This window comes from Cytobacillus sp. (assembly GCF_964223445.1).
GTDB lineage: Bacteria > Bacillota > Bacilli > Bacillales > Cytobacillaceae > Cytobacillus.
Genome location: NZ_CAXQGS010000133.1, coordinates 1 through 83,282 on the forward strand (window position 1 = coordinate 1; position 83,282 = coordinate 83,282).

Genomic DNA, 83,282 nt, shown 5'->3' on the forward strand with positions numbered 1-83,282 from the left:
CTGGGATTTTCAAAAGGAAGAATGTCCGCATTTGCTAAAGTGTCCATCATGCGGTCAGGATTCAGTAAAGTTTATCAAAGAGTAGAATGGAAATAGAAAATAGGAAGAGCCTTGCCCGCCCCCGAAATTTCAAGGGGGGAAACGCTGGAGCTGGACAGTACTAAAAAACCCCGTCATCGACGGGGCATCAATATTATTCTTTTTCAGAACGGATTCTTCTTTCATTGTCTGCATCAAAGAAATGGGCTTTGTTCATATCGAAAGCCAGCTCAAGGTTTTGGCCAGGCTTAATATCTGTGCGGGAATCCACTCGTGCAACAAAATCCTGGCTCTCGATGCTTGAGTAAATCATTGTTTCAGCACCAGTCAGTTCGGAAACGTCAATGCGGGCATTAATTTTTGAACCCGCAGAAGCATCAATAAATACTGGCTCATCGTGAATGTCTTCTGGGCGAATGCCAAGGACGATGTCTTTGCCTGTATACCCTTGCTCACGAAGAACTTTCATTTTACCCTCTGGGACAGCAATCTGAGTTTTGCCAATTACAAATTTGCCGTCTTCAAGCTTTCCGTTGAAGAAGTTCATGGCAGGTGAACCAATAAATCCGCCTACAAATACGTTTTCAGGCTTCTCATAAACTTCTTTCGGTGCGCCTACCTGCTGAATCACTCCATCTTTCATAACAACCAGGCGGGTAGCCATAGTCATGGCCTCTGTCTGGTCATGGGTTACATAGATGGTTGTAGTTTGAAGACGCTGATGAAGTTTGGCAATTTCTGCACGCATTTGAACACGAAGCTTTGCATCAAGATTTGATAAAGGTTCGTCCATCAGGAATACTTTTGCATCACGGACAATCGCACGGCCCAAGGCTACACGCTGTCGCTGACCGCCTGACAATGCTTTCGGTTTACGGTCAAGATAAGGCTCCAGACCAAGAATTTTAGCTGCTTCCTTTACACGGCGGTCGATTTCGTCTTTTGGAAATTTGCGAAGCTTAAGGCCGAAAGCCATGTTATCGTACACAGACATATGCGGATAAAGTGCATAGTTCTGGAAAACCATTGCAATATCACGATCTTTTGGAGGGACATCGTTGACACGCTTTTCATCGATATAGAAGTCGCCTTTTGAAATTTCCTCAAGACCTGCAATCATACGGAGAGTTGTGGATTTTCCGCAGCCGGAAGGACCAACAAATACGATAAATTCTTTATCCTTTATATGAAGGTTAAAGTCTTCTACTGCTGTTACTTTATTGTCATAAATTTTATAAATATTATCGAGTTTTAATTCTGCCATCAGGGTAACCTCCCAGTATTCTTTATTTAATAACAGTTTAATGGATATGCTGGTTTTCCCATATGGCCAAACTGCACAAAAAAGCTGAAAGCGTTTTTATGCAATGTGCTCAAATCATTTTTGTTCAACCAGCAAACAAGCTAAATAAACAGTCAGCGCACTGTTGAAATCTTTTAATTGAATGCCGGTTTTCTCTGTGAACCTATCCAGCCTGTATTGCAAAGTATTGCGGTGGACATACAATTTTTTTGCTGTAAATGAAACATTGGAGCTGTTCTGTAAAAAAATCTTTATGGTGTGCAGGAGTTCTGGGTCTTCTTCCAGTAGAGCAAGGCGTGAAAGCAGGCTCATTTTTAAATTCTCATCCAGACTCCCGGTGACAAGGGAGGGAAATAGCGTTTCAAATTTTAGCACCCTTTCGGCGGGAAGAAGAGAAGAGGCTTGCTCAAAAAAACGCTGTTCTTCTTTAAAATAATTGCGCAAATGTGCCTTTAGCCTATTCGGGATGCCGATGTAAAAGGATGTTTTTACAAAAAAATCACTTTCAAAAGCGTTGGAGATCGCAAGGAATTCTTCATCGGCAAGTGGGTCGTTAGCTTCCTCAATGATGACCCCGCTAGCTGGCCCGTTCCATAAGATCATTATTTCCCTTTCAAAAAAACCTTTAAAAGCAGCCTCCATATCCTCGCGGATCCATTCGCCCTCAGACATTTTAAATTGGACAAGCCTATACGGAACATCTTTTGCTAATGGTGGAAATTCCCCATTTGAAAATAGGTATTGAAACCAGGCTTGGGCAGCGGGGGGATGGTGAATGGAACAGTCATGGAATTCAAATAAAGTTTTTAAGACCATCAGACTGTCCGCAGATACCTCTTGAGATGGGATGCCAAGCCATTGGCCAGAATCCTCATGATGAAGCCAGTACATATCAGCATTAAAGCTAAAATCAGGTGTTTTATTTTCAAGCAGAGAACCCTTATATTGGTCATGTAATTTTTTTAACATATCATTACCCTTTAGTTTGATAAATTTTTGTGTTTCTTATATTATAGCAGTTATAATTTAATTGAAAAAATGAACTTAATCTGTGAATGTTTCTATAAAGTGAATTGAAAGTGTAAGGGGGGAGACTCATGGAATATACACCGGAGATGAAAAACCGCTTGAAGAGGCTGGAAGGGCAGGTACGGGGTGTTATCCGAATGATGGAAGAAGAAAAACACTGCAAGGATGTTGTAACGCAATTATCTGCTGTCCGTTCTGCTGTTGACCGTGCAATGGGATATATTGTTGCTAAAAATCTGGAGACTTGCATTCGGGAAGCTAATGACGAAGGCAAAAATACGGAGAGTGCAATCCAGGAAGCAGTGAATATGATTGTGAAAAGCAGATAAATAGAAAAGCGGAAGGCGCCTGGATTCAGATGCCTTCCGCTTTTCTTATTACTCTGCTTCATATGGAGGTTCTTCCTTATGCAGTTCCCTGGCCTGTTCGATATTAACATCATCACCGCGTCCATGAACGGAGCCTCCAGAAAGACCTTCGTTTATAATTCTGTCTATATCCATATAAGCTTTGTCCCTGCCTTCATAGGTCATGTCCTCTGAAACCTGGCGTTTCTTATCCATGTTTGAATCGCTCCTTTATATGAAATATCCTGGCGGGATTATTTTTCCAAAAGAGCTGTAGGGTCATGCATGAATCCTCCAACTTTTTCTCATTCATACACATGAAATAACATTAACTCATGTATCTGGGATTTTAAGTCTTCCTCCTGGGCAGCAGGGTCTCCGGATGTCCATTCAATTTTTCCGTCAGGATGATAGATGCCAGTCATTTTTTGCTTTTTAAAATAAAAAGAAAATGTCCATCCCGGCAATTGTTTATTTTCATATAAAGGTTTGAACTGAAAGTGTGTCAGCATTAGGATTCCTCCAGAAGTTGTAATATCCCGTTTAATGTTCATGATAAGGGGAATGGAATAGATGTAGAAACATTTTAACATTAAAAGGAGGCAAAGATGATGAAAAGAAACAATAAATTTATGATGTCAGCCATGGCACTTGGAGCAGCTTATTTAATGAGAAACCCTGAGGCACGCCAAAAGATTAAAGACCAGTTTAAATCATTCTCCGGAAGTGCCTCAAAAAAAGAGAAAGTGAAGACAGCGAAAAGCCCTGTAACGACTTATTAATCCTTTTGCGGTTTTGGAGTGGCACTTGTGAAAAATCGCATAAAAATAGCCGCACGCTATGGGTGTACGGCTATTTTTATTTGTCTGTTAGAAACCCGCCAGCGAGAAAAATAAGCGGGTCAGCTCATCAATTCTTTTTTCTTCTATCCATACTTCATCAAAACTCATTGGTTTGGAATTTATTTCATAAATCACATAAGTGCCCTGGTCAGTTAACCCTGCATCAATAGAGTATTCTCCATAAAAACCTTTCGTCTTTTCAAGGAGCTTTCCTGCCTCCGCTGCTGCAGTATGAATAAACTCATCATGTTCTTTCGTACGGACATTTTCATAAGGAATAATTACCCCGCCATTTGGAATGTGCGTTGTAATATCCTGTTCCTTAGACTGCCTGATGCCAATTCCTGTTACAGAATAATTGCCTTCGCTGAAGTGAGCCAGAATTCTAAAATCAAATCGCTTGCCATCAATTCTGGCTGGGCTGATCGCTTTCTGTGCCAAATAAGGTTTATTTGCCAGGAGAATATCCCATTGGTTCCAAAAAATATCATAATCTGCGTAGCTGAATGAATCTTGCAGACCTTTCATTCGTATTCCTTTTCCCAGCTGGCTTAAATGATATATCCCTTTGCCTTTGGAACCGTTTGCTGGCTTTAAGTATACATTATTATATTTGCGGATAAAGTCCTTAAGTTCTTTTGGACAAGACACAAGAATGGTTTCAGGAATATGCTCCTGCAAGGGAGGATAGTCCATTAATAGCTGGAAAACTTCGAATTTGTCCAGAAATCCCGGGTTGAAAAATGGAATATTATGCTCCTTAAAAAAACGGCTCGCATTATGAAAGGCTTCTGTTTTTTCAATTTTCCGGAAAGGTACCCTGTTATAGACAAGATGCGGAAGAGGGCATCTTGCCTCAATCCACTTATCCTGCTGGACAGAATAAATATAGCCGTTCACAGAATTCTCCTTCAGGTCTTCTGCCGTAAATACAAAGGAAACGCCATTTTGCTGAAGTATGTTTTTCTGCAGTGCCTTAAATAAGGGGCCATTGCCGGCGATAGACTGGTCCTTTCCTTTTCCGCTCAGAATGCCTATCACCGGTCCTGCATTATCGTTTTGCATTGTCAATGAAAAGGGAATCGAATTTAGTTCCGCCTGCGGGCTTATGGTGCTTAAAGGTTGCGGATCTCTTCCCAGGGTACAGCTGGTGCTGCTGAACCACTTCCTGCTGGCCCAGTCATAATAAATCTTCATCTGTACATTTCCTGAGGTTTCATAATGGATGCTTCGGCAAGGAAGACTGCAAATGAAAGCGAAAGCTTACGGGTAAGAAAATCGAACTCACGGAGCTGAGGGTGTTTAAATATAGATCTGCCAGGCTTGGAGTTTGCTTCGAAAAGCCACACGTGGCCATTTCGGTCCAATCCAAAGTCAAAGCCGATTTCACCGATAATTCCTTCCATGCTTCGTTCCAGGGCCTTGCTGATTTTTAGTGCCGCCTCACTCAGCTTTTCCACTGCTGCTGCTTTTTCAGCATCCGATTCAAACACTTCATCCAGGGTTTTTATTTCGCCGCCGCTCTTAACATGGGTTGTAACACTGCCAGGTCCCGCCATTTTTGCAGCTGCAGCTGTTACTTTCCATTCCCCATTCTCATCTTTATTCGTATGAATCCTGAAATCAATAGTCCTCTGCTCATAACGGAGCAAATGGATTCCCTGCTGAACAAGCATTCGGCTTAAACTCCGCCCTGCAAAAATATTCCCCATCAAATTTTCCAGGCTGTTAAACTTTCTCAGCCGGTTGTCATCCCGCACTCTATATCGGCAATAATAATGACCATCCTTTTTATCATAAATAATTTGATGAATACCAAGCCCCAGGCTTCCATTAATCGGTTTTAGGAAAACATGGCCATAATCAGCCAGCATTCTTTCAATGACAGAAAATGAAGAAAAAGGGTGGGTTTCCGGCAAATAGTGATTAATATCATCATCGTTCTGCAGTCTTTCATAAACATCCAATTTATTAAAGAAACCAGGATTATACCAGGGAATTAAATAGTCTCTCTGCAGACGGTCACGAACTTCTTTAAGTTCAATCCTTCTTTCGCTTTTTCGATTGGGAAGCCGATCGTATACCACATTCGGAAAAGGCACTTCAAAGGTTTCCCATCCTTCCTCATGATAAAAAAGCCCCCTGATTGTTCTTTGTTCCCAGTTGATATGCTGGTCACCGAACAAATACGGAATTGCTCCAACCGTTTTTTTGACTGAAAGCAGTTTGGCAAAAAATAGGGTCCGATCCCCGACTGGCCTCAAAGGAAAGGAGGTGAATCCTGATGTGAAGATTCCTACGAGCGGGCCGAGGTACAGTGTCCCCTTATTGGCAAATGCATGCAGAGGAATCTTAAGGTCAGGAAAATGCAGTGCATCTGCCAAATCTTTACTTATGATGATGGAGTTTTTCTTTGTTTTCTGGAGTAAGAAAGCGGCATCTGCAGAATGTGTGCCAAAGGCCAGTTTCGTCAAATGAGTATGAAGGTTAAGCTCATTCGGAATATAAACTGTTTTGGAGGCTGAATCGGAAATTTCAATTTGATATTGTTTTCTCATGATTCGTTCTCCTTTCCAATTCCTTATTGGCTGCCAGGAATTTGGCATAGTGAAGGGGAGCAGTATATAGTTCTTCCTTCTTTTCAGGCTGGCTGTTTAGGATGGTTTTTCTGCCTGGTTTTGAGTTGATATCCAAAATCCAAATAGAGCCGTTGTTTTCCACTCCTATATCGATTCCCATTTCAAATAGCGGAGGAAGCTTTCGTTCAAGCGCAGCGGGAAGTGTATTGATAATGTCATTAAGCTCATCGCAAAGAAAACTCCTCAATGAAGATGGGTATTCAGTAATCCAGTCCTCAAAAGAAATGTTGATTCCGCCCGTGCTTAAATTGGAGACGATGCCGCCATTTCTGCCCGTCCGAATGCCCCGGCCAAGTTCCTTCCAGGTGCCATTCCTGTCCTTTTGAAGCAAAATTCTTATATCAAAGGGCTGTTCTTCCTTGTTCGATAGATTCACATATGGCTGGAAGAGGTACTGCCGTTTTGCGGTCAGGCTATTAAGCCAGCCCGCTGCCTTTTCAGCGCTTTCAAAGCTGCGGGTAACCTGAGCATTCTTTTTATCTGTTTTAACAAGAATGTTTTTGCCGGTTTTCTCAATATAATAGATTCCGTGCCCCTGTGAGCCGCTTGCGGGTTTTAAGATGAGGGGATGATCAGGCAGGAGGCTGCCTATGAACCTGTCGGCGCCAGTAAAGGGTGTTGTGTTTAGCAAATAGGGTGAAATGTTTGTGCAGGACAGGATTTCATATAATTCAAGCTTATTAGGCAAGCCGTAGCCAAGGAATTGGATGTCATTTCTTGCCTTGAGCCAATTCACGATGGACATGCATTGTTTTGAGTGGGAATCATTTCCATAAAAACAGCGGTCATAAAGGATTTCGGGCACTGTAAATTCTGCTGGCTCCCATCCGCCTGAAGCAGGGTTAAAGAAATCACCTGTAATTCTTTCTGTAATAGGATTGATATCTGAAGGCACAAACCGGCAGCAGTTAATATTACATTCATTAGCTCTTTTGGCCAATTCCATAAAATATGACTGTTCACTCCGTTTATTCAATGTCATGATTCCGAATGAAAGCATGTTGTAATCCTCCTCTTTGGATGAATGATAAAGCCGTTGCATATTCCATCAGTGCCTTGGCTGAGGGCCTTACTCTTTTTTCTTTGTCTTCGAAATTTTTGGAGGGCTTAGAATTCACTTCGATGATCCATAGTTTTCCATTTACATCTAAACCAATATCAATTCCGAGTTCTCCGACAAGCCCTTCGCATTTCTGGCTGATAATCATTGCTGTTTCAAGTGCAAGCTCCTTCAATAATGCCAGCTGCTGAACCGCTGTTTTCTGATCAGACAGCATCGAGAAAATTCTTAGAGGTTTCATGATTTCCCCGCCTCTTGCAATATTTGAAACAAATTGCTGCTCAGCTGAAACCCTTGCAACCGCAGAAGTGGCTTTCCAGATATCCTGAAAATTTTTGTGGCAGAGCACACGGAAATCAAGCTGCCTGTTATTATAGGTTTGCAGAGGGATGGCCTGCTGGGTCAGGAAAATTGTATTATTTTGGTATTGCTGGAACCAATGTGCAAAGCGGGTATAATTTTTGAAAGTGAGTGTATTCTCTCTGCCTTTTCCGGTCGATAGTTCTGTCATGATTTCTTTGCCATATAAACTCAGTCTGATAATATTCCGGCCCTGGCTGCCGTGTATGGGCTTAAGGAATATTAATCTGTGTCTGGCCAGCATATCCTTGATGGTTTGTTCATCTGCTATGGCTGAATCAGGGAGATAAGGCTGCATATGATCCTCAGAAAAGAGCAGGTTATGAACTTCCTTTTTTGATAAAAAACGGTCATTAAACACAGGGATGTTATATTTTATTAGGCTGTTTTTAAATGATTGATATGCGGAACTTGCTTCAAGCATTCTGGAGTGAATCCGGTTATAGATTACACTCGGCAAAGGAACCGGACGTTTTATCCACTTTCCATTTTGCAGGCAGTACCCTTGCAGACTGCCTTGATTGAAGTCCTGAAAGTGAAACACATAAAAAAATCCACCCATATTCGAAACAACCTCATGCAATTCATCGCAAAAAGAATGAATAGAGCGGAAGTCAGGCTCTTCGCCGCTATCATTGAAATCTGTCATCAGCCCTATAATCGGTCCGGCAGTAATAGTAAAGTCCTTTTTGGAGTAACTGGCAACGAAATGGAGTTCTTCCATTGGCAAGCAGCATTCCTGAAAAAGCAGATCACTGACAATAACTTCATCTTTCGTAATGTTTGCTCCTTCAATGGTTATCTGAATGGTGTGCTTGCCGATCCGCAGCAAATGCGGCATATGCAGATCAATATTCCAGTAATGGACGAGAGAATGGCTAATTTGAATGCGAAATTGATTTTCCTGAAACTTCTTTACCGGAACAATCGTAATAGGCAATAAAGAAACTGACATGATCATTCCTCATTTGCTTATCTTTATTTGAGCCTATTCTGGGAAGCCGAGTGCAGGGTGCAAAATGAATGCTGAATTTTACCTGCGGCAGAAAGTGCAAAACTCCCATTGATGAAGTTTTCACTGTATAATGAAAAAATAGGCAAAAGCTGATACCATATCGTATGTTCTGGGCAATAAAATGGTGCGTCTGGAGAGGCGCTTGTAACTTAAGGAAGGTAGAGATGAGAATGGAAATTGCAATAACAATAATATTGATGATGTTAATAGGAGCTCTCATTGGCGGGTTTACTAATTACCTGGCTATTAAAATGCTCTTTAAACCTTATAATGCTGTTTACATAGGTAAATGGAAGGTTCCATTTACCCCGGGGCTGATTCCTAAACGAAGGGATGAAATGGCTGATCAGATGGGTAAGCTTGTTGTTAACCATCTTTTGACACCAGAAAGCATCAAGAAAAAGTTCATCAATGCTCAATTCCAGCGTGATATGACTGGGCTGGTTCAAAAAGAGCTTGAAACTATCCTGCTGTCGGAAAAATCAGCAGAGGACATTCTTGAAGCGTTTGGAATCGCGGATGGGCAAGCGAAAACAGAAAACCGCATTAACTTATTGATTGAGCAGAAATATGAAAAAATCATTAGTGAATATCGCAGCCGCCCCCTTAAAGAAGTTATCCCTCAGGCTCTTTTGGATAAAGTGGATGAAAAAATCCCGGCAATCAGTTCAACGATCCTTCAAAAGGGTATTGATTATTTTTCCAGCATTGAAGGAAAAATGAGAATACAAAGAATGGCAGATGATTTTGTCCGTGAACGCAGCGGCATGCTGAGCAACATGCTGCAGATGTTCATGGGGAACATCAATATTGCAGATAAAATTCAGCCGGAAATCATAAAGTTTTTAAATAATGAGGGAACGTCGGATTTGATTACAACCCTTTTAAAAAATGAGTGGAGTAAAGTTCTTGAAATGGAAGCTGCAGTTATTGAAGAGCAGCTTGAAAAAGAACAGATTCTTTCAGTAATAAAGAATATGGCCCATAAGGTCATTAATCTGGAAAATTTATTTAAAAAGCCTATTTCATCTTTTATGGCCCCTTATAGGACTGTATTAATAGATGTACTGGCTCCTAAAAGTGTACAGATGCTTTCTGATTGGCTTTCAGGAAAAACTGAAATGTTCATGGAAAGACTTCGTCTCGCTGAAATTGTCCGTGAACAGGTCAGCAATTTTTCTGTGGAACGACTGGAAGAAATGGTCTTTTCCATAATAAAAAGCGAGTTAAAAATGATTACTAATTTAGGGGTCCTCCTTGGGGGGATTATCGGGCTCATTCAGGGATTTATAGCCATATTGATTAATTAAGGGTATCGCCTCGCGTTTACTTTCATAGTTTGTTATAGTGTAGTGGATGTTCAAAATGGGGAAGATGGATTTTCCTTTTGAACGAGAATCGGAAGGAGTGTTTTTTTATGGCGATAAATTTATATGATTCAGCCTATGAATTAGAAAAAGCGGTGCGGGAAAGCGATGAATATAAGGCTCTAAAACAAGCATACGATGATGTAAATGCAGATCCGTCTGCAAAAGCAATGTTTGATAACTTCCGTAAAATCCAGATGGAACTTCAGCAAAAACAAATGATGGGCCAGGATATTACACAGGAAGAAGTAGAACAGGCTCAAAAGACAGTCGCACTTGTACAGCAGCACGCCCAAATCTCAAAGCTTATGGAAGCAGAGCAGCGCATGAGCATGATGATTGCAGAAATGAACAAAATTATCATGAAGCCTCTTGAAGAGCTTTATGGTGCAGTTGAATAATTAGCATTGGAAGACTCCCGGAATTGATTTCGGGGGTTTTTTTATAAGAACAAGCATTATCCATATTAAACTTGACGAGGTTTGGGTACCTTTATGATAGATGTTGATTTTTCAGTAAGGGGGCTGCAATTTGAAAAAAGCCATTTTTCTTGACCGCGACGGCGTTTTGAACGAGGTTTTATCTGACAGGGTAAAATTCGTTAACAAGCCTGAGCAGTTATATTTACTTGAAGGGGCGGCAGAAGCTGTGGCAGAGCTGACCAAAGCAGGATATGAAATCTTTGTTGTGACCAATCAGGGAGGCGTGGGGCTTGGTTTTTTAAAAGAAAGAGAGCTAAGGAGAATCCATGAAAGGCTGCAGGAGCTTGTTGCAGAAAAAGGCGGTAATATTAAAGAGGTGGCCTATTGCCCTCATAAACCGAAAGCAGGGTGCCAATGCCGCAAGCCAAATGCTGGGATGCTGGTGGATTTGGCGGAAAGGCACAATCTTGATCTGTCTGAGAGCATTATGGTAGGCGATCACGAGCGGGATATTGAGGCTGGCAAGAAGGCTGGCTGTAAAACTGTTTTTATCGGCTCTGATCCAACTAGTGCAGATATCCAGGCTTCATCACTTTTTGAGGCAGTGGAAGATATTTTGGAAATGCTTAAATAGGAGAATAAAAAACCGCTTCCGGGATTGGCTGGAAGCGGCATTTTATTTAACTATGATTGCCTGGAAGGACTAGCGTGCTCCGCCAAGCTGCTGCTCAGCCATTTGCACCAGGCGCTTTGTGATTTCTCCGCCTACTGATCCATTTGCTCTTGAAGATGTTTCCGGGCCAAGGTTCACACCGAATTCTGTTGCGATTTCATACTTCATTTGATCAATTGCCTGGCTGACTCCTGATACTAAAAGCTGATTAGAATTGCTGTTTCTTGCCATGTAAATCATCTCCTTTGGTGTAGTTTTCTTGATTGTTACACTCATAGCTTTAGGAGAGAAAATAAGATTTATTCATAGGTGTGTATGGTAAATTAAGGTATTTTTTGCGTTGTGAATAGGCTTGAAAAAGTTTTACGCACATAAATTGGCTCTATGTGCACAGAAAAAAAATATGCGCACATAGACAACACTCAACTATTAAAGTTCGCCATTATAAAGCTGAAGAAACCCGAATAGCCACGAAATATAGGCACTTGCCAGCACTGCTATTATAAAAAAGGCGAAATATGCCCAATCCTTCCAGGAAACAGTGATTTTATGATAGAAATCCCGGTTTCTATCTCCGGTAAACCCTTTTGATTCCATCGCCATTGCCGTTCTTTCAGCTTTACGGATTGATCCGGCAAGAAGAGGAACTGAATACCTCTTAAGTTCTGCCATTTTTTCCGAAAGTGTCCGGGCTTTGGGTACTCCCCTGATCCGGTGGGCGCTTCTGATAATTTCAAACTCTTCTTTCATTAATGGCAGAAACCGATAGCCTGCCATGATTCCATATGCAAGCTTCGGAGGGAGGCGGCATTGCTGCATGAGACTGAGCAGGAATTCTGTCGGCTTAGTGGTTAAGATGAACAGAAGGGACAGCGAGGTAAAACTTAAAACCCTCATTCCAAGTGAAAGGGCACGCTGAAAGCCCTCCTCAGTCAATGTGAAGATTCCCCATGTCCATAGGATAGTTTCTCCTTCAATAGATTTTGAAAAAATCAGAGCTGACCAAATATATATTATAGCCATGAAGATAAATGGCGAGAAAAGCAAAATCCATCTTTTGAAAGAAACCTTACCGAAAATGAAGGTGGCTCCTGCAGTCACCACTAAGGTCAGAAAAGGAGTTACCGGGTCAAAGAAAATTGATAAAATCAATACGCAGACCACCACCGTCAGGGCCTTTATGCTTGGGTTAAATTCATGTAAGAGCAAACTTTTTCCTCCCTTTCACAGCCCTCATTTCGTTCCTGAGTTTTTCTGAGTAAGGAGCCTTTAGAGAAGCAACCTTCATAATCTCATGTTCCTTCCACAATGAATCAGGCACCCCCTCGTAAATTTTCTCTCCATCTGAAAGGATAATCACTTTATCAGCATAGGAATGCAGGATTTCCATGTCATGAGTGATCATCAACACGGAGCCTCCGCTCTGAATCTTTGTTTCCAAAAGCCCCATAAGCTCCGCAGAAGTCCTGGCATCCTGTCCAAATGTCGGTTCATCAAGGAGCAGCAAATCCTGTTCATTCACAAGCATTGATGCAACACTAAGCCGCCGCTTTTGTCCCTGGCTTAAGGAAAAAGGATGTATGTCAGCATGCTGAAGCAGGTTCACTTGGTCCAGAACAGCTAGAACCATTTTTTGTATATCGGCATCTGGTATGCGCTGAATTTTTAAACTGAAGGCAATTTCATTATAGACAGAATCTGCAATAAATTGGTGCTCGGGATTCTGAAAAACGTAACCTAATTTTAGCCTTAACTCTTGTTCCTTCCAATGGGAAAGGGAGCGGTCATTAAAAAGAATATTGCCTTTGGATGGAGCATATAATCCTGCCAGCAGTCTGGAAAGCGTTGTTTTTCCTGATCCATTTGAACCGGCTATTGCCACAAATTCACCTTTTTTAACCGAAAAACTAATATTTTTAAGCAGATCCTTCCCATCTTTATAAAAAGAAAGATTCTCTGCGGTTAGGATGATCTGTTCTTCAAAGCCTTGATGAATAGTCTTCCTTTTATCTAAAATATGAAGTGAAGCATAGGGATTTACAAATCCAGCAATTAATTCCCGATCAGTTAACGGAAGTTTTTCCCCTTTGTAAATCCCTGCTTTTTTTCCTAATAGGCCGGCTCTTACCGGGCTTGGCAGCCAGATACCCTCAAGCAGAAGTTCTTCTGCATACTTATCAAAGCAGTCGGCAGTGCTTCCATTAAATAAAATTTCGCCATCCCGGTTTAGCACCAAGCAGCGGTCGGTCAAATCAATCCAATCATCCAGCTTGTGCTCAATTATTAGAAGGGATAAGGATTGCTCCTCTTTAAGCTCTTTGATGATGCGGGTAAGTTCATAGCTTGAAGCCGGGTCAAGGTTTGCTGTCGGTTCATCCAAAATCAGGATATCCGGTTTTAATGACAATACACATGCGAGTGCAAGTTTTTGCTTTTGTCCCCCCGAAAGGGTGTGGATTAAGGCATGCTTAAATGGCAGAAGATGAACAAGTTCCAGTGCTTCATCAATCTTGTTCTCAATTTCTTCAGGAGGTGTTTTCATATTCTCAAGTCCGAATGCCAGCTCTTCTTCAACTGTTGTCATGCAAAACTGGCTTTCTGGATCCTGAAACACAATGCCGATGTGCCGATTAATTTCACCAGGCCGGAATTCCTCCAGCATTTTTCCCTTGAAAGAAATGGTGCCTTCCAGTTCTCCATCAATGGCTTCCGGATACAATTTATTTAAGCAGAAAGCAAGCGTACTTTTTCCGCAGCCGCTGGGGCCCAATAATAGAACAGCTTCCCCTGGATAAAGACTAAAATTCAAATTCTTAAAAACAGGATTCTTCTCATCTTCATGACGGAAGGACAGCTGTTCTGTTATTAATAGAGGCTGGCTATACTGTAATGCCATTTTCTGATTTTCCCCTTTTCAGCTCTTTTCCTATAGGAAAGCTGTTTAATGCACCAGTTTTTGCAAGACTCTCACTGAGCCATTTCCCCAGCAATCCGGCAAGCAAAGCGCCGCTAATCAGTCTCACGAAAAACATGGCAGTTACATAACCGGGTGAGAGGGCTGCATAGCCTGAAATGAAATAGCCCCAAATAAAGCTTGTAACAGAAGAGCCCATGCCGGCAGCAATTAAAACCCATGTCCGGTAGTTGTTCCATTTTGTTGCCGCAAACACAGCCTCTGCTCCAATCCCCTGTATCATGCCTGAAAGAATCAGGCGAGGGCCTACTGCATTGCCAATCATGACCTCAATGGCTGCAGCGACGGTTTCCGATAAAAAGGCGGCTCCGGGTTTTCTGATTATGTACGCTGCGATGATTGAAACAATAAACCAAATGCCAAAAATCAGATCATAGCCGATTAAGCCAAACATCCCATATAACACGTTCCCAAATTGCATGAACACCAGGTATACAACTGCAAACACAACAGCGAGTACAGACAGGACAATGACCTCACGAAGTTTCCATTTTTCGAGCATATTACACAGCCCCCTTCTTGGAAGGACTGTTCGCAGACATATTCACTGTCATGACAATATGAGTAGAATCGCTTTTCTTACAGCTTTGGAATGCATCTTCCAGCGTTTTAAAAACAGCATGTGCATCTCCATCTAATCTTGAAGCATAATGGACACCTTCAGTAAATGTTCCCTGATCCTTTGCGAGCTCGACCTGCTCCATAATGACGTTCATGTATGAAGGAATCCCCATCGGATACAGTGCGAACTGTACAGCGACTTCCTGGCTGATTCCAGCAGATTTTTTTTCATTCGCCTTCTCTTCATTTTCAGCAAGATAAGCATCTCCGGCAGTATCCCCAGGGCAGCCATTTGAAAATGTGCCGTTAAATACCACATGATCACCATGCTTAGCAGCTTCAAGATAAATAGCTTTGACCACATCAAAAACATGAATGGATCTGCCGCGAACACAAGTGCTCACATCATCTGTATCCATCCATACCTTGCTTGTATCCACTTCTTTTAGAGCAGATAAAATTACATCCACAAACCTGTCAGTCATTGGATAAATTGAAAACCTGCACCCTGTAATCTCGCTTGTTCCGCATAGAAAATTTTCCTGCATCTTTCCATCCTCCTAGTTTAGTTTTCATGAAAGGCTATTTTCGCAAGGTTTGTTGCTTTTTGTATATGATTTACTGAGTTGATTGTAGCGGAATGTGCGAGACTCCTGCGGGAGTATCGGGACAGGTGAGACCCCGCAGACGCGCAGCGTCGAGGAGGCTCACCGCCCGCCCCGCGGAAAGCCAGCAGCCTGGAGCGGAAATCAACGGACAACATTAATAAGCGAAAAACAACAATTTACACGAAAAGAGCCTAATGAAAATAAAAAACTGCATTCCCATAAGGAAATGCAGTTGAATGATATCAATACACTAGAAATGATAGCCGTTCACCTGCACTTCCCCACGCTGGTATTATCCAGATCGGGTGATAAGAGTCAGAACGGATTGTTCTTCTCAGCCAAAAAGCTCCCCTAGTGCAAAATAAGATATGCAGTTTTTATTGACTCCATCTTAATACGGAGCATCCAAATTGTAAATGACTAATTTATAATTCTTTAAATCATTTGATCTATGAAAACAGACAAACGCCTTCACTAACACAGAAAAGCTATAAAAAATTTCTGCATTGTCCATGTCATGTTCTATTCCAATCCTTCCCTTCATAAAAGTGTAATAGGACAATTTTACACCGAGAAGAGGGGGGCAAATTGGATGATATACAGAATGCTTGCTTTAAATATTGACGGAACACTACTCCAATCAAATGGAAGACTTCATAAATCAACAAAAGAAGCCATTGAATATGTGCAGCAAAAAGGAATTTATGTAACACTTGTCACATCCAGAAGTTTTCCATCCGCGAAAAAAGCGGCCAAAGCATTGAAAATCAATTCTTTACTGGTCACACACAGGGGGGCTTATATTGCAGCTTCTCAGGAAAAGCCGATATATGTAAAAAGGATACAGGAAGATGAAACGTATGAAATCGTGCGCCTGCTTGAAGGCTTTACCTGTCAAATCAGGCTGGTGCACGAAAAATATTCCCTTGCCAACAAAACCAAGCTAAATACCAATATGCTTGCTAAAACGGTTTTTACAACCGGGGATCCCATTTTTTACTCGCAGCAATTTGTGGATTCATTAAGTGACACCATTCTAGATGAGCCGGTCACGCCGCCAAAAATTGAAGTGTATTTTGAAGATAAAGGAGACCTTGAGGATGCCAAGGCAGCCATTAGGGGCATGTTTGAAAATGTAGAAGTCATTAAGCTGGGTGATCTGCGGATGGATATCGTTCCTGCCGGAGTTTCAAAGCTGAATGGTTTGCTTTATTTATGTGAACATCTCGGAATATCCCGAAACCAAATGGTCGTTATAGGCGATTCGGCAGATGACCTGGAAATGATTGAAGCCGCCGGTCTCGGTGTGGCTATGGGAAATGCCCCTGCGGAAGTAAAAAAAGCAGCCGACTGGCTGACCCGATCCAATAACCAGAACGGGGTAAGCTACATGGTTAAAGAACATTTCCGGAAGCAGCATCCAATTGATTTTCTGAAGAAAATGAATCTATTAAAATAAAATCAATGAAAGAGAGTTCGATTAGGTAATCGGCTCTTTTTTTGCTTTGTGAAATTGCCAAAGGAGAAAGGAAGAAGAACCATAAATAATATAAGCAATCCATTAGGAATCATTCCGCCTATATTGACCTTGTTTCCCCATTTCTGTACACTAAAAGAAGTTTGTCAACATGAAAAATAGACACTTTACAGCTGCCGTCAAAAAAAGACATCGGCACATTTAATATATTTACTAAAAAAGGTGATCGATTTGAACATTTCAATTTTAGGTATACAGGATGAACGGTTCCATCGGCCGCTCCGGCTGATCGGGAACCTCTTTTTTGAAGAATGTGCAGTGTTGATGGGTGAGAATGCTGCAGCTGATTTGACAATTAATTTTCAGCTTGAACATGGAAAGCACATTAAGGCCATTGCAGAGCTTTCTGATAAAGATGGAAAGAATCTTTCAGCGAATTTTGAGAAGGAATTCGTTCCGGCTGAGTCAGAAAAAGAGAATTTCAAACAAATAAAAAATGCAGTATCCCATGTATATCTGACTGTTTTGCAGGACTGGACAGGCATTACCCAGAAGTGGGGAATTCTGACTGGGGTACGTCCCACAAAATTGCTTCACCGTGCTATACAGCATCAGACACCTCTCCATGAAGCCCATCAGCAGCTGAAGGAAGAGTATTTGATTACAGATGAAAAAATCCAGCTTATGCAGAATATTGTAAACAGGCAGCTTGCTGTCGTACCGGATCTTTATGACTTAAAAAATGAAGTCAGTATATATATTGGCATTCCATTCTGCCCGACAAAATGTGCGTACTGCACTTTTCCTGCATATGCGATTAATGGCAGGCAGGGTTCTGTTAACTCGTTCCTTGGCGGCCTGCATTTTGAAATGCGCAAAATTGGCGAGTGGCTGAAAGAAAATGATGTGAAAATTACTACTGTCTACTATGGAGGAGGGACTCCGACAAGCATTACGGCGGAAGAGATGGATATGCTTTATGAGGAAATGTATGACTCTTTTCCAGATGTAGAAAACATACGGGAGGTCACTGTGGAAGCTGGCCGTCCGGATACAATCACACCTGAAAAGCTTGAGGTGCTGAAAAAATGGAATATTGACCGAATCAGCATCAATCCTCAGTCCTATATTCAGGAGACCCTGAAAGCCATTGGCCGCCACCATACAGTGGAAGAAACCGTGGATAAGTTCCATTTGGCTCGCAATATGGGAATGAATAACATCAATATGGATCTGATTATCGGACTTCCTGGAGAAGGTGTGCCGGAATTTTCGCATACTTTGGATGAAACTGAGAAATTAATGCCGGAATCCCTGACTGTTCATACTTTATCCTTTAAACGAGCTTCGGAAATGACGAAGAACAAGCAAAAATATAAAGTTGCCGGGCGGGAAGAAATTGAAAAAATGATGGACATGGCTGAGGATTGGACAAGAGGGCATAATTACCATCCTTATTATCTTTACCGTCAGAAAAATATTCTCGGCAATCTTGAAAATGTCGGCTATGCCCTTCCGAATCAGGAAAGCATCTATAACATCATGATTATGGAAGAACAGCAGACAATCATCGGGCTTGGATGCGGGGCCTCCAGTAAATTCATTGATCCTCAGACTGGGAAAATCACTCATTTTGCAAACCCGAAAGATCCTAAATCGTATAATGACAGTTTTGAGCATTATGCAAACGAGAAATTGAAAATATTAAAAGAACTTTTTAATAAACACGAATCCCTGGCCGAATAGGCGGGGATTTTTTCAAAGTAAATATTTTAGAAAATTTAGAAAAATATTAAAGGAATTCCTGAAAATAAAGAGAATGAAATAGGTAATAAAGATCATAGAATTATTTGAATCCAAATGTAAGCGTTTTCTAAAGAGGGGGAATTGTAATGATGATGCAAACACCTTTGACTATGACGCAAATGATAAAGCGTGCTGAAAAGTATTTTCCAAGGAAGACAGTTGTTTCAAGAACAGCCGGAGGAATTCAGAGATTTACATATAAGCAGATTGCAGAACGTACAAGGAAGCTGGCAGAAAGCCTGCAAAACATAGGAGTGGAAAGAGGGGACAAGGTCGGGACACTTGCGTGGAACCATCATCGCCACCTGGAGGCTTATTTTGCCATTCCATGCAGCGGAGCCGTCCTCCATACGATTAATATACGTCTGTCACCTCAGCATATTACTTATATAATTAACCATGCTGAGGATAAGGTACTTCTGATTGATTCTGATATTGTACCCCTAATTGAGAAGGTTAAGGATGAACTGAAGACGGTCAAGGCGTTCATTATTATGACTGATAAAGATGAATTGCCGGAGACTTCTCTTTCGCCGGTTTATCATTATGAGACGCTTATCAATGAAGCAAGCGGTGCATATGAATATCCAGATGATCTGGATGAAAATTCGGCAGCTGGAATGTGCTATACCTCTGCAACCACAGGCAACCCAAAAGGTGTCGTCTATTCCCACAGGGGCATTGTCCTTCACAGTATGGCACTTGGAATGGCAGATAGTGCAGCGGTAAGCGAGAAAGATATCGCCCTTCCAGTAGTGCCGATGTTCCATGTAAATGCATGGGGGCTGCCTTTTGCTGCTGTCTGGTTTGGAACGACTCTTGTGTTGCCGGGACCATATTTTACACCTAAGCTCCTGGCTGAACTTATCCAATCAGAAAAAGTCACCATAACGGCCGGAGTGCCGACAATCTGGCTCGGACTATTAAAAGAACTTGATGAAAATAAATATGACATGAGTTCACTCCGATCGGTTCTTTGCGGAGGATCGGCGGCACCAAAAGGCATGATTAAAGCTTTCGAGCAAAAGCACAAAATTCCATTCATGCATGCTTACGGAATGACCGAAACAAGCCCTCTTGTTGTTATTTCGACTTTAAAAAGCTATCAGGAAGAGTTGTCAGCAGAAGAGAAGCTGGACATAAAAGCCAGGCAGGGCATACTTGTACCCGGATTGGAAATGAAGATTGCCGGCAAGGATGGGGAAGCAGCATGGGACGGAAAGGAAATGGGGGAACTGGCTATAAGAGGTCCGTGGATTGCTTCTGAATATTACAAGGATGAGCGGACAGATGAGGCGTTCCGTGATGGCTGGCTCTACACGGGTGATGTCGTAACCATTGATGAAGAAGGATTTATGAAGATTGTTGACCGGACAAAAGATTTAATTAAGAGCGGAGGGGAATGGATTTCTTCTGTTGATATCGAAAATGCCTTGATGGCTCATGAATCGGTATTTGAGGCAGCGGTTGTTGCTGTACCGCATGAGCAATGGCAGGAACGACCGGTGGCATGCGTTGTGCTGAAAGAGCCATTTAAAGGGCAGACAACAAAAGAAGAACTTTATGAATTCCTGAAGCCGCAATTTGCAAAATGGTGGCTTCCGGATGAAATTCTTTTCTTTGAAGAAATACCAAAAACATCTGTAGGGAAATTCCTGAAAATGGCATTAAGAGATCAGGTCCAAAAAGAATATACAGGTAATGCAAAGTAATAAGGGCCAAGTACAGCATCCTTCTGCGGATGCTGTTTTTTAGTGCAGGTTTTGGAACGTTAAAACTTACTTAATTTCTGCTATAGTTTGGATTTACAGCAAAAACTTGAATAAGTGACAAAATTAAAAATTTTTAGATAAAACACTTTTTAAATATAATAATACTCTTTATAATAAAAGAAGCACAAAAAGGAGGGAAAGGATTTTGACAACAGACTTTGTAACTGATACTGTCAGCGTACAGCTTGATGGCCGAGTAGCCACAGTTGAGATGAACAGGCCGGAATCATTGAATGCATTGAATGTGGAAATGATTAAGGGGCTCTTGACTGCTATGAAGGATATAAGCCAAATGGATGATGTGGATATCGTTGTATTAAAAGGAAAGGGCCGCGCATTTTCCTCAGGCGGGGATATTAAAACAATGCTTTTGGAAACAAATGAAAGCGATTTCCCGGTGGTGATGGATTGTATCAACGAGCTGGTTGTAACTCTTTATAGCATGCCGAAGCTGACAATAAGTGCTGTAACAGGGGCAGCTGCTGGTCTGGGCTTAAGCCTGGCATTGGCCACTGATTATGTTTTGGCAGATAAGGGCAGCAAGCTTGCCATGAATTTTATTGGAATTGGATTAATTCCTGATGGAGGGTCGCACTTCTTCCTGCAGCAGCGCATTGGCGAGGATAAAGCTAAGCATTTAATCTGGGAAGGAAAAGTGCTGACTGCAAATGAGGCTTTACAAATGGGGCTGATTCACGAAATAGCCGAAGCTGAATTAAATACCGCTGTTGATGAAAAATTGAGCAAATGGCTTAACAGCCCAACTGAAGCAATGATTAAGACAAAAAAAATTCTTGCAGATAAAAACCGGCCGCTCCTGCTGAAAGTGCTTGAACTTGAAAAGCTCGGCCAGCATAAAATGAGGCAAACAGAGGATCACAAAGAAGGAATCCGGGCCTTCATTGAAAAAAGAAAGCCTGTGTTTAAGGGGAAATAATGACGGCAAGAAGAAAAAGCAAAGAGCTGAGCCCTTTGCTTTTTTACTATCTATGAAACAAAATCAGCTTGCCGGCCGGAGAGGTGCAGCGGTGCGTTTTTTCATCCAATCCTTTTTCCTTAAGAAGGTTTTCTCCCATACTCTTTGCAGCGTCATCTGTAGCTGCCTGGAAGGATTCATCCAAAATCTTTTCTCCGTCCTGTTCAAATGCAGTTAGCTTGTACGTTTTCATAATAAGATACCCCTTTATTATAAAATTCAGATAGTTACTATTATTCTTGCATAGTTTTTATAAATGTGCAAAATATTTTTAAAAGAAATGCCGTAAATTAAAATGCTAAATTTTAAAAAATAGTGAACCTTTTTTATGTTATGTCCGTATTACCAATTAGGCAAAGGAGGAGTTCGATATGGCATTAGAGCTTGAACATGTAACAAAGCGTTTTGGTAAGTTTACTGCAGTTGATGATTTATCTCTATCTATTCCCGAGAGCGAGATGTTTGGGTTTCTGGGGGCGAATGGCGCCGGTAAAACGACTACCTTCCGGATGATACTGGGGCTATTGGATCCCAGCGGGGGAAAGATTACGTGGAATGGAAATCCAATCGATTATTCAACCAGTCCGCTGATAGGCTATCTTCCCGAAGAAAGAGGCCTATATCCAAAGCTGAAGGTCAAGGATCAGGTAGTATATTTAGCTAAGCTGAGGGGGATGGCAAAGCAGGACTGTTTAAAGGAATTAACATATTGGCTTGAGCGCTTTAAGGTTCCCGAATATGCCAATAAAAAAATTGAAGAACTATCAAAAGGCAACCAGCAAAAAATACAGTTTATTACTGCAGTTATACATAAGCCTAAGCTTTTGATATTGGATGAACCATTCAGCGGGCTGGATCCGGTGAATGTAGAACAGCTGAAGGATGCTGTACAGGATTTGAAGGATAGCGGCACAACGATTGTTTTTTCCTCCCATAGGATGGAGCATGTAGAAGAACTTTGTGAGCATTTATGCATCATGCAAAAAGGCCGGCCAGTTGTGCACGGGTCTCTAAAAGAAATTAAACGCTCCTTTGGCAGGAAGAATCTTGTTATCCATGCAGACTATAATTTAAGCTTTTTGGCAGATAGCAGGGGAGTAGTGAAAGCCAGACAGACAGCTGAGGGGATTCAGCTGCAGATTTCCGGAGAAGAAGCAGCTGAAGGCATTTTCAGGGAGGTTGCTGAGAAGGGTTTTGTCCGTAAGTTTGTACTGGAAGAGCCATCCCTGAATGATATTTTTATAGAAAAGGCTGGTGCTTCCTATGAGTAATTTTATGACTATCCTTCTTCATACTTATTTAAGCAAGCTGAAGACCAAGTCATTTATTGCAACAACTCTCATAACTGTGTTGATTGTTGCAGGGCTTGCCAACTTATCAAGCATTATTGATTATTTTAATAAAGATGATGAAGAAAGAGTTGCAGTGATCGATGAGACTGGTGTGCTGTTAACTCCTCTTCAGGAGCAAATGGATGCTCTAAATAACAAGATAACTTTAATTGCATACAAAGGGTCTGAGGCAGAAGGGGAAACTGCTGTTAAAGATGGAGATTATAAGGGGCTTTTACTGTTATCCTTTAGCACCGATGAGCTCCCTGAAGCGGCCTATAAAGCCAGAAGCATAGCCGATTCAGCCATCCCATCCGAATTGCAGGGCGGGCTGCAGCAGCTGAAAACACAAATGGCTGCCACCCAAATTAATCTTAGTCCAGAGCAATTAAGCAAGCTATATGAGCCGGTGCCTTTTGATAAGACTGCTCTTGAAGAAAACGCCAAAACAGAAGAAGAACTGAATCAGGCAAGAGGGCTTGTGTATGTTCTATTATTCATCATTTATTTTGCAGTAATCTTATATGCCAATATGATTGCCATGGAAGTAGCAACTGAAAAATCTTCCCGTGTCATGGAAATCTTAATATCCAGTGTTTCTCCAATCAAGCAGATGTTCGCAAAAATATTGGGAATCGGGCTGCTTAGCCTGACACAGATGGCACTTATTCTATTAGTAGGCTATTTTTCAGTCAAACAAAACCTTGATACGATGGAAGGCGGCTTTTTTGAATTCTTTGGCTTTGGAAACATTCCGGCTTCGACCATCGCTTATGCACTCATCTTTTTCATTCTTGGATATTTCCTTTATGCCACACTGGCTGCTTTTCTTGGTTCGCTGGTAAGCAGGATTGAAGATATTCAGCAGATGATTACTCCAATGACCATGATGGTTGTGGCAGGCTTTATGATTGCTATGTTTGGCTTAAGCCAGCCGGAAGCATCTTTTGTTACAATCACCTCTTATATTCCATTCTTCACTCCAATGCTCATGTTCATGAGAGTGGGGATGCTGTCACTGCCTGTATGGGAGCCAATTCTTGGAATCGTAATCCTTCTGGCTGCCATTATATTACTGGCCGTCTTTGGAGCGAGAGTTTACAGGGGCGGAGTATTGATGTATGGAAAGTCGAATTCATTTAAGGATATTAAAAAAGCCTTACAGCTTACTAAAAATGAATAATACGAAAAAAGCTCCGTCTTTTTGTGACGGAGCTTTTTTCAATGGGGTTTCATTAAATAAACAATGCCTTTAACCCTTCGAATGCAAAATAAAGCCCAAATCCAATCAGTGATATTCCTGAAAGAATCGAGATGATGATAATCCCTTTTGAAGTAAGGAATCGGCGAAACCCTGTGGTCAGTCCAGCCACAAACAAATCCCAGAGCATGAGACCCAGAAAAATCATTGTACTGTATAAAAAGAGCTCTGTTTTTCCATAGGCTGCTGCTGTTTTTGCAAGAACTGATCCGTAGATGCCCAGCCAGAACAGAATGGAAAGAGGACTGGATATGGACATAATAAATCCGGAAAAAAAACATTTAAACAATGAATCGCGGCTTCGCACATAGCTTAAGGATATTTTATTGGCATTTGCAATGCTCTCAATCCCTGTATATAAGAGTATAAATCCTCCAAAAAGCCACAGGAATATCTGTACGACAGGGGTGTCCAAAAAATGGACAAGACCAAGGTATACAACCAGCATATAAAAGGCATCAGCAAACATGGAGCCCACTCCAACAATCCACGCATGCCAAAATCCATTTTTAATCCCCTTTTCAAGCCTTACAGCATTTACCGGCCCGATTGGAGCTGCCAGGGATAGTCCGAGAAACACATAACTTAAATAAATTCCAATTCCCAATATACCACTCCGCCCTTAAATTTCCCCTGAAGCCGCAAACTTGCCCTTGAGGAAAGAGTACTTGTACATTTTTATGCACAAGCTTTCCAGTCTAAAACAAACTTCAGGAAAATTTTCAGACGGGCACATATAGTTAATTAATTTATGATAGGAACGTGCATTCGCTTTTTGGATGAGGTAAAATGAGAGAAAAGGAATGAAAGGAAGTTTACATGAAAAGGGTTACGTTTATTCATGCAGCTGATTTGCACCTGGATAGTCCAATGTCCGGTTTGAAGCATTTGCCTCCATCCATTTTCAAAAAGCTCCAGGAAAGTACATTTGAAGCATTTACGAAAATAGTTGATTTAGCCATTTTCCACACTGTGGACTTTATCATTTTAGCCGGAGATTTGTTTGATGGTGAAGACAGAAGTATAAGGGCACAAACACGTTTTCGGAAAGAGATGGAGCGGATGGCTGAATCAGGGATTGCTGTTTATGCAGTCCATGGAAATCATGATCATATGGATGGGAGATGGGCTCACCTGCCTATGCCGGAAAATGTCCATATCTTTTCCCATGAAGTTGAAGTGGCGAAGCATATTGCTAAAAATGGTACATCCGTTCACCTTTATGGTTTCAGCTATCCTAAAAGACATGTGGCGGAACGGATGATCGATCAATATAGCAGGGAAAATGGAGCTGACCTGCACATTGGAATCCTTCACGGTTCTTTTGAAGGCAGCAGTGATCACGCTCAATATGCCCCATTCCGAATAAATGATTTGCTTGAAAAGGACTTTGATTACTGGGCTCTCGGCCATATACATAAACGAGAAATCTTAATCTCCCTGCCACCCGTCATTTACCCAGGTAATATACAGGGAAGGAACCGGAAAGAAACTGGTCCCAAAGGATGCTATTTAGTTGAGCTGGATAGTTCTGGTGCAAAGACGGAGTTTCTGGAGGCTGCTCCTGTTATATGGGAGAATGCAGAAATAGATGCTTCAAAATCGGAAAGCTATCAGGAGACTTATGAACTTTGCTTAAGTTTGATTGAAGAAAAGCGCCAAAACAGGATGGGGACAATCATAAATCTGACACTCAAAAATGTAGGCTTGTCTGATCATGAATTAAGAAGCATAACGAGCGGTGAGCTGCTCGAATCTTTGCAGGAGGAAGAGGCAGAAGAGGAATCCTTTGTATGGATTTCCGGTATAGAAGTGAACGAAAAAAGATTGTGGAATAAAGAAAAGCTGGCACATGAATCGGATTTTTTCAGTGAGCTTTTTAAAACTGCAGGTCATTTTGCAGAGGGCAGCGAAAGTCCTCTGATCTTGTATGCACATCCACTGGCAAGAAGATTTATAGGAGAGCTTACTAAGGATGAAAAACAGAGAATCGCGGAGGAAGCCGAAGCACTGCTTGTGGATCTTCTATACAAAACTGAAGGATATTGAATGGAGGTGTACCTTTGAGAATTACAGATATACATATTTACGGATATGGAAAGCTTACTGATTTTATACTAAATGATATTCAATCGTTGCAGGTGATCTACGGAGAAAATGAGGCAGGCAAATCTACCATCATGTCTTTTATCCATAGTATCCTTTTTGGCTTTCCAGCAAAGATCCAATCGGAATTAAGGTATGAGCCCAAGGAAGGAGCAAAATACGGCGGCAGGCTTACCGCCATTTTTCCTGATAGAGGGAAGGCGGTCATAGAGCGTGTTAAAGGAAAAGCATCCGGAGATGTCAGTGTCTTGCTTCAGGATGGAACAAGGGGAGGGGATGAGCTTTTACACGATCTCCTTCACCATATTGATAAAGGGCTGTATCAATCTATCTTCTCCTTTAATATCCATGGGCTGCAAAATATAAATCAAATGAAGGGTGAAGATTTGGGGAGGTATTTGTTTTCAGCAGGTTCACTGGGAACGGACCATCTGGTTTCTGCGGAAAACATACTGCAAAAGGAATTGGAAAGCCGCTTTAAGCCGAACGGAAAAAAGCCATCCCTGAATGTAAAGCTAAAAGAAATGAAGCAGCTGCATCAGGAGTTGAAAAAAGCGGAGCAAAATAATGAGCAGTATTGGGCATTGCTTCGTGAAAAAGAAAATCTTGAAAACGATTTAAACAGATTGCATCAGAGACTGGACCAAGCTCAGCAGGAGCTGCTCCGTTTAAAAGAATGGCAGGACCTATATCCATTAATAGCAGAGGAGCAAGAGCTGTTTAAAGAACGGGAAAAATTTACAGACCTTTCCTTCCCCGCAAATGGGCTTGCTCTTTTGGAGAAACTCGAAAGTATGATCCAGCCCCTCGAAGGGCGCAGAGCTAGTCTGGAATCCAGAATAATTATCCTGGAACAGGAGCTGGAGAATAATCAGCCGGATTATTTGCTCCTTAAGCATGAGCATCACATCAATGCAGCTGTTGAAGGGCTGCCGTTTTTAGAGAAGTTAAACCAGGAAGAAAAAGAATTATCAATTAAGCTGGATAATATCACAGAAGAAATTTTAAATATTCAGGAAAGACTTCATCTCCGAATTGATGAACAGCAGCTTGAACAGGCTGACACGAGTGTTTTTATGAAGGAAAAGGTTAATAATGCGCACATTCGCCGAAACCGTCTTCAAGCAATGAAACAGGAATTGGATGATCGATTTATCGATGAAAAGTCAGTGCTGGAAAACACGGAACGAAAAATTGGCGAATTGAAAGAACAGCTTCTTAAGGAAGAGGAACGTTCAGCCATTAAGGAAACATTAAACCACACTGCAGATAGGCATAATATCGAAAAAGAACTGAAGGATACACAGGAGAGACTTCAGTTCCTTCAGATAGCAGAAAAAAAGGAGCAGGAAAAAAGACGGCAGAAAAAATACCAGGAGAAAAGGCAGCTTTTGTTTTTGGGAGTACTTTTTGCCGCTTTGTCCGGCTGGGGAATTTTTAGCCAATCATGGGTGATTGCAGGTGCAGGATTTATAGGTGCAGCCTTTTGTTTTGCCATTGCAAATAAAAAAGAGCCTGAGGGGCAAGACAGCTTCATTAAAAATGAGATAAAAGCTCTGAGTGAAAAGGAACGCTCACTGCTTGATAAATTAAAGCAGCCTGACATTCAGCATGCAGCCAGCCTGGAGGCACAGCTGAAGAAAGACAGCGACCGGCAAAATCAGCTTATCCAATTTCAGTTTCAGCTTGAACAGGCAAATGAAAAATACGAAAAGGTCATTGCTTCTTTTGAAAAATGGGAGAATGAATGTGCCGAACTTGAAAATGAACTGCTGCAGCTGGGTAAACAGCTATTTCTCCCTCATGAAATCTCCAAAACCTTTTTGAGTGAAGCTTTTAATCTGATTGAACAGCTAAAAGCCCTCTACAGGGAAAAGAAATACATTGCTGAAAGAAAGGCATCAGCAGAAAAGGGAATCAATGAGAAGCTCCATGCTTTTCATAAGCTAGAAGTCTTATTGGATAGCGAGCCGGGAAGTGTACAGGAAATCGGCTATCAATTGAAAAAAAGACTAAAGGAAGAAACGGAAAAACATATTAAGCAGGGTGAAAGGGAAGCCGCTCTTCATGAGTTAAAGCTAGAACACAGCACAGTGCTGGCAGAACTTAGCCACTTTCAAAAAGACTACGAACATCAGATTTCCCTTGCCGGAACCGATGCAGCCGAAGAGTACAGGGAAAAAGCTGCTGAAGCACAGAAATTAGCAGAACTGGAAGAACAGATTAAACAGGTCCGCAAGCAAATTAATCTTAACTCTTTTTCACAGAAAGAAATTAATAAATATTCCAATGTGATAAATCCAGAAGCAGAGATCCAGGCTGTCAGCGAAGAAGCTGTTCTGCTTCAGGAAAGGATTCCTGGCTTACAGAGCAAACTTGCAGAGGTCAAATATGAAATTCAAATCCTTGAAGAGGGCGGAACCTATGCAGAACTCCTTCATAGGTTCGCCTTGCTGAAATCTGAGTTTGAAGAAGAAGCAAGGGAGTGGGCAAAATATGCTGCTGCCAAGGATATATTAGATAGAACGATAAACAGTTTTAAAAATGAACGTTTGCCCAAAATTCTGGGAAAAGCAGAGCAATTTCTTTCTTTTTTAACCAATGGCGGCTATGTACGGATTTTTCCTAAAGAAGAAGGAAGCGGGTTTCTTATAGAAAGCAAGACAGGAGCGGTTTTTGAAGCAAAAGAACTGAGTCAGGCGACTGCTGAGCAGATATATGTATCCTTTAGGCTGGCACTCGCCATGACGATTTATGGCAAGTATCCCTTCCCCATTATTATAGATGACAGCTTCGTGAATTTTGATCAAGTCCGAACTGAAAGAATGATTAACCTTTTAAAGAAACTTAAAGGGAGGCAAATTTTATTTTTCACCTGTCATAAGCATCTTCTGCCGCATTTTCAGGAAGAACAAATATATTCGGTTGCAAAGGAAAAGCTGTCTGTCTAATATTACTGGCAGCTTTTTTATATGTATGGTAAGCAAATCTTACAAAAAGTCACAAGTATTATAAAAAGTGTGTAAAGAAACCTTACAAATATCAAGTTTTTTCTTTTTTAATCCAGTAAGATGATAAAAAGCGGTTAGGAAGGAGAAAATCATTTGCCCTGGCTGATTCAAATATTGTTACTCGCTATTTTTCTGATTGCAGGGAATTTTGCGGCTGCGTTTTTTCATATTCCGCTTCCTGGAAGTGTCATGGGGATGCTTATGTTATTACTCTTATTGGTAACTAATTTAATTAAATTAGAATGGATAGAGAAAGCAGCATCTTTTCAAATTAAACACATGACCCTGCTGTTTATCCCCTTTGTCATTGGATTATTTTTATCTCCCAATTTTATTCCTCTATTAAATTTTCATTTCCTTTTGGTGCTGATTCTAAGCAGCTTTTGCTGTTTATTGGGCACAGCGTATTCTGTTCAATTGTATGAGAACATAAGAAGGAGGCGCCAAAAATGAGTTCTGTTTTATTCAATAGTATAGGGTGCATCTTGATGACTCTTGCCAGTTATATCGCAAGCCTGCAAGTTTTCAGGAAGTTTAAGAAGAGCTGGCTAAATCCTTTATACACCGGAACTGCACTCTTGATTATCCTTCTTCTATTGGGCAACATCCCTCTATCAGTATATCAGAAAGGAAGCAGTCTGTTTGAACTGCTCCTCCAGCTTTCGGTTGTCTCGTTTGCGGTTCCTTTATATAAGGAGTGGCCCTTAATGAAAAGACATCTTAAGAAAATATTCTCAGGAGTCTTTGCCGGGACCTCCTTAGGCATATTTTCGGTTTACATTATGTCACAGGTTTTTCACTTTAATCAGGAGGTCATGGCATCTCTTATTCCGCGTTCGGTAACACTCCCGGTAGCCTTAACGGTCTCGGATGGCCTGGGAGGAACCACGGCCTTTACTGTTTTCTTTGTGCTATTTTCTGGTCTTTTTTCCGTTACAATGGGACCAAACCTATTGAAGTGGCTTGGAATAAATAGTAAAGCTGCCAAAGGATTGGCAATGGGTACTTCAGCACAGATGCTGGGAGCCAGCCGTTCACTCATGTGGGGAGAGGAAGAAGGTGCCATGGGGTGTATAGCCATGACAACTTCTGCAATTATCATTTCGTTATTCATTCCAATATTGCTGCTTTTGCTGTAACCCGCAATTATCAAAAAACCCATTCATGAAAAAGTGAATGGGTTTTTATGGCGGACAAAAGACATGATTAATTTAGGAGAGAGCAGGACCTGTGTGGTATACTAGGTTAATAGAATTGCATGTTTAATGAGGCTGCCAAGGATCTGTCTGTTTCTTAGTGCCCTTTTTAAACAACCTCGTGAAGGGAGCGTCGGTGCGCGTATGTCAAAAGGAATTGTTTATTACGAAGTAGGAGAACAAATCGAGCTTTTTCTGCTAATCAAAAGTGCAGCTAAAGGGATTGCAAGTAATGGAAAACCGTTCTTGACCCTAATTTTCCAGGACCAAAGCGGAGAAATTGAAGCAAAGCTTTGGGATGTGTCTGATGATGATGCGAAAAACTACAGCCCTGAAACCATTGTAAAAGTGGCTGGGGATATTTTAAATTACCGTGGACGCAATCAGCTAAGAATCCGCCAAATTCGGCCGGCGTCCCCAACAGACCCGGTCAAACTGGCAGACTTTCTCGAAACAGCGCCCTTAAGTACAGATGAAATGATGAGTAAAATTACTCAATATATATTTGAAATGAAAAATCCGAATATCCAAAGGATTACTCGCCATTTATTGAAGAAGCACCAAAAGGACTTCCTTGAATATCCGGCAGCTACGAAGAATCATCATGAGTTCGTATCAGGTCTTGCCTATCATGTAGTTTCCATGCTGGATTTGGCAAAGGCAATTTCCGGTTTGTATCCAAGCCTGGATAAGGACTTATTGTACGCTGGAGTCATTTTGCACGATTTAGGAAAGATTACAGAACTGTCTGGACCGATTTCAACATCTTACACAATAGAAGGAAACTTGCTTGGACATATTACCATCATGATCAATGAAATTGGAAAAGCTGCTGAGGAACTGGGAATCAGCAGTGAAGAGATCATGATTCTTCAGCATATGGTTTTATCCCATCACGGCAAAGCGGAATGGGGCAGTCCAAAACCTCCGCTTATTAAGGAAGCAGAAATTCTCCATTACATTGATAATATTGATGCGAAAATGAATATGCTCGATAGAGCCCTTGAGAGGGTGAAACCGGGAGAATTTTCCGAGCGGGTATTTGCTCTGGATAACCGTTCATTCTATAAGCCCAGTTTTCATAAATAATTATTGCCATCCTTCCTAATGGGAACGGATGGCTTTTTTATAGATATTCATATAAATTTTGAAGCGGGGTAACTGTCTAGCTCCAGCGCTTTTCTTATTCTTGTCTATCATATTTTTCCTGGTTTAGCATACATTTTTAATAAATGGACAACCATTATGAAAAGAAAGAGGGGAAAATGATGATTCCAATTTGGGTATATTTTGTTGCAGCCGGAATCGTTGTAAGTGCATATATGGCGGTAACGACGGGCAGGGAAGAGAAAAAGGTGGAGCAGGACAGCATTGAACGCGAGGGTGAAATTTATATGAAGCGTCTTGAAAGGGAAAAAGAAGACCGGAAATCCGCTCAGCAATCTGCAGGCTGATTTGAATCAGTATAAAAAACACATAAATAACGGGACTCCAGCATGGAGCCCCGTTATTCACTATTTTTCTTCAGTTCCAGCTTCACCTTCTGCGCCTGCTTTCGGTTCATCAAGAACTCCTTTTAGTTCCTTATCTTTAATATCAACATCAGCAGCCTTTAATTCACGATCCATTGCCTGCTGAATTTTATCGCCGTCAAGCTTGGACACTTTCACTTGATATTCCATTTCCTTCTTCATTTCATCAAATGATTTCTTCTCTTTTTTCTCTGTTACTTGGATGATGTGGAAACCATGCTCAGATTTAACAGGAGCGCTGATTTCGTTCACATCAAGGGCATAAGCAGCCTCCTCGAATTCAGGCACCATTTTACCTGGGCCGAACCAGCCTAAATCTCCGCCATTTGCAGCAGACCCTGGGTCTTTTGAATATTCTTTGGCCAGGTCTTCAAATTTTCCGCCTTCGTCCAGTTTTTTCTTTACTTCGTTTGCAGTTTTTTCATCCTCTACAAGGATATGGCGTGCTTTAATTTCCGGCTTGTAGTTATCATAGTATTCTTTAACTTCTTTTTCTGTTGCTTCAATATCTTTAATAGCTGCTTTTTCCTGAAGCAATCCTGTTTTGAAAGTTTTCTTTAGATCTTCTTCATCCTTATAGCCATATTGCATAAGCGCCATCTCAAAGTTTGCGCCAAGCTGCTGTTTTAGTTCGTCGATTTTCTCATTAAGTTCTTCGTCTGTTACTTCGTATTTATCAGAAAGAACTTTTTCATAAATGAGCTCCTGGAGCGCCTGTTCGCCGTATTTTTCCTTCATTGCTTCATAAAGCTCGTCCTTCGTAATGTTTCCGCTCTTTGTTTCAACGACTACATCTCCTGATTCGCCGCCGTTGCTGGTGCATGCGCTTAATCCAATTACTCCGGCTGCAATGGAGAGGGATAGCATCCATTTTTTCATGTTGAACACTCCTAAATTAATTTTCAATTCGGCTCTGGAGAGCTGGGGCTGGAATTTTTATACATATAAATAACAGCAATTGTCTTCACTGAGCCTGCATTTATCACAATCCCTACTATACCATAAATGTAAAAAATAACAAAAGAAGAAAGTAATGCTTGGTCTATAACACAGTGTTTTTTAAAAAATTTGGGTATTCGCCCATCCCATTCAGGACAATTGTACATATGATACATGGAACCCTCTGATGGGAGGTTTCAAAGCAGCCTAAAAAAGTTAGGATAGCCGGGATAGAAGCCTATCCGATCACAGAGGCAAATGAATAGGATATGGTAGCAACCTGAAGGGGAGGTGTTATCCATGGGTGCTGGATACGGCGGAGGTTTCGCGTTAATCGTTGTATTGTTTATTTTATTAATTATTGTAGGCTGTGCGTGGCTGTAAATCTATGGTGGGCATAGGGTCTATTGAAAGGGCCCTGTGCCGGAATTTGAGAGGAGGCAACCATATGTCTGGAGGACATGGATGCGGCGGAGGTTTTGCGTTAGTTGTCGTGCTGTTCATTTTGTTAATCATCATTGGAGCTTCTTGTTTTTGCTAAGCTTTTGATGTATATATAAAAGCGGCGGAATATTTCCGCCGCTTTTGCTCATTTTTAAGAGCTCTCAGGATATCCTAAGCATACAAGATTTCTACAAAAGAAGAGATTAGCAATATGGTAATAAGAATGTTAATGGTTCTGAATACTTTGGGCTGCCGTTCCTCAGGAATCTCTTTTTGGAGACAAAGCGAATTTGTCATCTTGTTGATATAAAATAAAATAAAAACGGCAAAAATAATAAAGATGGAGATCATCCAAGATTCCCTCCTTGGGCAGTCATATTATTGCTTTTACATGTTTTGTCTGTTATTTACAATATCAAAGTTCACAAAAAAAAGATAGTAATAAAGATTGCCTGTCCGGTAAGTAAAAGGTATCCTTTGTCAGGATACCCGGGATTTATGCTTATGCTACTGGTTCGAATGAAGCAATATCTCAAACCCATCTTCGTTTTCTTCAACATAAGATTGATTTGGGGCATTCAGCACATTTTTGGCGCACACAATGTCAGAAAAAGATAAGCCTGCATGGAAAGCAAACAGGATTATTAAATAATGAACATAGTGCGGAAAAATAAAGCAAGCAGCCAGAAGCATGCTGTTTATAATAAGCATAGGGGCCAGAGTTGCAGTCAGGAAAAGCCGTTTTGAAATAGGCTCCGTTATTCGAATATATATAATTGGCATAAAGCCATATTTAATTGTCAGCTGTTTTTTAACGATACTTCCAAGGTGTGCAATAGGCAGAAAGTGAATCAGCTTATGCACAGGATACATCAGCCATAAACCGGCTGCCAAGAAAATGAAATAATTATCGTAAAAGGAACCTGGCACAAATACATATGTTGCAGGAACATATGTAATTATGAAAGTAGCCAGCATGGTTAAGGAAGACAGTATAAAAAGTCTTTGCGATCCGTATTGCTTCGTGAAGTTAATCGTCTTCCAGCAATTCATCATAAAAATACCTCCAAAAGGAGTAAAATAGTAATCTTTCAAACTCACTTAAGATACTTTACGATGAATAAATAAAAAAATCAATAGGGAATACTAACACATTTTGTCGAATAAAATTTTAATATAATTAAATTAATGTGAAACTGTGAGCAACTGAATTTATAAATACAAAGCGAATATTATGCATTCGCTTTGTAAGGGTTTACATAATGAAGAAAGGAACTTAACTTATTTAAACAAGTTCCTTTTGTGCTGTTGGTTTTTTCTTTAATTTCCCCTCATCTTCATCAAATTGATTTTCAAGATTAGCAAAGGACTTTTCAAAAATCTCCATGAAATCATCACCATATATATTGCGGACTATCGCCATAATTTCAATGATATCTGGAAATTTCCCATACAGTTCCCTTAATGGCATCGCACCTGAGAACACGGCATTTTTCTCAGGTGAATAGGTTTCCATAAGACTTAGCAATACCTTTTCTCCATCCTCAGTCAATTTAATATAGGTATTTCTTTTATCGCTTTCTTTCTTTGAAAACTGAAGAAAACCTCGTTCTTCGAGCTTTTTTGAGAAATTGAATGCAGTTGAAACATGCATTACACCAAATTTGGCAACATCGGAAATCGATGCACCGTTTAAATGATAGGCAATCCATAAAATATGGTGTTCATTAATATTTAAATCGTAGGGTTTTATCCATTGCTGCCAATCTTTTTCTATAGACTTCCACAGGGCTTTACTCAGCTGTGCCACTCGCTGGCTGAAGATCATTGCTTCCTTCATAGAAACTGGTTTATCCGACATTCAAAAATTCACCTACTTTGTAAAATTAATTATTTCTGGTCAAACAGCCAGAAGTTCATTTTTCTTTTCATAGTATCATTATGCCAATAAAACAAAAATTAATAAAGATATAAATTTACAAAATTTTTAGAAATATAATTATATATTTCTATAAAAGGCTTAAGGACAAGGGATGAGAGCTTGTTCAAAGATCTATAAAATTTTGAAGCATTTTCATAATATATTGGTTTTCGTTCAAAAATAAAAAAATCCTTCTTTTTAACTAAAGAAAAAAGAAGGATTTTTTTATTACTTTTTATTTAAATTTGTTTCAAGCTCATGGATGGCTGCTTCAATTTCCTGCAATTCTCTCTGCAGCTTGTGCTGATGGGGAAGGATTTCGTTTTTCCAGTTGCTGATTGAATATTTAATGTCGTTTGAGAATTCCTTAAATGCGGTTTTTCCTTCCTTCGAAGCAAATGATGCTGAGTTCTTTATGGCCAGCAATTCGGATTTTAATTCGCTCAGCTGCTCCTTCAGGGTGTCTGTGGTTTCTTTTAACTGCTGTCTTGTATCCCTTCCTGAAGCAGGTGCGGTCAATAGGGTAGATATGCCGGCTGCAGCGCCGCCTGCTAATAATCCAAGCAATAGCGATTTGGCTTTCATAATGATCACCTCAAAATCTTGTTTATATGTCTATTTTACTGCATTACTCATTTTTATAAAGCAGAAAATGAAAAGTGCCCGTTCCTATATCTATATCACAAAATATAGAAGGGTAAACCATATCCTCATAGCTCCCGGGATACAGGCATACAATTCAGTAGAGGGATATAAAGCGAAAGGGGGAGAGAGGTTGTCCGGAGCGGCGGCTGGGATTTTTGCATTGAGTGTGGTGCTGTTTTTAGGAGGTATTCATTTTTTTCTTTCTATAAAGAAACCCGGAGTCTATCCTCCGAAGTATGTTCTGAAAAAAAGGGCAGCTGCTCTAGCAGCAGGCGGTGCACTGTTGTTCCTGCTGGGAATGATTGTAGGGAGTTTCCAATAATGCAAATATAAAAAGCCCGCTTATTTCGCGGGCTTTGTCTATTACTGGCTGATCGTCTGCTGAGTCAGCTTCGTTCTGTTTGCAATTGATTGTGCTACTGGATAAAGGATAATCATTGCCACCGTGTTAACTGCAGCTGCGGGCAGTACAACTGCTGCAAATAATGCAGCGAATGGCCCTGGCAGTCCGACAATTAGGTATGCGGAAGTTAAAAACACAATTCCGGATACAATTGTTCCTGCTGCTGTTAAGACAGCTGCACTGGCGATATTCTTCCGGAATTTCTGTAAGATCAGGAACATTGCGAAAAAGGTGAATGCAGTAACAGGCTTATCAATAATATTCGGGATTAATCCTCCAGGAAAAGTTGTGGTAAGCCCGGATATCAGGCCTGTAACCAAACCTAAAAGCAAAACGCTTTTGCTGTCTGGATAAAGGATTATGCCCAAAAACATCATGGTAAGCATCATGTCGGGTTTCATCCCAAGAAAGAAGCCTGGAACAACGGCATGAAGCACTGCGCCCATCCCGACTAATAGGGATAAGGCTACTAAATTTTTTGTATTCATTTCTAATCTCTCCTCTGCTATTCTCTGACTAAGCTCTGTTCGTCTCTCCTGCAGTGCACTCTTTGCCTGCAGCGAAAAACTTTAACTCATTATAACACATATACCCGGGATAAAAAGGTGTTATATTTTTAATTTTTATTCTTAAAGGCTTTCATAAATGCGGCCAGTTTTTCAACATGCTGTTCTGGCACAGCATTGTAAATGGAAGCGCGGCAGCCGCCTATGGAACGGTGTCCACCGAGTCCAACAAACCCTGCTTCATTTGCCTGGTGCAGAAATTCCCTTGAGAGGTCCTCTTTATGAAGGTTAAAAGTGACATTCATGAGGGATCTGCTGTCTTTATGAGCATGTCCTATGTAAAAGCCTTCGCTTTCATCTATAACATCATATAGGATTTTTGCCTTCTTTTCATTTGTCTTTTCTATCTGCTGCAGGCCGCCTATCTTATCTGCCCATTCAAGCACCAGGGACAGTAAATAAATAGCCAGAGTTGGAGGTGTGTTATATAAAGAGTTATTATTGGCAAACGTATTATAATTCAGCATTGCAGGGAGCTTTTCTGATGATCTTTGTAATAGTTCTTTTCGGATAATGACTACTGTTACACCGGAAGGGCCGAGATTTTTCTGGGCGCCTGCATAGATCATATCAAATTGTTCCACTTCCAATGGACGGCTTAAAATATCGCTGGACATATCTGCTACAAGTGGTGTTTTTTCATTAGAAGGAAATTCTTTCCATTGGGTACCGTAAATTGTATTGTTGCTGGTAATATGAAGATACGCGGCATTGTCAGGAATATTATCCTGATTGTATGCTGGGATGAAACGGTATTTTTGATCCTTGCTGGAGGCAGAAATAACGGTGTCGCCAATTTTATCTGCTTCTTTTAAGGCTTTCTCCGACCAGGAGCCACTGAGGATATAATGGGCTTCTTGATCTTTTCCCAGCAGGTTCATCGGAACCATTGAAAACTGGAGACTTGCACCTCCCTGGATAAATAGCACCTCATAATTATTCGGAATGGCCAGCAGTTTTCTCAATAGTGCTATTGCCTGATCATGTACTGCCTGATACTCTTTGCTTCTATGGCTTAGTTCCATTATGCCCATCCCGGTATTGCTGAAATTCAGTAAATTCTTTTCCGCTTTTTTTAATACCTCTTCCGGCAGGGCCGCGGGACCTGCATTAAAATTTAGAGCACGGTACATTTTTCTCCCTCCAAAAATATAAAATCAATGTACTATAACGCTGTAAAGAAATAAAGATATTTAATATGTTAACAAAATTTACTGATTTGTACAGAGAAAAAAATGAACATTTTGAAAATTAGGGGATGAAAGAAGCAAAAAAATTCCTCCTGAAGAAACAGGAGGAAGAGGAATTTATAAATGTTTTTTTATAGCTTCAGAAATTTCCTGAAGGTCGGACGCTGAATATTCCGATTGATGTGATTTCCATACAACTCCTAAGCCATCACCTTCGCCGTAGCGGGGAATAAGGTGGGAGTGAAAGTGGAAAACGGTCTGCCCGGCATGTTCACCGTTGTTATTAATTAAATTCAAACCAATGGGATCAAATTCATCTTTGATGGCTCTTGCAATTTCCGGAACAGCTTCGAAATAGCTTCGGGCTGTTTCCGCATCCATTTCATATAAATTTTCTTTATGTACTTTCGGAATGACGAGCGTATGCCCTTTAGTGACCTGGCTTATGTCCAGAAACGCCATCACATGCTCGTTTTCGAAAACTTTGGCTGAAGGAATCTCGCCATTGATTATTTTACAGAAAATACAATCGTTCATTATGTCAGCTCCTAACCAAATATTCTTTTACACAATTCTACCATATTCGCCAAAAAACAAAAAAGTGAAACATATTACTGGGGAAAGGATTATTGCATTGTCCTATTCATAAAATAAAAAGACAGGATTCACTTGGAATCCTGTCTTCGGTGAAGGGGAAGCTTCTATTGGAACGTTTCTGATTCAGGTAAATTCTCTTTAACAAACACCTCATTTATGAATGAATTGTGTTTATCTCTAGAGAAAATCGATCTTTGTTCAATCGGACCATCCCCTTATTTCTTTATATGCATTCACGGGCGTATAAAGCATGGATGATAGTCTTTAACAAACACCTCATTTATAAAATGACTTAGTGACCACTTTCGGGTGAAGCGATCAAGTGTTTAAGATCATCAGGTTTCATGTGCAATGCAACCATCCCCTTATTAGGAACGTTTGAAGCTTATACTGAAAGGAAACTGTCTGCGACAGACACCTCATTTCAAGTTTTGATCATCTGAATGTTGTTCAAATGATTTGTTTCCCCTTCATAGATTAGAATGTCCGGATTCGGGATTTATATGCAGGGATTTTCCCCAAACTGGACAATATCCTCTGGCTTTTTTTACAATGGTCTTACATATATAGTAGGAAGGACGTTGAAAAATGGCGCTGCTCGAAATTAAAAACGTTACCGGCGGCTATACAAGAAACCCGGTTTTGAAGGATGTCTCCTTTGATGTGGCAGAAAAAGAAATTGTCGGCCTGATTGGTCTTAACGGAGCCGGAAAAAGTACGACCATCAAACATGTAATTGGTTTAATGGAACCAAAGGAAGGCGAAATAACGATCAATGGCACGCTATTCCTTAAGGATAAGGAAGGGTATCGCAAGCAATTCACCTTTGTTCCGGAAACGCCGATTTTATATGATGAATTAACACTGGAAGAACATTTGCGTCTAACAGCCATGGCATACGGCCTGCCTGAAGCAGACTATAAATCAAGAGTGGCGACACTCCTAAAGGAATTCAGAATGGAAAAAAGACTGAAGTGGTTTCCTGCCCATTTTTCTAAAGGGATGAAACAAAAGGTAATGATTATGTGCGCCTTTCTGGTGCAGCCTTCATTATACATTGTTGATGAACCGTTTGTAGGTCTTGACCCGCTGGGCATTCAATCACTTCTTGATTTGATGAAAAAAATGAAAGAAAGCGGTTCAGGCATCCTTATGTCCACTCATATACTGGCAACTGCTGAAAGATATTGTGATCGTTTTGTGATTTTGCATGAAGGAAAAGTGAGGGCGAAGGGAACTTTAGCAGAGCTGCAGCAGCAATTTGCTATGCCGGGAGCAACCCTTGATGATTTATATATCCAGCTCACAAAGGAAGAAGATTATGTTTGATGAAAAACAATTATGGAAGGAGAGATTCGGGAGGACAGTCAAAGAGCTTTCCCGCTATCTCCGCTATATTTTTAATGGCCATATTGTCATTGTCATGGTGTTCCTTCTGGGCACTGCCGCTTTTTATTATCAGGAGTGGATAAAGGCACTACCCAGTCATTTTCCTGCTGCAGCGGTAATGGCAATTATTTTAGCTCTTCTGGTTACATACAGTCCGATTTATACATTTTTTTCTGAGGCGGACAAAATTTTTCTTCTGCCGCTTGAAGATAGGCTTTCAGGTTATTTTAGACGTTCCCTGGCAGTCAGCTTTTTAGTGCATGCATACATCCTGGTATTGGGGCTGGGGATTTTTATGCCCTTGTATGCCAGAGTGAATGATGGCAATTTTAAAACGTTTTTACCTTTTCTGCTTATTTTGCTGTCGTTAAAAATTGTCAATTTGCTGATCCGCTGGAAGATACAATATTACATCGAAACAAGCGTGCTTATTCTGGATGCATGTGTGCGTTATGCAATAAACACTGTGTTCCTATATTTTCTTTTTAGCGGTGCCTCCCCCATTTTTATGCTGGCGGCAGGCGTGCTCCTCCTTCTGCTGTATTTGTTCTTTAGTGTGAAATCCAGGGATAAAGGACTAAAATGGGAGTTTTTGATTGACCAGGAAGAGCGGAGAATGACGTCTTTTTACAGGCTTGCCAATATGTTTACAGATGTTCCAAAGCTTAAAGATCGTGTAAAAAGGCGGAGATGGCTTGATTGGCTGCTATCTGGCATTCCTTTCAAACAAGATGCAACGTTTAAAAACCTTTTTGTCCGAACGTTTCTCCGTTCTGGTGATTACTTCGGTCTTTTCATTCGTTTAACGTTCATTGGTGCTGGAGCGATTTATTTAATTTCGTATGGAATGGGACAAATACTGCTTGTACCGCTCTTCATGTACTTAACAGGCTTTCAGCTCCTGCCTCTATGGAATCATCATCAGGATAAGCTGTGGGTGAATTTATACCCGGTTAAAGGGGACATAAAGGAGAATTCCTTTAAACAGCTGCTTACAGGCATCCTATATGTTCAGGCACTTCTCTTATCGCTGGCTGTCCTAGCCAATGGCGGCTGGATGGCATCACTGCTGTCTTTGGCATTAGGGATTTTATTTGCATATGTATATACTCATTTCTATATTCAGAAACGGCTGGCGGGCAGCCGGGTATAAAATGAAACCATTTCTGTCTGGCATACGTATGTATAGTCATCCTGAATGAAGGCAGGTATGAAAATGAGGGAGTATGAATTAAAAGCGTATCACGAAATTGAAGAGTGGAAGAGACGAATTAACAAGCGCTCCAGTATGCTGAATCGCCTTTCGAAAAAAGCTCAAACAAAGGTAAATAGTATAATACCTGAAAAAGCTCATCAAATTATTACAGACAGCATAAAGAATATGGTGAAGGCAACCCTGATTGGATCAAATGCCACCACCAGAAAAAAACCATCTGCCAGCCGCGGCCTTGATGCGATGGATCACATGCTTGAAGAGAAGGTTTCGACCTACCGCAAAACAGCTGCGGTCGAAGGTGCCGGGACTGGGGCAGGGGGAATTCTCCTTGGCCTGGCAGACTTTCCTTTACTGCTGAGCATAAAGATGAAATTTCTTTTTGAAGCTGCCGCCGTATATGGATTTGATACAAATGATTATGAAGAGCGCTTGTTTCTCCTGCACGTCTTTCAGCTCGCATTTTCCAGTGATGAAAAAAGGAAAGAAACCTTGAAGCTGATTGAAGAATGGGATGACCGTAAGGAAGCATTAGGAGACATGGACTGGAAGGTATTTCAGCAGGAATACCGTGATTATATCGACTTCGTTAAGATGCTCCAGCTTGTGCCCGGTATAGGTGCTGCTGTTGGAGCGTATGCAAACTATAATTTGCTTGATCATTTAGGTGAAACCGCTAAAAATGCTTATCGTCTTCGGATATTAAAGACAGCCCCAAGACCTGATTAGGCTTGGGGCTGTCTTCTCGGACTTTCTCCTTGCTATCCTACCTCAACAGAATCCTTGTTTTCCTGAAAGCTATGATAGTTTAAAGCTGCTGCTCCCAATGTTTTAGCTGCGATCAGCATGGCTTTTTCATCGATATCAAACTTTGGATGATGGTGCGGGTAATTTTCAACTGTGCTTTCCGGTCTTGCACCTGTAAAGAAGAAGGTGCCTTTCACATGCTGCAGGTAATAAGCGAAATCTTCTCCGCCCATCTCAGGGTCTGTCTCTTCCACCCATTTGACTCCATAAATTTTCCCTGCTAGATCAGCCAGGTATTCGGTTTCTTTTTTATGATTCACAACAGCAGGGTAGCCTCTATGGAATTGATACTCATAAGCGCTGTCTGCTGTGTAGCATGTTCCTTTTACTATGCGCCCGATTTCCTCTTCGATATTATTGCGGACTTCTTCGTTAAATGTGCGGACGGTGCCGATCAATTTTGCTCTATCGGCAATTACATTAAATGCGTTATCAGCTACAAATGATCCAACTGTTACAACTGCAGAATCAATTGGATTTACTTTTCTGCTGACGATTTGCTGAAGATTGACGACCAGCTGAGACGCTGTTACAATCGCATCTTTTGTTTTGTGAGGCTGTGCTCCATGCCCGCCTTTTCCTTGGATGGAAACTTCAAATCTGTCTGCTGCTGCCATAATTGGACCCACTCTATATTGAATTTTCCCTGTTGGTTCGGATGCCCACAGGTGAGTTCCAAAAATGGCATCGACTCCCTCAAGGCAGCCATCTTCGATCATCGATTTTGCTCCGCCTGGGGCATATTCCTCAGCGTGCTGGTGAATCATGACATATGTACCCTCTAATTCATCGCGAAGTTCATTGAGTGCCTTTGCCAGCACAAGCAAAGTTGCTGTGTGTCCATCGTGTCCACAAGCATGCATAACACCCGGTACCAATGATTTATATGGGACATCCTTTTCATCCTGGATAGGCAGTGCATCAAAATCTGCTCTTAAAGCGATGGTTTTTCCTGGTTTGCTTCCATGGATCGTAGCAACTACTCCATTTCCTCCTACATGTCCACGGACTTCAATACCCAGATTTTCATAATAGGTTTTTATATAGTGAGCAGTTTTTTCTTCCTTAAAGGATACTTCAGGGTTTTGATGAAGATAGCGGCGGATGGAGACCATTTCATCGTAATAGCCTTCCAGATTTTTAAATAATGTTTCGGACATGATTCCCTCTCCTGTCTGCATAATTTTTTCATTATTATAACATTCTTTAATAGGTTAAAGGAAAAAATCTTTTTTTTCCAAACTTAACATAATAAAAGTGAAGAAGAGATGTTACTATAAATTAAAGTGCAATATGGGAGGTATTAGTAAGGTTGGAAATGCATAAATCTAAATGGGCATACTTTTTCCTGGCTGTATCATCAGCAGTTTTTCTATATTTTTTGGCTGCTGTTAATAACGGAACATCACTGGATTTTGATCGTTATTTTTCGAAATATTTTACAGGTTTGTTTTCAGAAAACACCCATCCATTTTTTGAAGTCATGGACAGTTTGGGTGATAAAGCCGGTGTTGGAATCATCACATTAGCATTCTTATTGTGGCTTTGGCTTAAATATAGGAATTATGAAGCGATGGCAGCAGTTGTTTTTGCTGTGGCAGCGGGAAATGAAGTAAATAAGTGGCTTAAAGAGGCTATTGGAAGGCCGCGCCCTGAACAGGAACATCTGGTTAATGTTGCGAGTCTAAGCTTCCCGAGCGGACACGCTATGATTGGGATGATTCTGTATACATCTATTGCCTATTTCATAATTATAGAACTAAAATCCAGGTCTGCGAAATGGCTGACGGCAATTATAGCTGGCATTTGGATTTTCCTAATGGGAATCAGCCGGATTGTGATGGGTGTACATTATCCGTCAGATATTGCAGCCGGATTTGCAGCCGGATATATTTGGGTATTCATTTCAATTTCCCTTTACGCGGCACTAAAGTTAATGTTCAGTAGAAATTCACCCAAAAGAGAATCGGCATAAAAGCAAAGAGGCTATCGCCAGATAGTCTCTTTGCTGCTTTTTAAATGAGGAACATGGCTGCAATAGTTGTCACAATTAACCCAATTGTCACCGGAAGCAAATTCCTGCGAGCCAGTTCAAAAGCGTCTACATTACAGATGGCAGCTGCAGGGATGAGGGCCCAAGGAACAAGCGTACCGCCGCCTACCCAGATTCCGGCTACCTGACCTAGAGCTGTTAGGGTTGCTGCACCTGTGCCTATGGCAGCTGCGAAAAGGCTTGCAATCGAGCCGGCCAGCGATATGCCGGAAAAACCAGATCCGTCCAGGCCGGTAATGGCGCCAACCACTGTTAATGTAATGGCGCCTACTTCCTTGCTTAAAGGTACAGCTGAAGCAAGGCCAACTCCAAGATCATTAACGATTCCGTGAGAGTCTTTTGGCAGAAAGTCTCCTATCATTTGGGTAAATCCAGCATCCCCCAGATAAAAGAAAGCTGCAATTGGAATTACAGGTCCAAATACCCTAAAACCAAACTGGAAGCCTTCAACTAAATAGCCAGTTGTTTTTTCAAGGCCTTTATTGCGATGGGCAGTTAGCGTAATCATCAGAAGGATGAAAATCGATGTCCCGCCTACTAAAGCAGTTGCATCACCGCCCTGGAGGTCCAGTGCAAACATGGCAGCTACATCAGCAGCAAATAAAACAGGAATGAATACGGCGAAAAAACGCTTTTGATGAAGTGTTAGCAGATGTTGTTGACTGGCGTCAGATTGAAGTTCAGCAGGGGTATCCACGGTGAGTCCTGTTGCTGCAGTGAGCTTTCCACTTTTCATGTCTCTCTTAATAAGATAAAAAGCTGTAATAGTTGTCACTGCCCCCATAATAATAACAAGCGGAATACTGGCTGATATGACTTCCCCGACAGGAAGCCCTGCTGCATCGGCAGTTAACTTCGGTGCAGCCTGGATTATAAAATCCCCAGATAGTGCAATACCGTGCCCGAATAGGTTCATGGCCATTGCCACGCCCAAAGCAGGCAATCCAACCCGAATGGCCACTGGAAGAAGTACTGCCCCCATTAATGCAACTGCAGGAGATGGCCAAAAAAACCATGAGATGACCATCATCAAAATCCCAATTGTCCAGTAGGCAAGTGCTGGTGTTCTGATTAATTTGGTAAAAGGAGAGATCATGACATCATTAATTCCAGTTATGGTCAGTGTCCGGCTCATAGCGACGATTATCGAAATGACCAGTATTGTGGAAAGGAGTTCTGTAATGGCAAATATAAAACTGGTAAAAATACTGCTGACTGAACTGCTTAAGGAGCCGGTAGCCGTTATGGCAATTAAAAAGATGCCTGCAATACAGACAAGAGTTGTATCTCTCCTCATAATCATGAAACCAATGATAAACAGAATAAATAGAACATATATCCAATGGATGGCTGTCAGTTCAACTCCCATCTAAAGTTTCCCCCTTTCATAATTGCATAAGTGAAGAAGCGATTTAGGCTAATCACCCAAATTGGAATGTAGTACAGAATATGACGGAAAGAAATAAATGGTGATATGGATTGTATCCGTCCGGAGGCGGAGGCTGAACCACTCTGCGGAATGTTTCCATAAAATAGCTGAGTGATAAAATGATTATATTGGAGGAAAAGTTTTCTATTTTATCGAATACAAGATTAGGAGAAAAGAAGGATGGGAACGCCTATGAGATACAGGTCAGTTAATCAGATAATCTTCGCGGTAACTTTATCAGCAGTTGGAGTTTTGCTTCTGCTTATGAACATAGGTGTCATTTCCTTGGAAATAAAAGAGGTATTTGTCGTAATTTACCCATTTATTCTATTGGCTGCAGGATGCCATTATCTGCTGTCATACATGTTGAAAAAAAGCCGGAGCGGAGTGTTTCCCGGGTTATTTCTAATGGTATTTTCATTTCTATTAATCCTTGATCGTTTCGAAGTAATTGAATTCAGGTTTATGGAAATATGGAAACTCTGGCCCCTGTTTCTTATTTTTTTCGGCATTAGTATTTTATTGAAACGAGATCGTTTAAAGATTCATTTTGAACAGGATTTTCCGGCAGATATATATGAAAAAAACAAAGGTGCAGCTGAGAAGAAGGTTATTAATATCTCTAAATACGAAAGCCCGCAGCCGCTTAAAAATATAAGAGGTTTTTCGATTGGCGATGTGGATTTTAAACAGCCAAATTGGTCTCTGGAGCCAATGGATTTATATACAATGATCGGTGATTACTTTATTGATTTCAGCAAGGCTTTCATCCCGGAGAAAGAGACACCTGTTATTGTAAGAGGCTGGATTGGGGATGTAAAAATGATCATCCCTGAAAACATTCCGGTGATGATCCAGTCAAATATTAATATAGGAGATATCCGCATTTTTGATCAAAAGACAGGTGACGTTAACCGCAGTCTTCAATATAAGTCACCCGGTTACGATGAAGCATCAAGAAAGCTGAAAATTGCTGTACAAGTAAAAATTGGATCCATCCGGATCGATAAAGTATAGGGGTATGTGATGAGAAAAACCGGAATCAGGTATTGGTTTATACAGAGTTTCATTATGATGGCCGTTATAAGTTCATTAATCTTTTTTGTCGGATTACAGGTGTATCTATTTTATAATCCTGAATCGCCAATGACGATAAAGGGCACCTTCTGGCTTTTTTTGTATGCTTTAACCATTTTACTGCTTACGGGAGCCTACTTTGGGCTAAAGGGCAGCTACTTAATTAAAGGCAGACTCGGTGATATTTTATTATTTGTTTCAACATTAAGGAGCGGCAAGTATGCTGATCGGATGGAATCTTATGAAAAAGATGAGATAGGGTTAATTTCAGATGAACTGAATCAGCTGGCGGAAAATATCCAGGAGCAGGTTTTTTCCATGCAGCGCCTTGCTGATGAAAAGTCCATCCTGGCACAAACAGCCCATTCAGCTGCCGTGATGGAAGAACGACAGCGTCTGGCAAGGGATCTGCATGATGTAGTGAGCCAGCAGCTTTTCGCTTTGAGTATGATGTCTTCAGCTGCCCTAAGAGTTTTTGATTTGGATAGTGATAAAGCAAGGGAGCAGTTAAATGAAATCTCTGAAATCGCTTCAAAAGCACAGGGGGAAATGAGGGCACTTCTTCTCCATTTGAGGCCTGTGCAGCTGAGTGATGACAGGCTTTGCAATGGAATTATTAAACTTATACAGGAGTTAAAGGCAAAGACAAACATCGATTTTCACGCAAGCATTGATGAGATCGAAAATCTTTCGAAAGCAGCGGAAGAGCATTTGTTTAGAATTGTGCAGGAAGCGCTATCCAATGTGCTCCGCCATGCTGATGCAGGGAATATAAAAATAACCTTAACGGAAGAAGAAGATTACATTTATCTTTTTATTGCAGATAATGGAAAAGGGTTTAATCCTCATAAAGAGAGGATAACCTCCTATGGGCTGAAGACAATGAGTGAACGCTGCGAGGAAGTTGGCGGAATATTCAAAATACGTTCTAAGGAAAACGAAGGAACCTATATAGATATTAAAATTCCGGCAAAAGGGGAGAGGCTGAAATGATCAGGGTTGCTGTAGTGGATGATCATGAAATGGTAAGAAAAGGAATCATTTCTTATTTGGCAACTGAAGCTGGCATAGAGGTGATTGGGGAAGCAGAGAGCGGAAATGAAGCTGTAAAGCTTGTACTCAAAGAACGGCCGGAAATCGTTCTGATGGATCTGCTGATGGAGAATGGGAATGGAATTGAAGCGACTAGGGAGATTTTAAAAAGCTATCCTGGATGCAAAATTATAATCATAACCAGCTATTACGATGATGAACAAGTTTTCCCGGCAATTGAAGCGGGGGCGTTCAGCTATATGCTTAAGACGGCAAATGCTGCTGAGGTTGTGAATGCAATTAAGAAAGCTGCGAAAGGAGAGCCTGTTATTGAATCAAAGGTTGCGGGGAAAATGGTAAGCCGTTTCAGAGAAAAAGAAAAAAAGCCTCATGATGATTTAACTGAAAGGGAGTTTGATGTCCTGCTCTGCATTGGAGAAGGGATGACAAATCAGGAAATAAGTGAAGAATTGTTCATTGGCATCAAAACAGTCAAAACACATGTAAGCAATATCCTCAGTAAACTGGGCGTTACTGACCGTACACAGGCAGCGGTTTATGCCAATCGAAATGGCATAATTAAAAAGCAGGCATAGAGAAGGATGAGCTGATGCAGCTCATCCTTTTTTAAATTATAATATTGTTTGAATTCTTAAGTTAGGTAATTGTCTAGCTCCAGCGTCTACCCCCTCGAGGTCACAAGCCAATCCTCCCAAAAAGGCAAAGGACGCCTTTCCGTAAGGCTTGTCTTGTGCTTGGGGCCCCCAGGATGGGGGTCATGCAGACGTTGCCACAGGACGTGGCGTTCTTAGTCTGCGTTCCTTCGTGGGCAAGGCGCTTACGCTTTTCTTATTACTCTTCTTCAGGGATATAATATTGGGTTACATATGAAGGGCTGGAGAATATATTCGGTGTCTTATCGATGCCGCTTTCCGTCCCGCGTTTTTCATGTACTTTATCATATGCTTTGGAATTCTGCCAGTTCTTAAAGGATTTTTCATCCCGCCATAGAGTTAGAATGATATATGTGTTTGATTCAAGAGGCCGCAGAACCCGAATGGCTGCAAAACCCGGTTCATTTTCGATAAGTCCTGCCCTGTTTTTAAAACGGTGTTCAAAAAGCGGCCTGCCTTCATCTGTAACTGGAATATTATTCAGCACTGCAAACCCTGCATCCGTAAATGCCCCGGAAGAATCAATTACTTCATAGGATCTGGGTTCTTTAAAAATCGAGGCGCCTGCCGTTTCATGGATTAATAAGGCACTCTCAGTATTCTGCATTGCAACCATAGTTTCATCGGAGTGCTTTTCCTCAATTTTTTTCAAAAAATCGTAAGTTCCTCTTGCCATATATATCTTCATTTTTTCTCACTCCACCTGGAAAAGATTTATAGTGTTCTTTGAAGGTCAATTAGTGAATGCATCATGCTATTAATAGAATCTTCATTTAAAACACTTCATTAAAAAATTTGAATTTTTACTGTGCTAATATCCTTACAATCTTTAATTTTCCCTTATTTAGACAGTTAAAAACGTCAAATTTTTGACATTTAGCCTTCAAATCTATACAAAAACAGAGAAAAAAGGATATAGTCATAAAGGTAGATACTGGCGATTTCTAATTTTGGTATATATATATTACAATAATACGCAGACAAGTCTTGAAAGGTGGTAAAATTTAATGAAAAACTCATTTAATGATACATTTCTGAAGGCCGCAAGGGGGGAACAGACAGATTATGTTCCTGTTTGGTATATGCGGCAGGCTGGCCGCTCGCAGCCGGAATATAGAGCGATAAAAGAAAAATACTCCCTTTTCGAAATAACACACCAGCCTGAGCTTTGTGCTTATGTTACAAGGCTGCCGGTAGAGCAATATAACAATGATGCTGCCATTCTTTATAAAGATATTATGTCACCGCTTCCAGCCATTGGGGTTGATGTGGAAATAAAATCAGGAATCGGCCCTGTTATTTCAAATCCAATCCGTTCCATAGCGGATGTAGAGAAGCTTGGGGAAATAAATCCTGAAGAGGATGTTCCATATGTCCTGGATACTATTAAGCTTCTTACTCAAGAGCAATTGACTGTGCCTCTAATCGGTTTTGCCGGGGCTCCATTTACTCTTGCCAGTTATATGATTGAAGGCGGACCATCAAAGAACTACAACAAAACGAAAGCATTCATGTATGCAGAGCCTAAAGCCTGGTTCGCTTTAATGGATAAGCTTGGTGAAATGACTATTACATATGTGAAATCCCAGGTCAAAGCAGGTGCAAAAGCCATCCAGATTTTCGATTCATGGGTTGGCGCATTAAATGTGGAGGATTACCGCTATTTTATTAAGCCAGTAATGAATCGCATTTTCTCTGCCTTAAAAGAAGAGAATGTCCCGCTGATCATGTTCGGAGTTGGTGCTAGCCACCTGGCTATGGAGTGGCATGATCTGCCGCTTGATGTAGTTGGGCTGGACTGGAGACTTCCAATTCAGGAAGCAAGAGCAAAAGGAATTACAAAAACGGTTCAAGGCAATCTTGATCCAGCTATCCTGCTTGCCCCTTGGGAAGTAATTGAGGAAAAAGCAAAAGGTATTCTGGATCAGGGAATGGCTCAGCCGGGTTATATATTCAATCTTGGGCATGGTGTTTTTCCTGAGGTTAATCCGGACACATTAAGAAAATTAACAACTTTTATTCATGAATACTCTGCTTCAAAATTAAGCAAGTAGCCTCCGGTTTTCTTTAAGCGATAGCATGCAGCATTTGCATATTGCTATGAGCATTAGTTTTGGTAATCGATTTGTTTTTTGGCACAATAAAAACTGGAGACAGATAGAATTTGAGGTGGATGACATGGGTAAAAAGACAATGGGTTTACTTGTAATGGCTTATGGAACTCCCTATAAGGAAGAAGACATTGAGCGTTACTATACACATATCCGCAGAGGAAGAAAGCCTTCTGAGGAAATGCTTGAAGATTTAAGAAGCAGATATGAAGCGATTGGCGGAATATCACCGCTTGCAGAAATCACCAAAGTTCAGGCTGAAAAACTTGAACAGCATTTAAATGAAGTTCAGGACGATTATGAATTCAGAATGTATTTAGGGTTAAAGCATATTGAACCTTTTGTAGAAGATGCGGTTAAACAAATGCATGAGGATGGGATTGAAGAGGCTGTCAGCATTGTTCTTGCACCGCATTTCTCAACCTTTAGCGTAAAATCATATAATGGCAGAGCCAAAGAAGAGGCTGAAAAGCTTGGCGGTCCTGTAATAAAATCAGTTGAAAGCTGGTATAAAGAACCTAAGTTTATCAAATATTGGGCCGATCGTGTAAAGGAAACATTCGATAAAATGCCTGCTGAAGAAAAAGATTCTGCAGTGTTAATTGTTTCTGCACACAGTTTGCCGGAAAAGATTCTGCAATCAGGGGATCCATATCCGCATCAGCTGCAGGAAACAGCTGATCTCATTGCCGAACAGGCTGGAGTCAAAGATTATGCCGTTGGCTGGCAAAGTGCAGGAAACACACCTGAGCCTTGGCTAGGTCCTGATGTGCAGGATTTGACAAGAGACCTTTATGAAAACAAGAGCTACAGGGCATTTGTGTATACTCCTGTCGGCTTTGTTTCAGATCATCTTGAAGTGCTGTACGACAATGACTATGAATGCAAAGTTGTCACTGATGAGCTGGGTGCAAGCTATTACCGTCCAGAAATGCCAAATTCACAGCCAGAGTTTATTGATGCGATGTCTGATGCCATTTTTAAGTTGCTGAATAGATAAGCAAAAAATTAGAAAAGAAGGCGATTTACCGTGCAGGGAGAGCGACAGAAAGTTGTGGTTGCCGGAGGAGGAATTACTGGTCTTGCTGCAGCTTACTATCTGCAGAAGGAAGCCAAAGAAAAAGGAATGGCCCTGGATGTAAAGCTTATAGAAGCCTCACATCGTCTTGGCGGCAAAATTCAAACGATAACACGAGACGGTTTTGTGATCGAAAGAGGGCCAGATTCCTTTTTGGCACGTAAACAAAGTGCGTCCCGGCTTGCCAAGGAAGCTGGCCTGGAAAAAGAGCTTGTGAGAAATACATCCGGTAAGTCCTATGTGCTTGTAAGGCAGCGTCTATTTCCAATGCCGGGCGGATCCATCATGGGGATTCCAACACAAATTGCTCCCTTTATTACAACCGGATTATTCACTCCCGCAGGGAAGGCAAGAGCTGCTGCAGATTTTGTGCTGCCGCGCTCCAATCCTTCCAATGATCAGTCACTGGGTGCCTTTTTTAGAAGAAGGCTTGGTGACGAGGTTGTCGATAATTTGATTGAACCGCTTCTCTCTGGCATATATGCTGGCGATATTGATCAATTAAGCCTTATGGCCATATTCCCGCAGTTTTATCAGGTTGAGCAGAAGTATAGAAGTTTAATTCTGGGAATGAAAAAGTCTACAGGCACTCAGCAGAAACAAGCCTCAAGCCGCAAGAGCAAAGAAGGGATGTTCCTTACTTTGAAATCGGGGCTTCAATCACTTGTCGATGCCCTGGAGAGCAAGCTTGAACCTGGAACTGTACTGAAAGGCCATCGAATTGAATCTATCAAGAAGACTGGCAGAAGCTATACAGTTGAATGGAATGGCGGAGAAAACCTTCAGGCAGACTGCATGGTCATGGCTGTTCCCCATCGTGCACTGTGCAGCATTTTCTCCGGGTGGGGAATATTTGAGCAGTTCAAAGACATGCCGTCCACTTCTGTGGCAACTGTAGCGCTGGCATTCCCTGAAGAAGCGATTGAAAGGGATATTGACGGAACCGGTTTTGTTGTTTCACGCCATAGTGATTACACCATTACTGCATGCACGTGGACACATAAGAAATGGCCCCATTCGACTCCAAAAGGAAAAGTGCTTCTGCGCTGTTATGTTGGCAAAGCTGGTGATGAAACTGTGGTGGATCTGTCAGATGATCAAATTATTAAAGTTGTACTTGATGATTTAAATAAAACAATGAATATTAAAATGAATCCGGACTTTGTTTATGTAACAAGATGGAAGGATTCTATGCCGCAGTATACTGTAGGACATAAAGAACGCGTCGATCTGGCAAAGAAACAGGCACAGGCAAAGCTGCCCGGCATTTTTCTGGCAGGAAGTTCATTTGAAGGTCTTGGCGTTCCTGATTGCATAGATCAGGCAGAAGAGGCAGTTCGAAATGCAGTTGAATACTTGCAAAGCAACAAGCAAAAAGCTGTCCGTTTGTGACAGCTTTTTATATTGGCATCATTTCAGGTTGCTTTTTCATTTGGAGTATGATAAATTACTTTTTGTACTAATGACCAAAATGTTCATTTAGTCATTTTATATGAGGTGAGTTCATGTCAGCAGATCGCAAACAGCAAATTATTGAGGCGGCCACTAAATCATTTTCTCTGTTTGGATATAAAGCAACCACTATGGATCAGGTTGCGAAGCTTGCAAATGTAGGAAAAGGCACTATTTATAATTTCTTTAAAAATAAAGAAGAGCTGTTTGATGAAATTATCCATACGCTCATCGTGGAAATGAAAAGCGCAGCTGATGAAGCGCTTGATCCCTCTTTGCCCTTTCATAAAAATGTTCATCGGGGATTGTATAAAATACTTGAATTCCGCATGAAGCATCAGTTAACAATCAAGCTTTTCCAGGAAGCAAAGGAAATGGGAACTCCTGCTGTTACAGATGTAATTGGGAAAGTAGAGGATGCGATATTAAATTATGTAAAAGACAAAGTTGCACAAGCGATTGAAAAAGGAGAAATCCGGGAATGCGATCCTGAACTGACATCTTTTGTGATGCTGAAGCTTTATATTGCTCTTATATTTGATTGGGAGCAGCGTCATGAACCTTTGGAAAAAGAAAAAATAGCTATGCTGTTTGAACAATATATTATGAAAGGATTATCGAACTAGATAGTCCTCTATTTTTTCAGCAAAATGACCAAATGAGGAAAATAGTCACTAAGTTATTGTGGAGGGATTTACGGTGAAAAACAAACTTTTCTTGAAGGAGTTTTCAGCAATCTTAAAAAACAAAAAATTGCTGATTCCTATTATCGCAGTAATGTTTATTCCTATTTTATACAGCGGAATGTTTCTTTGGGCATTTTGGGATCCATATGATCATTTAGATGATCTGCCTGTTGCTATCGTTAATGAGGATGCCGGTGCTGCATTTGAAGGTAATGACTTGCATCTTGGCGATGATCTTGTTGATAAATTAAAGGAAAGCAAGGACTTTAATTTTCAATTTGTTGATAAAGAGGAGGCATATAAAGATCTAAATGATCAGCATTACTATATGCTTGTTGAAATCCCTAAGGATTTTTCCAAGAATGCAACCACACTCCTTGAGGACAATCCGCAGAAAATGAACCTGATTTACGTTCCCAATGAGAGCTACAATTTTTTATCAGCTCAAATTGGAGGAACAGCTGTAGAAAAAATTAAAATGTCTCTGTCAGAAAAAGTGACTGAAACATATGCTGAAACGATGTTCGATAAAGTAGGGGAACTGGCAGATGGCATTGGACAGGCAAGTGACGGGGCCCTTCAAATCAGTGAAGGAGCTGCAGGTTTAAAAGATGGTTCTAAAACGCTGCATGAGAAGCTGGCGCTTTTGGCCGATAAATCCATTGAGTTCAATAACGGTGTAAGCTCAGCAAGCAAAGGTTCAGAGGAAATGGCAGAAGGAGCTAAAACCCTTTCAGAAGGATTAGGCAAACTGGCTGAAGGCCAATCAGAATTAAGTAAAGCATCCTATCAGCTGAAATCTGGGAGTGAAAAGCTTTCTGCAGGTGTTACACAATCAAAGGCAGGGATTGATACAGTAAAGGAAAAGCTGCCTGTTATGATTGATGGAACTGAGCAGCTTGAAAATGGAGCGAAAACCTTATCTTCATCTCTGGAGCAATGGCAAACGGAGGCACAAAAACTCAGCGGAGGTACTGCTCTTTTAGAGCAAAAGCTGCAGGGCTTTATTTCGCAGCTTCCTGAAGGATCTCCTGAAAAAGCTGAGCTTCAGAGTGTGCTTGCCCAGCTGAAGGCTGGAACAGCCCAGCTTGCTGAGTCAGCTGGCAAATTATCTGCGGGAGGAGCCGAATTGTCCCAAAAAATGGGACAGCTAAATGAAGGACAGCTGCAGCTGCAGCAGGGAATAAATCAGCTTGCCCAGGGGGCATCAGAGCTGGAAATTGGTTCTCAGCAGCTAGTACAGGGCCATAAAGATTTCGGTGCTGGAATGGAAACATTTGCTCAGAAATTTGGTGAAGCACAAGCCGGAGCAGACAGGCTAGCAGGCGGTGCAGCAGATTTGTCAGGAGGGCTTGGAAAACTGACCCAAGGTTCAGATGCATTGGCAGACGGCACAAAGCAGCTTGAAGATGGCGCAGGCAAAGTAGCTGAAGGTAATACACAAATTTTTGAAGGTTCTTCTGAGTTAGCAAATAAATTAGCGGATGGCGCTGAAAATGCATCAGCCGTAAATGCCAGCGATAAAACTTATAATATGATGGCAAATCCGGTAGAAATAGATAATGAGAAGATTACAGAAGTACCTAACTATGGTACAGGGTTCGCGCCATATTTTCTGTCGCTTGGCCTTTTCGTGGGTGCTCTGCTTCTTTCAATTGTATTTCCGCTTCGGGAGCCGGCTGGCGTTCCGCGGTCAGGATTTAGCTGGTTTGCAAGCAAGTTTGGGATTCTTGCTGGAGTAGGCATTATTCAGGGTCTCATTGCTGCCATGATATTATTGCTGGGACTTGGCCTGGAAGTGCAGAGTGTACCTTTGTTTCTGCTGTTTACAATCATAACCAGCCTTACTTTCATAGCTCTGATTCAATTTTTTGTCACCGTCATGGGTGATCCTGGCCGGTTTGCTGCCATAATTATATTAATTCTCCAGCTGACAACAAGTGCAGGTACTTTCCCGCTTGAGCTGATTCCTAATGCACTTCAGCCAATCAGTTCATACTTGCCTATGACCTATTCTGTTTCCGGACTAAAGGCTGTCATTTCAAGCGGAAATTTTGATTTTATGTGGGAGAATGCAGTAATTCTATTGAGTTTCGCCGCCCTATTTATTGCAGGAACTTTTGTTTACTTTACTGCAATGCACAAGAAAAGATTTGCAGCAGCTGCAGGGCAGGCTGATTGATTATTAGCAAAAAACAAAGCCAGCCCACAGGGCTGGCTTTAAATATATAATTCTATAAATCTGTAATTCCCATGCAATTATCACACTTGTTTCCGTAACATTCATGCTGCTCTTCGATCGACTTCCCGCATTCTGAACATTGTTTAGCCGGCAGGTTTCTGAAAAACTCCATAATGTTTTGAATCATGTTGAAGCCTCCTGATTTGTGATTTTGTTCTAAATAGTTTGATTATTTAAGTTAATTGTATTATAACAGAATTCATATGTCAACTTCTGTTTCAATACAATTTTAAAAAAGTGAAAAAATAGGCATAATCGAGTATATTGAACATAGCAAAGCTTGGTCTTTTCTTGAGATTTTGGTTACCAAGTCATAGCGTAGGAGCTTGAACTTTTTAATAAGGAGGAAACGTGATGAAGCTAACTGTAATCGGCAGCTGGGGCGGTTATCCTAAAGCTGATGGAGCCAGTTCAGGGTATTTGCTGGAGCATGATGGTTTTCATTTGCTGATCGACTGCGGAAGCGGCGTCCTTTCAAAAATGCAGAACATTTTTCAGCCAGAAGAATTGGATGCAGTGATTATCTCGCATTACCATCCAGATCACATTGCAGATATAGGGGTACTGCAGCATGCCAGGCTCATTCAGGGTTTTTTAGGCAGGAAAACAGATACACTCCCGATTTATGGCCATTCCCTTGATCAGCTTGAATTTGCTAAATTTACATACAAGGATATAACAAAGGGAGTCTGCTATGATCCTGATGGCACTCTCTCTGCAGGACCGTTTCAAATCCGCTTTTTAAAGACTAATCACCCAGTGCCATGCTATGCAATGAGAATTGAAGCAGACGGCAAAACGCTTATTTATACGGCTGATACCTCATATAAAGAAGAGCTGGAAGCATTTAGCGAGAATGCTGATTTATTAGTTTGCGAATGCAATTTTTATGGTCATCAAAATGGAAAGAATGCAGGGCATATGACAAGCCTGGATGCTGGAACATTGGCCAGAAAAGCAAAGGTGAAGAATTTGCTGCTGACTCATTTGCCTCATTATGGTGAACTGAGAAAGCTGAAGGAAGAGGCTTCAACAAAATATCCCGGTCCTATTTCGCTTGCGGATTATCAATGGTCCCATACTTTTTGAGGAGGAAAACAGATGCTTTTTATTGACAACCAGGGAATCACAGATCCCAGAATTAACCTTGCTATTGAAGAATATGCACTGAAAAATCTTGATATTGAAGAAACCTATTTGCTTTTTTATATTAATGAACCTTCCATTATTATTGGAAAAAATCAGAATACCGTTGAAGAGATCAATACTGAATATGTCGAGAACAATAGCATCCATGTAGTCAGAAGGCTTTCTGGCGGCGGGGCCGTTTATCATGATTTAGGCAATCTCAACTTCAGCTTTATCACAAAAGATGATGGAGAAAGCTTTCATAACTTCCAAAAGTTTACCGAACCAGTTGTAGAGGCTTTGCGGAAGCTTGGTGTTAATGCTGAATTGAGCGGCCGAAATGATCTGATGGCGGAAGGGAGAAAGATATCCGGGAATGCCCAGTTTTCAACCAAAGGCAGAATGTTTAGCCATGGCACCCTCTTATTTGATTCAGAAATAGAAAGTGTCGTTTCGGCACTAAAGGTAAAGAAGGATAAAATTGAATCGAAAGGCATTAAATCTATTCGGAGCCGGGTTGCTAATATATCAGAGTTCCTGGATAAAAAAATCACAATTCAAGAATTTCGCACTCTGCTGCTTAAGAATATTTTTGGTGATTTAGATGAAATTCCAGAGTACAAGCTCACGAATGATGATTGGGAAAAAATTCACCAGCTGTCCAGGGAGCGCTATCAAAACTGGGATTGGAATTATGGAAAATCCCCCAAATTTGATCTGCAGCACTCGCATCGTTTCCCAGTGGGGCAAATTGATATTAGACTTAATGTCACAAAAGGGCAAATTGTGGAATGTAAAATTTACGGAGACTTCTTTGGGGTTGGCGATGTAAGCGAAATTGAAAACAAGCTTACAGGAATTCGCTATGAAAAGTCAGAGGTTGAAAGTGCCCTTGGGGGAGTGGACATTAAGCATTACTTTGGAAATGTGACAAAGACCGAATTTATCAACCTGATTTATTAATGCGGTCATTTATTGGAAAGCTGGCATATTGCCGGCTTTTCTTATATTTATATAAAGTCTTGCGAAAGTCAGTCCGCTGTAAAAAAGAAATTGTGAACAATTCGCTTTCCTACTTGAATACAAAAATTTCTTTCAATATAATATATTTAGAAAATTTATTTAATAAAAATGAATGACTATTCATTCATTATAGGGGGAGTGTAAATGAATTTAACAGAACAGCTGCATGAAACGGCGATCAAGATGGGCAATAAGACTGCCTATTATTTTATGGACCAGTCCAGTACATATGCGGAGCTTGATGGTGCTGTGACCAAATTTGCGGATGGGCTTTCAAAGCTGGGAGTAAAAAAAGGAGATCATATTGCTCTTTTACTGGGGAATTCACCGCAATTTGTCATTGGCCTGCATGGCGCACTGCGTCTTGGAGCAACTGTTATACCGATCAACCCAATTTATACACCTGATGAAATTGGCTACATTGTTAATAATGGTGATGTAAAAGCTGTTGTTACGCTCGATCTCTTAGTGCCTTTGATTGAGAAGATGCATCAGGCTCTTCCAAAGGTGGAGAACTTTATTATTTGCGAAACCCCGCAGGGACAGTTTACAAAAGCGGACCCGTCTGCATTAACAGCTTTTGAAAAAATGAAATCGTTTACACAGGTGATGGGTTCAGGAGATTTGGATTTTAAAGGCCCTGAACTCGAAGAAGAGGAAACGGCCGTTATCCTATATACATCCGGTACGACAGGCAAGCCGAAAGGTGCCATGCTGACACATAAAAACCTCTACAGCAATGCAAAGGATGTCAGCGATTATTTGCACATGAACGAAAATGACCGGGTTATCACTACTTTGCCGATGTTTCATGTTTTCTGTTTAACGGTTGCTCTCAATGCACCGCTGATGAATGGGGCTACTATTTTAATAGATCCAAAATTCAGCCCTAAAGAAATTTTTAGACTCGCAAAAAAATTTGAACCTACTGTTTTTGCCGGCGTTCCGACCATGTACAATTTCCTTCTTCAGTTTGATGATGGCAATCCAGAAGATCTGAAATCGTTAAGGCTTTGCATTTCGGGCGGTGCTGCCATGCCTGTTGCACTTCTCCATGGCTTTGAAAAAAAGTTCAATGTCATTGTCTCAGAAGGATATGGTCTTTCAGAAGCTTCTCCGGTTACCTGCTTTAATCCGCTGGATAAGCCGCGCAAAGCAGGCTCAATCGGGCAATCCATTATGAACGTTGAGAATAAGGTTGTAAATGAACTGGGAGAAGAAGTTTCCGTTGGCGAAGTTGGAGAACTGATTGTTCGCGGGCCTAATGTGATGAAGGGATACTACAAGATGCCTGAAGAAACAGCGGCCACTATTCGTGATGGCTGGCTTTATACAGGAGACCTCGCAAAAAAGGATGAGGAAGGCTATTTTTATATCGTTGACCGTAAAAAGGACCTTATTTTAGTCGGCGGATATAACGTGTACCCTCGGGAAGTAGAAGAGGTGCTCTATAATCATGAGGATGTAGTTGAAGTTGCTGTATTGGGTGTGCCTGATCCAAATCTGGGAGAAGCGGTGAGGTGCTATGTTGTATCTAAAAACCCTCAGCAGACAGAAGAATTGCTGCTTGCATACTGTGCTGAGCATCTGGCTAAATATAAAGTGCCGTCAACGATTGAATTCTTAGAGGAGCTGCCAAAGAACGCAACTGGTAAAATTTTGCGGAGAGCGTTGAAGAATCAGGTACTGCAGACTAAATAGGTTTTTATGGACAGGCAATGGATGTGTCTGTCCTTTTCTATTCCACTTCAAATTGACTAAACTTGAAAGGGTTTTCGCAAAATTCATCGAATTATTAGATAGCACTGGAAAGAGGAGAGATACAAATGAGTTCTATTGCAGTTGAAACAAAAGGTCATATTGCGGTCGTAACGATTAACCGTCCTGATGCATTGAATGCATTTAATTTTGAGACTTTATCGGAGCTTCAGGAAACAGTTGAGAAACTGCGAACCAGCCCTGATGTTCGTGCAGTGATTTTTACAGGGGCTGGAGAAAAGGCATTCAGTGTCGGTGCAGATTTAAAAGAGCGCAGGACATTATCTGAAGAGCAAGTCCGCAGGAATATATATAAAATAGGTGAAGTATTCTCACTGGTTGATCAGCTCCCGCAGCCTACTATCGCTGCTATAAACGGTTTTGCCTTCGGAGGCGGGATGGAACTGGCACTATCCTGCGATTTCCGCATCGCCGTTTCAGGCACTGCCATGGGACTTACAGAAACAAGTTTAGCCATAATACCAGGTGCAGGCGGCACTCAAAGACTTCCAAGATTGATTGGCCAGGCCAAAGCCCTGGAATTAATTTTGACGGCTAAAAGGCTTACTTCTGAAGAAGCGCTTGAATACGGCATCCTTACCAAAGTGACTGAAAAAGAAAATCTCTTAAATGATTGTTTTGAATTTGCCGGACAAATGCTTAATAATGGCCCTCTTGCCCTTCAGCAGGCTAAATTTGCTGTAAAGCATGGCATGGGCGTCGATTTGCAGACTGGACTTCAGATTGAAAGGAAGGCATATGAAGTCATTATCCCAACAGAAGATAGAGTTGAAGCTCTTGCAGCCTTTGCTGAAAAAAGAAAACCAGAATTTAAAGGGAAATAAAATGAATAAGCAAGTAATGGGACACGGCAGAATTGTGCTGTGTCTTTTCTATTAAAATAATAATTTTTAGAAAATTATTAAAAAACATCTTGAATAGTAAGACTGTTAACTATATAATTTAGTGAATAAAAGCATAAAAGCATAAAAGTGATGAAGTGGAAAGATAGAGATAAAAGGGGGATCAACTAGTATGTTAGAGAGAATAAAATTATTTAAAGCAGTAGCTGCAGCAGGTCTTATGGGAACATTGCTGCTAAGCGGCTGCGGCAGTGAAAGCACAAATGGAGATGCAGGGTCTTCTGATAAAGAAAAGGAAGAATCATTTAATATAGGAGTTACGCAGATTGTCGAGCATCCTTCGTTAGATGCGGCACTGGAGGGATTTAAAAAGGCTTTAGAGGATTCTGGTATTGAAGCAAGCTATGATGTCCAGATTGCTCAGGGGGACCAGAATAATAATCAATCCATTGCCAATAATTTTGCCGGAGATGGAGTAGACCTGATCTTTGCCAACTCTACCCCAAGTGCATTAAGTGCACTTAATGCGACGAAGGATATACCAATTGTATTTACTTCAGTAACAGATCCAGTGGGTGCGCAATTAGTAAAATCAATGGATACACCTGAAGGAAATATAACTGGTACAACAGATACACATCCTGATGCGATACCCAATATGGTTAAATTTATAGATGAACAATTTGAGGCTGGAACTGTGGGTGTTATTTACAATTCTGGAGAACAAAACTCAGAGGTGCAGATTGAAAAGGTGAAGGAAGCTCTTTCAGGTACAGATATGAAATTGGCCGAAGCTACCGTATCCAATTCTTCTGAAGTGAAACAGGCTGCAGAATCACTTGTCGGAAAAGCAGATGCCATCTATATTATTACGGATAATACTGTCGTTTCTGCTTTGGAATCTGTCATTCAGGTTTCAAACGATAATGACATCCCGCTATTTGTAGGAGAGCTGGATTCTGTTAAACGCGGGGGCTTTGCTGCTTATGGATTTGACTATGAAGATATCGGATATGAAGCTGGGGAAATGGCTGCAAAAATTTTAAAAGACGGCAAGAAGCCATCCGAACTACCTGTCCAATATCCGCAGAATCTAAAGCTGGTAATCAATAAAAAGGCTGCAGAAGAAATGGGAATTGACTTAAAAGAGGAATGGAGCGAACTTGCTGAGTTTGTGGAGTAATACCAGCAATAACCACCAGCGCTTACGCTTTTCACCTCGATAACTGTCTAGCGCAAGCAGCCTACCCCTTCGAGGTCACAAGCCAATCCTCCCAAAAAAGGCAACGAACGCCTTTCCGTGAGGCTTGTCTTGTGCTTGTCGGGAGTGGGCAAGGCGCTTACGCTTTCTAATAGAAAGGGAGATTACTATGCCAACAGCGATCTTTGGTTCCATTGAGGCAGGAGCAATTTATGCCTTAATGGCATTGGGAGTTTACCTATCATTCAGAATACTGGATTTTCCCGATCTGACGGTGGATGGAAGCTTTGTAACGGGCGCATCTGTAGCAGCTGTCATGATAGTAGGGGGATACAATCCATTTTTGGCAACAATGACAGCTTTGCTTGCGGGTTTTGCAGCAGGCTGCCTTACAGGCCTTCTTCATACAAAAGGAAAAATTAATGCCCTCTTGTCCGGAATATTAATGATGATCGCATTGTACTCTATCAATCTCCGGATTATGGGCAAGTCAAATGTTCCTCTGCTGTCTGAGGAAACGGCTATCACAAAGCTTACAGCATTCTGGCAGGGGCTTGGGATTGATCAGGCTATTCAAAGCCTGTTTGGGGCATTGGGAATGAGTTTCATCCCAAAGACCTGGGGTATTCTCATTTTAATGCTAATTTTAGCCTTTGCTGTGAAAGTATTGATTGATCTTTTCTTAAAGACAGATATTGGCCTGGCCATACGCGCAACAGGCGACAATGAGACGATGATCCACAGCTTTTCTGCTGATACAGATCTTTTGAAGATAGCTGGCTTGGGCATTTCAAATGCACTGGTTGCTTTTTCTGGAGCATTAGTGGCACAGTATAACGGATTCAGTGACGTCGGAATGGGAATCGGGATGATTATCATCGGACTTGCATCCGTGATCATTGGAGAAGCAATCTTTGGTGCAAAAACTATTGTCCGGGCAACACTCGCTGTCATCGGAGGAGCCATCTTATATCGTATTATAGTCACTCTTGCATTAAGGGTTGAATTCCTTGAAACAGGAGATATGAAGCTAATCACAGCAGTAATCGTGATTGGCGCGCTGATTCTGCCAAAGCTTATTCAGCAGCAAAAAGAAAAGCAGAGAAAGCGGCGGAGATTAGCGGAAGCGAAAAAAACTAATGCTTACGGGAAAAGTGGTGAACATCTTGCTGCAATTAAATCAGATTCATAAAGTATTTAATGAGGGAACTCCAGACGAAAAAACAGCGCTTCACAGAATCGATCTTCATTTAAAGCCAGGCGACTTCATGACGGTTATCGGCAGTAATGGAGCGGGAAAATCTACTCTTATGAATATGATTTCCGGCAAATTGATTCCTGATATAGGAGAAGTGCTGGTTGATGGCACTGATGTCACTCTTGTGAAGGAACATAAAAGATCCAGGCTGATTGGACGCGTTTTCCAGGATCCGATGGCAGGAACAGCACCCTCCATGACGATAGAGGAAAATCTGGCCATTGCTTATTCGAGAACTATGGTGCGAGGCCTTCGCAAAGGTGTTTCCAAGAAACGCCGCGACTTTTTTCAGGAAAAGCTGGAAATGCTGCATCTTGGATTGGAAAACAGGCTTTCAGCAAAAGTCGGACTGCTGTCAGGGGGAGAAAGGCAGGCATTATCCCTTTTGATGGCGACTTTCACAGAGCCTAAAATACTGCTTTTGGACGAACATACCGCTGCCTTGGACCCTGCTCGTGCAGAATTGATTACCAGCCTTACGAAAGAGATTGTGGAAACATATAAACTTACCACGTTAATGGTGACTCACAATATGCAGCAGGCACTTGACCTGGGAAATAGGCTGATCATGATGGACAAAGGCCAGATCATTTTTGAAACAAATGAAGACCAAAAGAAAGATTTGACTGTCGAAAAACTGCTTGAAGAATTCCAAAAAATCCGCGGAGAGAAAATGAGCAGCGACAAGGCTGTATTAATCTAAAAGGAGACCGGACAAAAGGCTTTTCGCTTTGTCCGGCTTGTTTGTTCTTGGAGATATTCCAGTAAAAAGCATACCGAGCGCAGCGATATGCCTACTTTTTCATGGATAATACATGACTGCCTGGTAGCGAATCAGTTCGTCTCCGATATTTTTATACGTATGCACTTTATTTGCTGAGAATTTTATTGAATTTCCGGGGCGGACAGTGATTCGCTGGTCTCCGATCTCTATTTCAAGCGTTCCGGACATGACAGTGATATATTCTTCAACACCCTCATTATGTTTATCAGATGTATGCTGACAGCCCGGTTCAATTTCGACTGTGAAGATCTCGAATTTCTTGCGGGGATCAAAAGGGAACACGGGATAAACCCTGTATCTGCCCATGCTCTCCATTATTGGAGTTAGAGTTTTCAATTCTATGAGTTGGATATCTGATGGTTCCTCATGAATAAGTGAGGAAAATGAAACCTGAAGGCCGCTCGCGATTTTCCATAGGGTGGTGACAGTCGGGTTGGATTCCCCCCGCTCAATCTGCCCCAGCATCGCCTTGCTGACCCCGGTTATTTCTGCCGTTGCATCCAGGCTGTAACCTCTTGTTTTTCGAATATTCCTCAGGTTTTCCCCAATACTTTTTTGAATATTCTCCATTATATCCTCCAAACTTATTGTGTAATATAACGCACGAATGTATAATATACTATATCAATGCATCATTCTTTAATATTAAGTCTATTATAGTATATTTTTCAGGTTTAGTATTATATTTTTTAAGGCGGTGAGCATTATGGCAGAACTTGCAGTCGGCAAGCCTTCCGGAGAGTATAGGAAAGGGGTGCAGTCGGGAATCAGCATCGCGATAGGATATGCACCAATCGCTTTAACATTTGGGCTGCTCGCCAAAACAACTGGTCTTTCAATTGGTGAAACAGCTTTAATGAGTTTGCTCGTATTTGCGGGGGCAGCACAGTACATATCCCTGAGCCTTCTTTCATTGGGAACGGGTATATTTGAAATTGTTTTGACAACATTTATTGTGAATATCAGGCACTTCTTAATGTCAACCTCTCTTAACGAAAAGTGGGATGATGAACAGGATGCTAACAAGGTAATTTTGTCTTTTGGGATTACGGACGAAACTTTCTCAGTTGCAGCAGTACGTGAAGATAAGGTAACAAGCGGTTATATGCTTGGGCTTATTTCGGTTTCCTATGCAAGCTGGGTCATTTGCTCTGGGCTTGGGCACCTAATTGGTGCGAGCCTTCCGCAAACCTTGCAGGAAAGCATGTCTGTTGCACTTTATGCCATGTTTGTCGGCCTTCTTGTTCCGTCTATGAAAAAGAGTGCAAAAGTTGTATTTCTTGCGGCGCTGGCAGCATGTTTTAACATGATTTTTACTTTGACTAATATGTTATCGACAGGATGGGCAATTGTACTGGCCACGCTTTTATCGGCTGTAATAGTAGAATGGATTGAAAGTATAAAAAACAGGCAAAGGGGTCAGGGGCATGAGTAGCCAAGTCGTGTGGATGATTATTGGAATGGCAGCAGTTACTTATATCCCAAGGCTTCTGCCTTTTGTGCTTTTTAAGGGGAAGGAGCTTCCCGGGTTTGTTCAGGGGATATTAAAGAATGTGCCGTATGCGACTTTAGGGGCACTCATTTTTCCAGGCATTCTGTTTATAAATGAAGATCTTTGGTTTGGGCTGCTCGGGGCAGCTGCTGCCTTTCTAGCTGCCTTTTTAGGTGCAAATGTGATTGTTGTCGTATTAGGATCAATTGCTGTGTTATCTGTATATTCTTTCTTATTTTAGAAAAGATTATTATTGATGTTCTTTAGCCGGTTCCTTCGAGAACCGGCTTTTTCAATAGAACTGCTGGAATAGGCTATTATCTTTTAAGTAATGATTGTCCCATCAAAATAGTTCTAATTACAGATTTTTATACTAAACTAAATATAGAAAGGTTGTACCATAAGGGGGGATCAGATGGCGCGGAAATTAGGCTTTTACGGGGCGCTCGCCTTTTTTGTATACGGTTTATTTTTTTATTGGTATTTATTCTATTTTGCTGACAGCAGTCTGCCGTTTGAGTATGAAGGCTCACGTGCAGATCCGGCAACTTTCCTGAACGGCAGGGAACTGATGCTCAGTGAGGAATATTCTAAAATAAGAAACCTGCTGTTTTTTATTTCTACACCTTTTGAATGGATTTTCTATTTATTCATTCTTTTATTTGGATTATCGAAGGCTTTTAAGAAGTGGGCTGAGCAGACTGCGCCTTATAAATTTCTGCAAACGGCGATATATTTAATTTGGCTTTCTTTTTTCGCGTTTATGGCCACAATGCCATTAAGCTATATCAGCTTTTCACTTTCAAAAACGTATAATATCTCAACTCAGAGCTTTAGCGGGTGGATGAAGGATGAGCTCATAGATTTTTGGGTTAATTATGGAATGATGGTTCTTATTGTGTCTGTACTGTACTGGCTGATTAATAAGAGCAGGAAAAGATGGTGGCTTTATGCCTGGCTTTTGTCTGTTCCATTTACCTTATTTATGATGTTCCTGCAGCCGGTTGTCATTGACCCTCTTTATAATGATTTCTATCCTTTGAAAAACAAGGAACTTGAAACAAAAATTCTTGATTTGGCCAGCCAGGCTAAAATACCGGCGGAACATGTCTTTGAAGTCGATATGGCAGAGAAAACAAATGCGCTGAATGCATATGTGACAGGCATCGGATCAAATTCAAGAATTGTTCTATGGGATACAACACTGAATAAATTAACTGATGATCAGATCCTGTTTATAATGGCACATGAAATGGCCCACTACGTGGAAAAGCATATATACATCGGAATTGGCGGTTACTTGCTGCTTTCCCTGCTGGGGCTTTATATGACAGCCAAATTAATGGAGAAAGCAGTCGATAAATGGGGAAGGGCGCTAAAAATTCCTGCGGTAAATGATATTCGGTCCCTGCCGCTGTTTTTGATGATTCTTTCGATGCTGCTCTTTATTTCAAGCCCCCTATCCAATCTTGTTTCACGGTATCAGGAAACAAGGGCAGACCATTATGCCATCGAAATGACGAAGGATTCAAAAGCAGCAATAGGAACATTTCAGGAACTGACACGTGCGGGTCTAAGCCAGGTTAATCCGCCGCTTCTCGTAAAAATATTCCGGTATGGACATCCAACCATGCTTGAGCGTATTTCCATGCTTGAAGAATATGAAATGGAACAGAGGCAAAAAGAACGGGAGCAGGCGGCAGACTGATTTGACAATAACATGAGAAAAAGCAGGCCATGTGGCTTGCTTTTTTACGTTTCATTCTTATAAATATGTATGCTGCCTTCAATATCAGTCTGAATTTCATTATAAAAATAAATGCCTGCATCATCATCAATTCCATAACCAGTCGTGACATTGGCTTTCCAAACTGCCCTCTTTAAATTTTCCCCTTCATTCCATTTAGTGAAATGGACACTTATGACACAATCCCTGATTAACCCGATTCCCTTCAGAAAGAGATGCTGTTCTCTAGGCGTATCAATAGGGGGAATTATGCAATGCTCCGGGATGATTAGGGCACCTGCAGAAAAACCTGCTACAGGAATACCGTTCATGTACATTTTGCCAATGTGTTCTCCCACTTCAGTATCCACAATAAAACTTCTGTATTTTTCCGTTTCACCGCCTCCAATGATGATGCCGGAACAGGACGCCAATTCTTGAAGAAAAGATTCTGAAGGTGCAGGGGAAAGCGGCAGATAACAGAAATTCCTGGCCCCATTTTGAATTAAGCCAGCAGTATACTTATTCATATAGCCTTCCCAGCCTTCCCTTTCCAAAAAGAGTATAGCTATTTTGCCAGCCGCTCCGGAAGCCAGTTCTGCAAACTTTTTTCCAAGCCTTTGCCCGAATGGAGGGCTTCCGCCCATTAAAAATAAATGCCTGCTGTCCATTAATTTTCTCCTGCCTTATTAAAATAAAATACCCCGCTGATTGGCGGGGGCAAACTGTTTTTCTAAGTGCCAAAACGTTTGGAAAGTTCTTTGTACTGCTTTGATAAATTCATAAATGACGGTTTATTTCCTTCATCAATTGCTGCGTTTATTTTATTCATCAGCTTTTCTTTCTCAGTATTCAGCAGAATTTCGGAAATTAGCATATCAATATAAAGGTCAAGAACAAAAGAATCCTTATGGTTTTTCCGCTTCATCGCACTGGTTTTCATTAATTCGGTGTATGATTTTTCCTTCATGGAAATCACCCCTGAGCTTTTTAATATTATATGGAATTGCCGCTGAATATTCAACTAAGTTTTTTAAATTTTTAGAAAATATTTTCGGAATGTCTAAATTGTGAACAATTTAGAAACTATTGAATAAATTAGTAATTTTTAGATAAATTGGTGTTAATATGGAAAAGTGAGAGCGAAATAAAAAAGGAGATGAAAACATAATGAACCATAATACCCAAATGATCGAAGAGTATGAAGTCAATCCAAATACAATGATTATCAAACCCCTCTCTTATGGGCTGAAAGTTTATTCGCAAATCTGGGAGCTTGATGATGAGGTAACTTCCCCTTTTAAGCCGGTCGATATAATAAAAAGCAGCTGCAGATATTTTGGATCAAGCTATGAAGGCAGAAAAGAGGGTACACGCCAATTAACCGGCATTACCCATAAAGCTCCGATAACGATCGACCCCACAAATTTCATTTATTTTTTCCCGACGGCCTCTCCTAACAATCTTGAATGCATCTGGATTGCATTGGATCACATCAATTATTTCAAGCGAGCGGAAAACGCACATACTCAAGTGGTTTTTAAGAATAAGCAAAGCTTCATCATTCCAGTATCTTATACTACTCTTAATAATCAGGTGCTCAGAACAGCTTTACTAAAAACAACATTGATAAGAAGGATAGAAGATTCAGAGAGAAAAGCACTGTACTTTGTGAATGGTTCCAAAATAATGAATGCTTCGGAGAGAACTGGAGCCTACCAATAGAGAAGGGAAAGGATAACTAAGAAGCATGCGGAATTTCATGCTTCTGTTTTCCGTGTGTGTATTACATTATTAGCTGCAGGCTTTTCTTATTACAAATATTAATTTGCCTTCAGATTTTTTCCTGGACCATGCCTAGGTTTTTTAATAAGATAATAGGTCATCAGCTCCTGGACTTTATTTCGGATGCGGGGGTTAAAGTAATTATGGTGCTCCTCATATCCTTTGTAAAGGAACATGAACATAGTAAATGCCTCATCTCTCTTTATTTCCTGTACCTTTAGCTGGTGTTTATTCATATAGCGTTTTACCTCAGAGAGTTCACTTTGAATGACCTTCATTGTTTCTTCAACCAAATCAATATAAGGCTGTTTTAGTTTAAATGGGCTTTTATTAATGACGATGGAGTCCCGATTTAGAATGGTTAGCACCATTGGCAAATATATAGCCTGCTCCATGATATTACGGTCTTCCTCAGGAATTCTGGTCATATTTTTTCTGCTCCCTTAATCAATAGTATCCTGTTAGTGACACAGAACAAGTGTTCTTATTTAATTTTACAAAGGAATGTTTTTTCTTGCAAGAGCCTATATTTGTCGAAACGCTGTTATTCTTCATCATTTCCAATAATTAAAAAAAATTTCAGCCAGCAGCTTATTGAGAAGGGATTTTATTTCTGATGTCGAAATAAATAGAACAGCACAGTTAGGAAGGATGGAGTAAATGACGCAAAAAAGAACAATTAAACCGGAAGATCTTTATCGGTTAAAATCTGTAGCTGATCCGCAGCTATCCTTGAATGGAAATGACTTAGCTTTTGTTGAGACCGGAATGCTTGATGCGGAAAATACATATAGTTCAAATATTTTTTACTTAAATACCATTGAAAGTAATATCCCGGTTCAGTGGACTTACGGCAAGCACCGTAATCATTCACCCCGCTGGTCTCCAGACGGGGAGTCAATCGCATTTGTATCCGACAGGGACGGAAAATCACAAATTTATGTGATGAGCAAAGCAGGCGGAGAAGCCAGGCAGCTGACACACTGTGCAAATGGCGTTTCAAATCCTGTTTGGTCACCGGATGGGAAGAAAATTGGTTTCAATCTTTCAATAAAACCTGGTGAAGATGCAGAAACAAAGGAAAATCAGGAAAAAAAGGCAGACAAGCCCGTTCCGCTTGAAATTGAAAAAATGAAGCACAAATCAGACGCCCAGGGTTTTTGGAGCGGAAGGTACAGCCAGGTTGCATTAATAGATATTGAAACTGGGGGGATGGAGCAGCTGACATCCGGGGAACATGACTACCAGCTGCAGAACTGGTCACCTGATGGAAAATGGATTGCTGTTACAGCAGATTTAAGTGAAGACAAAGATTTCTCTTTTCTAAGCGATGTCTATATTATCCATCTTGAAACAAAAGACATGAAAAGGATTACAAATGGAAAAGGTTATTTTGGAAGCGCCACATGGTCGCCGGATGGAAAATACATAGGAATGTTCGGGCATGAAAGGGAATACGAAAATGCTACGCATACTAAGGTCTGGGTGTATAATCTCGAATTGGGCAATCTGCAGTGCCTGACTGCAGAATCAGATATATTGGCTGGTGATTATGCCATCGGAGATTTCCAGCAGGGTGCAGTTACACCGGGAATTCTTTGGGCAAAGGACAGCAGCAGCTTTTATTTCCTGGCAACTGATCATGGCAATACAGTTGTTTATTATGGCACTTTAGATGGGGAATTATATCCTGCGCTGCTGGATCAGCAGCATGTATATGGATTGACAACAGGAGGAAGCATCAATAAAGCTGTTGTGGCCATTAGCAAGCCTTCATATCCAGGAGATTTATTTTTGCTTGATGTCCCATCAGGGGAATTAAAGCAGCTGACAAAAGTGAATGAAGAGTTCCTGAACGAAGTTGAGCTGGCAGATGCGGAGCCAATTCAGTTTAAATCTTCGGATAATTGGGACCTGCATGGCTGGATCATGAAACCAGCCTATCTGAAAGAAGGAGAAAAAGCACCGCTTGTGCTCGAAATCCATGGCGGCCCTCATGCCATGTATGCCAATTCATATTTCCACGAATTCCAATGTCTTGCAGCAAAAGGCTATGCGGTCTTATTTATCAATCCACGGGGAAGCCATGGATATGGACAGCATTTTGTAGACGCTGTAAGAGGAGATTATGGGGGCAAGGATTATGAGGATATTATGGATGCAGTCGATTATGCTCTGGAAAACTTCGATTTTATCGATAAAGACCGGCTTGGCGTAACGGGTGGAAGCTATGGCGGGTTTATGACCAACTGGATTATTGGACACACCAGCCGCTTCAAGGCTGCAGTCACACAGCGATCCATCTCCAACTGGATCAGTTTCTATGGAGTAAGTGATATCGGCTACTATTTTACTGATTGGCAGATCAAGAGTGATTTGAATGATATAGAAAAGCTTTGGAAACATTCGCCGCTTGCTAATGTGAATGATATGAATACACCGCTGCTGATTCTGCACAGCGAAAAAGATTATCGCTGTCCAATTGAGCAGGCAGAGCAATTATTCATAGCCTTAAAGCATCGGAAGAAAACAGCAAAATTTGTGCGGTTCCCTGAAGCCAACCATGAGCTTTCCAGAAGCGGAAAACCGAATTTAAGAATCAGCCGCCTGAATTACATTGCCGGCTGGTTTGATGAATATCTATAAAAAAGTTGCCGCAGGCCTCCGGGTTTGCGGTTTTTTGATTAAAGCTGTAAAGTAACATCAAAATAACCCGATATATCAATGAAATCAGTTTTCATATAGCGTAAAGAAACTGTTTAAAATAAATTGCAAAGAATCCAATTCATCTGCAGAATATAAGGGTATACAGGATATACCAGCAGTGATATCGAAACTTTTTTATGGAAACTGCAGTCGAATATAGGTGAAGGTATTTCAATACCCTCGGCCGAAATATAATTTAACTGCAAAGAAATGACTTATTCTAATGAGATCAGATAGATATGAAAAGAAGAAAAAGAAAAAAAAATGGAAGTCCGTTCTCCTGGTTTTGTTTCTTATGATTGCAGGAACCCTTGGCTATTCGTATTTTCAGTTCAAGCAAGGTGTTTCCCAGACGGAGGGAGAGGCAAATATACAGACAGAAGAGTTTGAATTTAACGGTGAAAAAGATAAATATGGAGGAACGAATATCCTGATTCTTGGAAGTGACGCAAGGGGAAAAGAGAAATCACGGGCAGATACCATCATGGTTGCCCAATACCATCCTGAAAAGGGAACATATAAGCTTATTTCTTTTATGAGAGATATGTACGTGGATATACCGGGCCATGGACAAAACAGAATAAATTCAGCACTTGCTTATGGTGGTCCTGAGTTATTAAGGCAGACGCTTAAGGAAAACTTTGATATTGATATAAAATATTACTCTATTGTTGACTTTGAAGGCTTTGTTCATTTAATAGATGAAGCTTTTCCAAGAGGGGTAGAAATTGATGTGGAAAAAAGAATGTCTGCCAATATCGGTGTTACTCTGGAACCGGGTCTGCAGCGGCTTGATGGTGAGCATCTCCTCGGGTATGTCAGGTTCAGGCAGGATGCGGTAGGTGATTTTGGAAGGGTTGAGCGCCAGCAGAAAGTAATGAAAGAAGTAGCAAGCCAGTTTACAAGCCTTCAGACCATTACAAAGCTTCCAAAACTCATCGGGGTGGTAACTCCTTTTGTTAATACCAATATGAATACCGGCGATATTCTGTATATTGGGAAAGATTTCTTATCTAAGGATAACAGGGATGTAGAGACTCTTCGTGTTCCTGTTGATGGAACATTTGAAAATCAGAGAAATAATGGTGCTGCTGTTTTAGGCATAGATAAAGAGGCGAACAAAGCGGCAATCCATGAGTTTCTCTCGAAATAAAAAGTTAGAAACACAGTTTTTGGCGGATTAGGTGTACAATAAAAGGGGAAGTGGTAAAACTAGGAGAAGCTTCCCTTTAATGATAATCGAACGATAGGACTTTGCTGCATATTGGACAAGGAGATACTAAATGGATTTTGAACTGTTCAAAGATTGGTTTACATTAGATCATATAATGGATTTAATTCGGGAATATCGATCATTTGGGCCGCTTCCCGGTATTCTGCTTCCAATGCTAGAAGCATTTTTGCCTTTTCTGCCCCTGGTGTTATTTGTTATGGCAAATGCGAGTGCATTTGGTCTCTGGCTGGGTTTTTTATACTCCTGGCTCGGCGCGGTCGCAGGAGCGCTGCTCGTTTTCCTGCTGGTCAGGAAATATGGCCAGAAACGAATACTCCGTTTTTTGAAAAAGCATAAGCAGGTACAGAGGCTTATGAAATGGGTGGAAAAGCATGGGTTTGGGCCATTGTTCATCCTGCTCTGTTTTCCGTTTACTCCATCGGCAGTCGTAAATATTGTCGCAGGGCTTTCGAATATCAGCATTGCTCAATATATGCTTGCAGTCCTGAGTGGCAAAATAGTGATGATTTTTACAATAAGCTTTGTCGGATATGATATCAAATCATTAATAACACAGCCAATTCGGACAGCCATTGTGGCATTGGTCATTTTCATTCTTTGGTATGTCGGCAAAATCATTGAAATAAAGATGAATATGAGCGTAGAAAAAGACCGCGGGAATAAAAAGTATTGAATGCAGTACTGGGAGAGATGGAGTGTGAAAGAAGGCTTGAGAAAAGAAGGAGCGGAATGGCTGAAGGCTTTTGCAATTGGCATCATTATCTTTGCTTTTATACGGACTTTTTTCTTCTCCAATTATGTTGTGGAAGGTGAATCCATGATGCCCACCCTTCAGGATGGCAATAAGCTGATTGTCAATAAAATCGGCTATCAGGTCAGTGATTTAGAGCGCTTTGACGTAATTGTTTTTCATCATAATGATGAAGAGGATTTTGTAAAAAGAATAATAGGGATGCCAGGGGATGAAATTGAATACCGCGATGATGAATTATTTGTAAATGGCAAAAAAGTGAATGAACCTTACCTGGAGAAATACCGGAAAGAAACAGCAGGGGGTAAACTGACAGGTGACTTTACACTGCTGGAAATGACTGGCACCGAAACGGTTCCGGAGGGAAAACTATTTGTTATGGGAGATAATCGCCTTGGAAGCTGGGACAGCCGGCATTTTGGATTTATTTCAGCCGGCCAGGTTGTAGGGAAGGTAAACCTGCGCTATTGGCCGCTTGATGAAATGGATGCGTCATTCTAAAATTGCGAAAAAGGGACTCGATAATATCAATTATTCGAGTCCCTTTTACTGTCTGGCACAAGAGCTATTCTAATTGCAGGCAAGACATCTCAGATTACATGCAAATTAGGATTATTCCTATATTCAGGTTCACAGTTTACACATACGTCTTCATCATAGTCAGTCATATTGACATCTTCACGATTGTATTCAATTCCGCAAAGGGAGCAGGCAACCATTGTTTCTTCTTCTATTTCCTCTGGGGGAATTGGGATAGCGTCATTAATAGTAATGGGCTCTACGGTAATTCCGCGTGTATTGGCCATTTCGGCATTTAAATATTCCTTTGCGGATTCTTCAACTTCCCAAAATCCCAAATCCCATAACAGCTCCTGGGCGTCTCCGTTTTGAGCCATCAAGCCATAAACAACTTTCATGATAAATTCTCCTTTCAACTTGCTGTCTTTTGTTTTATATTTCTTAGCCTCTTTTTGCAGCGCATAAACCGATTCAAAAAATTACCATCAGTTCCCTTGGAAGACTGGGATCGTTTTTTAAACAATGAGAATATATTGCTGGGCACAGGAAATATTGCAGGCTTTGTCGAATAATAGCTTGTGTACACGTCAAAGGATCCGTTTCAGTATCCGATGTCGGAATATTTAAATATATCAGGAGGTGCAATTGATGAGGCTGAAGGATAAAGTAGCCATTATTACTGGTGCGGCTAATGGAATTGGTCTGGCTGCGGCCGAAAAGTTGGCAGGTGAAGGAGCGGTGGTAGCCATGGCTGATTATGATGCAGACACGGGAATTACCAGGGCTCAGGAGCTCAAGGGAAAAGGTCTTCAGGTTGAGTTTTTTCAGGTGAATGTCGCGGACAGGCAAAGCATAGACAATATGGCGGAAGCTGTAAAAAGGGCATTTGGAAAAATTGACATCCTGATCAATAATGCAGGAATAACAAGGGACGGGATGCTGGCAAAGCTATCTGCAGACGATTTTCAGGCCGTTATGGACGTGAATCTGGCAGGTGTCTTCCATTGTACACAAGCAGTGCTTCCATTCATGCTCGAACAGGGAAGCGGAAGAATTATCAATACGTCCTCTGTTTCGGGAGTCTATGGGAATGTCGGACAGACAAACTATGCGGCAGCCAAAGCGGGTGTAGTGGGAATGACCAGAACATGGGCAAAAGAACTCGGAAGAAAAGGAATCAACGTAAATGCCGTTGCCCCAGGATTTATTTCAACCAGTATGACAGCAAAAGTACCGGAAAAGGTAATAGGACAAATGCAGGGGATGGTTCCGCTGGGCAGACTTGGAAAACCGGAAGATATTGCGAATGCATACCTGTTTCTGGCTTCCGATGAATCGGATTATGTGAATGGCACAGTTCTTCATGTAGATGGCGGCATCATGATGTAATGACCTGACTTCGAGCGCCTGCTCGATAAGAAGATAAAATGAGGTGGAATAGATGAGAAATGTTGTAATAACATCAGCAGTCAGAACACCGGTTGGAACGTTTGGCGGAGCGTTTAAGGATCTTCTGCCGACAGATTTGATTGTGCCTGTATTAAAAGAAGCTGCCGGGAGAAGCGGCCTGCAGAGCAATGAGGTGGATGAAGTAATTTTGGGACACTGCATTCAGCGTACAGATGAACCGAATACAGCAAGAACAGCAGCTTTGCTTGCAGGCTTTGATGATACAACAACAGGGTTTACAGTCCAGAGGCAGTGTGCATCCGGTATGCAGGCAATTATGTCTGCAGCGCTGCAGATTCAGTCAGGGATGTCAGATATCGTGATTGCTGGAGGAGTGGAAGCCATGAGCTCCAGCCCTTATCTATTAAAACAGCATCGCTGGGGCGCCCGCATGCAGCATGGGCAGGTAACCGACACCGTGTGGGAAATTCTCGAAGATCCAATCCATAATATTATGATGGGGGAAACGGCAGAAAACCTGGCAGAAATTCATGCCATTACAAGAGAAGAGCAAGATGAAGCGGCCTTGCTTAGCCACAAGAGAGCCTTGCACGCGATTGAAAGCGGTTACTTTGATTCGCAGATCGTTCCAATTACTGTGAAAAGCAGGAAAGGGGAAGTAACCGTTAGAAAAGATGAGAACCCGCGTGCAGATTTAACAGCCGAAAAGCTGCGAAACTTGAAGCCTGTCTTTAGAAAGGGCGGCTCCGTTACAGCAGGAAATGCATCAAGCCTGAATGACGGCGGAGCAGCCCTTGTCCTGATGCCGGAAGAACTGGCTCTGGAAAAGGGACTAAAGCCTCTGGCAAGGATTGCTGGCTTCTCCGTGGCAGGAGTAGACCCAAAAGTAATGGGAATAGGGCCAGTGCCGGCAGTCAAAAAAGGTCTTGCTAATGTCAGCTGGTCACTTGAGGATGCAGACTTGATTGAGATCAATGAGGCTTTTGCAGCCCAATATTTGGCGGTGGAGAAAGAGTTAGGCTTAAACCGGGACAAAGTAAATGTAAATGGAAGCGGAATCAGCCTGGGACACCCTATTGGATGTACTGGTGCACGCCTTGTTGTGAGTCTTGTTCATGAATTAAAGAGAAGAGGCGGCCATAAAGGAATAGCTTCTCTATGTGTCGGAGGCGGGATGGGAGCCACAGTATTTGTCGAAACGTACGAATAAAGAGTTCCTTCGGGAGCTCTTTATTTATCCAATTAGCGAATCCCATCTTCTGCAGAATTAATTTTTCAGGGGGGAGAAAAGTGATAAGCTGTACGATATTGTCTGGAAAAAGGATCATTCTGGGATCGTTTATTGAGGAAGATATTAAAAAGATAATCCAGTGGCATGCATACGAAAAAATCATGCGAAACATGGATGCTCTGCCGGTAAAACCCAAACAGGAAATGGAAATTAAGAAATGGCTTGATGAGTGTCCGCAAGACACCTTCAGATTTTCGCTTAGGTTAAAAGAAGTAAATGAACTGTTAGGCTATGCGGAGCTAAACGGCATTTTATGGCCACACAGAACAGGCTGGATCACCATTGCCATTGCAGATGAAGTCGAATGGGGTAAAGGGTACGGAAAGGAAGCCATGCAATGCCTGATTCGCTATGCTTTTATGGAGCTTAATCTGTATAGGATTCAGCTTTCTGTATTTTCCTATAATACGAGAGCAAAAACTCTTTATGAAAATCTTGGATTCCAGAGAGAAGGCTGCTATAGAGAATTTCTTGAGAGAGATGGAAAACGGCATGATATGTATCTATACGGGCTCCTGAGAAAGGAGTGGAAAGAGTGAAAGAGCGCGGAATAATTCCGCGCTTTACAAGATTTATTCTGGCTGACTGACAAAAATAACTTCTTTTGACAAGTAATAGCTAAGAACGATATTCGTAAGGAAAAAGGCAAGAAGCAGAAACAGTACATAATGATATTCCAGAATCATAACCGCTGGGGGAGCAAGGCTTGCTCCGGTTAATAGAAAAAAAGAATAGAGAGAAAGCGCTTTTGCACGGTCAGCTCCTGCAATCATGCCAATCAGTGTGATAACAGTGGGAACAAGAAGGGATATGGAAGCCACAAACATAATGGAAATTGCCATTAAGGCAATAGTGCTGCTGAAGAAAAACATATTAATGATGCTGAAGATTCCTAAAAGTAAACCAAGCTTTAATGTCAAATGGGCACCAATCCGCTCAATTAATTTTCCCGTAAAGAGAGACAGCAGCGCCCCAATTAGTCCTACAGCTCTTAATGTGAACAGCTCCTCCATGGTTCCCTCGAAATTCCTTCCTATTGCATCGTAAAAAGCTACAAAGGTAAACAGCAAAGTAAAGGTAATAGCATAGCTTTGGAGCAGGCTTCCGTTCATTAATAGTTTTTTCATAATAGAAATAACGGAAACCCCTGATTTGGAAGGAGGAGAAGTGCCTGGAAGTATTTTATACGATACAAGGAAAAGAATTAAATAGCAAAACGCAAAGAAATAAAAAGCATAGTTCCATTTAAAATAAAAAGTAATTGTCGAACTGATCAGCTGTCCAAGGATGCCGGCGACAAGGAATCCTGTATTGATAAAAACAAGCAGCAGGGTGCGACTCCTTGGCTGAAAAAGATCAAAGGAATAGGCGAAGGCAACAGGAGCAAAGCTGCCAAGGGTCAACCCCTGAATCGACCTGGTTATATAGAGAGTCTCTACATTAGGAGAGATCCCGACGGCACAAGTGGACAAAGCAGAAGCAAACAAACCCGTAATAATAATTTTGCGCCTGCCAAATGTATCTGAAGCAGGGCCAAAGAACAGCAGGCCGGCTGCATAAAAAAATGCAAACAGGCTTCCCCCGCCAACAATATAATTTTCATTTACTTTAAATGAGTCAGCAATATCCCCGTAAATAGGGATTAGTGTATAAATGTTGCTGGCCACGAAAATTCCTGTAACTGTCAAAATGACTGAAGTTGCAATCAGGATCTGTTTTGAAATCATCCTTATCACCTGCCGATATACTTTATGCACGAAACCCCGTATAGGAAAGTTGTCATTTCCACAATTTTGAAGAACCCCATACAAAAAATTGAACAGCTTATATGATAAAATAATGATAGAGAGAGAGCTTTTTTAAGGAGGAAAAAAATGACCGTACGTTTATTGATAGGCCGGTCCGGAAGCGGCAAAACGGAATACTGCCTTAATGAAATCCGCGATGAACTGCGGCTTAATCCGGATGGAGATCCCATCATTTACTTAGTTCCGGAACAAATGACGTTCCTCTCAGAATATAAATTAATTACAACGCCCGGCCTTGGAGGAATGATTCGCAGCCAGGTATATTCTTTCACGCGACTTGCGTGGAGAATTCTTCAGGAAACAGGAGGCTTGAGCAGATATCATCTTAACAGTGTTGGCATCAGCATGCTTATCCGCAAGATCATCGAAGATAAAAAGGATGAGCTTAAGCTTTTTCAGAGGGCTGCAGATAAAAATGGTTTTATTCAGCAAATTGAACAAATGATGACTGAATTCAAACGGTATTGTGTAGCCCCTGATGAACTTGCTGAAAGGCAGCAGCAGCTCCCAGGAACAGGGAAATCGAATAAGGCACTTCAGGACAAGCTTCATGATCTTGAGTTAATCTATAAAAATTTTGAAGAATCCCTTGCCGGCAAATATACCGATTCGGAAGACTACTTCCGCCTTCTTGCTGAAAAAGCATCCCATTCAGAGTATCTAAAAAATGCCGAGGTTTATATAGATGGCTTTTACAGCTTTACACCACAGGAATATTCGATTGTTGAACAGCTGATGAAGCAGTGTAAAAACGTCACTATTACACTGACACTTGACCAGCCGCTTAAGCATAGTGCTCCTGAAGATCTTCATTTATTCAGAATGGCGGGAGAAAACTATCAGACAATCAAAGAAATGGCTTTCCGCAACAGTCTGGGTATTGAAGAAATGGTCCTTGCTGAGCAAAAAAGGTGGAGCAGCCCTTCGCTTAGACATCTTGAGGAATATTTTGACAGCAGGCCTGCTGAGGCATTTCCAGGGGAAGCAGACATCCACATCGGACAGGCTGTCAACAGGCGGGCTGAAATCGAGGGCGTTGCCAGAAAAATAAATAAGCTTGTTCGCACAGATGGCTATCGCTATCGTGATATTGCAATACTTGCAAGAAACGGACAGGATTATCATGACATGATTGAAACAGTGTTCCATGACTACGAAATCCCATATTTTATTGACCAAAAAAGAACTATGATGAATCATCCACTCGTGGAGTTAATTAGGTCAACTCTTGAAATCATCAATGGGAATTGGCGCTATGAACCGATCTTCAGAGCAGTAAAAACGGAGCTTATTTTCCCGTCCAAGTTAAACGCCGGCAAGCTTCGTGAGCAAATGGACAGACTTGAGAACTATGTTCTTGCCTATGGCATCCAAGGGGACAAATGGACGAAGAAGAAAAGATGGATATACAGGAGAATCAGGGGGCTGGAGTTTGAAGCGGTTGCCCAGACAGATGCCGAGAAGAAAATAGAAGATGAGTTAAGTGATTTGCGCGAAATGATTACAGGCCCAATATTAAGATTGCACAGGCGCTTGAAAAAGGCTGCTGATGGCCGCGGATATTGTGAAGCTTTATTTTTATATCTGGAAGAATTGGATGTGCCTGTGAAGATTGAAAAGTGGAAATCGGCTGAAGAGGAAAAAGGGAACCTTGTTAAATCAAGGGAGCATGGACAAGCATGGAATGCCATTATGGAGCTTCTCGATCAGTATGTAGAAATGCTTGGTGAAGAAGAGGTGACTCTAAAGCGCTTTGCTTCCGTTCTGGATGCCGGTCTGGAGTCGCTGCGTTTCACGCTTGTTCCGCCTGCCATCGATCAGGTCATGGCTGCCGATTTGGAAAGATCAAGGCTAACTGATATTAAAGCTGCCTTTGTCATTGGTCTCAATGAAGGAGTAATTCCTGCCAAGTTCTCAGAGGAGGGTGTGCTGGCGGATGATGACAGAGAAATTCTGAACACCAGCGGAATGAAACTGGCGCCTGGAAGCCGAACACGACTTCTTGATGAAGAATTTATTGCTTATAAAGCGTTTGTCACTCCATCAGAAAAACTTTTTATCAGTTATCCGCTGGCGAATGAAGAAGGTAAAGCACTTATGCCTTCTCCATATATTAAGAGATTGGGAGATTTATTCCCTGATTGCAGGCAGCTTTCCTTCATGTCGGATCCGGCAGAGCTGCCGGAAACAGAACAGCTGGAATATGCGGATAATCTTAATACAGCACTTTCGTATTTGACTTCTCAGCTTCAGTTGAAAAAACGCAGCTATCCAATCTATGACCTGTGGTGGGATGTTTATAACTGCTATCTTAACAATGAGCAGTGGAGAAGGCCGGCATTAAAGGTTCTTTCCAGCCTGAATTATGAAAACCGGACAATTCAGCTTGGCGAAGACATCAGTAAAGAATTGTATGGCGATCATATTCAGGCGAGTGTTTCCAGGATGGAATTATTCCATAGCTGTCCATTTTCCCATTTTGCACAGCATGGACTAAAGCTGCGGGAAAGACAGGTATACCGTTTGGAAGCGCCGGATATCGGGGATTTATTCCATGCCGCTTTAAAATTTATCGCAGAGACAGTTATGTCCCAGAAACTTTCATGGACAGATATGACAAGGGAACAGTGTGAGATCCTTGCAAAAGAAGCAGTTGAAATGCTTGCTCCTAAACTGCAAAATGAAATTCTTTTAAGCTCGAACAGGCATCACTATATTAAGAGAAAGCTTGAGCAAATCATCAGCAGGGCTTCCTATGTTATCAGTGAGCATGCCAAATCAAGCGGATTCTCGCCCGTGGGGCTGGAATTGGGGTTTGGTCCAAAAGGAGAACTTCCTTCGCTTGTTTTTCCTCTTAAAAATGGGACTAAAATGGAGCTTGTCGGAAGAATTGACAGAGTGGACAAGGCTCAGGATACAAACGGGACATTTTTACGGGTAATTGACTATAAATCCAGCTCCAAGGATTTGAATGTCAGTGAGGTATATTATGGGATTGCTCTGCAGATGCTCACGTATCTGGACATCATTATTGCCCATTCCAATTCTTTGATCGGGACTGAAGCCGATCCGGCAGGAGTCCTTTATTTCCATGTTCATAATCCAATCGTCAGCACTTCAAAAATGCTGACCATAGAGGATATCGAGCAGGAACTCTATAAGAAATTTAAAATGAATGGCCTGCTGCTGGGAGATGAAAATGTCATCAGGTTAATGGACCAGACAATTGAGACAGGCGATTCATCCATTATCTCAGCCGGATTTAAAAAAGACGGCACACTTTCAAAGCGATCTAAAGTGGCTAGCAAGCAGGAGTTTGATTATTTGCGGCGCTACGTAAGAAAGATGTATAGGAATACTGGCAATATGATTACAGAGGGCGATGTTAAAATTGCCCCATATAAAATGAAGGAAAAAACACCATGTACATTTTGTGCCTATAAATCTGTATGCCAATTTGACGAATCGCTCGAAACCAATGATTACAGGTTATTTGTGTCTAAGCCAAAGGAAGACATGATTGAAATCATCAAGAAGGAGGTGGAGGGCGATGAAAATGGCCATACCGCCTAAGCCGGAGGATGCAACCTGGACTGATGACCAGTGGAAAGCAATTATGGCCAAGGGCCAGGATATCCTGGTGGCTGCTGCAGCCGGTTCAGGGAAAACGGCTGTTTTGGTTGAAAGGATTATCAATAAGATTATCGCTGATGAAGATCCTATTAATGTCGATGAACTCCTTGTTGTGACCTTCACAAATGCCTCAGCAGCCGAAATGAGGCACAGAATCGGCGAAGCGCTTGAAAAAGCTATTAATGCCGATCCGAAGTCTGCTCACATTAGAAAGCAGGTAAGCTTATTAAACAGGGCATCCATCTCGACTTTGCATTCATTTTGCTTAGAGATGATTCGTAAATATTACTACATGACCGATATTGATCCCGGATTTCGAATCGCTGATGAAACAGAAGCACAGCTCTTAAGAGATGAAGTACTCGAGGAGCTTTTTGAAGAGGAATACGGTAAAGAGGGAAACGAAGCATTCTTTGCACTTGTTGATACTTTTACAAATGACAGAAGTGACACTGCCCTTCAGGATATAATAAGGGACTTATACGATTTTGCCCGCTCCAACCCTTCACCTGATCAATATCTTGATTCAATTGTTGAGATGTATAACGTGGAGGGTGTTGACAGTCTTGAAAAGCTTCCATTTGTCCGTTCCCTTTTGGAGGATATAAATCTTCAGCTGAAAGGGGCCAAGCAGCTGCTGGAATATGGGCTGGAGCTGACCAAACTTCCTGGAGGACCGGCTCCGAGAGCAGAAAACTTTATCGCAGATCTGCACGTTGTCAATACTCTAATCGAAGCGAAAAATGATTCATGGCCGATGCTATATGAAGCGATGCAATCATGGTCTTTTGGCAGAGCCAAAACCTGTAAGGGCAATGATTATGATGAAGGGCTGGTTGAAAAGGCAAAGAAACTTAGGGACCAGGCCAAGAAAATCATAACCGGCCTGCAGGAAGAACTGTTTTTCCGCAAACAGGAAAGCTTCATGCGTGATATGGCGGAAATGAAGCCCCATATAGAATCGCTTGTTTCGTTAGTTAAAGAATTCTCAATTCGCTTTGACCAGGTTAAAACTGAAAAAGGGCTGGTTGACTTTGCCGATCTTGAGCATTATTGCCTTGAAATTCTCTCATCATCAGATGAAGAGGGAAGGCTTTTGCCATCAGAAGCAGCTCTTGCCTGCAGAAATCAGTTCAATGGAAACATTCTTTCCTCTTCGTATTCTATTGTAACATGCACTAACCACAACCCTAATAATAGACAAGCATATTCGCAACATCTAATAAGTTGCAAGCAATTATGAAAGCATGCGAAAAA

At 41.3% G+C, this 83,282-nt stretch carries 84 protein-coding genes, 1 pseudogene and 1 riboswitch; of the genes and pseudogenes, 52 read left to right on the plus strand and 33 right to left on the minus strand.

All coding sequences use genetic code 11. The features are described 5' to 3' along the window. Positions 1 to 193 precede the first annotated feature (193 nt). Complete coding sequence (locus ACEQ1T_RS23210) at positions 194 to 1,303, minus strand: ABC transporter ATP-binding protein (protein ID WP_206834962.1); 1,110 nt, start codon at positions 1,301 to 1,303, stop codon at positions 194 to 196. Between the two features lie 114 nt (positions 1,304 to 1,417). Further along, positions 1,418 to 2,311 (minus strand): PucR family transcriptional regulator, encoded by an 894-nt coding sequence (locus tag ACEQ1T_RS23215; RefSeq protein ID WP_370224960.1) that lies wholly within the window; start codon positions 2,309 to 2,311, stop codon positions 1,418 to 1,420. A 128-nt stretch (positions 2,312 to 2,439) separates the two neighbouring features. Between ACEQ1T_RS23215 and ACEQ1T_RS23220 the strand changes: the two genes are divergently transcribed. After that, a complete protein-coding gene (locus tag ACEQ1T_RS23220) occupies positions 2,440 to 2,700 on the plus strand; it encodes a metal-sensitive transcriptional regulator (protein WP_370224961.1) in 261 nt (86 codons plus the stop codon). Positions 2,701 to 2,748: 48 nt separating this feature from the next. On the opposite strand, the gene ACEQ1T_RS23225 is transcribed toward ACEQ1T_RS23220, so the two are convergent. Together ACEQ1T_RS23225 and ACEQ1T_RS23230 are read right to left on the minus strand one after the other, a co-directional pair. Next, a complete protein-coding gene (locus ACEQ1T_RS23225) occupies positions 2,749 to 2,934 on the minus strand; it encodes a hypothetical protein (RefSeq protein WP_206834972.1) in 186 nt (61 codons plus the stop codon). Positions 2,935 to 3,023: 89 nt separating this feature from the next. Further along, on the minus strand, positions 3,024 to 3,230 hold the full coding sequence (locus ACEQ1T_RS23230) for a YheE family protein (protein ID WP_243507899.1): 207 nt from the start codon (positions 3,228 to 3,230) through the stop codon (positions 3,024 to 3,026). Positions 3,231 to 3,326: 96 nt separating this feature from the next. Here ACEQ1T_RS23230 and ACEQ1T_RS23235 point away from each other — a divergent pair, with 96 nt between their 5' ends. After that, complete coding sequence (locus ACEQ1T_RS23235; protein ID WP_206834979.1) at positions 3,327 to 3,500, plus strand: hypothetical protein; 174 nt, start codon at positions 3,327 to 3,329, stop codon at positions 3,498 to 3,500. 87 nt (positions 3,501 to 3,587) lie between these two features. On the opposite strand, the gene ACEQ1T_RS23240 is transcribed toward ACEQ1T_RS23235, so the two are convergent. The 4 genes from ACEQ1T_RS23240 to ACEQ1T_RS23255 are packed head-to-tail and all read right to left on the minus strand — an operon-like array spanning position 3,588 to position 8,574. After that, a complete protein-coding gene (locus ACEQ1T_RS23240) occupies positions 3,588 to 4,757 on the minus strand; it encodes a YheC/YheD family protein (RefSeq protein ID WP_370224962.1) in 1,170 nt (389 codons plus the stop codon). Continuing rightward, positions 4,754 to 6,118, minus strand: a complete 1,365-nt coding sequence (locus ACEQ1T_RS23245; RefSeq protein WP_370224964.1) for a YheC/YheD family protein — start codon at positions 6,116 to 6,118, stop codon at positions 4,754 to 4,756. Before ACEQ1T_RS23245 ends, ACEQ1T_RS23240 begins: the two co-directional genes overlap by 4 nt. Beyond that, a complete protein-coding gene (locus ACEQ1T_RS23250) occupies positions 6,096 to 7,199 on the minus strand; it encodes a YheC/YheD family protein (protein WP_370224965.1) in 1,104 nt (367 codons plus the stop codon). Before ACEQ1T_RS23250 ends, ACEQ1T_RS23245 begins: the two co-directional genes overlap by 23 nt. Next, entirely contained in the window at positions 7,168 to 8,574 is a 1,407-nt protein-coding gene (locus tag ACEQ1T_RS23255) for a YheC/YheD family protein (RefSeq protein ID WP_370224966.1), read from the minus strand. The genes ACEQ1T_RS23250 and ACEQ1T_RS23255 overlap by 32 nt, the downstream gene beginning before the upstream one ends. Positions 8,575 to 8,798: 224 nt before the next feature. Here ACEQ1T_RS23255 and ACEQ1T_RS23260 point away from each other — a divergent pair, with 224 nt between their 5' ends. From ACEQ1T_RS23260 to ACEQ1T_RS23270, 3 genes are all read left to right on the plus strand, one after another. Then, positions 8,799 to 9,944: a DUF445 domain-containing protein gene (locus ACEQ1T_RS23260; protein WP_370224967.1), complete on the plus strand. Its 1,146-nt coding sequence runs from the start codon at positions 8,799 to 8,801 to the stop codon at positions 9,942 to 9,944. A gap of 107 nt (positions 9,945 to 10,051) precedes the next feature. After that, positions 10,052 to 10,402: a YlbF family regulator gene (locus tag ACEQ1T_RS23265; protein ID WP_370224968.1), complete on the plus strand. Its 351-nt coding sequence runs from the start codon at positions 10,052 to 10,054 to the stop codon at positions 10,400 to 10,402. Positions 10,403 to 10,532: 130 nt separating this feature from the next. After that, entirely contained in the window at positions 10,533 to 11,057 is a 525-nt protein-coding gene (locus tag ACEQ1T_RS23270; RefSeq protein WP_370224969.1) for a D-glycero-alpha-D-manno-heptose-1,7-bisphosphate 7-phosphatase, read from the plus strand. Between the two features lie 69 nt (positions 11,058 to 11,126). Here ACEQ1T_RS23270 and ACEQ1T_RS23275 read toward each other — a convergent pair whose 3' ends face one another. The 5 genes from ACEQ1T_RS23275 to ACEQ1T_RS23295 all read right to left on the minus strand — a co-directional run bounded on the left by ACEQ1T_RS23275 (position 11,127) and on the right by ACEQ1T_RS23295 (position 15,179). After that, positions 11,127 to 11,327, minus strand: coding sequence for an alpha/beta-type small acid-soluble spore protein (locus ACEQ1T_RS23275; protein WP_009331452.1), 201 nt, complete (start codon positions 11,325 to 11,327; stop codon positions 11,127 to 11,129). 198 nt (positions 11,328 to 11,525) lie between these two features. Further along, positions 11,526 to 12,305 carry an energy-coupling factor transporter transmembrane protein EcfT gene (locus ACEQ1T_RS23280; protein ID WP_370224970.1) on the minus strand — a complete coding sequence of 260 codons (780 nt, stop codon included), beginning with the start codon at positions 12,303 to 12,305 and terminating at the stop codon, positions 11,526 to 11,528. Further along, positions 12,292 to 13,992 (minus strand): ABC transporter ATP-binding protein, encoded by a 1,701-nt coding sequence (locus tag ACEQ1T_RS23285; protein WP_370224971.1) that lies wholly within the window; start codon positions 13,990 to 13,992, stop codon positions 12,292 to 12,294. Before ACEQ1T_RS23285 ends, ACEQ1T_RS23280 begins: the two co-directional genes overlap by 14 nt. Further along, positions 13,976 to 14,572: an ECF transporter S component gene (locus ACEQ1T_RS23290; protein WP_370224973.1), complete on the minus strand. Its 597-nt coding sequence runs from the start codon at positions 14,570 to 14,572 to the stop codon at positions 13,976 to 13,978. Before ACEQ1T_RS23290 ends, ACEQ1T_RS23285 begins: the two co-directional genes overlap by 17 nt. A gap of 1 nt (position 14,573) precedes the next feature. Then, positions 14,574 to 15,179: a YkoF family thiamine/hydroxymethylpyrimidine-binding protein gene (locus tag ACEQ1T_RS23295; protein ID WP_370224974.1), complete on the minus strand. Its 606-nt coding sequence runs from the start codon at positions 15,177 to 15,179 to the stop codon at positions 14,574 to 14,576. Positions 15,180 to 15,500: 321 nt separating this feature from the next. Next, positions 15,501 to 15,602: riboswitch (TPP riboswitch) on the minus strand. Between the two features lie 229 nt (positions 15,603 to 15,831). On the opposite strand from ACEQ1T_RS23295, the gene ACEQ1T_RS23300 reads away from it, so the two are divergent. The 4 genes from ACEQ1T_RS23300 to ACEQ1T_RS23315 all read left to right on the plus strand — a co-directional run bounded on the left by ACEQ1T_RS23300 (position 15,832) and on the right by ACEQ1T_RS23315 (position 21,231). Then, the gene (locus ACEQ1T_RS23300; RefSeq protein WP_370224976.1) at positions 15,832 to 16,698 is read left to right on the plus strand and encodes a Cof-type HAD-IIB family hydrolase; all 867 of its coding nucleotides are present in this window, start codon (positions 15,832 to 15,834) and stop codon (positions 16,696 to 16,698) included. A 249-nt stretch (positions 16,699 to 16,947) separates the two neighbouring features. Further along, complete coding sequence (locus tag ACEQ1T_RS23305; protein ID WP_370224978.1) at positions 16,948 to 18,462, plus strand: coproporphyrinogen III oxidase; 1,515 nt, start codon at positions 16,948 to 16,950, stop codon at positions 18,460 to 18,462. 149 nt (positions 18,463 to 18,611) lie between these two features. Continuing rightward, entirely contained in the window at positions 18,612 to 20,234 is a 1,623-nt protein-coding gene (locus ACEQ1T_RS23310; protein WP_370225019.1) for a long-chain fatty acid--CoA ligase, read from the plus strand. Between the two features lie 205 nt (positions 20,235 to 20,439). Continuing rightward, on the plus strand, positions 20,440 to 21,231 hold the full coding sequence (locus ACEQ1T_RS23315) for an enoyl-CoA hydratase (RefSeq protein ID WP_370224980.1): 792 nt from the start codon (positions 20,440 to 20,442) through the stop codon (positions 21,229 to 21,231). Positions 21,232 to 21,277: 46 nt separating this feature from the next. Here the strand turns inward: ACEQ1T_RS23315 and ACEQ1T_RS23320 are convergent, their stop codons facing one another. After that, positions 21,278 to 21,463, minus strand: a complete 186-nt coding sequence (locus ACEQ1T_RS23320; RefSeq protein ID WP_206835011.1) for a YhzD family protein — start codon at positions 21,461 to 21,463, stop codon at positions 21,278 to 21,280. A 178-nt stretch (positions 21,464 to 21,641) separates the two neighbouring features. On the opposite strand from ACEQ1T_RS23320, the gene ACEQ1T_RS23325 reads away from it, so the two are divergent. Next, on the plus strand, positions 21,642 to 22,541 hold the full coding sequence (locus ACEQ1T_RS23325; RefSeq protein ID WP_370224982.1) for an ABC transporter ATP-binding protein: 900 nt from the start codon (positions 21,642 to 21,644) through the stop codon (positions 22,539 to 22,541). Then, positions 22,534 to 23,784 (plus strand): ABC transporter permease, encoded by a 1,251-nt coding sequence (locus ACEQ1T_RS23330; RefSeq protein ID WP_370224983.1) that lies wholly within the window; start codon positions 22,534 to 22,536, stop codon positions 23,782 to 23,784. Before ACEQ1T_RS23325 ends, ACEQ1T_RS23330 begins: the two co-directional genes overlap by 8 nt. A gap of 52 nt (positions 23,785 to 23,836) precedes the next feature. On the opposite strand, the gene ACEQ1T_RS23335 is transcribed toward ACEQ1T_RS23330, so the two are convergent. Next, entirely contained in the window at positions 23,837 to 24,469 is a 633-nt protein-coding gene (locus ACEQ1T_RS23335; protein ID WP_206835018.1) for a LysE family transporter, read from the minus strand. Positions 24,470 to 24,681: 212 nt separating this feature from the next. On the opposite strand from ACEQ1T_RS23335, the gene ACEQ1T_RS23340 reads away from it, so the two are divergent. From ACEQ1T_RS23340 to ACEQ1T_RS23365, 6 genes are all read left to right on the plus strand, one after another. After that, entirely contained in the window at positions 24,682 to 25,911 is a 1,230-nt protein-coding gene (locus tag ACEQ1T_RS23340; protein WP_370224985.1) for an exonuclease SbcCD subunit D, read from the plus strand. 14 nt (positions 25,912 to 25,925) lie between these two features. Further along, a complete protein-coding gene (locus ACEQ1T_RS23345; RefSeq protein WP_370224987.1) occupies positions 25,926 to 28,919 on the plus strand; it encodes an AAA family ATPase in 2,994 nt (997 codons plus the stop codon). Between the two features lie 174 nt (positions 28,920 to 29,093). Beyond that, a complete protein-coding gene (locus ACEQ1T_RS23350; protein ID WP_280516063.1) occupies positions 29,094 to 29,432 on the plus strand; it encodes a CidA/LrgA family protein in 339 nt (112 codons plus the stop codon). Continuing rightward, positions 29,429 to 30,118, plus strand: coding sequence for an LrgB family protein (locus tag ACEQ1T_RS23355; RefSeq protein ID WP_206835029.1), 690 nt, complete (start codon positions 29,429 to 29,431; stop codon positions 30,116 to 30,118). Before ACEQ1T_RS23350 ends, ACEQ1T_RS23355 begins: the two co-directional genes overlap by 4 nt. A 201-nt stretch (positions 30,119 to 30,319) precedes the next feature. Further along, on the plus strand, positions 30,320 to 31,264 hold the full coding sequence (yhaM, locus tag ACEQ1T_RS23360; protein ID WP_206835032.1) for a 3'-5' exoribonuclease YhaM: 945 nt from the start codon (positions 30,320 to 30,322) through the stop codon (positions 31,262 to 31,264). Positions 31,265 to 31,443: 179 nt separating this feature from the next. Continuing rightward, complete coding sequence (locus tag ACEQ1T_RS23365; RefSeq protein ID WP_206837607.1) at positions 31,444 to 31,629, plus strand: sporulation YhaL family protein; 186 nt, start codon at positions 31,444 to 31,446, stop codon at positions 31,627 to 31,629. A gap of 60 nt (positions 31,630 to 31,689) precedes the next feature. Here the strand turns inward: ACEQ1T_RS23365 and ACEQ1T_RS23370 are convergent, their stop codons facing one another. After that, positions 31,690 to 32,586, minus strand: a complete 897-nt coding sequence (locus tag ACEQ1T_RS23370; protein WP_370224989.1) for a peptidylprolyl isomerase — start codon at positions 32,584 to 32,586, stop codon at positions 31,690 to 31,692. A gap of 360 nt (positions 32,587 to 32,946) precedes the next feature. On the opposite strand from ACEQ1T_RS23370, the gene ACEQ1T_RS23375 reads away from it, so the two are divergent. Further along, the gene (locus ACEQ1T_RS23375) at positions 32,947 to 33,030 is read left to right on the plus strand and encodes a YjcZ family sporulation protein (RefSeq protein ID WP_019381424.1); all 84 of its coding nucleotides are present in this window, start codon (positions 32,947 to 32,949) and stop codon (positions 33,028 to 33,030) included. A gap of 64 nt (positions 33,031 to 33,094) precedes the next feature. Beyond that, a complete protein-coding gene (locus ACEQ1T_RS23380) occupies positions 33,095 to 33,187 on the plus strand; it encodes a YjcZ family sporulation protein (protein ID WP_082139012.1) in 93 nt (30 codons plus the stop codon). 74 nt (positions 33,188 to 33,261) lie between these two features. Here the strand turns inward: ACEQ1T_RS23380 and ACEQ1T_RS23385 are convergent, their stop codons facing one another. From ACEQ1T_RS23385 to ACEQ1T_RS23400, 4 genes are all read right to left on the minus strand, one after another. After that, positions 33,262 to 33,441 carry a hypothetical protein gene (locus ACEQ1T_RS23385; RefSeq protein WP_009331432.1) on the minus strand — a complete coding sequence of 60 codons (180 nt, stop codon included), beginning with the start codon at positions 33,439 to 33,441 and terminating at the stop codon, positions 33,262 to 33,264. Between the two features lie 156 nt (positions 33,442 to 33,597). Continuing rightward, positions 33,598 to 34,146, minus strand: a complete 549-nt coding sequence (locus ACEQ1T_RS23390) for a DUF3267 domain-containing protein (protein WP_206835040.1) — start codon at positions 34,144 to 34,146, stop codon at positions 33,598 to 33,600. Positions 34,147 to 34,375: 229 nt separating this feature from the next. Continuing rightward, on the minus strand, positions 34,376 to 34,951 hold the full coding sequence (locus tag ACEQ1T_RS23395) for an HTH-type transcriptional regulator Hpr (protein ID WP_206835042.1): 576 nt from the start codon (positions 34,949 to 34,951) through the stop codon (positions 34,376 to 34,378). A 288-nt stretch (positions 34,952 to 35,239) separates the two neighbouring features. Beyond that, the gene (locus ACEQ1T_RS23400; protein ID WP_206835043.1) at positions 35,240 to 35,596 is read right to left on the minus strand and encodes a YtxH domain-containing protein; all 357 of its coding nucleotides are present in this window, start codon (positions 35,594 to 35,596) and stop codon (positions 35,240 to 35,242) included. A 190-nt stretch (positions 35,597 to 35,786) separates the two neighbouring features. Between ACEQ1T_RS23400 and ACEQ1T_RS23405 the strand changes: the two genes are divergently transcribed. Beyond that, on the plus strand, positions 35,787 to 35,978 hold the full coding sequence (locus ACEQ1T_RS23405) for a hypothetical protein (RefSeq protein ID WP_009331428.1): 192 nt from the start codon (positions 35,787 to 35,789) through the stop codon (positions 35,976 to 35,978). A 41-nt stretch (positions 35,979 to 36,019) separates the two neighbouring features. Here the strand turns inward: ACEQ1T_RS23405 and ACEQ1T_RS23410 are convergent, their stop codons facing one another. The 3 genes from ACEQ1T_RS23410 to ACEQ1T_RS23420 form a co-directional block, all read right to left on the minus strand. Then, on the minus strand, positions 36,020 to 36,547 hold the full coding sequence (locus tag ACEQ1T_RS23410; RefSeq protein WP_370224992.1) for a tryptophan transporter: 528 nt from the start codon (positions 36,545 to 36,547) through the stop codon (positions 36,020 to 36,022). A gap of 128 nt (positions 36,548 to 36,675) precedes the next feature. After that, positions 36,676 to 37,758: a 3-phosphoserine/phosphohydroxythreonine transaminase gene (gene serC, locus ACEQ1T_RS23415; protein ID WP_206835048.1), complete on the minus strand. Its 1,083-nt coding sequence runs from the start codon at positions 37,756 to 37,758 to the stop codon at positions 36,676 to 36,678. A gap of 174 nt (positions 37,759 to 37,932) precedes the next feature. Further along, the gene (locus ACEQ1T_RS23420) at positions 37,933 to 38,352 is read right to left on the minus strand and encodes an HIT family protein (RefSeq protein ID WP_370224993.1); all 420 of its coding nucleotides are present in this window, start codon (positions 38,350 to 38,352) and stop codon (positions 37,933 to 37,935) included. Positions 38,353 to 39,000: 648 nt separating this feature from the next. On the opposite strand from ACEQ1T_RS23420, the gene ACEQ1T_RS23425 reads away from it, so the two are divergent. From ACEQ1T_RS23425 to ACEQ1T_RS23435, 3 genes are all read left to right on the plus strand, one after another. Then, on the plus strand, positions 39,001 to 39,741 hold the full coding sequence (locus ACEQ1T_RS23425) for an ABC transporter ATP-binding protein (protein ID WP_206835053.1): 741 nt from the start codon (positions 39,001 to 39,003) through the stop codon (positions 39,739 to 39,741). Next, positions 39,734 to 40,954 (plus strand): ABC transporter permease, encoded by a 1,221-nt coding sequence (locus ACEQ1T_RS23430; protein ID WP_206835056.1) that lies wholly within the window; start codon positions 39,734 to 39,736, stop codon positions 40,952 to 40,954. Before ACEQ1T_RS23425 ends, ACEQ1T_RS23430 begins: the two co-directional genes overlap by 8 nt. Before the next feature lie 63 nt (positions 40,955 to 41,017). Beyond that, positions 41,018 to 41,743: an EcsC family protein gene (locus ACEQ1T_RS23435; protein WP_206835059.1), complete on the plus strand. Its 726-nt coding sequence runs from the start codon at positions 41,018 to 41,020 to the stop codon at positions 41,741 to 41,743. A gap of 32 nt (positions 41,744 to 41,775) precedes the next feature. Here ACEQ1T_RS23435 and ACEQ1T_RS23440 read toward each other — a convergent pair whose 3' ends face one another. Next, complete coding sequence (locus ACEQ1T_RS23440; RefSeq protein WP_370224994.1) at positions 41,776 to 42,981, minus strand: M20 family metallopeptidase; 1,206 nt, start codon at positions 42,979 to 42,981, stop codon at positions 41,776 to 41,778. A 158-nt stretch (positions 42,982 to 43,139) separates the two neighbouring features. Between ACEQ1T_RS23440 and ACEQ1T_RS23445 the strand changes: the two genes are divergently transcribed. Continuing rightward, a complete protein-coding gene (locus ACEQ1T_RS23445) occupies positions 43,140 to 43,796 on the plus strand; it encodes a phosphatase PAP2 family protein (protein WP_244671091.1) in 657 nt (218 codons plus the stop codon). A 40-nt stretch (positions 43,797 to 43,836) separates the two neighbouring features. Here the strand turns inward: ACEQ1T_RS23445 and ACEQ1T_RS23450 are convergent, their stop codons facing one another. After that, positions 43,837 to 45,243, minus strand: coding sequence for a hypothetical protein (locus ACEQ1T_RS23450; protein WP_206835069.1), 1,407 nt, complete (start codon positions 45,241 to 45,243; stop codon positions 43,837 to 43,839). Positions 45,244 to 45,483: 240 nt separating this feature from the next. Here ACEQ1T_RS23450 and liaF point away from each other — a divergent pair, with 240 nt between their 5' ends. From liaF to ACEQ1T_RS23465, 3 genes are read left to right on the plus strand one after another with little or no spacing between them, the layout of a single operon-like run. After that, a complete protein-coding gene (gene liaF / locus ACEQ1T_RS23455; protein ID WP_244671064.1) occupies positions 45,484 to 46,320 on the plus strand; it encodes a cell wall-active antibiotics response protein LiaF in 837 nt (278 codons plus the stop codon). Positions 46,321 to 46,329: 9 nt separating this feature from the next. Then, positions 46,330 to 47,373 carry a sensor histidine kinase gene (locus tag ACEQ1T_RS23460; protein WP_370224996.1) on the plus strand — a complete coding sequence of 348 codons (1,044 nt, stop codon included), beginning with the start codon at positions 46,330 to 46,332 and terminating at the stop codon, positions 47,371 to 47,373. Next, positions 47,370 to 48,008, plus strand: a complete 639-nt coding sequence (locus ACEQ1T_RS23465) for a response regulator transcription factor (protein ID WP_206835075.1) — start codon at positions 47,370 to 47,372, stop codon at positions 48,006 to 48,008. The genes ACEQ1T_RS23460 and ACEQ1T_RS23465 overlap by 4 nt, the downstream gene beginning before the upstream one ends. 256 nt (positions 48,009 to 48,264) lie before the next feature. On the opposite strand, the gene ACEQ1T_RS23470 is transcribed toward ACEQ1T_RS23465, so the two are convergent. Next, positions 48,265 to 48,774, minus strand: a complete 510-nt coding sequence (locus tag ACEQ1T_RS23470; RefSeq protein WP_206835078.1) for an antibiotic biosynthesis monooxygenase — start codon at positions 48,772 to 48,774, stop codon at positions 48,265 to 48,267. Positions 48,775 to 49,093: 319 nt separating this feature from the next. Here ACEQ1T_RS23470 and hemE point away from each other — a divergent pair, with 319 nt between their 5' ends. The 5 genes from hemE to ACEQ1T_RS23495 all read left to right on the plus strand — a co-directional run bounded on the left by hemE (position 49,094) and on the right by ACEQ1T_RS23495 (position 55,595). Further along, positions 49,094 to 50,140, plus strand: coding sequence for a uroporphyrinogen decarboxylase (hemE, locus tag ACEQ1T_RS23475; protein WP_206835081.1), 1,047 nt, complete (start codon positions 49,094 to 49,096; stop codon positions 50,138 to 50,140). A 124-nt stretch (positions 50,141 to 50,264) separates the two neighbouring features. Next, a complete protein-coding gene (hemH, locus tag ACEQ1T_RS23480; RefSeq protein ID WP_206835084.1) occupies positions 50,265 to 51,197 on the plus strand; it encodes a ferrochelatase in 933 nt (310 codons plus the stop codon). A 30-nt stretch (positions 51,198 to 51,227) separates the two neighbouring features. Next, on the plus strand, positions 51,228 to 52,667 hold the full coding sequence (gene hemY, locus ACEQ1T_RS23485; RefSeq protein ID WP_370224999.1) for a protoporphyrinogen oxidase: 1,440 nt from the start codon (positions 51,228 to 51,230) through the stop codon (positions 52,665 to 52,667). A 113-nt stretch (positions 52,668 to 52,780) separates the two neighbouring features. Next, positions 52,781 to 53,353, plus strand: coding sequence for a TetR/AcrR family transcriptional regulator (locus ACEQ1T_RS23490; protein ID WP_206835092.1), 573 nt, complete (start codon positions 52,781 to 52,783; stop codon positions 53,351 to 53,353). 73 nt (positions 53,354 to 53,426) lie between these two features. Then, positions 53,427 to 55,595, plus strand: coding sequence for a YhgE/Pip family protein (locus ACEQ1T_RS23495; protein ID WP_370225001.1), 2,169 nt, complete (start codon positions 53,427 to 53,429; stop codon positions 55,593 to 55,595). A gap of 52 nt (positions 55,596 to 55,647) precedes the next feature. Here the strand turns inward: ACEQ1T_RS23495 and yhfH are convergent, their stop codons facing one another. Further along, on the minus strand, positions 55,648 to 55,782 hold the full coding sequence (gene yhfH / locus ACEQ1T_RS23500) for a protein YhfH (RefSeq protein ID WP_206835100.1): 135 nt from the start codon (positions 55,780 to 55,782) through the stop codon (positions 55,648 to 55,650). A 227-nt stretch (positions 55,783 to 56,009) separates the two neighbouring features. Between yhfH and ACEQ1T_RS23505 the strand changes: the two genes are divergently transcribed. The 7 genes from ACEQ1T_RS23505 to ACEQ1T_RS23535 all read left to right on the plus strand — a co-directional run bounded on the left by ACEQ1T_RS23505 (position 56,010) and on the right by ACEQ1T_RS23535 (position 63,589). Continuing rightward, a complete protein-coding gene (locus ACEQ1T_RS23505) occupies positions 56,010 to 56,744 on the plus strand; it encodes an MBL fold metallo-hydrolase (protein ID WP_206835103.1) in 735 nt (244 codons plus the stop codon). Positions 56,745 to 56,756: 12 nt separating this feature from the next. Further along, entirely contained in the window at positions 56,757 to 57,746 is a 990-nt protein-coding gene (locus ACEQ1T_RS23510) for a lipoate--protein ligase (RefSeq protein ID WP_206835107.1), read from the plus strand. 204 nt (positions 57,747 to 57,950) lie between these two features. Further along, positions 57,951 to 59,507, plus strand: coding sequence for a fatty acid--CoA ligase family protein (locus ACEQ1T_RS23515; RefSeq protein WP_206835110.1), 1,557 nt, complete (start codon positions 57,951 to 57,953; stop codon positions 59,505 to 59,507). 125 nt (positions 59,508 to 59,632) lie between these two features. Continuing rightward, positions 59,633 to 60,409, plus strand: coding sequence for an enoyl-CoA hydratase-related protein (locus ACEQ1T_RS23520; RefSeq protein WP_206835113.1), 777 nt, complete (start codon positions 59,633 to 59,635; stop codon positions 60,407 to 60,409). Between the two features lie 190 nt (positions 60,410 to 60,599). Then, positions 60,600 to 61,610 carry an ABC transporter substrate-binding protein gene (locus tag ACEQ1T_RS23525; RefSeq protein ID WP_206835115.1) on the plus strand — a complete coding sequence of 337 codons (1,011 nt, stop codon included), beginning with the start codon at positions 60,600 to 60,602 and terminating at the stop codon, positions 61,608 to 61,610. A gap of 187 nt (positions 61,611 to 61,797) precedes the next feature. Then, positions 61,798 to 62,820 (plus strand): ABC transporter permease, encoded by a 1,023-nt coding sequence (locus ACEQ1T_RS23530; protein ID WP_370225004.1) that lies wholly within the window; start codon positions 61,798 to 61,800, stop codon positions 62,818 to 62,820. Further along, the gene (locus ACEQ1T_RS23535) at positions 62,795 to 63,589 is read left to right on the plus strand and encodes an ABC transporter ATP-binding protein (RefSeq protein ID WP_206835120.1); all 795 of its coding nucleotides are present in this window, start codon (positions 62,795 to 62,797) and stop codon (positions 63,587 to 63,589) included. The genes ACEQ1T_RS23530 and ACEQ1T_RS23535 overlap by 26 nt, the downstream gene beginning before the upstream one ends. A gap of 99 nt (positions 63,590 to 63,688) precedes the next feature. Here the strand turns inward: ACEQ1T_RS23535 and ACEQ1T_RS23540 are convergent, their stop codons facing one another. Next, on the minus strand, positions 63,689 to 64,240 hold the full coding sequence (locus tag ACEQ1T_RS23540; protein ID WP_206835123.1) for a helix-turn-helix domain-containing protein: 552 nt from the start codon (positions 64,238 to 64,240) through the stop codon (positions 63,689 to 63,691). A 136-nt stretch (positions 64,241 to 64,376) separates the two neighbouring features. Here ACEQ1T_RS23540 and ACEQ1T_RS23545 point away from each other — a divergent pair, with 136 nt between their 5' ends. The 3 genes from ACEQ1T_RS23545 to ACEQ1T_RS23555 all read left to right on the plus strand — a co-directional run bounded on the left by ACEQ1T_RS23545 (position 64,377) and on the right by ACEQ1T_RS23555 (position 66,870). Beyond that, positions 64,377 to 65,105 carry an AzlC family ABC transporter permease gene (locus ACEQ1T_RS23545; protein WP_206835126.1) on the plus strand — a complete coding sequence of 243 codons (729 nt, stop codon included), beginning with the start codon at positions 64,377 to 64,379 and terminating at the stop codon, positions 65,103 to 65,105. Then, positions 65,098 to 65,403 carry an AzlD domain-containing protein gene (locus tag ACEQ1T_RS23550; protein ID WP_206835129.1) on the plus strand — a complete coding sequence of 102 codons (306 nt, stop codon included), beginning with the start codon at positions 65,098 to 65,100 and terminating at the stop codon, positions 65,401 to 65,403. Before ACEQ1T_RS23545 ends, ACEQ1T_RS23550 begins: the two co-directional genes overlap by 8 nt. A 174-nt stretch (positions 65,404 to 65,577) precedes the next feature. Continuing rightward, the gene (locus ACEQ1T_RS23555) at positions 65,578 to 66,870 is read left to right on the plus strand and encodes a M48 family metallopeptidase (RefSeq protein ID WP_206835130.1); all 1,293 of its coding nucleotides are present in this window, start codon (positions 65,578 to 65,580) and stop codon (positions 66,868 to 66,870) included. 44 nt (positions 66,871 to 66,914) lie between these two features. Here ACEQ1T_RS23555 and ACEQ1T_RS23560 read toward each other — a convergent pair whose 3' ends face one another. Both ACEQ1T_RS23560 and ACEQ1T_RS23565 read right to left on the minus strand, forming a co-directional pair. Beyond that, the gene (locus tag ACEQ1T_RS23560; RefSeq protein ID WP_206835132.1) at positions 66,915 to 67,559 is read right to left on the minus strand and encodes a Type 1 glutamine amidotransferase-like domain-containing protein; all 645 of its coding nucleotides are present in this window, start codon (positions 67,557 to 67,559) and stop codon (positions 66,915 to 66,917) included. 62 nt (positions 67,560 to 67,621) lie between these two features. Further along, positions 67,622 to 67,858, minus strand: coding sequence for an IDEAL domain-containing protein (locus ACEQ1T_RS23565; RefSeq protein ID WP_206835134.1), 237 nt, complete (start codon positions 67,856 to 67,858; stop codon positions 67,622 to 67,624). Between the two features lie 200 nt (positions 67,859 to 68,058). On the opposite strand from ACEQ1T_RS23565, the gene ACEQ1T_RS23570 reads away from it, so the two are divergent. Further along, positions 68,059 to 68,613, plus strand: coding sequence for a competence protein ComK (locus ACEQ1T_RS23570; protein ID WP_206835136.1), 555 nt, complete (start codon positions 68,059 to 68,061; stop codon positions 68,611 to 68,613). 98 nt (positions 68,614 to 68,711) lie between these two features. Here ACEQ1T_RS23570 and ACEQ1T_RS23575 read toward each other — a convergent pair whose 3' ends face one another. Further along, a complete protein-coding gene (locus ACEQ1T_RS23575; protein ID WP_206835137.1) occupies positions 68,712 to 69,101 on the minus strand; it encodes a hypothetical protein in 390 nt (129 codons plus the stop codon). Positions 69,102 to 69,333: 232 nt separating this feature from the next. On the opposite strand from ACEQ1T_RS23575, the gene ACEQ1T_RS23580 reads away from it, so the two are divergent. The 4 genes from ACEQ1T_RS23580 (at position 69,334) to lepB (ending at position 73,865) form a co-directional block, all read left to right on the plus strand. Beyond that, complete coding sequence (locus ACEQ1T_RS23580; RefSeq protein WP_206835139.1) at positions 69,334 to 71,319, plus strand: S9 family peptidase; 1,986 nt, start codon at positions 69,334 to 69,336, stop codon at positions 71,317 to 71,319. Positions 71,320 to 71,602: 283 nt separating this feature from the next. Beyond that, positions 71,603 to 72,532, plus strand: a complete 930-nt coding sequence (locus ACEQ1T_RS23585) for an LCP family protein (RefSeq protein WP_370225008.1) — start codon at positions 71,603 to 71,605, stop codon at positions 72,530 to 72,532. A 130-nt stretch (positions 72,533 to 72,662) separates the two neighbouring features. After that, positions 72,663 to 73,286: a TVP38/TMEM64 family protein gene (locus ACEQ1T_RS23590; RefSeq protein WP_206835143.1), complete on the plus strand. Its 624-nt coding sequence runs from the start codon at positions 72,663 to 72,665 to the stop codon at positions 73,284 to 73,286. Between the two features lie 24 nt (positions 73,287 to 73,310). Continuing rightward, a complete protein-coding gene (gene lepB / locus ACEQ1T_RS23595; RefSeq protein WP_206835147.1) occupies positions 73,311 to 73,865 on the plus strand; it encodes a signal peptidase I in 555 nt (184 codons plus the stop codon). Between the two features lie 89 nt (positions 73,866 to 73,954). On the opposite strand, the gene ACEQ1T_RS23600 is transcribed toward lepB, so the two are convergent. Beyond that, a complete protein-coding gene (locus ACEQ1T_RS23600) occupies positions 73,955 to 74,281 on the minus strand; it encodes a hypothetical protein (RefSeq protein WP_370225010.1) in 327 nt (108 codons plus the stop codon). A gap of 250 nt (positions 74,282 to 74,531) precedes the next feature. Here ACEQ1T_RS23600 and fabG point away from each other — a divergent pair, with 250 nt between their 5' ends. From fabG to ACEQ1T_RS23615, 3 genes are all read left to right on the plus strand, one after another. Further along, positions 74,532 to 75,272 (plus strand): 3-oxoacyl-ACP reductase FabG, encoded by a 741-nt coding sequence (gene fabG / locus ACEQ1T_RS23605; RefSeq protein WP_206835152.1) that lies wholly within the window; start codon positions 74,532 to 74,534, stop codon positions 75,270 to 75,272. Between the two features lie 52 nt (positions 75,273 to 75,324). Further along, complete coding sequence (locus ACEQ1T_RS23610) at positions 75,325 to 76,503, plus strand: acetyl-CoA C-acyltransferase (RefSeq protein ID WP_370225012.1); 1,179 nt, start codon at positions 75,325 to 75,327, stop codon at positions 76,501 to 76,503. An 80-nt stretch (positions 76,504 to 76,583) separates the two neighbouring features. Next, positions 76,584 to 77,123: a GNAT family N-acetyltransferase gene (locus ACEQ1T_RS23615; protein ID WP_370225014.1), complete on the plus strand. Its 540-nt coding sequence runs from the start codon at positions 76,584 to 76,586 to the stop codon at positions 77,121 to 77,123. Between the two features lie 33 nt (positions 77,124 to 77,156). On the opposite strand, the gene ACEQ1T_RS23620 is transcribed toward ACEQ1T_RS23615, so the two are convergent. Further along, positions 77,157 to 78,311 (minus strand): MFS transporter, encoded by a 1,155-nt coding sequence (locus ACEQ1T_RS23620; protein ID WP_370225016.1) that lies wholly within the window; start codon positions 78,309 to 78,311, stop codon positions 77,157 to 77,159. 147 nt (positions 78,312 to 78,458) lie between these two features. On the opposite strand from ACEQ1T_RS23620, the gene addB reads away from it, so the two are divergent. Both addB and ACEQ1T_RS23630 read left to right on the plus strand, forming a co-directional pair. Beyond that, positions 78,459 to 81,965 carry a helicase-exonuclease AddAB subunit AddB gene (gene addB / locus ACEQ1T_RS23625; protein WP_370225017.1) on the plus strand — a complete coding sequence of 1,169 codons (3,507 nt, stop codon included), beginning with the start codon at positions 78,459 to 78,461 and terminating at the stop codon, positions 81,963 to 81,965. Beyond that, a pseudogene (locus ACEQ1T_RS23630) lies at positions 81,943 to 83,160 on the plus strand (UvrD-helicase domain-containing protein); the annotation flags it as partial. The gene addB and the pseudogene ACEQ1T_RS23630, both read left to right, overlap by 23 nt. Positions 83,161 to 83,282 lie beyond the last annotated feature (122 nt).

Coding starts and splice junctions, on each gene's coding strand:
- ACEQ1T_RS23210 (WP_206834962.1), bottom strand. CDS start 1,303: ATGGCAGAATTAAAACTCGATAATATTTATAAAATTTATGACAATAAA.
- ACEQ1T_RS23215 (WP_370224960.1), bottom strand. CDS start 2,311: ATGTTAAAAAAATTACATGACCAATATAAGGGTTCTCTGCTTGAAAAT.
- ACEQ1T_RS23220 (WP_370224961.1), top strand. CDS start 2,440: ATGGAATATACACCGGAGATGAAAAACCGCTTGAAGAGGCTGGAAGGG.
- ACEQ1T_RS23225 (WP_206834972.1), bottom strand. CDS start 2,934: ATGGATAAGAAACGCCAGGTTTCAGAGGACATGACCTATGAAGGCAGG.
- ACEQ1T_RS23230 (WP_243507899.1), bottom strand. CDS start 3,230: ATGCTGACACACTTTCAGTTCAAACCTTTATATGAAAATAAACAATTG.
- ACEQ1T_RS23235 (WP_206834979.1), top strand. CDS start 3,327: ATGATGAAAAGAAACAATAAATTTATGATGTCAGCCATGGCACTTGGA.
- ACEQ1T_RS23240 (WP_370224962.1), bottom strand. CDS start 4,757: ATGAAGATTTATTATGACTGGGCCAGCAGGAAGTGGTTCAGCAGCACC.
- ACEQ1T_RS23245 (WP_370224964.1), bottom strand. CDS start 6,118: ATGAGAAAACAATATCAAATTGAAATTTCCGATTCAGCCTCCAAAACA.
- ACEQ1T_RS23250 (WP_370224965.1), bottom strand. CDS start 7,199: ATGCTTTCATTCGGAATCATGACATTGAATAAACGGAGTGAACAGTCA.
- ACEQ1T_RS23255 (WP_370224966.1), bottom strand. CDS start 8,574: ATGTCAGTTTCTTTATTGCCTATTACGATTGTTCCGGTAAAGAAGTTT.
- ACEQ1T_RS23260 (WP_370224967.1), top strand. CDS start 8,799: ATGAGAATGGAAATTGCAATAACAATAATATTGATGATGTTAATAGGA.
- ACEQ1T_RS23265 (WP_370224968.1), top strand. CDS start 10,052: ATGGCGATAAATTTATATGATTCAGCCTATGAATTAGAAAAAGCGGTG.
- ACEQ1T_RS23275 (WP_009331452.1), bottom strand. CDS start 11,327: ATGGCAAGAAACAGCAATTCTAATCAGCTTTTAGTATCAGGAGTCAGC.
- ACEQ1T_RS23285 (WP_370224971.1), bottom strand. CDS start 13,992: ATGGCATTACAGTATAGCCAGCCTCTATTAATAACAGAACAGCTGTCC.
- ACEQ1T_RS23290 (WP_370224973.1), bottom strand. CDS start 14,572: ATGCTCGAAAAATGGAAACTTCGTGAGGTCATTGTCCTGTCTGTACTC.
- ACEQ1T_RS23295 (WP_370224974.1), bottom strand. CDS start 15,179: ATGCAGGAAAATTTTCTATGCGGAACAAGCGAGATTACAGGGTGCAGG.
- ACEQ1T_RS23300 (WP_370224976.1), top strand. CDS start 15,832: ATGATATACAGAATGCTTGCTTTAAATATTGACGGAACACTACTCCAA.
- ACEQ1T_RS23310 (WP_370225019.1), top strand. CDS start 18,612: ATGATGCAAACACCTTTGACTATGACGCAAATGATAAAGCGTGCTGAA.
- ACEQ1T_RS23320 (WP_206835011.1), bottom strand. CDS start 21,463: ATGAAAACGTACAAGCTAACTGCATTTGAACAGGACGGAGAAAAGATT.
- ACEQ1T_RS23325 (WP_370224982.1), top strand. CDS start 21,642: ATGGCATTAGAGCTTGAACATGTAACAAAGCGTTTTGGTAAGTTTACT.
- ACEQ1T_RS23330 (WP_370224983.1), top strand. CDS start 22,534: ATGAGTAATTTTATGACTATCCTTCTTCATACTTATTTAAGCAAGCTG.
- ACEQ1T_RS23340 (WP_370224985.1), top strand. CDS start 24,682: ATGAAAAGGGTTACGTTTATTCATGCAGCTGATTTGCACCTGGATAGT.
- ACEQ1T_RS23355 (WP_206835029.1), top strand. CDS start 29,429: ATGAGTTCTGTTTTATTCAATAGTATAGGGTGCATCTTGATGACTCTT.
- yhaM (WP_206835032.1), top strand. CDS start 30,320: ATGTCAAAAGGAATTGTTTATTACGAAGTAGGAGAACAAATCGAGCTT.
- ACEQ1T_RS23365 (WP_206837607.1), top strand. CDS start 31,444: ATGATTCCAATTTGGGTATATTTTGTTGCAGCCGGAATCGTTGTAAGT.
- ACEQ1T_RS23370 (WP_370224989.1), bottom strand. CDS start 32,586: ATGAAAAAATGGATGCTATCCCTCTCCATTGCAGCCGGAGTAATTGGA.
- ACEQ1T_RS23375 (WP_019381424.1), top strand. CDS start 32,947: ATGGGTGCTGGATACGGCGGAGGTTTCGCGTTAATCGTTGTATTGTTT.
- ACEQ1T_RS23380 (WP_082139012.1), top strand. CDS start 33,095: ATGTCTGGAGGACATGGATGCGGCGGAGGTTTTGCGTTAGTTGTCGTG.
- ACEQ1T_RS23385 (WP_009331432.1), bottom strand. CDS start 33,441: ATGATCTCCATCTTTATTATTTTTGCCGTTTTTATTTTATTTTATATC.
- ACEQ1T_RS23390 (WP_206835040.1), bottom strand. CDS start 34,146: ATGATGAATTGCTGGAAGACGATTAACTTCACGAAGCAATACGGATCG.
- ACEQ1T_RS23395 (WP_206835042.1), bottom strand. CDS start 34,951: ATGTCGGATAAACCAGTTTCTATGAAGGAAGCAATGATCTTCAGCCAG.
- ACEQ1T_RS23400 (WP_206835043.1), bottom strand. CDS start 35,596: ATGAAAGCCAAATCGCTATTGCTTGGATTATTAGCAGGCGGCGCTGCA.
- ACEQ1T_RS23410 (WP_370224992.1), bottom strand. CDS start 36,547: ATGAATACAAAAAATTTAGTAGCCTTATCCCTATTAGTCGGGATGGGC.
- serC (WP_206835048.1), bottom strand. CDS start 37,758: ATGTACCGTGCTCTAAATTTTAATGCAGGTCCCGCGGCCCTGCCGGAA.
- ACEQ1T_RS23420 (WP_370224993.1), bottom strand. CDS start 38,352: ATGAACGATTGTATTTTCTGTAAAATAATCAATGGCGAGATTCCTTCA.
- ACEQ1T_RS23425 (WP_206835053.1), top strand. CDS start 39,001: ATGGCGCTGCTCGAAATTAAAAACGTTACCGGCGGCTATACAAGAAAC.
- ACEQ1T_RS23430 (WP_206835056.1), top strand. CDS start 39,734: ATGTTTGATGAAAAACAATTATGGAAGGAGAGATTCGGGAGGACAGTC.
- ACEQ1T_RS23435 (WP_206835059.1), top strand. CDS start 41,018: ATGAGGGAGTATGAATTAAAAGCGTATCACGAAATTGAAGAGTGGAAG.
- ACEQ1T_RS23440 (WP_370224994.1), bottom strand. CDS start 42,981: ATGTCCGAAACATTATTTAAAAATCTGGAAGGCTATTACGATGAAATG.
- ACEQ1T_RS23445 (WP_244671091.1), top strand. CDS start 43,140: ATGCATAAATCTAAATGGGCATACTTTTTCCTGGCTGTATCATCAGCA.
- ACEQ1T_RS23450 (WP_206835069.1), bottom strand. CDS start 45,243: ATGGGAGTTGAACTGACAGCCATCCATTGGATATATGTTCTATTTATT.
- liaF (WP_244671064.1), top strand. CDS start 45,484: ATGGGAACGCCTATGAGATACAGGTCAGTTAATCAGATAATCTTCGCG.
- ACEQ1T_RS23460 (WP_370224996.1), top strand. CDS start 46,330: ATGAGAAAAACCGGAATCAGGTATTGGTTTATACAGAGTTTCATTATG.
- ACEQ1T_RS23465 (WP_206835075.1), top strand. CDS start 47,370: ATGATCAGGGTTGCTGTAGTGGATGATCATGAAATGGTAAGAAAAGGA.
- ACEQ1T_RS23470 (WP_206835078.1), bottom strand. CDS start 48,774: ATGAAGATATATATGGCAAGAGGAACTTACGATTTTTTGAAAAAAATT.
- hemE (WP_206835081.1), top strand. CDS start 49,094: ATGAAAAACTCATTTAATGATACATTTCTGAAGGCCGCAAGGGGGGAA.
- hemH (WP_206835084.1), top strand. CDS start 50,265: ATGGGTAAAAAGACAATGGGTTTACTTGTAATGGCTTATGGAACTCCC.
- ACEQ1T_RS23490 (WP_206835092.1), top strand. CDS start 52,781: ATGTCAGCAGATCGCAAACAGCAAATTATTGAGGCGGCCACTAAATCA.
- yhfH (WP_206835100.1), bottom strand. CDS start 55,782: ATGATTCAAAACATTATGGAGTTTTTCAGAAACCTGCCGGCTAAACAA.
- ACEQ1T_RS23505 (WP_206835103.1), top strand. CDS start 56,010: ATGAAGCTAACTGTAATCGGCAGCTGGGGCGGTTATCCTAAAGCTGAT.
- ACEQ1T_RS23510 (WP_206835107.1), top strand. CDS start 56,757: ATGCTTTTTATTGACAACCAGGGAATCACAGATCCCAGAATTAACCTT.
- ACEQ1T_RS23515 (WP_206835110.1), top strand. CDS start 57,951: ATGAATTTAACAGAACAGCTGCATGAAACGGCGATCAAGATGGGCAAT.
- ACEQ1T_RS23520 (WP_206835113.1), top strand. CDS start 59,633: ATGAGTTCTATTGCAGTTGAAACAAAAGGTCATATTGCGGTCGTAACG.
- ACEQ1T_RS23525 (WP_206835115.1), top strand. CDS start 60,600: ATGTTAGAGAGAATAAAATTATTTAAAGCAGTAGCTGCAGCAGGTCTT.
- ACEQ1T_RS23530 (WP_370225004.1), top strand. CDS start 61,798: ATGCCAACAGCGATCTTTGGTTCCATTGAGGCAGGAGCAATTTATGCC.
- ACEQ1T_RS23540 (WP_206835123.1), bottom strand. CDS start 64,240: ATGGAGAATATTCAAAAAAGTATTGGGGAAAACCTGAGGAATATTCGA.
- ACEQ1T_RS23545 (WP_206835126.1), top strand. CDS start 64,377: ATGGCAGAACTTGCAGTCGGCAAGCCTTCCGGAGAGTATAGGAAAGGG.
- ACEQ1T_RS23550 (WP_206835129.1), top strand. CDS start 65,098: ATGAGTAGCCAAGTCGTGTGGATGATTATTGGAATGGCAGCAGTTACT.
- ACEQ1T_RS23555 (WP_206835130.1), top strand. CDS start 65,578: ATGGCGCGGAAATTAGGCTTTTACGGGGCGCTCGCCTTTTTTGTATAC.
- ACEQ1T_RS23560 (WP_206835132.1), bottom strand. CDS start 67,559: ATGGACAGCAGGCATTTATTTTTAATGGGCGGAAGCCCTCCATTCGGG.
- ACEQ1T_RS23565 (WP_206835134.1), bottom strand. CDS start 67,858: ATGAAGGAAAAATCATACACCGAATTAATGAAAACCAGTGCGATGAAG.
- ACEQ1T_RS23570 (WP_206835136.1), top strand. CDS start 68,059: ATGAACCATAATACCCAAATGATCGAAGAGTATGAAGTCAATCCAAAT.
- ACEQ1T_RS23575 (WP_206835137.1), bottom strand. CDS start 69,101: ATGACCAGAATTCCTGAGGAAGACCGTAATATCATGGAGCAGGCTATA.
- ACEQ1T_RS23580 (WP_206835139.1), top strand. CDS start 69,334: ATGACGCAAAAAAGAACAATTAAACCGGAAGATCTTTATCGGTTAAAA.
- ACEQ1T_RS23585 (WP_370225008.1), top strand. CDS start 71,603: ATGAGATCAGATAGATATGAAAAGAAGAAAAAGAAAAAAAAATGGAAG.
- ACEQ1T_RS23590 (WP_206835143.1), top strand. CDS start 72,663: ATGGATTTTGAACTGTTCAAAGATTGGTTTACATTAGATCATATAATG.
- ACEQ1T_RS23600 (WP_370225010.1), bottom strand. CDS start 74,281: ATGAAAGTTGTTTATGGCTTGATGGCTCAAAACGGAGACGCCCAGGAG.
- fabG (WP_206835152.1), top strand. CDS start 74,532: ATGAGGCTGAAGGATAAAGTAGCCATTATTACTGGTGCGGCTAATGGA.
- ACEQ1T_RS23610 (WP_370225012.1), top strand. CDS start 75,325: ATGAGAAATGTTGTAATAACATCAGCAGTCAGAACACCGGTTGGAACG.
- ACEQ1T_RS23620 (WP_370225016.1), bottom strand. CDS start 78,311: ATGATTTCAAAACAGATCCTGATTGCAACTTCAGTCATTTTGACAGTT.
- addB (WP_370225017.1), top strand. CDS start 78,459: ATGACCGTACGTTTATTGATAGGCCGGTCCGGAAGCGGCAAAACGGAA.